A 115,343-nucleotide genomic window follows, 5' to 3' on the forward strand; every position below is an offset into this window, starting at 1 on the left:
TTACTCCATATTCTTCTATTATATATTTTACAATATCTTTCTTACTCATATAAAAATCCTCCTCTAGTAGTTTTCTTCATTCTACCATTGGAGGATAGTTTACACAAAATTTTTTACAGGCTCTAAAAACTTGTCGTGTCCTTCTTTGGCTCTTCTTAGAGCCTTTTCGTCATGCTTTTTTCGTTTTCTCTCATTTCCACTTAAATTATGCAAGTTCCTAATAGATCAAAAAAAGGAGATCTTTCGATCTCCCTCATTTTTATTCTTTTGATTCGTCGTAGTCGTCACCTTTTGTGAGTTCTTTTAAAGCAGCTTCTACATCAATTTCAGAAGGTCCAGTAGGTTCTTCAACAACTTCTGCTTCTTCTACTTTTTCTTCAGGGATAGTTTCACCACGTGCCGCAGCTTCTTCAGCTAGTTTCTTTGCTTCCTCCATATGTTTGATTTGTTCAGGAGAATTCAAAGTACCATAGTTTACTAAATTTAGAATTTGTTCGCTTGTAATTGTTTCTTCTTCAATTAAAGTTTCCGCAATTAACGTTAACAAATCTTTATGAGCAGTAATGATTTCTTTCGCATGATCATAACATTCATTGATAATTTTACGAATCTCTTTATCGATTTCATAAGCTATCTCACCAGAATAGTTACTTCCACTTCCATAATCTCTTCCTAAGAAGACATTTCCTGAACCATCGTCATATTGAATAGGTCCAAGACTAGACATACCCAAGCTTCTAACCATTGCTTTCGCAATTTTTGTAGCTTGTTGGATATCGTTAGATGCTCCAGATGAAATTTCATTGAATACAACTTCTTCCGCAACACGTCCTCCCATAAGACCTGTAATCTGTCCAAGGAAATCCGCTCTTGTAGGAATCAGTCGTTCTTCTGCAGGGGTCATTAAGTTATAACCACCAGCATTTCCACGTGGAATAATAGTAACCTTTTCCACATTGTCAGCGTTTTTAAGTTTTAATCCAATCACCGCATGTCCTGCCTCATGGAAGGCAACCATACGTTTTTCACCATCTGAATACTTTTTAGATTTCTTAGCAGGTCCCATCATTACACGGTCAATCGCTTCATCTAAATCTTCCATAGTAACGGATTTACGTTTATCACGTACTGCAAGGATCGCTCCTTCATTCAATACGTTTTCAAGATCCGCCCCAGAGAAACCAGGCGTACGTTTTGCTAAGCCTTCTAGGTTAACACCTTTTTCTAACTTCTTATTTCTTGCATGTACTTTTAAGATTTCAAAACGTCCACGTTTATCAGGTAAGCTTACGGTAATCTGACGATCAAATCGTCCACTACGTAACAACGCAGGGTCCAATACATCTGGACGGTTTGTTGCCGCAATAATAACGATACCTTTATTTTCACCCATACCATCCATTTCAACAAGTAACTGGTTTAAGGTTTGTTCACGTTCATCGTTTCCGCCACCCATACCAGCACCACGTTGTCTACCAACGGCATCGATTTCATCGATAAATACAATACAAGGAGCTGCTTGTTGTGCTTTTTTAAACATATCACGCACACGGCTAGCACCAGTACCAACAAACATTTCTACGAAGTCTGAACCACTAATAGAGAAGAATGGAACATCCGCCTCACCAGCAACAGCTTTCGCTAACAATGTCTTACCAGTACCTGGAGGACCTACCATCAACATACCCTTAGGTATACGAGCACCCATATCTGTGAATCGTTTAGGATCCTTCAAATAATCAATAATTTCTTTTACTTCTTCTTTTTCCTCATCACATCCTGCAACATCTTTGAAACGTACTTTTACATTTCCTTCGATTTTTGCTTTGGACTTACTAAATTCAAAGGCTTTATTGCTTCCACCTGAATTCATTCTTGAGAACATAAAGAATGCCACACCTGCAATCAACAGGAATGGAAATACATTCATTAAGAAACGCATCAATAAGCTTTCTTTATTAGGATCGCTTACTACTAACTGCATCTTCTTATTCTTTTTAAAGATTTCCGTTAATTCTTTCACATTTGCTTCTGTGTTTGGAACACGTACTGTAAATGCGGTTTCTTTCTTATCTGCCATATATGTACCTGTTACATCAATAACAGTCGTACCCATTGCCATCTCTGCTTTTTTGAATTCTAATTTTTCAGCACTTGCCAAAAATTCGTTATACGTAAAACTTTTCGCATTGCTTGAATAGTTTGAAAATATCAATAACAGCAAAATACCAATTACTGCAATATAAGGTAGAAAACTTATCATTTTTTTATTATTCATAAGATTTACCCTCCTTTATGAAACCTATTTATAAACGTCAGGTTTTAACACTCCAATGTAAGATAAATTACGGTATAGTTCATTATAGTCTAACCCAAATCCTACAACAAATTCATTTGGGATCTCGAAACCAACATAATCCGCATTGATTTCCACAACTCTTCGTTCTGGTTTATCCAATAAGGAAACAACCTTAACATCACTTGCACCTTTATTTTTCAACATTTGTGTAACTACCTTTAAGGTTCTACCAGTGTCTACGATATCTTCCACCAACAAGATAGAACGATCTTTTATGGAACAGTCTAAATCTTTTAGGATTTTAACATCTCCAACGGATTGTGTACCTTCATAGCTTGATACATCCATGAAATCAAATTGAATATCAAGTTCAATATGTTTCACTAATTCTGCTAAAAAAGGAACACTCCCTTTTAACAAAGCTACCAGAAGAGGAGCCTTACCACTTGCGCGATAATCTTCTGTGATTTTCTTACCTAATTCTTTACATTTTATTTCAATTTCTTCGTGTGTTACTAATACTTTTTGTATTGCGTCATGCATGGTGCTACCTCCTAAATACAGATATAGACTATTTTAACACAAAACAAGTAGGATTGTTAGAAAAATGTTCAATATCACAGCCTAATTTAGGCACTAGGATTACATTTCCTGACGCATTGACCACAACTGGCCAATTCTTACGTTCTTTTTTAGGTATTTTACGGTCTATAAACCATCGATTAAGCTTTTTAACACCAAAACGCATGCGTATTTCATCGCCTTCTATATAACTACGAATAGTAATTGGAAAATCTTCTTTATAAAGTGTAACTGCCTCCACACTACTTCCACTATTGGATACTTCAAAATATGGAGTTTTTACAAGTGTAAGCTCAGCATACTTAAAACAATACGGAGTATGTGCCTTTTTATCGATGCATAGTTTCTCGTATTCACTGTATATACGATACTCTTTCGCAATATCCCTTGTCCACTGGTTTGCCTTGGTATGAATTAGATTATGAATCTGTTTAACTTCGACCAACGTTTCATGAATATGACACTCATCGAATATATAGAACGTTAAAACTAAAAGAGCATGCTCTTCTTCTAAAGCAATATAGGACGCAATTCCTTTATCCCATCCCTTTGAAAAATCTTTTGCACGTGTACATAATTGTGTCCACGCTTCATTTTCTTTATCGATTTGTTTGGCTAATGCTATTTTTTCATCTATACTCATATGCTCAATCATTTCATGCCGGATCTTATTGCGTGTATAGTGATTACTAAGATTGCTTTCATCAATTCCATAAGCAACTCCGTTCTCTTCACAATATGCTTCTAGTTGTGCTTTTGTTTGTGCTAACAGCGGACGTATAACCTTACATCCCATAACTTCACATACCCCTTGAATGCCATAATATACACCCAAGCGAAGGCTTTGTTTTTGCATAATATACGTTTCCAAATGATCATCCAATTGATGCGCCAACAAAACAGCATCTCCTTGATATTTATCCAATACTTCTTTATAGAACTGATAACGCATATCTCTAGCAAAGGCTTGAAAATTACCTTCACACTCTTTATTTTGCATACGTTTCTCAAAGATTATACGATGTTGTTTACAATAGTCCTCTACGATTTCCATATCTCTTGTGGCACTATCTCTTTTTTGATAATTCATATGTGCCGCTATCACATGAATACCTTCTTTTACACACATATCAAAAAGTGCCATGGAATCCGGCCCTCCACTGACACCTATCACATATGTTTTCTTATGATCTAGCTTTAATTTATCCATATGCGTATTATACAAAACAAGACAGGCTATTTCAACCTGTCTTTTACATTTCGTCCACTCTTGCCAAGATAACGGTAGAGTCATCCTTCCTTTGTGTTCTTCTTAAGACTTCCGAAAAGATCTCGATATCTTCTTTTACAGTTCCCCTTTTTCGCTTCTTCATCCATTCCTGTATTTCCTCGATTGTAACACCATCCGATACCATGAGATATTCATCTTCTATTTCACATGTGATTTGGAAACAGTCAGGTTGCATCTGGGAAATGATGCCAACAGGAAGTGCATTCCCATTGATTTCATATACTTGAGACTTTCGTAATAAAAAGGTAGGACAAGCTGCTGATTTTGAGATATAAACGACTCCTTGCGCTTTGTTAAAGCATAAGACATCAAGGGTTGCGAAGGTATCACTTTGTACGAGTTTGTTGATACAACGAATTGCCTGATCTTGCGATATTCCACTGATCATCATACGTTGAAAGATACTTGTAATCAAACGAGAACTCTTCATTGCTCGTTCACCATTTCCCATACCATCTGAAATCATACAAATAACACTTTGTCGAAAACGAAAGATGGAGAATGTATCTCCATTGGAGGTATAAGCATTCTTAATACTGTCTGCGTAAGCATCAATAACAAACGGTATTTTATCTCCTATTAAGATACGATGTGCACCACTTTGAAATCTATGGCTATGTACTTCTTCAATTTCTAATTTTCTATGTAACAACACTTCTAATAAAGGTAATAAGGTTGTACGTATTTCTCCACGATTGATATTCGATAGTTCTAAATTGATTTGTAGACATCCCTCTTTAGGTTCTTCTATGAAAAGTTCTTTTACTTCGTATTGATAGCCCTCCAAAGCCTTCGTTATATAGGCACTATCTTTCTCATTGCCTTCTACTTTTCGTATGATATCCGCATTGTATTGTAGTGCATTTGCCATATTTAACAGTAGTTCTGATTGTACATCGTTCATCTGTGCATAGTATTCCGATAACAATTGGAAGATTCCTGCATAATTATTCATCTGACGCTTGACTACATTATGATTGGAAATTGGTGAGTGTTCTATCAATCTTTGATCTTGTTGTTTTTGTGGATACATAAACAAACCAATGGCCGCAATCGCTATGTATAAATAATCTTCAAAACCCTTCGGCAATAAAAACAACGCTCCTATAATAATACACATTGCATTCTTTCTTTGCTGTTTAAAAATCGCAAGAGCTGCCGCTAATAATAGAATCTTTTCATTTTGAATTGGCAACAAATAAAAACTTACAAGCATTAATGCAATGGACGTCATCGTATCACTGATAAAGCAGATATTTAACAACGCAACCAAATATAATACTTCTTCATAAGCCGGAAATAATACCCCCATAGATAATGCAAGAGCAAATATAAGCACCGCAATGATTTCTTTGGATAACATGAATTCCTTTTTTACCCATCTACAATCTTGAAACATTTGTTGCATTACAACAAAACTCATCAATGGCATAACAATTGTTTTCACAGTAAACTGATAACTTTGAAAACTATATGCCAACGTTATGATACATGCGACATAGGGTAGCCATTGATATAAATTCTTATTGCGAAGTTTTAACACATGAATAATGACAAAATATACTGCAAACCCCAAAGCATATAAATATGCTGGTAACACTCCTCGCACGAGTGCACTTACGACTACAAAAAAAATTGATATCCCCACTTCTCTTGAGGATCTTACATAGGTATAGGTAATAAAGAGCAATGCTAACGCATATGCTAATGGGGAAGAGATACTTCCCACCAGTATCGCAAGTCCTGCACAATATACATCTGATGTCCGTAGCGCAAATCTTCCCTTTACCTTTCTATGGATTGCTTTTTCCAATCATGACCACCTCTTTCTAAAGTATTATAGAAGAGGTCTCTCATGAAATATGTCTGTTTTTGTCTTTTAATCTAGACACATCTTAACTCTCTCTTTAATATCATGAAATAAAGGACTCCTTCGATCAAGATGTGCTTTCACATCAATGATACGTGCGGTATTAATAAATTTCGCATCATTGATAAACAATACGGATTCTTTATTCATCCCTTCCATCTTTCCAAGTCTCATTAGGTGACGTTTTCCTTCTGGGTTATCTTTTCCATAGGCTTGTTGAAAAGCTCCTCTATTCCCACTCATTGGCACTACAAACGCTTTGTTATGGAAGATGGATAGAATGATACCAAAATGTTGATATCCAATTTCATTGATATATGCCTCTCCATAATCGATATAACAAATATCTCCAACACGTATATCTACACCCAGTTCTCCACAATTGTTCACATTTCTTCTTAAGCGCAAATTCTGTTCGGATACAAAACGAGACATCGCCTCTTTTACATCCAACATCATATAATCTCCACTTTTCTCTTCTATGTAATCCTTCCATAAATCACTCCAATATGTCTTATCACCCATCCTTCCTTCTTTCTCTTCTTGTTCCACAATTTCATATAATTTTTTAATTTCCAATTTTACCACCTCTCACTTATATACATACGCTAAAATTTTACAAATTCCTAAAAAATCAACAAAGATTATACTTTTTCATCAATTATCAACAAATAAGATACTTTTCTCCTTATTGAAACAAAAAAAAATATCTGAAATGCGTATCAGATATCTCATGTATTATTTTATTTTCCCTTTGTTTCCAGAGGATTTTCGATATAATTTCTTTAATTTCTTATAGATTCCATTCGCAAAGGATAGAATCGGATGATATTGTTTGGATATCATTCCAGAGAACTCTATAAATAACTCCATAATCAACGCTATAACAAACAAGGCTACAAACCCTGTCATCTTATTGATCATATAGGCATACGCTGTAAATCCAAACATGGCATTTACAATATATAATAGAATAACGGAATTTCGATGTCCAAAGCGATCCATCAACAAATGGTGTAAATGCATTTTATCTGCATCTGAGAACTTGTGTCCATTTAGTTTTCTACGAATGATTGCGCCTAGGGTGTCGATGATAGGTACTGCCAATAATAGAATCGGGAGTGCCAATGTCATAATAGAAGAACTTTTGAATCCTAATAGTGATATTGCGGATACAATAAATCCTAGAAACAAGGATCCACAATCTCCCATAAAGATACTTGCTGGATACGTATTGAAGAACAGAAATCCAAAAATTGACCCAGCCAATAGCAAGCTCATAGTTTGAAGGTCTAATCTACCTTCTAATACCGAGATACAAGCAATTACTATTAAGATAATCGCAGATGTTCCTCCCGCAAGCCCATCCAATCCATCGATTAAGTTCACCGCATTGGTAATCCCAATGATCCAGACGAGTGTTACTAGGATAGAAATGATGGGTATATCAATGGTAATTCCAAAGGGAAGTCGAATCACATCGAGTGCGACACCTCCAACCCAAATCAAAACGATTGCGGCTATTATTTGAAAGCCTAATTTATAATACGGCTTTAGTTCTACCATATCATCAATCAAACCACCAATAAACATAATAGAGCCACCAACCAAAATTCCATTGATAGTCGCATCGGTCTTCATAAACATTGCCATACACACTATAAAAGCTACATAAATAGCAACTCCTCCGATACGAGCGATATTGCCACTATGTATGGTACGATCATTCTTTTTTGCATATAGTTCCATGGATACCGCCATACGTTTTAAAAGCGGTGTAATCACCGCTGAAAGAGCCAAAGGAACTATGATATAAGTTAGCCATTCCAAGGAGATCACCCCGCTTATTTAATAAATTCTTATTGTACTAAATGTAAATTCTCTAATAGAATTCCTGTTCCTTCTGCTACGCAACGAAGAGCATTCTCTGCCACATAGACTGGGATATGTAATTCATGACGTAATAAGTCATCAATACCCTTAAGGAGAGCACCACCACCAGTTAATACAATACCTCTTGTGACAATATCACTAGCAAGTTCTGGTGGAGTTTGTTCCAATACAGTTTTACATGCACGAACAACATCCTGAAGACTCTCTGCCATACTCGCTTGAATTTCTGAAGAATTCAAGGTAATGGTAGTAGGAAGTCCACTCACTAAGTCACGTCCACTAACTTCCATTGTATCTGTTTCACTGCCTTTCCAAGCAGTACCGATTTGTTTTTTAATATCTTCTGCTGTACGATCACCGATCAACAGTTTTTTATCTTCTTTAACAAATTTGATGATGTCACGATCGAATGTATCTCCCGCAACTTTTAATGATGTACTTGATACAATTTCACCAAGAGAGATAACCGCTACATCTGTAGTTCCTCCCCCTATATCTAATACCATACATCCACTAGGTTTTCCAATATCAAGACCAGCACCTACAGCCGCAACTTTTGGTTCTTCCTCGATATATACTTTTTTAGCCCCAGCGCGATATGCAGCATCACGGATGGCATTTCTTTCTACACTTGTAATATTACTTGGGCAACAAATTAAGATTGTAGGACGTTTGAACATCCCTTTGATTGCCAATTTTTTGAAGAAGAAGTTTAACATGATTTCTGTAACTTCGAAATCTGCAATAACACCATCTTTCAATGGACGGATGGCAAGCACCCTTCCTGGAGTTCTTCCTAACATATCTTTGGCGTCCTGACCAGCAGCAAGACATTTTTTTGTTTCTGCATCTATGGACACGACACTAGGTTCGTCGATAACAATACCTTCGCCTTTAACGTACATTAACAGGTTGGCGGTTCCTAAATCTATTCCAACTTCTTTTGAAAACATTTCAAATTCCTCCATTCTTCAAGCATTACCATTATAACACAATTTTTTAATTGTAAAAGTGTAAATATGGGTTTCTTACGGTAACGTAAGTTTTACAAATTTGTAAGCGAAAACATATTGTAAAAAAACAATAAAATAGTACCAATAGGCACTATTTTAGCTCGTTTGGACTCTTATCATACATCAACTTAGGATCCATAATTTTTCCGTTTTTCTCAACGACGATATGTAGATGGTTTCCAAGGTCCTTATTGTAGATATTTTTTCCTGCTTTTGCGATTACATCCGATTGGTGAACACGATCTCCATTCTTCACTGCAATGTCACTAAGACTTTGATACGTTATGGAAAGGTCCTGATTGACAATCGTCACACTTTTGCCAAAGACTGCATCTTCCTTCACTTCACTTACCGTCCCATCAAGACATGCCACAACATCGAATGCTTGATCTTGAAAGGTGTAATCAATTCCTTGATTTCCTCGATATACGCCTTCAAATTTTGTCATCGTTTCCACTTTAGATTCTGATCCATCGAAATATTCAAGTGCTGTTTGTGCTTCTACTGTAAAAGGTTTGATTGCCTTTTGTTGCGCCGTATCTGGCAAGGAAAGCACGGGTACATCTTGTTCCTTAAAGACCGCAGTATCCTTTGAACGAGTCTGTTGATAATACTCATACGATAAATAAGAAACACTCACTGCTAATAAACAAGCCAACGATACCATGAGTCTACGCTTGAAAACCTTTTTTGGTTTTGTATAGCTATACATTTCATCACCTCTAATGATGATTATGCCCTTGCTTTTTTGCTTTATACATCCTTTTTCTCAATCTTTACACCAGAATAGTAATGCGTCAGTATTTCTTCATAGCTCTTTCCTTGTTCCGCCATTGCTTGTGCACCTTCTTGCGACATCCCCAAGCCATGTCCATATCCCTTCGTTGTAATCACATAAGAAGTATCTTGTTTCTTTATGGAAAAACTAGAAGAACGTAAATTCAACTTCTCACGAACCTCACGTCCAGTAAATGTAATGCGATCAATTGTAATGGATTTTACATACCCACTACTGTAATACTCAGGTTCACTTATCTCACTCACTGCCTTTTGAAACCCTAACAAACTACGAAACTCATCCACAGTAAAACTCACTGTTTTTTCATACCCTGGCATACCTTTATCCCACGAACTATCTACACTGCGTAAATAAGGTGTTTCACTATTCCAGTATTCTTCTGAATTTGCCGTCTTCCCACAAGAACTACTAAAGAATACCGCGGATATAAGTTTTCCATCATACGTTAAAACTTTCCCTTTTGTATCCTCAAGTGCCTTCTGAATTTTTTCATGATACATGGAATAACTATCTCCCCATATTTGACGTTGTTGTGCTTCATCGTGATATACCTGTGTTCTTGTAGTGTCATCTACCTGCATACCCCTTTGCATAACAAAAGTTCGTGCAGCAATGCACTGTGCCTTTAATGCCTCTACATTATAAGAGGCTGGCATTTCCGAACCAATAACACCTTCTAAATAAGTTTCCAACGGTAGTTTCACAATTGTTCCATCTTGTCTCGTAACAGACACAATACCCGAAGTATCTTCTTTATTCGTGCTAAAAAAATTCTTCCACTCTATAAAGTGTTCAGAATCATTATGTACCCAAAGCATAAACGCCAATAATACAACCAATATAACGCCAACCAACTTCATCAACAATTTCAAAGAAATCACGCCCTCATACCCCATTGTATGAAGACGTGATACGCCTTATTCATCCTGATCGCTCTTTCTCTTTTTTCGTATTTCACTAGGAGATACTTGATAAAACTTTTTAAACACTTTGTTGAAGTAAAGTTGGTCATCCATTCCAACAGATGCGGCCACATCCTTAATCATACCAGGTTCATTGGTTAAAATATCCATTGCTTTTTTCATCTTCATTTCATTGATATAATAGTTCAAATTCTTTCCTGTTTCATTCTTAAAGGTTCTACTCAAAGAACTCTCGCTCATTTCAAAAGCATCCGCAATCATCTTTAAGGTAAGACGTTTGTCTAGATTTTGTTCAATATAATCGATGATATCAAGTATTTCTTGACGATATTTATTGGCACTACTATCCTTAATCCAAGTTTCTACCTCTTGGAAAGATTCTTCTAGTACCTCATCCAATTTATCAATGGTTTCACATAACCGTATGGAAGTTGCGAGTTTATCAAATTGAATCGCGTGCTTTTTTCCTTTTGAAATTTCATTACCTTCGATATTATTCAAAATAAAGATAAAGTATTCTAAAACCCTATGCGGTTCGATCATATGTTCACGCATATAGGCAAGTGCTTCTTCTTGTAACGCACTTAATTTATCGAAATCTTTAATGTTCATGGCTTCTAATATATCTAGATGATATTGTATATCGTTGATGTTAAGTTCTTGGAAAGGCTGTTCTTCTTCCATTTGAATCAACGATCCATCTCCCTCATAAAAACGACGCTCATGTGCACTTAATAAAGAACGATAGGAATCATAGAACTCCCCAAAAGAATGTAATAGATCCGATAAGGTAATTGATAAGTGCATATCTAGATATTGATTGATATTACGCATAATACTAGTACAAATATTCAACACCCTTAGCTTCTCTGCTGTATTGAACAATATCAATCCAGAGTGATTACTAATAAATAAAACCGTGTGTTCAATAGGGACTGGTATAGATTCCCTAATTAAATCTCGTATATTATTCTTTAAGAGTACGTGATCTTTGATTTTATCGTTATATAAATGGTTAATGTTATCAATTCTAAAATATGCAATCTGGTAATGTTGTTCGTAATTTTTATAATAGGATAAAGATAGTGCTTTTTCATATTCTTCTTCATTTAGTACATGTTCATTCTTCGTTAAGACCAAGCACTGTTGTAATGCTTTGATTGCTTTTTCACTTTCTTCATCACGATTAGCGGATGTGATGACACAGCTCTCTTTTACTTGGGAAATGATTGCTTCTAATTCTGTCTTTTCTAATGTCACCTTTAGTAGATAGTCAAAAGCTCCAGCCTTCATAGCGTCTCTTACATATTCAAAATCTGAATAATTACTCAACGCAATAATCTGGGTATTTTTATTCTTTTCTTTTATTTTACTAATAAGTTCAATACCATCCATGCCAGGCATTTTCAAATCGGTGATTACGATTTCAGGTTGGTAAACATCGAATAATTTCAATGCCTCTTCTCCATCTTTCGCAGTTGCGATAACCTCACAATCAAATGCTTGCCAGTCCATCATATTTTTTAAGGTAATACGTATCAGTCTTTCATCATCTACAATCAATACTTTATACATGTTGATCCCCCTTAACATAAGGTAGTAATAATGTCACAATGGTTCCTTGATGGACAACACTTCTAATATTCATAGAGTATTGTGCACCATACATCAATTGAATACGTCCTTGTATATTTTCAATCCCAATGCCACTTAAGTTTTTATTGGTTGTCTCTTTTTCAATCTTCTTAAACCCTTTTCCATTATCTCCAATTTCAATTTTCAAATACATGCCTTCTTTCTGAACACGAATCGTTAAAATTTGATGTTCTTTATCTTCTTCAAATGCATGTAAAATACTATTCTCTACAATTGGCTGTAAAAGGAATTTTAGAATTTTACAATCCATGACATCCTTATCCACATTATACACTGTTTCAAACAAATCTCCAAAACGCAATTTTTGGATAATGATGTAATTCTTTAGATTTTCAAGTTCTTCTTTTACGGTTACCACATCATGACTATCCACAATGGTATTACGCAATAATTTCGCAAGCGCACTAATCCCTTCGCTTACAGGCTTATCATCGTTCATAATCGCAAGGAAATGCAAAGTATTTAATGTATTGAATAAAAAGTGTGGATTGATTTGAGCTTGTAATAATTGAAACTGTGTTTCTCGTTTTTGTTCCTGTTCTGTTTCAATCGTATTTACCAACTCATCAATACGATCTAACAATTCATTAAAGTTCGTCGCAACTTCATGAATTTCATCCTTACCATCATCAATCACTCGATCTTGTCCAATTATATTTCCCTCATCGGTAGAACGCATCACTTTTAAAATATTGTCAAGTGGATCATAAATACTTCGATACACTACAGCCGCAATCATTTCTAATATGATTACTAAAATAATTCCATAAATAAATATCATATTTCGAAAGTTATGAAATTCTTCCAATAAGTAATCCGATGATACAAGATGAACAACTTTCCAATCCATCCCCTCAATGACCTTTGCCTCTACAAAAAATTCTTTACCATTTAATGTGATTTTATCTTTCTTCGTATCTATTGCGATAGTTTCATATATAGAACTCCCAAACAAATATGAATCATTTTTATCTAATACAATCAACGTATTATACGCATTATCCATTTGAGAAAAAGTAGGGCTTAAAGATGCCTGGTTGACTTCACAAACGAAATATCCTACCAAAGTATGGTTTTGATAAATACCAGAACCAAGAAGAATCTTCTCACTATATTCATCGTATCCCCATGCGCTACTTTGATTTTTTATATCATCCTTTAATAATTCCAACTTATATGGCGTTTCATTCTCTTTATGATATACTAGTACTCCTTTATCATCGAAAATCTGAAATCGCCCTTTTCCTTCTACGCTTAAATTTTGTTTCATAAAAGATTCAAATTCTGTTTTGCTAGCATCTGGATTATTTAAAATATTCAAAAGAAATTGAGACTTACTTATATTTTCTACTTGCTCTTCCATTCTCTTCGTATTCAATCGAATATTCTCTTCCGTCAATGTAACCGTTACTTGCGAATTCTCTTTGTTTTTTGAAAGGATAATCTCAAGACTTGTAAAATAGTACAACAAAAACATTAGGACCATCAATCCTAATGGTAGTACAATGAACGCAAAAAACATTCTCGATTTAATTCCACGTTTTCTTAAAAAAGAGCGAAATTTTTGTATCATTTTATACCATCCTTACATGTAATACGTAATAGACAACAAGAACTGAGCACATACATATCCTAGTCCAAGTGATAACAACAGCAACAACATTTGTACTTTACCAGGTTTTTTAACATCACAGAACTTATCAAAACGAACACTACTAAGTGCCCAAAAGCTTAACATAAAACAAATCACATGTACGCTTAATCGTATGAGATAATATTGCATGGCACATCCTCCATTTCTTTCATTATACTAATTCATAAGGCAAAGGAAAAGAATTTTCCAAAAGAAAATAGATATATCTTTTATATACCTATTTCCCCTTATGTATAAATTGTTTTATTTCTTGCCATATTTGGAGAATTAAGAATTTCACAAATCGTAATTTTCCATGAATTCCCTTTACGTATTTATCATAGAATTCTTGATCTTCTTTTGAACGTCGCTGTATATGTAACAATACTGCATATACCCCTATGATTGAACAAATCGACACAAGATAAGGAATTGCGAATTTTAAATCTGCCATTGTTTGATCTTTAAAACTAACGGTATCTTCTTTTTTGTTTTCTTCCACCTGTAAAATATCTGGATCTTTCATACCCTTCATAGTATGCGTTGTTTCTACAGCGCTCTTATACTTACATTCTACGCGTTCTTTCAAAACCGCCTGTACAAGAAAACGTTCTTCATCTCTTACATTTGTACAAGTGGAGAGTGTTAATATCTTATCCTCATTTGTAACTTTCATATCTTGATCAATAATCCCATTTCCCATATGAAAAACTTCATCTAAATAGGACTTGAATACTTCTTTATCTTTAAAATCATAAGAGTACAACAAGTGGCGATTATCAAAGGTATAGGCCGCAAATACTTCATATTGATAAATCGCGTCTGGAGTATACATATAAATATATCGATGTGCATCAAAGAATGCTTCCTCTTCATATTTCATGAGGTCATAAAACATGGTACCATAAGCCGCAGACATATTATGTCCATAGATGATCGTATTAGGATCATCAAACTTCTTTGAAGTTTCTTTTTCTGAATAAATACTTCCAGGATATCCATGTTTACCATCAATTGTATAATTCAAATAGTGAGAATTATCACTTTCATGTTGAAGTACAGGATAATCTACTTTCGTATCATCTATGTATAAATATGCATAAACATCTTTATTGATATCCCAATAACTATCAAAATCAATTGGATTATTTAACTGTAATCCTATCTTTAATGAATCAAATCCATTCACTACAGAGGCAACCTTCACTTCTTTCGCTGGGCGATTTTGAAAGTATACGCCTACAATAGAAATACAGGCAATGATAACAATGAAACATTGTATTTTTTCAAACGTACGATATTTACGCATCATTCGCCCTCCTTTTAGTAAATGAAGGATGGTGTCATATTACGACTCCATCCTTCATATTATATCATACTCATTTTTTATTTTTTAGTTTTCTTTCGTAACATACTGCAACTACCGATTGCGATAGTTCCAATTCCAATGGTACTTAATAATGGCAACATATATCCAGTACTAGGTGATTGAGCAACTGGTGTTACAACTACTTTTGGTTGTTCTTTTTTTACTTCTTCTATTTTTGGAATCGTTACTGGAACACTCACGTCTACAGAAAGTGTTGTGCCTTCTAGAGCACCTTCCAAAACGATTCTAATATCTGCTTTACCTGTTGTTGGATCAACGGTATTTTTGTATCTATCAATTGCGAAATCTTTTGTTACATATGGAACTATTTTTCCATCAATATTCACGTTGATAGTTACTTCTACATCTTCTTTTGAAACTGTTTGAACACTTGTTGATTTTGAAAAATCTTTAATGACTTTTACAGAAATATCTTTTGCTGTATACGTTGTATTCTGTACAGAATATAAGTAATATGGTCCAACATTTTGAGCTCCACCATAATCACAATAGTAAATCCATAATTGTTCCCCATTCGCATCTTTTTTATCTACTGGAGCGAACAAATGACCTTCATCACATCCATCAAAAAGATTATCTCTTTTAATAACATCCACAGGATATCCATCAATATTGTACATCACATCGCCATCATCTTTCCCATAATAAGATTGGGTTGTATCCAACGCTCCCGTAACTTGTACATTCGCTTCCAATCCATTTGGAAACTTAGCACTCATATAATTAGGGTCTGTTAGTCCAGCTTCTGTAGACATAAAATATGCACCTGGTTGTAAGTTTTGTGGATCAGGAATACTTAGTTTTGTAACATTGTAGTAAATAATTCCTGTTACTTCTTCCTCTGCCTTAACTACATTCGTTGTGGCACAAACTCCAAGTGTCATGGCAACAGCTGCCAGCATTGTTAAAATCTTTTTCATATTTTTCTCCTCCATTTTCTCGGACTCCCCATAAGCAAGAATCTTTGTCAATATAATTCTAACAAATTCGTGACATTTTAGAGTCATTTCGTACCATTTTTAAAACTTTCTTAAACATTTCCAAAAAGAAAAAGAATCCATTTAGGATTCTCTCTAGGATAACAATACGTTATCCATCATTTCTTTATCTATTGGACCTTCTCGCACAATAGTTACTTCTTCCCCACTCATATCTACAATCGTACTCGCAATTCCACCAGTTGCACAACCTTCAACAATTCCATGAATTCTTCCATCTAACTGTTTCAAAACTTCTATATCGGTTTGTCCAGGTTCTTCTCCCGAAAGATTAGCGCTTGTTACCAACATAGGTTTTCCACACTTACTAATGAGTTCTAATACAAAATCATCCTCAGGCATACGAATACCCACGGTATCAAACCCATTTGTAAGATAGTCAGGAAGTTCTTCACGTTTCTTTAGTATGATTGTAAATGCTCCTGGCATAAATGCCTGAATCAATTTTTTAGCCATTTCACTAACATGCGCAATTTTCTCAATTTGTTCTAACGAACACACCATAGTAGGAATCGGTTTATTTTCAGGTCTACCCTTACTAAGCTTCAACGCTTCTAGGGCATCCTCATTTTCATAAATAACACCTAACCCAAATACAGTATCCGTAGGAAACGCAATTACTTCACCCTTTATGATACATGATACAATTTCATTTATATCTTCTTTTTTATAATGTTTCGTATTCATGGTTACACCCACTTTCCACTTAGTATTTTATCACTTTTTAATCCCTATGAATACTCCTTAAAAATAAAACTATCCATAAGGAAACAACAACATAAACACAATCCCTACAACACTAACAATCTCCCCAACCAACAACCACATCCAAGATATTTTCGTTCCCTTTTTTATACGAAAATTAGACACGAATAATATCACCATATGTAGTAAAATAATAAGGAACATAAACCCCATCACGATAAAAGCATCCTTTGTATTGTTGCGAATATCATGAATATAAAATGTTAGAAGAACACTGGCTAACAACAAAATAAAATTCCCTAAAAAGTATAAAACATATTTCATTCCTTCGCGTTGGTACACTTGATCTTTTGGATCTGTAAATATTCGATTACGATATTTCATACTTGTTAGGATAATAGAAGCAATAAAATTTACAACAAATATAGGTAACGCTAGAAATGCGTATTTCTCTACTGCAGCCCAACAGAAAAACAATACAAGCATATTTCCAAATACATGCATCCAAGTAATCTGCATGAGCATTTGAAGCAAGCTTTTACTAGCGATTGAAGTATCGTAATGTAAACCATCATCATATCCAGCTATCATAGTAAAGTCCTTTGTCTGTATTGCTTGTTTAAACGTAAATAAAACGGTTGTATTCATTAAGAACATAATCAATGATGAAACAATCGTTATAAATGATAACTCTAAATACCATATACTAACACCAACGAAAATAGATAAACACAAACTACATACATAAATGCGCATAATCAAACGCAACTGTTTGTTATGTTCAAGTTCTTCTTGATCTCCTTCTACCAAGGTTTGAATTGGTAGACGAAAAATCTTTGCGATATCTTGAATACTCGATAAATCTGGTTCACTCAATCCTCGTTCCCAATTGCTGATGGCTTGTCTTGTAACATGCAATTGTTTCGCAAGTTCTCCTTGTGATATTGATTCTTTCTTTCTATAATATTGTATTTGTTTCCCTATTTCTGCTTTCATAGACACACCTTCTTTACGAATAGGATAGCGTACAACTACCCACTTTGTCCATAAGAAAAAGGGCAACAGTTTATTGCGCCCTTTAACATTCGTATATATGTATTAAAACTTGATATCTTTCATCTGTTCCCAACTAAATTCTTCTCTACCAAAATGTCCATAACATGCTGTTTTCTTATAGATTGGTCTACATAAATCTAGTTCTTGAATGATATCTTTTACTTCAAAACTAAAGTTATCTTTTATAATTTGCAAGATTTCATCATCTCCACAAGTTCCTGTACCAAAACAATCCACCATGATAGATACTGGTTTTACTTTACCAATCGCATACGCCACTTGAATTTCGCATTTTCTTGCAAGTCCATGAGCAACTATATTTTTTGCGACATAACGACAATAGTACGCAGCACTACGGTCTACTTTGGACGGGTCTTTACTAGAGAAACATCCTCCACCAATACGTCCCATTCCACCATAAGTATCCACAACGATTTTTCTACCCGTTGTACCACTATCTCCAAATGAACCTCCAACAACAAAGCTTCCACTTGGATTGATTAAATAAATTGTATCCTCATCTAACAATTCATCCGGAATTACTTGCGATATAACATCGCGCATAACTATTTCCGCAATCTCTTGTTGAGTCGCATGTGCTACATGTTGCGTAGATACAACAATGGTATGAATTCTTTTAATTTGATCGTTTTCATACTCTACACTCACTTGTGTTTTCCCATCTGGCAATAATATCGCGTTCTGTTTACGAACATCACTTAAACGTTTCGCTAGCTTATGTGCATAGTAAATTGCCGCAGGCATATATGCTTGTGTATCATCACATGCATACCCAAACATCAACCCTTGATCTCCAGCACCAATCTCTCCATCATCTTGTACAACCGCGTGATTGATTTCATTGGATTGCTTATTTACTTTCACAAGAACCTTATATTCTTCTGTATATCCAATTTCTCTGATGGTATCTAGTGCTATTTTTTCATAATCTAAATGTGCGCTTGTATTGGCTTCTCCATAAACAAATACCAATTCATCCTTAATCGTTGCCTCTACTGCCATTTTCGCATTTGCATCTTGACGTAATGCTTCATCTAAAATGCTATCCGCTATTGCATCACAAATCTTATCTGGATGTCCTTCTGTAATACTTTCTGATGTAAAAATGTGTCTTGTCATACTTAATATCCTCTACTTTCTTTGTATAAAAAAGCCTTCATTCGCGTACGAGAGAAGGCACCATAGATGATATACGTGTTCTCTTATCGCTGTTAGCATTACCACCTTATAGGAAAACTACAGGTTGGCGTGGGGTATTAACGAGCTAACTCTCTAACCCAACTCTTGATAAAAAGGCAACTATATTAAAACATATTACAATCACTTTTACAACATAAATTTATTTTTAGTGTAGACTTAAGGAATACATCTTAATTACTTTATGAAATACTACATCTACACCTGTTGAGCGCACCCATTCTTTTAGGTCGTCAATGTATTCTGGTTCTTCTTGTATTTCCATGATATTAATCATGATTTTTATCAAGGCATCCTCGCTTTGATTCATCGATCCCACCCTATCCTTATCATGAACATCTCCCCTTTTGTTCTTTTTTATTTTAACACAAATTCAAACAGAAGTTCTTAATTTTAAATTAAGTTGCAAATAATTTGAAATTTGATCAATTAAACGCTATTATTTAAAAAAAGGAGATATCATATGAGCATATTATTTATAGAATACCCTACATGTTCTACATGTAAAAAGGCAAAGAAGTTTTTAAAGGATCAAGGTTGTTCTTTACAAGAACGCCACATCGTAACGCAAACACCTACCAAAGAAGAACTAACTCGTTGGTACAAAGAAAGCAATTTACCACTTAAAAGATTTTTTAACACCTCTGGCAACCTTTATAAAGAAATGAATTTAAAAGAAAAGCTTCCTACTATGAGCGAAGATGAACAACTCACTCTTCTTAGTCAACATGGAATGTTAATAAAGCGTCCTTTGGTTATTTCAAAGGATTATATATTTGTCGGATTCAAAGAAGAGAATTATGAAAAACTGTGTCCAGAATGTTAAATTTATGGTATATTGAATGTACAGAATATTGAGGTGATCATAGTGAATTTAGGTGAATCATTAGAAGATTATTTAGAAACGTTATTGATATTAGAAGAACAACACGGGAAAATTCGTTGTGTTGATGTCGCAACCTTAATGCAGGTATCAAAACCAAGTGTTAATAAAGCGATGAATGTATTAAAGGAAAAAGGTTATGTTCTTCAAGAAAGTTATGGAGATATTCATTTTACCAAATCTGGAAAAACACTTGCAATCGAAATTTATAATCGTCATAAGACCATTACAAAGTTTCTCCATGAAGTTTTAGGTGTAGATGAAAAAACCGCAGATGAAGAAGCATGTCATATTGAGCATGTAATAAGTGAAGAAACATTTCAAAAAATCGCATCCTTCAAAAAATAAAGGAGTTATTCTCGAGAATAACTCCTTTTCTATGTTAATCCACACTATTTTTTCTAAAATATATACTTGCACTAGAGAATATTAATAAAAATAAAGTTCCAGTTTGTACCCAATAGACCGTAAGGTCCAATAAACCATGTAAAATTACAGTAATGATAAAGCTAACAATCAATCCAAATAATGGCAGGTCAATCTTACGCTTTGCCAAACGATAAATATCTTTAAGGTTATTCCCGAAATAAACAGCTACAATCAACACTGGAATAACTCCATGACTAAGAATTGGATCAAGAAAGATATTATGCGCATGTTGCGTTGGGTGACCATTATAAAGAGGATATATTTTATAATAGGTTAATGGACCTTCTCCGAAAAGCGGATGCGCTTCTATTCCTTTGATAGCCGCAGACCAAATACGTCCACGTTTTGCGAAATCCTTCCCAATAAAGGAAGCACGTTTCATTAACATTGGATTCATCAATACTAGAGTTACAGCACCTGCTATTCCTACCAATGATAATCCAAACAGTTTATACATCTTACAACAAAGAATCAACACAGGCACACTAACTACAAATGGTACCCAAGCTGTTCTACACCCTGTAAGTAATAATGCGAATAAATTCAAGAATACTGTAATGGAATAGAAAATAGTATGTTTTCCACTTTTCCACTGCATCCCTTTATAAAGACAAATAAGGATAGTGAACTCTAACATCATCGCATAATAATTAGCATTAAAGAACATAGAATGTACACGATTCTTAGGACTATTGGCAATAAATAATTCAAAGACACTATGACCCAAACGCTGACAGATTACAAAATATTCTATGAATCCATAAATAGCACAAAGAATAGATAGTACACAACATATATCTAGCATTACTTCAAACAAACGCTTTGTCGCAACACTACGATAAAAGAATATAAACATAAATAACGCTAAGATGCCTATTCCACATCCAAACCCTAAATAGTTTCCATAAAATAATGCGACTAGAGTCGTTATAATACAAAACGCAATTACAAATTTACTACGAGGTATTTCCTTAATAATAGAACCTAGTCTTTTTTCCTTTATTAAATAACCAACGATTCCTACCAATACTAGAATCGTGATTACAAAATAACAGTACAAAGACGCAACACCTAATAAAATCAATTTTTCATCGAACGTAAATGTGTTCAGTTGTTGATGACACCATATCTTTAGTTTTTCCAAGAAGACCCCTCCTTTTGAATATGTAATATTATAGCACCGCCACAAGCAAATAACAATTTCATAATTTAACCTAACTCTCTCCTCCTAACAAAAAGAAGCAGTTTCCCGCTTCTTTCTTCTATAATTAAAATCTTATTTTTTTATTTAAGGAATCTAAATAATCATAGAGTACCACGTTTTCATCTTTCATGGCTGCTTCTAATTTATATGGATCAGCTACTTGAACACCTGCACTTCGGAAGAATCCAATTAGATTTGCGATTTCTTCCCTCGTTAGCGTGCCAGCAAATGGAACACCATACCCCGATGGAATAATAGGTCCATTTTGTCCTGGATTTATATAAACCAAAATTTTTTCTTCTCCTACTTGAAGACGTAATTCAAAACTAAATCTTTTATAGGCATAAGCACCCCATTGCGACTGGAAGGTAAAGGTTAACTTATCGATGCTTGCTATAGGAATACTGCGATAAAATGGTTTCATCGTATCGTTGATCAGTGTATACCAAGCAATCTTTAGTTTTTTCATTGTACTATACTGAGGTATAATATACACAGTGTTCTCATCCATCTCTGCGATTTGATTTGCAGGTACAATTAACGGCATCCAACAAAAGATACAAACAATGACATACAGTATAATACATATGGAAAGGTTGGATAAGGAAATTATTCCAGCCATCTTGAAGCATTTCATAATAGCCGCTCCAAATAAAACTCCTCCAAGTATCATAACTAATAAGCTAATCACTACATACTTTCTTGACATTACTCGATTTTTATTCATGTTCATAATAGAACCTCCAAAGATATATTATCTTTACACCACTATCATATTCTATTTATTTCACTTGTGTAGCAAGTATGCAGATGTGGTCATAAACGCATCATGAACGGTCAGAAAACAAGGTGATGGTTGTGATAAACAAATGATGTTCTTCCTCAAAATGATACTTTAACGCACCCTTATACTTATTCGCAATGATTTCCATATTGCGCATGCCATACCCATGATATAAACTATCTTCTTTTGTAGTCTTAAGTTCCCCATCTTCTTCTAAAATATTCATACAACTATTCTTCATCTTTATCACAACAAAACCTGTTCGATTTTTCATTTTTAAAAGGATATGTCGATCTTCACACTTCAAACAGCTATCGATTGCATTATCTAACAAATTAGATAGAAGTGCACTCATATCAATGATATCAATGAAACTATAATCCACATCATCAATTTCAACATTACATTGAATACTCGCACTTTGAAACCTTGGACGATAGGTCTGTAGGATGCGATCAATCAATGTATTTCCAGATATTTTTGAATATAACATTTCATCCGTCTTATTCTCTATTTCTCTTTTGTATGTTTCAAATTCTTCCTGTGATTGTTGGATTTCATCTAGCATACGTAAATGTTTCTTCATATCATGAAGTTGTTGCATAATCATTTTATTTTCTTTTTCTAGAACCATAAAACGTTCTTTATTTTCTTTATCTGCATAGCGTTGAATGGTAAGTTCTAATACGTTATCTTTGCTTGTTTCCATGGTATAAAACATACGAAAAATCCCTATCATACAAATGGTTAATGCTTGTGGCAACAAGCTTATTACATGTCCTTCTTCAAACTTCCCATAGATAGATAAGATAAAATCAACACTGCATAACAACAATATACTGCATACAACAATACTGATATAAGGCGATTTACGCAAATTATGAATGTACTGTAAGTACAACAAAGAACAAATGATAAACACATTGCAAAACATAGTATCCATTGTAAAATGAAACGGCCAAGAAAGTGTTGGTACAATACTTGTAATATAATGCACACCCAACATTATGAACGTGGTAATAAGAACAATTACAAAATAGGAACCTAATTGAGCCCCATATCCTTCTTCTTTATAATACATATATATTGGCAAGATAATAAGAATTCCATAATATAAGAATACGAAGTACCTCTCCGGTACAAATAAGAATACAAAACAACTTATTAGAAATGCTATCGCATAACGATTTAAGCAATTTGCATCCGTGTGATAATGTTTTTGGTATGTCTCATGATACATATACACCATATAAAACAATACAAATATCTGTATAAATATAACGATATAATTCATACAATCATCTCCTGATAACAAATCCACGCCTTCTTTACATCGTCATACCTGCGTCTAGCAATCGGCAATATTTGTTTATTTTCTAAAACCAATGTATCTTTAGCTATTTGTTCTATATATTTCACATGAACATAAATCCCTTTGTAACATTCCACAAACCCTTCTGTTAATTTAACAGCCCAATAGGAAACATTTTCTTTACTGCTAAACACTTGTGCTCTTGTATGAAATTGCACCTTTCTACCATAAGTTTCAAAGTAGTATACATCACTCGTCTTTACTCGTACTTCTTCATGATGATCACTCAAAAGAATACTTGGGCGTTCCAAATAATCTTTTAGCACTTCATCTAATTCGCTATATAGTAAAGATGGAGCAACTGGTTTCAATAAATAACGAGCTGCCCGGATTTTATATCCTTCTATGGAATATTTAATAAAACTTGTAATTACCACTATGATAATATTGGGTTGTGACTCACGTAGTTTTTTTGCGATGTCTATCCCGTTTTCTGTTCCCACTTCAATATCCAAAAACAATACATCATACATTTTAGAACATTTTAAAATAGACGTGCCATCTTGATATATATCGATGCGTTCATAATCCAGATTACGTTTATCAAGATATGGGAGTAATAATTTTTTCGTCTTACTTGCTTCTTCCACATTATCATCTAGAATTGCTAAATTGATCATTGCGCACCCCTCAAATTTCTTTTCATATATTATACCATTATCCCCACTTTCATAAACCCGCTTTCTTACACAATTGGTTTATTTTCTTACACATGTGGAAAAAAACAGAAGCAATCGCTTCTGTTATTCGTATTTCGCAAGTTCTGTTGTCTTTTCTGCTATTTTCTTTTCTAAATCTGTTTTCTTAGTTTTCAATGTATTAATCTTTGTATCTGCGTCTGTCATTTCAGTTCGATATGTTGCATCTTTTTTAGACTCTGTTTCATATTGTTGTTTTGCAAGAGTATACTGTGATTGTAATTTTAAATACTCATCGTAAAGTGCCTTTGCATCTTTACAGGTTTGTGCATTTTCATCAATTTTACATGTATCTTCTGCTGCTTTTTTCACAACTGCTTCTGAGTCTCCAATGCCTTTCATATTACCTTCAATAGAACTTACATTACTAAGTAATGTCGCGATATTGTTTAATTTTTCTTGTGCTGCTGTTTTTGCGCTTTCTGCACTTGCAATATCATCATTCACTTGTTTCAATTGTACTTCATATGCATCGATTTGAGAATTCAATTGTTTAATTACTGCACTATTGTCTTTGATATCTGTTTCATTTTCACTAGGTTTCTTTACTGGATCTTTTTCAGTATCCTTTGGATCTTCTTTTTTAGTAGGTTCTTCTGTTGGTTCATCTGAACTACCGTTAAAGAACATATATTTTATTCCAAAACCTGCACCTACTAATAAAACTACAGACAAAACACCAATGATTGTATACGTAATCATCTTGTTTACTTTTTTGGATTTCTCATCATCTTCTTCATCATCCTCAACACGTTTTGGTTCTATCTTTTTCTTTTTAATAGTTTCTCTGATATCTTCCTCTTCTTCATACTCTTCTTGACGCAAAGCACTACTAGAAGTCTTTGTTTCTTGATAAGGATAATCTTCAAACATCGGTTGTGAATTTGGTTCCACTTTATTTTTACGATCCATAATCACCAATGTTTTATCACTATCATCATTGAAGTTTACTCGTGTTTTTTCAAACTCATGATCTACACGAATATCAGGAATACTTGATTGTTTTTCCTTTGGAATGTTTATAAAAGCAGAGTCATTAGGATCAAAGGTAGGTTCACGTTTGACACCCTCTTCTTTTTGTTTCTTCATCTCATTAATTTTTCGGCGTAATTCATTATCTTCATTGTATTGGTGAATCATACCCGTTAAATCTACATCTTCATTATTATCAATATCATCTCGGTTATCTCTAAACATATAAACCCTCCATCTATATTTATGCATTTGTTTATTTATGGAAAGAGTGCCCACAAGATACCCCATGAACACTCCAATCGAATTTCTGCTTCTCAAAGGAGGAGAGAGAAATTTCGTTAATAAGTTACGCATAGCAGATCATTGGCTAGATGATTAAACGTGAACTTACACGCACATTATAACACTGAAAGCATTAGAATGTCATTTCTAAATCTTAAATTTAACTTAAAATTTTATATTTTCCATTATATTCCTTAGATGTATATGAAAAAAGCAGCACTTCTATGCTGCCTATGCGTGTTTTACTCTATCTTTTTCTTCTGCTCGTTTTCCATTATTGAAACGATCAACAGTTCCAACTAAATATCCAGTAATTCTTCTTATTTTTTCAAAGCCTTCTGGGTATAGATGATAACCTAATCCAACTTCTTCTCCATCAAATTTCAAATCAATGGATTGAATTTCTTTTTGAGGATTTTTCTCTCGTACATAAGCAATATAAGCTTTCGCTTCTTTTTCACCAATCTGTTCATTTGCGTTAATTTCAATGTCGTCTACAACAATCTGATAATCCATAAGATATCCTCCTATAAAAGTTACTCTTATTATAAATCTATTTTATTGGATGTTCAACTATTATGCAATTAGGACAAAGCTCCATTACGTACAATGTGCATCTCTGTGAATGGATATAAGACATATACGTCTTTTCCTTTAAAGTCTCCTTCTAAAAATGGACCGACAGCTCTAGAATCATGAGAATAGGGGCGATTATCTCCCATTAAAAAATATTCCCCTTCTTTTAAAGTTATTTTTTCAAAGTCTCCAGTAAATACTGGATTGATTTTATTTTTAAAATTATCTACATATTTCGTATCCAAGTAAGGTTCATCGATCGCCTGACCATTTACATATACAACGTCATCTTTTGCGTAAATGCTATCTCCCGGTAATCCAATGACACGTTTTACCCAGTTATCTCCACCAGTAATTTTATCATCACTAACAACAACTACATCGAAACGATTGATACCATGGATTTTCACATCAATTACGTTCATTACGCCGATTTGTTTGTTTTCTAAGGTTGGAGTCATACTGACGCCTTCTACTTGTACAGGTTTAACTACAAATGTTGTCAGTAGAAAAACAAACACAGCACAAATTACAAAGGTTTTAAATAAATCCCATATTTCATATGCGATGCCTTCTTTTTTAGGCTTCATTTTTTTATTTTTCTTGATTTGTTCTTTCGTTGTTTCTGGTATATCTATCTCAGCTTCAAAGCGTACTTCTTCATCCATATAGTTCATCCTCTCACTCTTGCTATTTATTATAGCACCACTTCTACAAAACATAACTATAATCTTCTAAAGATTTTGAAAGAAAAGGAATAAATCATACTAGTTTATATAGAAAAAGAACACTGTTTAGTGTTCTTCGCGTATTTTAATTCGGTTAATTGCTTTGGCTAAAGCGATTTCCGCTCTCTTCAAATCAATTTCTTCAGTTTTCTTTGCCAGACGTTTTTCCGCACGTTCTTTAGAGCGTCTTGCACGTTCTAAATCGATTTCTTCTTTTCCTTCAATCGCATCGGTTAGAATTCTCATTTCATTATCGTTAATTTGTAATAAACCACCAGCCAAAGCATAGCTATGACTAGTTCCATTTATTTTTAGAGTACAACGACATGTATCAAGCATTGCGACCAATGGGATATGACTTGGTAGAATGGTACGATATCCTTCCACTGTCTTTACGTTGATAGATTCTATTTCTTCTTCTAAGTAAAGACCTACTGGAGTTATGATCTTAATCTTGATCATAGGCTATCCTTCTAATGTCTTGGCTTTTTCAACCGCATCTTCGATGGTAGATACGAACATAAATGCCATTTCTGGTAAATGATCATATTTTCCTTCTAGAAGTTCTTTGAAGCTACGAATGGTATCTTCTCTTGATACATAACATCCTTTAATACCAGAGAATACTTCCGCTACGTTAAATGGTTGAGATAAGAAGTTACGAACACGACGTGCACGGTTTACAATAATCTTATCTTCTTCACTCAATTCATCCATACCAAGAATGGCAATGATGTCTTGTAGTTCTTTGTAACGTTGTAATATCTCTTGTACACCACGTGCTACTGCGTAATGTTCATCTCCTACTACTAGTGGATCTAGAATACGTGAACTTGATTCCAATGGGTCCACTGCAGGATAAATTCCTAAAGCCGCAATATCACGGTCCAATACTGTTTTCGCATCAAGATGCGTAAAGGCAGTTGCTGGAGCTGGATCGGTTAAGTCATCCGCAGGCACATAGATTGCCTGCACAGATGTAATAGAACCATTTTTTGTAGATGTAATACGTTCTTGTAATTGTCCCATCTCTGTCGCAAGTGTTGGTTGGTAACCTACGGCACTAGGCATACGTCCTAGTAAGGCACTAACTTCACTTCCTGCTTGTGTGAAACGGAAGATGTTATCAATAAATAACAATACGTCTTGATGATCGTGATCACGGAAGTATTCTGCCATAGTAAGACCTGTTAGTCCAACACGCATTCTAGCTCCTGGTGATTCATTCATCTGTCCATATACAAGTACTGTTTTATCAAGGACTCCGCTGTCCTTCATTTCGTGATACATATCGTTTCCTTCACGGGTTCTCTCCCCAACTCCAGTAACGACAGACATACCACCATGTTCTTTTGCGATATTGTGAATAAGTTCTTGAATTAGCACGGTTTTACCAACCCCTGCTCCTCCAAACAAACCGATTTTACCACCCTTTGCATAAGGACATAATAAATCGATAACCTTGATACCAGTCTCCAGCATATCTGCCGAAGTCTGTTGTTCATCAAAGGTTGGGGCATTTCTATGAATTGGTAAATATTCACACTTTTCTACTTTACCTAATCCATCAATTTCACGCCCTAAGACATTGAACATACGTCCTAATACTTCTTTTCCAACAGGAACACTAATTGGTGAACCTGTATCAATTGCCTCCATGTCTCGTACCAATCCATCGGTACTTCCCATTGAGATACAACGTACACGGTCATCTCCAATATGTTGCGCAGCTTCCACAACCAAAGATTCCTGATCTTTTAGTGGAATTTCAATCGCCGCTAACAATTGTGGTAGATTTCCATCTTCAAACACAATATCTACGACAGGTCCAATAACCTGTACTATCTTACCTATATTCTTACTCATGTATTCGCTCCTTCCATGGCATTTACACCACCAACAATTTCCGTTATTTCCTGGGTAATTGCGGCTTGCCTTGCCTGGTTGAACTCCAATTCCAAGGTTTCTTTTAATTCATCCGCATTATCTGTTGCACTTTCCATCGCCATTCTACGACTCGCCTGTTCGCTTGTCTTGGTTTCTAAAAAGTAACTGTATAACAATGATCGTAAATACAGTGGAATCAGTGTATTTAATATTTTATCACCCGCAGGTTCAAATTCTGTGATTGCTTTTGCACCAGTTTTTTCGCTAACACGTTCTTCTTTTTGAACAGGAAGAAGTTTCACAATTTCTGGTGTAAAGGTTACAGGGTTCACAAAACGAGTGTATAAAATTTGGATACTCGCAATTTCTCCATTGCGATAGTTCTCTAAAACACTATCTGCCAAAGCAGAAAGTTCCTGATAACAATCATCTTCCATTTCTACAAGAGATTGTACCACTTTGAAATCTTTGTTACGAATCCAACCATTTCCTCTACCACCAATCATCACAATATCATCATCATGACTTTCTTCTAGCATTCGGTATACATTGGCGTTGTAACCACCACACAATCCCATATCACTTGTAAATACAATCGTACAAGTCTTTCCTTCTCGTTGTGTTAAGAAAGGATGGTCATTGTTTTCTATTGTGGATAAGATTTCTTGAACAGTTTCTTTTAGATAGTACGCATATTCGCGATTTTCTTCCATATACTGTTTCTGTTTCTTTAACTTACTAGATGCGACCAATTGCATCGCTTTTGTAATTTTCTGTGTAGATTCAACAGATCGAATACGTGCCTTAATGGCTAACTTACCCGCTGCCATAATCTACCCTTCCAATACATTTTTGAATTCTATCGCAAAAGTATCTAGAGCTGTTTTAAGTGATGCGCTAAGTGCATCATCAATGCTTTGTTTTTCATCCAATTCATGAAGAAGTTCTTGATGTTCACGAACCATGAATTTGAGCATTTCTTTTTCGTATAGTTCTACTTTTTCTGCGCTAATTTCACGTAGATATTTATTCTTTGCCGCAAACAAGGATACGACTTGATGCGTTGTAGGCATTGGATCGTATTGTTTTTGAATCAATAGTTTTGTTAGACGTTCACCATGTGCCAATGTTTCACTCGTTACTGCATCCAAATCACTACCGAATTTCGCAAAGGCTTGCATTTCACGATACTGTGCTAGTTCTAATTTCAATGAACCACTTACTTGTTTCATTGCTTTTATTTGAGCCGCACTACCAACACGTGATACAGATAAACCTGAATCTACGGCAGGACGAACTCCACTATTGAACAATTCACTCTGTAAGAAGATTTGCCCATCTGTAATAGAAATTACATTGGTTGGAATATACGCCGCAATATCTCCAGCTTGTGTTTCAATGATTGGTAATGCAGTTAAACTTCCTGCACCTAATTCATCATTTAATTTCGCTGCACGTTCCAACAAACGACTATGCAAATAGAATACATCTCCTGGATATGCTTCACGTCCTGGTGGACGTTTCAACAATAAGGACATCGTACGATAAGCTACCGCATGTTTACTTAAATCATCATATACAATTAGGACATCTTTTCCTTGTTCCATCCATTCTTCACCAATTGCACAACCTGCATAAGGCGCAATGTATTGTAAAGGAGCTGCATCACTTGCAGTAGAGGATACGATGGTTGTATAAGACATTGCATCATGACTTCTTAATTTTTCTACGATTTGCGCAACGGTACTAGCTTTTTGTCCAATCGCAACATAGATACAATATACTCCACGATCTTTTTGGTTAATGATGGTATCTATCGCAATGGCAGTTTTACCAGTTTGACGATCTCCAATAATCAACTCACGTTGACCTTTTCCAATAGGGATCATAGAGTCAATAATTTTTAATCCAGTCTGTAATGGTTGATGTACACTTTTACGTGTCATAACACCAGGAGCCACACGTTCTACTGGACGATATGTATCACTTGTTATAGCTTCTCCACCATCGATTGCTTGTCCTAGAGCATTTACAACTCGTCCAAGCATCATATCTCCGACAGGAACCTCAACAATCTTACCAGTACGGCGAACTTCATCGCCTTCTTTAATTCCTGTATCATTTCCCATTAAAACAGCACCTACATGTTCTTCTTCAAGATTCAGCACCATTCCATATACATCATGGGGAAACAGCAGTAGTTCACCAGCCATGGCATTTCGAAGTCCATATACTAAGGCAATCCCATCACCAATCGTGATCACTGTTCCTGTTTCACCAACTTCTATTTCATCATCATAACGACGAATTTGTTCTTTTAATAACTTGCTAATTTCTTCTGGCTTTAAACTCACTGCATTCACCTCACTTTCTTAAATTTTTGTCAATGAGACACTTTTGCGCATACGTTCCAATCTAGAAACTGCGCTATTGTCTATAATTTCATCATTTATTTTTACACGGATTCCCGCAATTAAGTCTTCATCTACGCAAAGGCGCAAATCTATTTTCTTATGAAGCTTGTTTTCCAACGCTTTGATTAAACGTTGTATTTCATCTTCTTTCAAAACAGAGGCGCTACGTACATAAACGACTTGTATATTATTTACTTCGTTGTAGCTTTTTATGTATTCTTTTACGATATCATGTAAGGAACGAAAATGTCCTTTATCAATCAAAAGCTTCAAGAAATTTAAAAGCGTTGCATCCAAATCTTTTGCGTATACTTTTTCTAGTACATCTTTTTTTTCTGCTCGTGAAATTTTAGGATGTGAAAGAATGGTATAGAAATCTGCTTCTGCCATTGTCTCATCCACAAATTGCAACTGTTCTTTGTACAAATCCAAAGTTTTATCTTCCAAAGCAATAGAAAAAATTGCCTCACAATAATTCTTCGCAACTAATCCTGCCATTTGTCTTCACCTACATGTTCAATAAAATCATCCACATAAGATTTTTGTTTGTCTTCATCAATTTCTTTTTTGACAATCTGCTTCGCAGCTTCAAAGGCAACATCTACAACAGCTTGTTTCATTTCGCTTTGCGCCTGCACTTTTTCGCGTTCCATATCTTGATGTGCTTTCGCTTTGATATGTTCCGCTTCCTGTTTCGCTTTGGCTACTATTTCTTTCTTCTCTTCACCAGCATGTTTGACTGCTGTTTCTACAATCTCATGTGCTTCACTTTTCGCACTTGCCATTTGTTCTTCATAGCGTGCCTTATAAGTTTCACCAGCAATTTTAGCATCTTCTCCTGCTTGAATATCTGCAGCTATCATATCGTGACGTTTCTTAAAATAATCCAAAATAACGTCCCAGAAGAAATGCTTCGCTACCAGGCACAAGATCAAAGTAGAAATACAGACAAGAATAACATCCACAAGATCAATACGCAGGTAATTTGATATATTAATATCCATATGTATCAAACCCTCCTAACTTGTAGTTTGTTATACTGCGAAAATTAAAATCAAGGCAATAATTAAGGCATAAATACCAGTTGTCTCTGCCATGGCAATACCAAGTACCATGATACTACGAATTTTTCCAGCAGCTTCTGGGTTTCTACCAACAGCTTCTGCACCTTTACTTGCGGCAATACCCTGACCAATACCAGGACCTAAACCAGCAATCATTGCAATACCCGCACCTAAAACCGCCATACCTTGTACAAAATATTCATTGAATTCCATATTATTTTCCTCCTTATAGTTTTCAATTTTTAATCTTCATCACTTGCCATACTATCTGATAAAAAGAAACTGGCAATCGTAAAGAAGATGTAGGTTTGTATTAAACCTGAAAATATATCGAAATATGCGTGTAAGAATGGTGTAATTGCCAATCCTACAGCTCCAAAAGGCATAAATCCTTTCAATAGTGAGTAGACCATCCCAACGATGATACTTCCCGCTAACATATTCCCGAACAAACGCAGTGATAAGGAAATCGGTAATGCCAAATCTCCTAATATATTCATTGGTAAGAACAAGAAAAATGGTTCACACCAGCCTTTTAATTTTGCTTTAAGACCATTCTCTTTGATGCTTGTATAATGAATCAACAAGAACATCATCAATGCCAATGTAATATTTACACTTAAATTACTTGTTGGTGGCTGTAATCCAATCAATCCCAATAAATTGCTTGGTGCCATCATAAATATCAATGTTCCAAAAAATGGTAGATAGTATTTTGTTCGATCTTGTAAATTGTCCGAAATAATACCCTTACCAAGACCAGCAACAATTTCACATAACAATAGGAATCCTTTTGGAGCTACCTTAGGGTCTGCTTTCTTTATTCTTTTACCAGCAAGTATAAAGAATATACTAAAGAGCAAACATAAGACGAGCCAATTAAATACAGATTCATGGATATATATGTGTAATCCTGCGATGGTAATATCAAATGCCACTAATCATCCTCCTCTCTTGTTTTTAAACTATAGAAAATGATAGCAATCTTATGACAAGTAAACCCCGCTAATAAAGCAAAAGCATTGATTCCACAAAAAATACTCGCCGCAAATACAAGACCATACATGAGGTAACGCATCATGTATCCAAAGTATCCACTTGCTTGGGCATTCCCTGCATATTCAATCGATTTTGTCATACGAGAAATCATTTGAAAACCTATCAATCCGACCAAAGCTCCAATTGCTACACCACCTACAACCTTATAGATGTTATGGTTCCACATCATAGCGATAATGGCACCAACAATCATTGCCACACCCATTAAAATGAAGGTTAAAACTTTGATTTTTTGATTCATACGTTGCAATTCATTCATCCTTGCTCAACTCCTTCCATAGAGTATAAAAATTACCGCCAATTGCATAGGCTAGAAACACGAGTATCATACAGGGAGCTGTATGTAATAACTCATCTAACCAAACTCCTACAACAGCCGCAATTAAACAGCTAAGTGTAAATGTCGCGAGCCACTTAATCGCCCACTTCATAGACTACTTCGTACCGAAGATTCGATCTCCCGCATCTCCAAGACCTGGAATAATATATCCTTTTTCATTTAGCTTTTCATCTAATGAAGCTAGATAAATATCCACTTCTGGATGTTCTTTTTCTACTGCCGCAACTCCTTCAGGAGCTCCAACCAAACATACCAAACGAATATTCTTCGCTCCTTGTTTTTTCACCATAGAAATTGCCGCATTCGCGCTACCACCTGTTGCCAACATTGGATCCACAATCATAACGACAGCATCATCAATTTCTTTAGGATACTTTTCGAAATACGTGTGAGGTTCTAATGTCTCTTCATCACGATACAACCCTACATGGGCAATCTTTACGGTTGGTATCAAGTTACAAATCCCATTTACCATACCTAGTCCTGCTCGAAGAATTGGTACCAATACGATTTCTTTTTCCAAAGAATACGTCTTACAGGTCGCAACCGGTGTATCAATTTCCACTTCCGCTAGAGGTATATCTCTTGTGATTTCATAAGCCATAAGACCTGCAATCTCATCAAGATTCTGTCGAAAGTCTTTTGTACCAGTTTCTTTCTTACGCATTTGTGTTAATTTATGCGTAATCAGAGGATGTTTTAATACATTTAACATAATAAACTTCTCCTTCTATTAAAAATACTTCACGGCATTATTATATCATGATTATATGTGTTTTTGCCTGTTTTATACAGTTTTTTCATGATTACAGAAAGAACTAATTACAAAAAAGGCTATCCGTTCGATAGCCTTAGGTAATTTTATTTTTCGTTTGGTAATGGAAAGTTCTCTGTTAACGCACATACTTCCTTATGTACTTCTTTGATTAACTCTTCATTATCCGCATTTTTTAGTACTTTTGAAATCCATAATGCGACTTGTTTAAACTCTTCTTCTTTGAACCCACGAGTTGTCATAGCTGCTGTTCCCAAACGAATTCCACTCGTTACAAATGGTTTCTCAGTTTCAAATGGAATAGTATTTTTATTACATGTAATACCCGCTTCATCAAGTAAGTGTTCTGCCACTTTTCCATTCATTCCAATGCTTGATTTAACATCCACTAAGATCAAATGGTTATCGGTACCACCACTCACAACACGGAAACCCTCTGCTTGTAATGTATCAGACATCACTTTACAGTTCTTGATTACTTGTGCAGCATAGTCTTTGAATTCTGGTTGCATTGCCTCATGGAAACATACTGCTTTCGCCGCAATCACATGCATCAAAGGACCACCTTGCATTCCTGGGAATACTTTTTTATCTAGTAATGGCGCGTGTTCTTTTTTACATAAAATAATTCCACCACGTGGCCCACGTAATGTTTTATGTGTAGTAGAAGTCACAAAGTCTGCGTAAGGTACAGGACTTGGATGTAATCCAGCCGCAACTAAACCTGCAATATGTGCCATATCTACCATGAAATAAGCTCCTACTTCATCCGCAATTTCTTTAAACTTCTTGAAATCAATGGTACGAGGATATGCACTTGCTCCCGCAACGATCAATTTAGGTTTCTTTTCTAAAGCTACACGACGTACATCTTCATAATCAATGGTTTGATCATCTTCACGTACTCCATAATCCACAAAGTCATAAAGTGTTCCACTAAAGTTCAATGGATGACCATGTGTCAAGTGTCCACCAGCCGTTAAGTTCATCCCAAGCACAGTATCACCTGGTTGTAAAAGTGCCATGTAAACACCCATGTTTGCTTGAGAACCACTATGTGGTTGTACATTGGCATGTTCTGCCCCAAACAATTCCATTGCGCGATTTCTTGCCAATTCTTCAATGACATCTACGTTCACACATCCACCATAATAACGTTTGCTTGGATACCCTTCCGCATATTTATTCGTAAGAATACTTCCCGCCGCATCTAATACATCTTTGGATACATAATTTTCTGATGCAATCAGCTCAATATTATACAGCTGACGCTTCGCTTCTTGTTCGATTGCTTCTTGAATTAACTTATCATTCATACCTTGACCTCCGTTCAATGAGTTTATTTTATCATATTCTTCGCAAAAATTTTCATAAATTTTATGAAAATAATCGCATTTTCTTTCATTTATCTAAAGCACGCTTATGTTGCATATGAACTCCGATATGTCCAACACCTAATATAAGTGCAGAAAGTATCATCCAGATGACATTTCCATAGATCCCTAATAGTAAAAATGCGATCACCGGAAGGCTCGCTCCCGCAATAGGTATCCCTGCAAATGAGCAATAAAAATCTTTCAACGTGCGCTCACTTCTAAAGTAGCGAATCCAGTACCCTTCATACAATAACATACATCCAAAAGAAAGCAGTAGCCAAATAGAATTCATAGTAATCACATGTATATTAAAATCGGTGAAACAAATAGCACATGCGCTTACACATACTTCTCCAACTCGTTCAAAATATTGTAACGCCTTCGATTCCCCATCTGCATCATATCCTTGTGGCATGCGCTTCGCCCACATAAGATTGGGTATGAATAACATCAACATATACACTAGACCTACATAGGAAATCCAAAGTGTCCCATATTAAGCTCCCTCGTTCTTCTCTTTACTTAGATATTTACGGATCACAAATATAACACCCACAGCCAATACACCCACCAAATTCTCCAAAGCACTATCATGATAAATAACAATCTGTCTGGCAACCGCATACAACAACACTTCTAGTACAGATTCTGGTGTATGTAAAATCAACATCTTTGCAAACTCAATCCCCACAACCAAAGTCAATACTGTTTTCATAAACGATTCCAATTGAAAGCTTCCTTCTTTTAATGCATTCCCTGCATAGAAAACAACATATATTGCCGACACTGTAATCGCAACAATCAACAGTACCGCAATCGCAAGTTCCAATCCTTTTGTGACTCTAACTAATTTTTCATTAATCCCCTTCATAATGCCTCCTTTATTTATATTGTGGATAATCCGCATGATAATCAATACCCGCTTTACGCGCTTGATGGTGTTGATCCTTTCTTAGAATACGGTATAATTTGCCATCTTTTCTAAATTTTGCACCTGTTTGTTTAAAGTAGAATTTAATATCTTTTTCAAGGCATTGTTGTCGAATATGTAGTATCCAATCATAATCGCAGATTCTTGCTTCCATTCCACTTTCCCCTCCAGCCGTTATTTGTTCAATGCTACTATCCAACCATGGTGTTAAATCAATATCCTCTAATAATGGTTCACAGATAATTGACTTATGTGCAATCTTTGCCTTCATATAAATTGGCATTCGATAAATTGCACGTTCTTGATTTTCAATCGTACAACAAATCATTACATTCTCATACCCATTGCCCCAATCCTGTGGAACACAACTTTCCAGTCGATCAATGCGTTTGGTAATCATAAAAAAGAAAAGATCTTCACGCTCTTTTATCATCGCCCACGCTTCATCACGCCATGCGTCCGCCTCTTCCACAAAAAAATCACTGGTAAAACAGGTATAGACTATGGTACCAGAAGGTATCTTATAAGAGCCGTCTCTTTTCTTTTGAATTGGATATTGAAAATTCTTCAGTCGTGTGACAATGGAACTGTCTTTATCGCGTCTTGCATCCATGCGATATACATAACAGTTCTGACATCCTGCGCTCAGTTTATGGCATCCATGCCAGGGATTCCAACTTGCCATACTATGAATTCCTTTCTTTTATTTTTCTAATGCACTTACTTTATCAATTCTTCTTTGATGACGTTCATCATGTGAGAATTCAGTATTCATCCAAACACGCACAATTTCTTTCATCAATTCTTCTCCAATGATACGTTGTCCCATTGCTAGTACATTGGAATCGTTATGTTCTCTTGTAAGTTTTGCACTCAATGGATCGTTGCATAATGCACAACGAATTCCTTTTACTTTATTGGCTGCAATACTGACCCCTATACCAGTACCACAAATGACAATACCACGATCACATTCTTTGTTTGCTACAGCTTTTGCGGCAGGACCTGCATAATCTGGGTAATCCACAGATGCACAACTATCTGTCCCAAAATCAACAACTTCATGTCCCATTTCTTTCATCATGCCTTTGACAATTTCTTTGTACTCAAATGCACCATGATCACAAGCTACTGCTATTTTCATATTCATATCCTCCTTGATGTGTTTTTATTATAACAAATATCATCTAAAAGTTACTAGATAATATCTCGAATATCAAACGTCAAATTGATTTCTCTATGTTTCTTTTTCATTTCAAACTTACTGACAATACGATCAATTGCCTTCATACAACCTTCCAATTTAGAGGTTGCTACGATAATTGCAAATTGTGTACTATTACACTTTGAGTACACATCATTTTTACGTAAATCTTCCATGATGACTTTGTGTAGAATATCTGCCTCTTCTTGAAAATGCGTTTTACTCAATGTTTCTTCTTCACTAGATAGTGTTAAAAGTACCAAATATTTTGCACGTGTGGAACGATGTGCAGAACGTTGATTGATTTGATAGATATTGCGGAAGATTTCAAAGTCACAATAGAAAGCTCCTGTATTATTACGAGTTTCATTTAAATTTTCTTCCAATGATGTAACACTTAATGAATTTTGTAAAGATTTCTCAGATAATAGCTTATAAATTTCCTTCATACGATTGGTTGGTTTTACACCCATATTGCTATAGTACATATCTACTACACGATGATAATAGGAAATTGCTAAAGCTATTTGATTTAATTTATAATACGCAAAAAGTTTGCACTCATGAACACTACTATGATAGAACTGTTTGAAGTCAATATAACTACAAACTTCTATAATATACTCATATTTTTCTTCTTCCATATATAATTTACAAGCTTTTTCCACCGCATGTAACATCATACTATGATAATGTTCACGTAAGTCTCTTACCCATGCCTCAGAAGAAAACTCATACATAAAACTATCGTTATATCTAGAACATAGTTGTAAAGCATCCATACGAATATCTTCTATATTCTTTTGATTCACAATACGTTCACATAAAACTTCCATATCATCGATATCTATGATTTGAGGAACCTCTGTGTTCCATGCATACGCATTTCCTTTTGAGATAATGCATTTCTTCTTTTTATCATCCGGATAAAACAAAGACATTTCTTTTCTTGCACGGTATACTAAATTACGAAGTGCTCCTTCTGGATTATCAATATCATGATCTGGCCATAACACGTCCATTAACACTGATTTTGTAGCCATACTTTGACGATGTGCGATTAAATATGCAATTAAAATGATAACCTGAACACTCTTTTTGCGATCCTTTGGAAATCGATTGTATTCATTTTCAATTGTAAACTCGCCCAACATGTGAATTGTTAGCATATTTTTTTTCTTCATAGTCTTTACCTCTGGTAGCATTATTTTATCATGCTAGCGCCCTTTATCGCAAATAACTTGCTATAGTTCTTTTCTAATTGCCTACTTAATTCTTCCTCGTCCATACCTTTAATATCACAAAGCTTCTCAAATGTGTGTGTCACATACATTGGTTCATTTTGTTTTCCACGAAGAGGATGTGGTGTCAAATAAGGAGAATCTGTTTCCACAAACAATCGATCAAGCGGTATTTCCTTAGCGCATTCCACTGCACCTTTGGAATTCTTGAACGTAAGCGGTCCTGCGTAAGATATATACAACCCTAATCCCATCAATATTTTCGCAGTTTCTAAGCTACCACTGTAACAATGCATAATCCCTTTGCACGGTGCATAAGATTTCAGAATCTCTATGGTATCCTGCGTTGCATCACGCATATGAATCAAAATTGGTTTATCATACTTTTGTGCAATTTCAATTTGCCTTTTAAACCCAACCTTTTGATCATCTCTTTCCACATCATCCCAGTGATAATCGAGTCCTATCTCACCTAATGCAATAAGCTTATCTTCAGACAACAAACTTTCTAAGCGCTCATAATCCTCTTCTTTGAAAGCGTACAAGTCATTTGGATGAAACCCTAATGCAATATCTAATGGATATCCTTTCTCCTTCCACAATACTGCACGCTCATATTCTACAAAGTTTGTACAAACTATCAACAATCGTGTCACATAATGCTCGATTGCATTTTTCAAAACCTCTTCAATTCGCTCATATAATGCATCACAAGTGATATGACAATGCGTGTCAATCATATTATATTCCATAAAGCGTCTCCTTTATTTATGACTTTATTGTAATATAAATTGTTAAAAATATGAAGATAATCTTACAAACCTTTTCAATTTATTTATTTCACATAGTATTTTGTCGTATAAAATCAATAATTTTCCTTTTATTTCACTATATTTATGGTAAAATAAAGACAGTTAATTCACATGTAGCCATGACTTAAAACCCTTATTTTATAAGGATATCGCGAAAATGACTACGTCTATCTAAAAAACATACAAGGAGAAATGAAAATGTATAACGTCGAAAATGAAACTTATGGTGTAGATGAAGTAAAAGTAGACACTGTATTTAGTACATCAACGGTTTTAACTGGGGATTTAAAAGTGCAAGGAAATTTAGTGATGTCAGGGAAAATTGTTGGGAATGTGGAATGTAGTGGAGATTTAAAAATCGATGGAAGTGTAGAAGGAAACATCAAATGTTCAAATGCACGACTTGATCACGCTACAATTAAAGGAAATATTCAATGCAGTGGAAATCTTGAAGTTGTAAATGAAACAAACATTGAAGGGGATATCGTTTCTAACGATATCATAAACAATGGTAAAATTATTGGAAACTTAAAAATAAGTAACGAAGTTTGCTTATCAAAGAACGCTGTTGTGGAAGGGAATATTGAAGCGCAATCACTAGAGAGCGAAAAGGGTGCCATATTAAAAGGACAGATTTTCATAACGTCTTCTGGTTCTAAATAGAAATTATAGGCATATCCGGCTTGGATATGTCTTCATTTTTTAAAAATGTTTTAAGAATTTGAATTTTCTTATTCATATTATTTATTGCATGATAAAATAAGGATGATGAAATATTAGGAGGAAATCACACTATGAAATGGTATGAGAGACAAAAGAAACTTTTCGCAGAACAAGAAGACCAATCCACGGTAAGCGAAATAGAAATAGAAGATGCAGAAAACGAAAAAGTATTAGACAATATATTTATGGAAGCTGTAACTGAGTACTCCATAGACGAAGAAGTGATAGATTCAGAAGAAGATATACATTCTTCAGAATCTAGCTTTGAAGAATCAAAAAAGGTAAAAGTAGCTAATACAGTTATTAGTGAAACTACAAATATACAAGGAAACCTTGAAGTGGATGGGGATTTGTACATCTCTGGAAATGTCGAAGGAAATATCTCATGCAGTGGAGATATCCATATGGATAATGGTAGCGTTAAGGGAGATGTAACTGCGACAAATACATTCATTCATGATGCGACTATTACAGGGAACATTACGGTTACAGATACATTAGAACTATTAAGCAACACAAAAGTTTTTGGAAATGTGAGCGGATCTTCCCTATCTTGCGATGCATATATCAAAGGCGATATAAATATTAAAGGAGACCTACTCCTTATGCCAAATACATCAATTGAAGGAAATCTTTCAGCTTGTTTTTTAAAAACTGAAAAAGGTGCTTCTATTAAAGGACAGTGCTGTATTATCACGGAGTAGATAGGTTCTCACGAAAGTATGTGTTATAATATCCTATATAAATAGATGCTTTTAAAGAACTATGACAGGAGAATGTTAACATGTATCAAGTATTATTAGTGGACGATGACGTGGATATTCAAATCACAAACAAAACATATTTAATGAAACAAGGTTTTCGTGTGCTTTGTGCCCAAAATTCACAAGAATGTATGAATTTAATTTCCACTTGTGCAATAGATTGTATCATCTTAGATATCATGTTGGAAAAAGAAAGCGGATATGATGTATGTGAAAAAATAAAGAAAATTACAAATACACCTATCATCTTCCTAACCAGTTTAATAGAAAAACAAGAAATTGAACAAGGATTTATTTGTGGTGGCGATGATTACATGATAAAACCTTACGATTTAAGGGAGTTAGAGTTGCGTATTCACGCTAGGATTCGCCAACATAATCATGATGATAAAAATATAAAACTTATCCAGTCTGACCCTATAGTTATTAACTTAGACGCAAGAAGTGTACATTTAAACCATCATGCAATTATTACAACTTCCTTTGAATTTGACATTCTAGTATTGCTAATAAAAAATCCAAAACGTGTGTTTACGATTGGACAAATCTATCAATTAATCTGGAGAATGCCAGATATAGAGAATGCTCAAACAGTACAAGTACATATTGCTCACCTTCGAAAAAAATTGGACAAATCTTTCCCTGAGCATCATTTTATACAAACGGTTTGGGGAAAAGGTTATATGTTTTGTGAATACGATGTAAGAAAGGATTGATGAGTACATGAAAGCAAAAGCGGCCATTATAATAACTGTCTCCGTTTTGCTTATCAGTACTCTTTTTTCTTTTCTTTTTTTTCATGACAACAAATATGAAATGAATGCCCCCTATGGAAAAAGTGGAAATATTCAAATTACAGAAAAAGATATGATTGATCAAAGAGTAATCTTTTTAATTGATGATTGGGAATTTTATCAAAATGAAATTTATAATCCAGAAGAACTACTCCGTTTGAAACCAATTCCTCATTATATCTTCATTGGTCAATATCCTAATTTTTCCCTTATGAAAGGCAAGAACATTACCAAGGGTACATACCGCATGGTGATAAATCATACAAAAGCTACACAAGAAATTTTTATAAAGATTCCCGAGATTTTCACAGAGTATTCCTTATACATAAATGGACAGCTACAAGATGCATATACAGGAGATATCCTATCTCTTGGAAACAATGAACAAACGGAAATACTAATACACATACATCATAGTAAGCATTACTATGATGGTATCTATTATCCATTCGCAATTGGCACCATACAAGCGATCCAACGCATGAATTTCATTCAACATACAATTTATATCGGTATGGCTATCTTTTCTCTTATTCTATTTTTGTTCGCAATTACATTAAGAAGTCAAGATAAAGACAGTGTATTCACTATATTTGCATATATGTGTTTAAGCTTTTCCTTATATTGCCTTTATCCTATCGTTCATACATTATTATCCTCATATTCCACCATAGCATATCGTTTAGAAGATTTTTTAAACTTCTTAAGTATCGCTCTACTATTAAAATTGTGCGCAACCATTGTCAAAATAGATAAGCATTTTCTCTATAGAAAATGCATCCTTCCAATTAGCATACTCGTCGTTGCTTGCGTAATCATAATTCCTGGTCTCTTCTTACCTAACCATAAGCAACTAATTAATGCATACGGTTCATTTATTGACATATTTAAGTGGATTAGTTCATTATACCTATTCTACTGTGCTTACTTCGCCTTCAAAAGCAAGAATGCATATGCAATATATATCCTTGCGGGTGGAACTATATTCTCTATTACACAACTCTTCAATTTCTTCTTCAATAATTTGTTTGAACCAATATATGGATGTTGGCAAGCAGAATATGGAAGCTTCATTATTATCTTAATTTACTTAATGATTGTTTTAAAGCGTAACCGTATCTTAATGAAAGATAATTTAATATTAAACGAACATCTTGAACAAGCTATCGAACAAAGAACAAAAGAAATGGAACATTTACTAGAAGAAAGGAAGGCCTTCTTCTCCGATGTAGCACATGACTTAAAAGCACCTTTGGGTGCCATCCAAAACTATACTCGATTGATAGAACAAAATGATATTCATCTAGATAATGAAATTCGTAACTATCTACACTCCATTGAACGCAAGAATCAATTGATGAGTGAGCGAATATCATCCTTACAACAAATTACACAATTGGATAAGACAAAGGGTATAAATGAAGCCCTATCTATAAATGAATTACTTCAATCCTTCTATGATGAAAATTGTCCAGAAGCAGATGCTTTAGGAATCCATTTCCAAATACAATTATTAGAGAATGATTGTATGATTTATGCTCAAAATGAAAAAGTAAGTATCCTATTAGAAAACTTATTTTATAATGCTTTAAGCTTTACACCATTCGATGGTGTAATCACTGTACTTGTATCGAGTGATGAAGAATTTGTACATGTTGTATTTAAAGATAGTGGTGTAGGTATACAGGAAGAAGACCTTCCACATATCTTTGAAAGGTTTTACTCAAAACGAGATAATGACTCAGATAAAAGTGGACTTGGATTATATATCGTTCATATGATTGTAAAAGAACTACATGGTACCATATCTGTAGAATCCAAACTTCATGCAGGAACTTCTTTCTATATCAAAATTCCTTTGTTACATAAAGTACTAAACACCTTAGATGATGCCTTCCAATTATGAAAAAGACCATGAACCCATGGTCTTTTCTAACGTTATTTTCCCAAACAGAAATTGGTAAACAAAGTATCTAATAAATCTTCTCGATGTACTTCTCCCAAAATTTCCTTTAGAGATGTATATGCATCTTGAATATCGATTTCTAACAAATCTAACGCAACACCATCCTTCATAGCTTGTATTGCCTGCATCATGGATTGTTTAGATTTCATCATCAAAGATATTTGACGTTCATTCGCAAGAATAGGTTCTTCGATAACGATCTGATGCTTATCAAACATCCTATGAATCTCATCAACGAGTTCTTGAATGTCATTTTGAATAGCACTGATTCTTATACCTTCTCCATCTGAATATAAATCTTTTTTATTATATACAACGATTCTGGTTTTATCTTTTGTTAATGCTAGGAGTTGTTCATCCTCTTCATCCAATCCTTGACTTTCATCCAACAGCACAAGGATTAATTGTGCTTCTTCAATTGCCTTCAAACTTCTTTCAATTCCAATTTTTTCTACTGTATCTTCTGTTTCTCTAATACCCGCAGTATCAATCAAATTTAAAGTAAGTCCCTGTAAGTGTATTCTTCCTTCTACGATATCTCTTGTAGTTCCGGCAATATCGGTTACAATTGCTTTTTCCTCTTGTAATAAGGCATTCAACAAACTACTCTTACCTACATTTGGTTTTCCAACAATTGCTGTATTAATACCTTCTTTTATAATTTGTCCACTTTGTGCATTTGCTAATATTCGATCTATTTCATCTAGCCACTCCTTTGCCTTTGGCAAAAGAATATCGCTTGTAATTTGTTCTACATCATCATATTCAGGATAATCAATATTCACTTCAATATTGGCAATCATATTCAACATATTCTCAATCAAAGGTTCTAATAGTTTTTTTACACTTCCCTTAATTCCTTGTATCGCTAATTTTGAACTTTCATTTGTATCCGCTTGAATCATATCATTGATAGCTTCCGCCTGCGTCAAATCAATACGACCATTTAGAAAGGCACGTCTACTAAATTCACCTGGAGTTGCCAATCTTGCTCCCTGTGATAGAAGAATTTGTAAAATTTTCTTCGTAATAAAACGACCTCCATGACAATTTATTTCTACGATATCTTCACGGGTGAACGTCTTAGGTGCACGAAATACAGATATTAAAACTTCATCTACTTCTTCCTTGGTAATAGGATCTATAACGAACCCATAATGAATGGTATGGCTTGTAGCATCCATAACCTTTACAGAAGTGATTGTACTTGCGATTCTTATCGCATCATCACCACTTAATCGTATAATCGAAATTGCCCCATCAACAGCAGCTGTTGATATAGCCGCAATCGTATCTTGTAGCATAAGTTCACCTTCTTCTTTAATCAATGGCTATATTATACCAATTTCCTGGCTATTGTAAAAGCGTAAAAAAAAGAAACACAAGAGCCTTTGCGTTTCCTAATGATAATGGTAACCTAGCATATGTAATCCTAGAGAATAAAAGCCTCTGTAAACTATACAATTATGCAATATGTTTTTTCTTTGCTTGCAAAACACTGCAAAGGATCATCCAAATCACAATAAAACAAACATAAACAATAACGGTTTGTAATGTAAGTGAGAACTTTGTAAATAATTCTGTAGATGTCATCGTAGTTGTTATTTTAAGACCAGTAAGAGTGGTAACTACCCCACTTCTATCTATTTGAAACAAATGAACAACATAATCAATTAGAAAAACTATCAACCATACAATTGTCCCATAACTTAAAAGCTTGATTTTTTTCATTCTATCACCCTATCTTCTTCCTTAGTAATACCATAATATAAACATAGAAGAATTTATCGTATCTCTCATATATACAAATAAAGATAGCATATCATTGATAAGATACATCACAATTACTTTCCCTTTCATAAAGGTATAATAACTCAAAAATATCATATAGACTATTTGTTCTTTGTGAATTTCAAGAAATTGCTGTGAATGAACAGTTATAAAATTCTATATTATTTTATACATAAACACTACATATCTAAAACAGCATCTAATAAGATTATGCTTGTCTCAAGTTTTTGTGACTGATATTCATATCTTATATCTCCATTATGTTTTTCAATGATATGATGAATGTTTTCCAATCCAAAACCATGATTATGTTTATTGTCTTTCGTAGTAGTACCCACATCTAATTCATCCATCGTGAAACCAGAATGAACTGAATTTTCCAAATGTATATGCACATGATATCCCACCCTATCAATTTGAAGTGAAATTTTGCGACTTTCACACTTCATAGAAGCTTCTATAGCATTTTTCATTAGATTATAAAAAAGTGAACAAATATCTACTCTATCCATTTTTAAAGGTTTTAATAAATCATACACAAGATCAAATTCAATTTGGTTCTCACTCAGTTGATTTAGGAATTGATTCAATGTAGATGCAATATAAACATCACTACACTGACTTAAAACATTTGGATGTGTTCTACCCTTTAATTGATTTACATATTCTTTTGCTTCTGTATACTGTTCTTGTTCAAGTAGGCTATCTACCATATGTATATGCCCACTAATATCATGCTTAAAAAGTCTTAACTTTTTATACTCCTCCACCGTTCTATCGAAATATTCTTTTTCAGTTTCTGCTAATCTATCTCTTAAAATAATTTCATTTCTATAGTTGCTATTTTCTTGTTCTTTTTTTAAATAGAAGAACGCAGAAATAAAACTAGCCGCAATAGCTAGAAGCGAAGACACCATAATAACGATAACTGAATTTCTAGAAAGTGATTCTCCAAATATATTGATTATGAATAGTGGAAATATGCCTGCAGATAAACATATGAGCAATTGTATGTGTACATATGAAATTTTTTCATTAAAATAATTCATATACTTATTTGTAGCAAGCATCTTCAAAATTATCATAGCTACAACAATAAACAACGTCACTATTGTGGCAATCAAAGATTCAATAGTAACTAATGTATCACTTTCCTTATTCAGAAAAATTTCTACTAAAACTCCTAAAAACAAAATCAGTATCAAAGATAAAATAATAAAAACGATTTTCCTCAATCTTGATTCATCCATCATAAGGTACAAAAGCACGATATATGAAAAAGTGTTTACTATCATAAGAGAAAAAGTCCCGCCTGGAAAGCAAATGCCAATAAGTGTTAGGTAAACAATTCCCCATACAAAAATTTTTTTCTTATGAAAGTATAGCTTACAGTGAAATATAAAAACAACAAGTATGAAATTTGTAAATATACTCAAAATATCATTTAAAAACAAGCATACTAATTCAGGGATGTTCATGAACTATTCCTCCTGATATAAGAAAAATACTTCAAAGGTACTTCTGATCTGTATTTATAAGAAATCGGTATTTCTACATTATTAACTAGAGTAATACGATCCTTCGTTATACTCTTTATGTATTTCATATGTACAACATACGATCTATGTACCTTTATAAAAGAACTACTTGCTAAACGTTGAAAGAAATCTCTTAAGTATACACAGCACATATATTCATCTTTCATCGTATATGCACTAGAATACGAACCACTTGCTTTTACATAAAGGATGTCGTAAGTATCGAGTGTAAAACCACTGATTTCTATTATCTTATGTTCATTATGTTCCTTTTCAAACTTATCCAATGTAGTTTCAATTTTGGATAAATTTGTTTTATTTATAAAAGCTACTACATTTTTACCAAATGCATCATATATTCTTTGTTCATAATTACTTACAAACACTATACTACAATCTTTTGAGAAGAGTGTGAATGCATTCTTTACATCTATTCCACTAGCTTCTTCCATCTCTATATCAAGAAATAACAAATCCAAAGCATCGTCGGCATCCAAAAGTTCTTCACCGCTATGATATTCGTGCACGCTATATTTAACACCACTATTTTTAAAATGATTTTTAACAATCTCTTTAATAGCATCTATATAATACTGTTCATCATCACAAATTCCTATTTTAAATGACATGATTTCACCCCCTCAATATAATAACACAACTTCTCCCTTTTTTCGATTTACTTCGTGTATACTTTCTATTTTTACATAAGAAAAGAAACGCAAGAGTCTTTGCGTTTCTATATGGCGTTAGCATCCATTGAATACTTTGTACAATCCTGTGTTCTATGTAAGAATGCATATTCAATCAAATAACGTCGAAGTGTTACATGGTCCTCATATATTCCTTTTAAGAACTCATTGAGTTCATTCTCTGTATATACACGATGAGGTTCAAGTTCTTCACAGATTCTTCTCAACACCATGATTTTTTTCTTTTCTTTTGCGGGAATTTGTTTCAAACGCAATGGGTCTTGTGAAACAAACATCGTATCATATACTTGTTGTTGTTCTTCAAGCGTTGCCACAAAGCGTTCATCGACACCACGTGCATCATCATGTACATCGATTAAATCATCAAAGGAACCTTCCAAAGACAATTCATATAATGCCAAATACATGCGCATCTGTTTTGCTTTTTCTTTGAATACAAAGCGTTGATGACGTACAGTTGAAGGGCTCGTATTTGTAAGTTCCGCAATTTCTTTATCACTTTTACCTTCGTACATATATTGTAACAATTTCTTTTGTACATCAGTTACTGTAGAGCTCTTTTTATCCAACTGTAGTAGTTGTACAAATACGGAACTGTGTTCTTTCTTTATATGCATTTCCATAGCCTTTTGTGCTCTATAAAAATGTCCATCAATTGGAAATATTTCTCCATCTTCGAAACAGGCATCACAAAAGTTACAATGGTATATATTGTGTTCGTCAAGAGTATAGCCGTTTTTGATATCTTCTAATCGTTTTCCTGCATTTTTCATGTTATCACCAACTTTGATTATAACATTTTTTTATTTAATTTGCGATATGATGATGAAAAACAGGAGTTTCATAATTGATAACTTTAAATGTATAACCTTTTTTTACTAAGTGTTCGATAATTGCTGGTAGAGCCTTGACTGTTGCGCTATTTCCTGCGCCATCATGCATCAACAACATCACTTCGTCTAATTCTCCTATTTCTTTTATCGCAGTAGATATGAGTGTTCCACTATCTAGACTACTATTTCCATCTCCATTACTCGCATTCCAATCATAGTACTGATACCCTTTCTTCAATAGTGTATCCGACAAAGACTTCATAATGCCATTACAATACTTTCGAGATACGGTATTACTAGCACCTCCGGGAAAACGAAAGATATTTACTTTATGCCCAATTTGTTTTTCAATTAGTGTATTCACTTTTTCCATATCTTTCAAATACGCCTCTTCACTTGCATAGATTTCTTTATAGTTATGCGAATAGGTATGAATACCAATCGCATGTCCTTTGTTAAACTCTTGGAAAATCAAGTCTTGATAGCTTGTATTCTCTCCAGTCACAAAGAAAGTTGCCTTTACCTTGTAGGTATCTAAAATATCCAATACAGCCTGCGTGTTTTGACTAGGTCCATCATCAAAGGTTAGATATACAACCTTTTCTTGTTCTCCACTTACTGTTGTTGTGTTTTGCTTGTCATATGGTTGAAATTTCTGTATCCATAAGGATGCGCCAAATACAAACAATAAGAATATTACACAACAAATCACGACGTCACGAAATGCTTCTTTTCTCATTGTATCACTCCCAAAACTAGCATTCCCTATTCTATTGGATTTATGTACCCTAGTATTTGTAAATGTAATATGCTATTCTAAATGAGAAAAGGAGATTTACAATGAATACATATACAAATAAATTTGAAAAACTATTAAAGGGAGTTGGTATTTTAGAAATGGTCTTTGGATGCATTTCAACTCTTATATTAATTACTTCTGTAATGAAACTTAGCAGCGGAGAGTATGTATTGTTGATACCAATATGGCAATACGTGGGTACTGCAATAGTGCTTATTCTATTACAAATCTTTATGGGAGTGTTTGCGATTCGATATGCGAATACGGACAAGGTAAAATATTGTGTTTACGTTGGTTTTGCGATTATGATTTGCATTGCGATCAATACTTTTATCTTAACTTCTTCACAAGATACAAACATCATATCCTTCTTAAGTTCCATTTTATTTCCTGCATTGTATACGGCTGTCGCAATAAATTTACAAAACTTTCATAAGCATGCATAGGGTATAAACGAATCATACTATGTATACGCCATAAAATAGGAGTGCAAAACTCCTTTTTTTCATGGTACACTCTGTTATAATAAGGATGAGGTGATTAATATGCGTTATGATGATAGTTTCATTCAAGCTTATTTACAAGAATCTCCATTATCAAAAGAACCCTTTTATAAGGATATACGCAATTATCAAAAGCCTGATATAAAACGTAAAGATATTGTAGAAGAACTAAATACAAAGCTTTCTAGCATTGTTAATGATTTTCCAGTATTCAATCAGACTTTATGGAATATGCTGTTCTCAGATAAAGAAAGTTATTTAGATACTATATGTATCCTTCCTGTAGTTGGAAGCGATACTATGAGCACACGTGTACTAAGAAATGATGAAACTTATATTCTTATAGATTTGATTTGTGTTGCGAATTATACACGCGTTGTATCTCAAATGGTATATATTTTAAAGAACCATATCACCTTTGAAGTTACAAAGCTTTGTATCTTGAAACAGTACCCTTTATCAGGAGAGAATTACGCCCATATTTTAAATGCATCTGCTTTTATAAATGGTTTAGCTCACTATTTATCTTGGAATGAGTCTTGTGAACTGTATAAGTTTTATACTGAGAAATATGAACCACATAAAGAAAAAGCCTTTGGTTTATTAACACAAGCTATGACCATTGATAATCGCGCTATGCAACAGAAAATTATAAAACATATTCGTTCAAGTGAGCTTTGGGATCAATTTCCTGCTGTTGCGGGAATGTTCTATTTCGATGATATCTATCGGGAACTTGGAAAAAAAGGAATAAAGCAATTATATGCTATGGGTCCTAAAAACTTTATTGCTCACATCTTCGAACAAGAAAATGATTCATAATGAATCATTGAAAAGATTTGCATCTTCCAACATGAGTGGATTTCTTGCTCTCTCATTATCCATTATGATTATGAATAGCCTTCTTCCTATACTTACACATACGAAGTGATACGCTGTTTTCCTCATAATGGACTTTTTTTAATCATTATGTAATTTCATCCATATCACAATGTAATTATCTTCTAGTAATCATCATCATAATATGGTTATATCATAATCTTCTTATTTAACTGTATCTTTGTATCCCATACCCCTACGCGCAATTACATAACTTGCACTCATATGGATACTCATTCCCTTTGCTTTCCTATATTTCCCCTCTCTTATTTGACTAGTGTTTCTTGGATTAACACAATTGAAGCATACGTTTCAATGTCCTGTCGAACACATTCCCTAGCGATTTTTTCAAGTTCTTGATAGTAGAATCTTTGTGACATCGTCACTGTTTTCATGAGCACCTTCCTTGTCTTTTTCATAGTATAACATAGGACAAATGAGATGCAATTCTATATATGATATATTTTGATGCGCCCCTTAAAATATACCTTGTTCGTCCTATATTTTCGTAAAATAAGTAACGGAATCTAACAACTATCTAGCTTTCTATTTCATAATGCAGATTTTTAGAAATTTTGTAGTTTGTTTACAAATAGAACTTTCCTATTAAATAAAAAACAACAGCTCAATAGATGTTGTTTTTAGTAGTTATTTGGTGAAGCATCCGATGTATGGTTATGCTCTTTTTCTGCTTTGATTTCAAAGTGTATCATCAAGGATAACAATGCTCTCAGCAGAATAATAGCACCTAAAACATAGATTTCACTTATGTTTCTTACCAATACCGTTTTTAAAATTTCGGCTCCCATTTTGAATTCTAACCCTAACGCTAATGCATTGGCTAGTTCAATTCGAATAGGATGTTCATCGTCTTTTATACTTGCGATGACATAATGGTAGAATGCTTTTGTTGAGCCAATCAAAATAACGATGACTCCAATAATTTCCAAGATCGAAATGATCTCTGGCAAAACTTGTTCTAAGAGATGCTCAAGCATAATCATTTCCTTTCTTTACATATGTATTCTATGTTTTTATGATTCTGCGTAACGTGAAACGATTTCACTTACTGGTCTTGATTCTTCAATTGCTTTTATAACTTCTCCAAGGATTGGTCCAACAGATAAAACAGTCATCTCAGGATATTGTGCAGCTTTATCATCTTGTGCAATCGTATTTGTACAAACAAATCCATCAAGTTCACATGATTTTAAACGTTCAATAGCAGGGCCTGATAATACTCCATGAATACATGAAGCATAGACAGCAGTTGCCCCTTTGTCTTTTAACATCTTAATACCTGCAGTTAAAGTTCCTGCTGTATCTACGATGTCATCAATTACAACAGCAACCTTACCATTTACATCCCCAATGATGTTCATAGCTTCTGCTACATTTGGTTTTGGACGACGTTTATCAATGATTGCTAATGGCGCATGTAAAATTTCTGCTAACTTTCTAGCACGTGTTGTTCCACCATGGTCTGGAGATACAACAACGATATCAGCTAAGTTCTTTTCTTTGAAATATCTTCCGATGATTGTAATTGCTGAAATATCATCTGCAGGAATATTGAAGAATCCCTGAATCTGAGTTGCATGAAGCTCCATTGTGATTACACGGTTAGCTCCAGCTTTTTCTAACAAGTCTGCTACTAATTTCGAAGTAATAGGTTGTCTTGCTTTTGCTTTGCGATCTTGTCTTGCATATCCAAAATATGGCATTACAACAGAAATGTGTCCTGCACTTGCACGTTTGCATGCATCAATGGCAATCAACACTTCCATAATGTTACTAGAAACTGGAGCACAAGTAGATTGAATGATATATACATTCTTTCCACGTACAGATTCTCCAAGTTCTACCATGATTTCACCATCAGAGAAATGTTTTACATCACATTGTCCTAAAGGTATTCCTAATTCTGCTACGATTTCATTTGCTAATTCTACACTTGATGTTAATGCAAATACTACTGTCTTCTTTTCCATTCTCCTACAATCCCTGTACCTTTCCTATTTGTTCTTGTATGTGGTTCCAAAGCCTTTTTTGATTGACTGACGAGATCTAGCGATTGCCATATCTCCATCGTCAACAGAGTCTGTAATTGTTGAACCCGCTGCCAATAATACATTTTCGCCAACGGTTACTGGCGCAATCAAATTACAGTTACTTCCAATAAATGCTCCATCTTTTACAGTGGTGCGGAATTTATTCTTACCATCATAATTTACGGTAACGACTCCACAGCCAACATTGATCTTCTTACCAAAGTCAGAATCTCCAATGTACGTAAGATGTGCACATTTACTACCTTCCCCAAAGTAGGAATTCTTAAACTCAACAAAATTTCCAATACGGCAATCCTGTGCAATCTCAGTATGATTACGAAGATGTGACATAGGTCCTACCGTAGTATGTGAGCCAACTTTACTCTCTACGATTTTACTACTATCGATGACTACATAATCACCAATAATCGCATTACGCAAGAACGAATTTGGAAGGACTTCTGTATTCTTTCCGATTACAGATTCACCTTGAATATGAACGTTTGGATAAATGATTGTATCTTCACCAATCACAACATCAACATCAATATATGTGTTCTCAGGATCTACAATGGTAACTCCATTTACCATATGTTTATTGTTAACATAACGTTTTAACCACGTTGCTGCTTTTGATAAATCTACACGATCATTCACACCCATTGTTTCATCTGGATCATCCACAATCATAGCATTTACAGATTCGCCTTTTTTATTAAATATTTCTACTAAATCTGTTAGATAATACTCATTTTGAGCATTTTCATTCTTAATTTCTTTTAAGCCTTCAAATAACCCTTTGTTATTGAAACAGAAAATTCCTGTGTTGATTTCCTTAATTTCTAATTCTTCTTCACTACAATCTTTTGCCTCTACAATCTTGCATACATTGCCATTTGTACCACGTACAATTCTTCCATAACGTGCTCCATCTTCAAGCACAGAAGTCAAGACTGTACAAGCATAGCCTTTATTCGCATCAAACGCTGCCTGTATTGTTTCAGGTTGGATAAGTGGTCCATCCCCACACAATACAATGGTATCGCCTTCTACATCTGCCAAACTCTGAGCTTGCATAACTGCATGTCCAGTTCCTAATTGAGGCTCCTGAAGCGCATATTCCACTCCATCACCTAGATATTCTTTTACACTTTCAGCTCCATGTCCAACAACAACAACGATACGATCTACATCGCACTTTCTCAAACTTGAGATAATGTGTCCAATCATGGGTTTATTCATTACTGGATGCATTACTTTATTGAGAGAAGATTTCATTCTTGTTCCTTTACCAGCTGCCAAAACTATCGCAGATTTCATAAAAACATACCTCCGCCTTATATTTTACCAAAATTTCGCGATAAATAAAAGGTGTTCCTATTTTTTATTCCATAAATGCTAGTTAAAATTCCTTACTTTATGCTATGATAAACGTAACTGAGAAAGGATGAACTACATGAATAGTAGAAAACTTATATTTTTTGATATAGATGGTACGCTGGTAGATAGTACCACTCATACCGTACCAACGTCTACACAAGACACTCTAAAACGCCTAAGAGAAGCTGGACATATCTTATGCATCTCTACAGGAAGATCTTTAATATCCTTAATGGAGGCTGGGTTTCACGAACTCATTGACTGGGACATTTACTTGTGCAACAACGGGCAGGCAATCTATGACCGTGAACAGAAAAACATTCATCTCGTGCCAATTCCACCTCATGCAGTAGAAGCATGTATTGCCAAAGCTAACGAGTTAAATTCTCCTCTATTTATTATCGGAGAAATCAATCGTCTAACCAGAGAGGCTGATGAAAATGTTATCACCTCCGCAAACTTCTTTAACGAAGTTATTCCACCCGTTATTCCATACGATGGTAGTCCTGTCATCATGATGATTGCATACGGTCCTTTTGGATACGATTATAAAGATTATCAAGACATTGAAGATCTTACGTTTATTCCAGGACAATCAAATTATTCTGATGTCGTTTTAAAAGGACACAATAAATTCTTAGGTATCCAGTTTGTGCTAGAACATTTCAATATGAAAGAATATATTGCGGTTGGAGATAGCTTAAATGATTATGACATGATTAAAAATGCAACCATTGGTATAGCTATGGGAAATAGTTGTGAACCTATAAAAGAAATCGCCGATTTTATTACAGATGATGTATTGCATGATGGAATTCTTCACGCGATGACAAAATGTGAACTTATATAACCCTAAACAGTAAGGATTTTTCCTTACTGTTTTTTATGTCCAAGAAAAAAGGCATCTATTGAAAGATACCCTACGCTTTATGAATTTCTCTACAAGGAAATATGAGTTCTATACTAAAACAATCCATATCTTGATCAATGCTTACATTCCCACCCATTTCTTTCATCATCTTGGTAATGCTCTTAAGTCCAATATGTGTACTTTCTTCTTTTGTCGCATCTTTTTTCTTTTTATTCTTTACCTTAATCGTAACTAAACCTTGGTGCACGGATAAACTGACAACCACCATATCTTTTTCTGCATACTTGCAAATATTAGAAAGTAAATTATCATAGATACGATTCATTAACTTATGATCCGCACGTATTTGAAATGGTTGTTTGTCAAAGGCTTCATATACTTTTATATGACGCTCTTTTAAATCATCACAGAATAAACCTAACAAACCTTTAATGTCATCTTGTGTAAATGTAGATAAATCTACATCATCATTTTGTGCATATACCAAGAAATGATTGAACAAACGATCTGACATTCCCTTAATTTGTGCAGCTTTTTCTTTACTTTTATGAATATATTTATCCTTTTCTTCATCCGTTTTATATATCTTTAAATCGACGATATCCAAATACCCAATCAAAGAGGTAAGTGGAGTGCGCAAATCATGGGACATTGCGGTTACTAATTCTTCATTTGCTTTACGAGCATCTTCCTCTTTACTCATATTTTCATAAAGAGCACTACGAAGATGATTCAACTGCTTTGCAAGATCAGTTATTTCATCACTTCCCTTATACACGATGGTATGATGATAATCACCATTCTCAATCAATTTCATCTCATCGCCTATTTCTAAAACATAACGCATTTTGCGATGGACATATATCATAATGATACTTATAAACAACAATACAGCGAATGCACAAATAATTATCAAATAACGAATCATAAAGACAACTCCTTGATAAGAATCTACATATAATGTATACGTTCCATCATAGAAGTGTAAATCGTATTGTTTTGAAAGTGGTTCATATAAGCGAACCATAAAACTTGATGTTTGTATATATGCCTTATTCTCTAGATTACTTATCAAATACTCGCGGTCAACGTCTGCTTCCCCATCATATAAAAACATCGTTAACCCTTTGAATTTATGCATTTCTTTTTGAATATTTTTACTATCTTCTTTTGATATATTTTTATCAGTTATATTACTTTGTAACGTTTTGATTTGTTCACTCGTTTGTTTTTCTATTGCACTCTTATCATTAAACATATAGAACATACGGTAACGATTGAAAAACAACATCCAAAATACAAGTACCGAAACACATGCAGCCACAATTACAATTCCTATTAATTTTAAAGATAATCTTGAAATCCTCATCTTCCTATTCAAAACGATACCCCTTTCCCCATACCGTCTTGATATACATCGGATTCTGAGGGTCTACATGAAGCTTCTTACGTAAGTTTCGCATATGTACCATAATGGTATTGTTTGCAGTATACAAGTATGGACTTTCCCATATAATTTCATATAATTCTTGATTTGAAAACACCCTTTTAGGCTCACATAACAACAACATTAAAATACGATACTCTATTTCTGTTAACGCAACACGTTCTCCATCTACATGTACCTGATTATTTTCAAGATTCACCATCAAATTATATTTTTCCACAATTTTAGAATCATGTGTTCCTTCTTTTCCCTTATATACACAATATCTTCTCAACAAGGCTTTTACTCGAGATATTAGTTCATTATAGGAAAATGGCTTCACCAAATAATCATCTCCACCACAAGAAAACCCCAATGCCTTATCTCCATCTAATGTCTTCGCAGTTAAAAACAAGATAGGAGCGTTGCTTTTCTCGCGTATTGCCCTACATGCTTTGTAACCATCCATCTCTGGCATCATGATATCCAAAATGAATAAATCGATACCATCTATACAAGCAAGTGCCTCATTTCCGTTTTCAGCCTCTACGATTTCATAGCCTTCATTGCTCAGTAATACATTTACTACTTCGCGAATTTCTGGACTATCATCCGCAATCATTATTCTCTGTGCCATACATTAGACCTCTCTTCTTGATTCTATTATACAATATTCAACGATAGATTCACTATAGGCATGCATGATAATTAAGATACATTAAGATTTCTTTCGTAGTCTTTTTCTATAGAGGGTGGGATAATACGAAGTAAAGTGAGGTCTAAGAGATGAAATTGTTAAGTATCGTTGTACCATTATATAATGATCAACATGGATTGAATGTTTTCTATCAACATGTGATTAGAGATTTAAAACAATTAACAGTTAATTATGAATGCATTTTTATAGATAACGGCTCTCATGATGCGACGCTTTCTATTTTACGAAACCTAACAGAAAAAGACTTTCATTGTCATTATATCTCTACAAGCCATAACCTTAGCGTCATGGAAGCTTTGTATATTGGTATGCAACATGCACAAGGTGATGACATTGTTATTATGGACATTTATCATCCAACCTACATGATAAGTAAACTCTATGAAGTTAAGGAAGAAAAACATGCTAGCGATATTGGTGGATTTCTTAAAGCAAAGAATGCTTCTTCTAAAAAACAAAAGCATTTAAGAATTATAGACGCTGATATTATTATGGAATATATTGCACAACAGGATTTCGATGGATTCAAAAGCTATTTGAATCATGATTATAAAAACATACTTTGGTTACCGTATACAAATATGGAAGAAAAGAAAAATACTCAATTCCAAAAATTGTTATCTTCTTTGAATATAAAATATGAGAGACGATTCATATATATTCTCTTTTATTCTTTATTAACTACCTTATTCTTTATCCCATCAATCTTAATTCTTCACTATCAACTTGAATTTGAATACAGCGCATATATCTCTGTATTATTAACGCTTTGTATTTATGCCATTCTAGAAGTTATGCATTCCAGATACTGTTGTTTCCATGCTTCAACTCGACAAGAAAAAGTAAAAGAATCTACGTTTTAAACAATCTATATAATACAAATAACAGAGTCTTGTAGTGCGAGAAATCAAGATTTTGCTTTTATATAACAGAGTAGAATTGTATGTATTTAATGCAACAACGAACAATTACATTATTTACTATTTCTCCGCATATCTACACAATGTATTGTATATATTGTATTTTTTTCACTTTCTTTTTTTACAATATTCATAAAATCTAATGAAATAAATTGCGGTTTGTTATACAATTAAGCTATAGAAACACTGACTGGCATTTTTAAATCGGAGGGAGTACTACATGGACGCATGGAACAAAAAATCAATCATAGACTTTATACAGCGCTTACTAAAAATATATTTTGAAACAAGAGATGTTGAACATTTATCAGAATATATGCGAGATGATATCTCATGGATTGGTACTGGACAAGGCGAATTTTCAAGCTCTTTTGAAGAGTCTATGCGCTCCCTTTTGAAAGATAAAGAAGAATATAATGGATGTTTTGAAATCAAAAACACCGATTTAGATATTACATTTTTAGATGACAATGTTTGTGTTGTGTATGGAAATGTATACGCAATCGCACAAGATAGTAAAATAGCACCAGAACATTTGCGTTTAACATTTGTAGTTGAGAATATGGATGGAACGTTAAAGGTCACACATTTACACTCCTCTCATCCAGATAATAATCAAGGAGATGGAAACTATTTCGTTAAACAAGAAGACCGTGAAGATAATAAATATTTACGTCAAGCTTTACATGATCGTAATCGACAACTAGCAGATTTGATAGAAAATATCCCTGGCGGTATTCATCAATGCAAGAATGATGAAGATATCACACTAATTTCCATGAGTGATGCTTTTCTGACCATGTTTGGATATACCAAAGAGGAAATAGGAACCTTCTTTGACAATAAATTTATGAATATGATTCATCCTGCAGATCGCAAAGGGATGAAACAAAGCATGAAGGAACAGCTTAAACTTGGTACGAAAATGGAATTGGAGTATCGCGTGTTATGTAAAGATAGAGAACCTATTTGGGTTTTAGATAAAGGATGTCTTGTAAAAGAATCCAGTATCGGTCCATGCTTTTATTGTTTGTTAATAGAAATAGAACAACGAAAACAACAGGAAGAGGAATTGCGTCTATCTTTAGAACGACATCAAGTCATAATGGATCAGGCTACTGATATTATTTTTGAATGGGATATACGAAGAGATACACTTACGTTTTCTACCAATTGGTTCAAAAAGTTTGGATATACCGCAATTGAACAGAACATTAGCGAAAGAATACCTGGGTCTAGCAACATCCATCCTGATGATATATCTGCATTTGTTAATATTATGAAAAATACTTCTGTAGGTGTTCCTTATTCTGAAACGGAATTCCGTATACGCAATAAACAAGGAAATTATATATGGTGTCGTATACGCGCTACCACACAGTTCACACCTGACAATCGTCCTATCAAAGCGGTAGGTGTTATTGTGGATATCGATGAAGAAAAGAAACAAAAACAACTTCTTCTTGATCAAGCACAACGTGACGCATTAACAGGCTTGTACAACAAAGCAGCAGTACAAGCTTTAGCAGAACAAAAGATGCAAACAAAAGGACTGCAATTTTTTCAAGCACTTATGATTTTGGATATTGATCAGTTTAAAGCTGTGAATGATACCTATGGACACTTGTGTGGGGATTCTGTTCTCTCTGATGTTTCTGCAGTATTAAAAAACCACACGCGTTCAAGCGATATTGTCGGGCGTATTGGTGGAGATGAATATTTAGTATACCTTCCTGAGGTAAAAGATGAACGAAGCGCTAAAATGAAAGTTGAACAACTTCTTGAAGCAATCCGTATGATTATCCCTGACCTTGGAGCAGCCCCAATTACATGTAGTATAGGCGTTACAATTGAGCCACGTGATGCAATTGATTTCTACACACTGTACAAGCATGCGGATCAAGCATTGTATCACCAAAAGCATAAAGGACGTAACGGAGCATCTTTCTATGATGAAACACAAGTATACGATTATGAAGAATCAATATTCAGCGCTGTAAATGATAGCATTGTATCCGATGAACATAAGGTTGTGGATGAAGGACTAGCGCAATATGCATTCCGTACACTTTACGAGGCAAAGGATATAGGTTCTACGATTTCTCGTTTGCTAGAAATTATTGGACATTCCTTTGACGTAAGTCGTGTATATATATTTGAAAGCTCACAAGATCGCAAGTATTGTTCTAATACATTTGAATGGTGTCATGAGGGTGTTTCAAAACAGATTGATAAACTACAAAAGATTGCATATGTAGATGATTTGGGCGATTATTTAACAAACTTTAATGAAGAGGGTATGTTTTATTGTGAAGATATAAAAAATCTTCATCCAGATGTTTACACTATACTCGAACCACAGGGAATACGTTCAATATTGCAATGTGCAATGCTTGATGAAGGCGAATTTGTTGGGTATGTCGGATTTGATGAATGTAGAGAAAATCATTCTTGGACAGCACGAAGAGTAGCATCCTTCAAATTGACAGCCGACGTATTATCATCTTTTGTGATTAAGTATAGACAAAAACAAAAACTACAAAAATAACTGTATGCTTATTCTTTCGTACCTTTGAAAGAGTAGCATTACAATCGGAATTGGCAAAGCAGAGTCCTCCCCCTTATCTCTGCTTTGCTTTTTTATTTTATTCTATAAAATATAATTTATATTCATATATATTATGATAAAAATAAATATTATATGTAAAACTGTCTTTAATTATTGTCAAGTAAACTTGACTTTTGCGCGTACTTTATGCTAGTCTTAATGTGGAAATAAAATCAATATAGTAAAAATTATGTAAGGAGGAAAAGAGAACGTATCGTGGGAAAAAATTTAAAGTTAAAGTCTGCACGAGCAGCTCTTGATATGACACAAAAAGATTTAGCGGAAGCAATAGGAGTAAGCAGACAAACAATGAACGCTATTGAAAAAGGGGATTACTATCCGTCTATAAAACTTTGTGTCGACATATGTAAAGTCTTAGATAAAACCTTAGATGAATTGTTTTGGGAGGATTGATCATGAAAAAATCAGAACATTTGGATGAACTCCAATTATTAAAAAGAGGAAATGTTTTCAAGCATGGATTATTTTCTCTTATAGGGCTACTATTAATCAATGCACTGTTGTATTCTTGTGGAATACAGTGGGCAGAAGGCAAATGGTCGGAACTGACTATTATCCTTTTCGTTGTGGTATTATGTATCATCGAGTTTGTCTGTTACGATATATATCCTTTGACAGAAAGAAAGCAAAAGCGTTTCATATATTTTTCAGGTTTGTTCGGTCTGTTGGCTATAATTGCCTGCATGTATGATTTTATATTTGAATATGCCAAAATAATTGTAAATGGAAAAATTTCAGAAAGTGCTCTAGGCGTGATTTATGGAGCAATGTTCTTATCAACATTTATTGCCTATAAGCTGAAAACAAAATATAATGCTAATCACGAAATTGACGAGTAAGGAGGTATGAAAATGAACACACCAATTTGGGTACCTTTCATCATTGTTGTTATACTTGTCATAATATCAATTATTTTATTACTGGGAAAAGCCAGCTTTTTGATTGCTGGATACAATATGTTACCAAAGGAGAACCAGCAAAGATATAATACGAAAAGACTTTGTCGTGTTGTTGGATGCGGTTCAAGTGTTATAGCCATAATTCTAGGAGTAGCAACATTTTATCGTTTTGAAATGCCACCAGCTATATCTTGGATTATTCCGTGGGGATTATTTGCTACAATAGCAGTTGTGGCAATTTTAGTTCATATGATATGTTGGAGAAAGCCATGAACGTTTACTTCTAAAGGCATTTTGTTGTGTGGACCATAATGGTCCATTGAAGATTTGATAACCGCTGCATTTTCACTGGCTGCCCCTCAAAGGGGCTTTTTTTTATCTCCTACTGCTTTATTGTTTCTTTCATAGACAGCACCTACTGAATTGTAACACGGTGGTGTTTTTGCATTTTAGATACCTTTCTTTCACTTGAAGTCTGAATACGCACATAGCGCGCAGTATTTATAGATACAAAAAAAGCCAAACATTAGAAAATTCTCTATGTCGGGCTAAATAATATGTGTCTTATATACAAAATAACCTTTGTCTTTCATCTTAGATGCGCACTGCTCTACAAATGCGTTATCTTTGCTACATGCAAATACAGTACTTCCACTTCCAGACATAAGAACTAATGGAAATCCTAACTTCTGTAGTTTCTTTTTTATTTCTTTAATATGAGGAACTATCTGAAATGCACTATATTCCAAAGAGTTGGATACACTTGAACATAAACATTGAAAATCATCTTCTTGCATACACGTTCTAACGATATCACAATCTGGATGGTCACATGCATCAAAGTCTAACACGGAAAATGCTTTTCCTGTTGGTACTCCTTCTTGGGGTTTCACAAGTAGGATTTCAAAATCGCATCGATTGTTAAATGGAACAATTTTTTCTCCAATACCTTTTACAATTGAACAGCATTGCATTACACAAAAAGGAACGTCCGCTCCAATTTGTTTTCCTAATAAGGACAATTCTTCTAAAGTGATGTTTATATTACACAGTTCTATGATTGCTCGCAACACTGCTGCGCCATCTGCACTGCCTCCAGCTAATCCTGCTTGTGCTGGAATGTTCTTTTCCACATGAATATGAAAATGTTGATTTAAATGGAATGTTGAACGCATCAAGCGAACTGCCTTTACGACGGTGTTAGAGTCATCCATAGGGATGCTCGTTTCATTCGATGTATAAATATCTTCATCTGCGAATTCAACCGTTAGAATGTCATGCAAATCAATCGGTACCATAACCATTTCTAATTCATGGTATCCATCTTCTCTTTTCCCCACAACGTTCAAACACATATTTATTTTCGCATATGCATTAATCTTCATGGGTCATCACCTCATACAAATGAATAAACTCATCCATACCAAGACTCTCTGCTCTTCGAGCCACTTCTATTTGTGCCTTTTCTAAGATAAGGCGTGCACTTTCTTTGTTTTCACAATATTCACCAAAGTTATTTAAAATTGTTTTTCTTCTTTGTTTGAAACAAGCTTTCACCATTTCAAAGAAATGAGTTTCTTCTATAGTATTGTCTCTCTCTATAAAACGAAACTGTAGTACAGCACTATCTACATTAGGTTTTGGCATAAAGACATTCTTAGGTACTTTCATAACCGATTTTACATCACAACGATACTGCGTGATGATACTCAATGCATTATAATCCTTTGTATTTGGAATTGCATGAAAACGATCCGCTACTTCTTTTTGCATCATAACGGTGATTGCGGAAATATCCGCATGAGATTCAAATATCTTAAAGAGAATCGGTGTGGTTATATAATAGGGAAGATTGGCTGCGATGACTACATCGTACCCTTCTTTTTTGTACTTCTCTACCCACTCCACTAAATCAATTTCTAAAAAGTCTTGTAGTACAATTTCAAAATTATCATATTCGGATAATGTTTCTTTTAATACAGCCGGGAGTCTTTCATCAATTTCAAAAGATACTACCTTCTTTGCGTATTCACATAAGTATTGCGTCAATGCCCCAATACCAGGTCCTATTTCAAATACTACACAATGATCACTTACAATGGAAGATCTTGCGATCTTTTCCACAACGCTAGATTCAATTAGGAAGTTTTGCCCATAATTCTTCTTTGCGAATAAATCATATGTTTCCAATATCTCTTTGGTTCTACTTGGTGTCGCAATTGGTTTATTCATATTGCTCTTCCTTTCATTTTAATAAATCCTCTATATCTTCTTTTTTATATCTTCCCATATTCAAACGTTTCCATAGTGTTTTTGCGTTTGGTTTACCCAAGGATAATTTCTGGGCAAGGATGTCTCTTTTCTGTCCGCTATCTTTTTGTCCTTGTAAACCAAGGTCCATAAAATCCTCATAAGACAATGTTTCTATACATGTTTCATCATACGTTAGTAGGTTTGACAACGCTTCTATAATATCTTCTTTATTAGCGTGTTCGATACCTACCTTCTTTGTTGTTTTCGCTTTGTTTTTATCGATAAAAGCATTCTTGCACCCTGGTACATATTGATTGATGGTTGTTCGAATCTTTTCACCAGGAAAATCAGGATCTGTAAAAACAATAATTCCTCTTGTCTTTTGCAATTGTGCGATGCGTGCTAATACTTCTTTTCCAAGATGAGTTCCACTGGTTTCAAGTGTATCGCATTGCAAATAGCTCTTCAACACATTGGTATCATTTTTACCTTCTACTACAATGACTTCTTTTATCTTCATATGAACGCAACCTTTCGTACAATATTTTATCATAAATACACTAAAAAAGACACTGACGTTATGGATTTCATCAGTGTCTAAAAGATTTATAGGGGACAAGAATTACCTGATTGTCCTCCCATACGAATAATCTGCGCAGTTGGATTTCCAGCAGATACTCGATATACTTGAGAATTGGATTCACTTCCTGTATACAAATCAAGATGATGTCCTGAGATTCCACCACCTCTATCCAATACCATTGCGTAGAAAGGTTCATTTGGATTTAAACCTGCACCACCTAGGCCATGGTTCTCAATCTTTACAATGGAACACATTGGCACACTACGATCTGCCGCAATGATATAATAATTCCCATACTTGATCCCTGGTTGCCATGTACCATCTGGTAACTGTACCCCAAGGTTCAAATCTAATGCAACTCCCATCGCAGTACCTCCACGTCCATTTACAACTTGACACCCATAACAGTCAACTCCGTATGTTGTAATTCTTGGAGAAAAGGCACTTAGTGCTTCTTTTTCTAAACGTTCTAATTCTGCTTTACGCGCAGCTTCTGCATCTTTTGCTTTCTTCTTTTCACGCGCATCGCCAAGCAGCTGTTTACTGATGCGATTAAAATCCTCTTTTGTGACAATCAGCCCTTTGCTATCTCGAACACTTGTATACAATTGTGTGTCTTGATTGTTCTTAGCATAGGCCTTCAATGCAAATACTTCATTCCTGTTATCCACTAGCCTTGCAAGTGGCTGTGGTATATGGTCTGTATCGTTTGATACAATAAAGTCGTTGTTCGCTATGTTTGTATCGAAAACTCTAGCTTCGGTACTCACACATCCATATAAAGCGAAAACACAGGTGAATAGGACGAATAAAATTCGTTTTGCCTTCATCGTTGTTCCTCCTTCGTATGAAACAGACAATAGTCTATCACATAACTTTGAACTTGTCCAATAATATTATTTTTTAACATGTGTTTATTGGTATTTTACCCAAAAAACACTATTCTATACATATGCTTCAAATAAATATTTTATGACAAACGTTGATTGTAAGGCATTATTTCAATCTTATTAAAAAAATACAACTATTTTAATTCATAAATCGTCTTGTTAAATTATTATAATACTTCACAAGTAAGGACAACTTTTTATACAATTTTTACCAGATATTTTAGCTGAAAACTCCGTATTCTTCATAGAACTCTCAGTTTTGAGTCACTTGTGAATGAAAGCAGTTACACCCTTTCGTTCTTGTTTCTATGATTGCTAAGGTAAAATAAAAACATCCATTTACGGATGCTTTATGTATGCTATAGTTTGCTAGGAAAACTTAAATCATCAATGAAATCTAATGAAATCCCATATATGATTTCATCCTCAACAATCCTAAAACATTCTTTATCACTATATTTTTCTGGTTCATGTGCATCTAAACCATATAATACTTTTACTTTATATGTAGAAGCTATCTCCCAAAACTTACGATATGGATACAAATAACGATATTCATTTCCTCTTTGACACTTTCCATGTTTCAATCCATTTAAATTCAATTCTAATGGAACATGATAATCTTGTGCTGCTTTACAGATTATATGAGATGCCTCTTCACAGGCTTCATTCCATTCTTCTTTCCCAAACATAAATAAATCAGGATGTGCTACATAATCAGGCAATCCATCTACAATTGCTTTTTCTACCATCTTCGCATATAACAAAGTATCTTTATCTTCAAAATTGCGATAGAAGTCTGGCGCAAACAATGCAGGCTCGTGTTCTCCTAAAATAATATAATCAAAACGTTCTTTATTAGCTTTGATTTCATCCATTTGTTCTTGATAGTTTTCAAATTCAAGCCCAATTCGTATTTCTATTTGGTCTTTATATTTTTCTTGAAGATACTTTATAGAAGTCACATAATCTTCAAGTTCATAATCATGCATTCTTTCTCCTTTGATATATCCATCCTTATATGGCATATGATCAGAGAACCCTATCCTTTCAAATCCATTTTTTATAGCTTCTAATACGTAAGCTTCATCTTCTCCTACAGCATGTCCACATCTTGCTGTATGACAGTGATAATTAAATTTTTGCATAAAATCCCCTTCTTTCTTTATAGTTCTTCTTCATATGTAAATCCTAATCCCTGTACTTCATTCGCATTCATCACAATCACAAAGGCTTCTGGATCGATATGTGATACAAGCTTTTGTAGTTGTGGCAATTGTTTATTCACAATCACTACCATCAACACTGGTTTTTGTTCTTGAGAATATCCTCCTACCGCTTGAATAAGTGTCGTACCTCTTTCTAACGTTTCATGTATCTTGTCCATTATCTCACGATGATGTTCAGATACAATCATTACATTCTTCGCATCATGTCCACCAATCATCATGGTTTTATTGATCAACACACTACTTACCCAAACGGATAGTATTCCTGTTAAAGCTGCTTGCAGTCCATAAGTGGCTGCCCCTAACAAAACAGTCAACGCATCTACAATCAGCACAAGCCTAGGAAGTGGAATATGAGTATATTTGTTGATTACAAGTGGAGGAATATCCATTCCTCCCGTACTAGCTCCTGTACGAAATACACAACCAATTCCAATCCCCATCAATGCGCCACCATAAATGGTCGCAAGATATTTATCCATGATAAATGTATCTGGTGCGATATAATTCGCAGTTATATATGAAAATGAAGACAATAATAAAGGATAAGCAATCGTGCTTAAAATTGTCTTCATCGCAAATTTCTTACCTAAAATAAAAACACCAATAATAAATAAACCAACAGTTCCTATATTAATCATCATTTCTGGAGACAATGGAACTATCTTTTGCAAGGCAATCGCAACTCCTGCTAATCCTCCCGTCAATACATTATTGGGTAGTATAAACCACGCTACACCAATGGCTAGCGCAATATTACCAGCAAGTATCCAAAGGAATTCATACATAAATTCTTTTCTATTTATATTCATATAGTCACCTATAACCTTATACTTAAGTATTATATCACGAGCATTCATGAACTTAAAAGGTCAATTTAAATTTCCTTTCAAAAGAAAACTCTCAATTCATATGAGAGTTAATGTGTAAACAATTCTTGGATGAAAGATCGAGGTTCTACTTCTGGTGCGCAAATGCTTTTCGCACGTAAATCTCCTGATATCTCATCGCCTTTTCCATCACCTTCTTTTATTAGTAAATGGTTATCTTCCCACTTGGCAGATATATCATTTTTATACTCAAACATCTCCAAGTTTTTTATAACCATACGTAAAGATGACTCCGCGTGGATTCCACCGACTAAGTCTGTATATATTTCTTGGATTTTATTTTTTAAAGGGTATGTTTCCATTGTATTGCTATCATATCTAATCACATACTCAATTTCACTTTTAGCTGTTATTGATCCTATCGTAAACAAAGTCATCATCCATATACTCACTATGATAAAGAATTTCTTCATTTCATTCACCTCTACAAAAAGTATCGGCAAGATTTTTATTTTTAAACCTTTCATTCATAAAAAGTTTTTTTATGAGTCTCTCGATAGTTTTTTAATAAAGAATTGAATACTTGTACCCATACATATGATTGCTAATAGGGTTCCTAATGCTCCTGTTGCCCCTAGCAAAATACCAAGAATCGCAAAGGTGATATCACACAGAGTACGAACAATCCCAATACTTTTCTTAGTTTTATGACTCACACAGAAAACAAGAGCCTCATACGCACCCTTACCATAATCGGCTAATGCATATATCGCAATACCAAAAGCAAGTACCAACAAGCCCAATACACATAGAAGTATACTCATACTCAAAGAATCAATGGAAACCATATGAGAAGTCATAAAATCCGTTGTTAATGCGATAACAATCGGATTCAAAATGCTTCCTATATGAATCTGCTTTTTATCCATAAAGAAAACGAACACTAAAATAATCGCGCATATCAAAATATTTGCTTGCCCTACGGTAATCGACAATGTGTTTGAAATTCCTATCCAAAACAGTGTCATTGGATCACTCCCCACATTCGCCCATATCGTAAACGTGATACCAATGCCCATAATCAGTGAACCGATGATAACTCTCAGTAGCTTTCCTATTTGTACTTTTTCCATGTTTTCCTCCATAAGAAAGGACACTATCTTCATAGTATCCCATCCTTTATTTATTTTAATTCTGGCCAATATGCTTTATTCGCATCAATATAATCATCTAAGATAGCTTTCGCTACATGTGTAGATGGCACAATTGGATTCAATGTTAATGCCTCTAATGCTTTTTGATAACTTCCTTCTAAACAAGCTTCTACCGTTAAGGTTTCATATGCTTTCATCACTTCCATCAAACCTTTCTGGAAGGTAGGAATCGTTCCTACATTATATGGACGATAACCAGATGCATTGATAGTCGCAATACATTCAATAATAGCTCCTTGTGTAAAATTTGAAATAACTCCATCATTTGGCACGTTGATTATAAACTCTTCATTTGTATCATTCACAATGGCATTTACAATATTCACAATAAAATCCCCATGAATCGTATCTGTTAAGTCATTCCCTTTTGCACTGCCTTTTTTTACACCTTCTAAACATAATGCGAAAGTCTCTTTTTCACGGTGGTCAATACAGTATTCTCCACGAGTATAATTGATGTCTTCATCTTCAAACATTTCATCAGGGTAATAATAGTATTGTAAATAACTTACTGGTAAAGTTCCTGGGAAATGTTCCACAAATTGTTTTTGGCGTTTCGCCGTTCTTGCCCAACTCTCATCTGTTGCACTTCCAGTAAACATTCCGTTCACTTTTACATATTCACTTAATTCTGGTAGTTTATCAACACCAAATACGTCAAACATATTGGTGAACCACCCTAAGTGATTTAATCCAAAATAACGATAAGAGAAATCTTTTGTTGTCCCTTTCATAATCTTTGCCATATCACTTTGTTGCCAAGGTGGAACATCGCAAATACAAATGTTTCTCACTTCAGGTACTGCTCGCTGTATAGCTTCTGCCACGATTGCTGTTGGATTAGAATAATTAATAATCCATGCATTAGGTGCATATTTTACAACATCTTTTGCGATTTCAACCATTGCTGGGATTTCTCGCATAGCGAACGCGAACCCTCCAGGTCCACAAGTCTCTTGTCCAATCACACCATGTTTCATCGCAATCTTTTCATCCTGCACTCGTTGTGGAAGCATTCCTGTACGAATTTGAGCTAGTAGAAAATCCATCCCTACGAAGCCTTCCTCACGTTTTGTAGTCATGCATACTTCAATGCTAGGATCTACTTCTTTTACCATGATTCCCATGAAATCACCAGTGATATGAAGACGTTCTTCATGATCATCAATGAATACGATCTTCTTTAGAGGAATACGTCCTCTTTGTTCCAATAGAGAATTTACAATACCAGGGGTATATGCACTACCAGAACCAATAATTGCTACGGTGTACTTCTTCATAATAATATCCTCACTTTCTTGTGTAGTTATTATGATACTTCCATATAAATCGCTATTTCATAAGGAAACGTATATCCGTTAGGAAGTACAGCCAATACTTACAAAAATAGTATAGCGAAAAGATGAATGTAGGACAAATAAAAAATTTCCTATAAGAATAGGAAAGGATGAATATGAAATCCTATTTGAACAAACTCAGATTTTTTCGTAGTTTGTTCAAATAGAAATCGATTATCTTTTATTGCATTTCTCTATGTAACAATTAATTCTACTTCTCCCAATAAGAAATCAATGATATTAATATGCTTTATACCATCTTTACTCATATCTATTTTATCTAATGATAGAACATATTTAGGTGAAGAATCCGTAATTGGTTTAAATGCATTAAATTCTCTATCTATCGTTGTTTGGCTTGCCAATAAATACGATACTTGTATAAAGCATTTTTTCCCATCTTTAATTGCGACAAAATCTACTTCTCCTTTATATGTTTTTCCTGTAAATATTTGAAATCCTTTTAAAACAAGTTCATTATAAATGATATTCTCTAAATAAAATGTATCTTCAAAATTTATGGTATTTGTATTTATTGTTCGTAGCCCCATATCCACTGCATATTTTTTTTCTCGACTTTTTAATGCCTCTTTCCCAATGATATTATAACGCTTCACGCTTTTTATCAAGTATGCTTTTTCCATTTTTTCAATATAGTTATAAACCGTACCCCGTGTAATCGTTTTTTTATTATTGTTATTTTTATTATTATAATAATGAACAATACTATCTACAGATAATTCCTTTCCTGCATTGGACATGATATATAAGGAAATTTGTTTGAAAGCATCCTTATCAAAACTATTCGCATTTACCATAATGTCTTTTACGATAATACTTTCATATAAATTACTTAAATATTTACGTACAGCCTCTTCATTAAGAAATTCAAAACGTTGTGGAAAACCTCCCCACTTAATATAATCATATATATAATCTTCATTAAAATCTTTATTATTTCTTTCAAAATATTCTTTCATTTCTAAAAACGAAAAAGGTTGTATTTCAAAATCAATCGTTCTACCAGTAAGTAAAGTTGCAAGTTCGCCTGACAACAGCTTTGAATTACTTCCAGTTACAAATATTGATACATTTAGTGTAGCTTTAAAAGAAGCTATTGCTTTTTCGAAATTTTGAACATTTTGAATTTCATCAAGAAATATATAATATTTATTTTCATCTACCACTCGATTCTTGATTTCTGTATGCAAATTCTCTGCATTTTTTATGAACTCATAATCGAAATCTTCAAAATTGATATAGATTATATGATCTTTTAAAATACCACTATCTTCGATTTCCCTCATAATAGCCTCTAATAACTTTGATTTCCCACATCTTCTGATACCTGTAATGACTTTTATCAAATCAATATCATAATACTGTCTTATTTTTCTAAGATATCTCTCTCTTTTTATTAACATATTATCACCCCTTTTATTATAACATTAACATTAATTTATACAAGTCTATTTGAACAAACTTAAAATTTTTTGTAGTTTGTTCAAATAGGAATAAACAAATAGAGAATTCATATGTATTCCTATAATAGAAAAAGCAACCCTTTTTTGGGTTACTTTGCGTATTCTATAATAGATCCCAATGCCAACGTCATCATTGTATCGAACCTTTGTTCACGCGCTTGTGCGCTTACCTTTTCTTTCGTGATACTATGATCAGATACAGTAAGTAGGGTTGCGGCTTGTTTACCAGCACAATGTGCTATATGAAAGAGGGCGAAACTTTCCATATCAACACATAAGCAACCCTTATGTTCTACTAAATCAACAAGATCTTCTTTCACTTTATGGTAGAAACAATCACTTGTATGCACTCTTCCAATCTTCAAAGGAAACTGATGTTCCTTTGCACATGTAATAATGTGCTCATTTAGTTGTGGTTCACTTTCCACAATATGAAGATTTTCTCCACTGTATGTTGATGCATAGGTCGATTCACTATATGCACTCTGTGCTAAGAAAACGTCTAGCATTTGAAGTTGTGTGCTATATGCTCCACAAGAGCCAATACGAAGGATGATATCTACATCATATTTATGGTATAGCTCATGCGCATATATTCCCATAGAGCCACATCCCATACCACTTCCCATAACAGAAATGCGCTTTCCTCTATAAGTTCCACTAAAGCCTAGCATATTACGTATATCATTGAATTGTATGACATCTTTTAAATATGTTTCCGCAATATATTTGGCCCTTAAGGGATCTCCGGGCATCAATACAACATTCGCAATATCTTTTGCATCTGCACGATTATGTGCACTTGCCATTAAAACTGCCAGCCGTTAAAGGTAAAGGCTGTATCACTTACATTTTCAGGGTCATATTCTTTTAGAATTTCTTCATAACGTTCTTTATAGTTATTGTCAATTTCTGCTTGAGGAATAACAACACTTGCTTCATGTAAGAAATGGAAAGAATCTCTACCCATCGCTTGTCCGCGTTGTGTGTGCTTGTCTAATGCAACATCAGGAATTTCAGGAAGTTTTCCCATCGCAAATGATTTGATACAAATATTTTTTAAGATATCACTTGAACGATCTTTTTCACTCGCACACATGTAACGAATAGCGTGGATGAAATACATTGTACGATCATTATCAGCGTAGTCATAATTCAAACGCATTTGCGCTAAATTGTTCACCATAATTGCAGCCATAGGATTTCCCATACCAATATCTTCTACTGATATCGTAAGCAGTCTTCTCCATAGTTTTTCTTCTAATTGAGGAGATGAAATATATAATTCGTATGCGAACATACATGCTTGTTCTTCCAATCCTCTACGTACTGACTTTTGTAAAGCACTAATGACTTCATCACACGCATAACCATTACGTGTTGTAATTTTTGACCATGGGTCGTACATTGTTTTTGCCATAAACTTAATTTCTCTCCTTATATAGTTCCATAAATTCTTGAACCATGATTTTAATTGTTTCACAACTCATAAATTGATCTTCCGCATGCAATACGAGCATAGAAACTTGAGGTTCATTATCCATCGCTTCTTTTTGTAGAAGCGCTAAGTGTTTGTCATGCGCTTCTTTAAGGAAATTATCCCCTTCCTCTAGCTTTGCATACGCTTCTTCCACCTGTTGCTTCTTTGCCAGATGCATCGCCTGAATATATGTTGATTTTGCTGCACCTGAATAAGTAATAATTTCCATAGCTACAGCGCTTAATTTTTCTAAATCTGGCATGTTGACACCTATCCTTCCATTAACTTCTTTGCTTGTTCATATGTACCTTTTCCATCAGAAATTGCATATACACGCATATCCACAGCTTGTGTGGGAATACGTAGTTTTCCTTTTACTTCTTCTACTGCATACATAATTTGAGGTGCCACTAAGCATACATCCCATTTTCCAATCTCATCAGAAATACTTGCGCTACTAACTGCTTGTACTTCTGCACTATCGTTGACACTTTGTGCATATTCTTTAATCTTTTTTACAAGTATAGAACTTGACATTCCTGCATTACATACAACTAATATCTTCATTTTGAGTTCTCCTTAATCTTTCATGATTTGTATAATTCTCTCAAGATAATCCATAACTTCCTCTGGTGTCTTCATTTCCAATAACATTTGAATCAAACTTGGAGTCGTCGCAATCATATTGATTAGATTATATATATACTTTAAATCCGCATCAATTTTTGGTTCAAATGCAGATACAAACATAATACATACAGGGTTTGTATCTTTTAAGATGTTACTTTTTACGATTACCATCATAATCGCATCCTCACTTGCTGTATTCATCAAGGGGTGAGGCATAAAACAACCATTTTCGATATGCGTAGGATATACTTTTTCTCGGGAAATGATATCCTCCACAAATCGAGGTGCATCTGTTATTTTATGATGGTTTTCTAATAAGGTTGCACTTCTTTTTAAAATCTCTTCATAACTTATATCCTCTTCTATGATAAGGATTCTATCTTTTGAGAATACCTTATGAAAGATGGATGCACTTTGTGATAACATTGCTCGACGAGATATAAAGTTTTCAATCTGTACTCGATCAGCTTCATAAGGAAGCTGTTGTATTTCAATGACAGGTATATTTAGTTTCTTTTCAAGTGCAATGTTACTGATAATCAAATCAACGTTTTGATTCTTTATCTCTCCTTCTAATTGATAGGTAGAAACATTTCCCATCACTTGTACACGTTCTTTAAATTCTTGATGAATCCATGTTTCGATAAAACTTGCGAAGCTTTGCGTCGTACCATATACAATAAGTACTTTAATACTTGTATTTTGTACTTTAAGAAACGGTTGAATGTAAAGGGCTAAAAATGATATTTCATCTTCCTTCATATATAAGTTATATTTCTTATGTACAATTGGCACAATTAACATCGCTATCTCATAAGCAAATGCATAGGTTGTTTTTACTTCTTGTAGTAATGGATTGATCAATTGATAATCCATAAGTAATCGTTTGATCGCAAACTCTAAATGGCTCTTAAAGTTTTCAAATAAGGAAGGCATTGATTCAAAATCCAAATTATATTTACTCTTCATCTGCTCTACAAGTTCATGAACAATTGCTTCATTCGATGTAGAAAGAAGGGAAGGGTTTTGATTAGAAAATAAACCTAGTGTCTCCATATAGTTTTGTAGTAAGGACATATCTTCTACTTCCATGGTGTAATGCAAATCACGTAGTAGTGTATGTAGCATAGCATGTAAAGGCTCATTGTTATGTTGCAGGTGTACATGCTCTTTGATATAGCATTTATCTTCACATCGTGTAATGGTAAAGAGTACCATCCAACTAACAACAAATAACATTTGATCTGGTATATTTACATTATGTGTTTTACAATACCCACTCATATAATCTACGATATCATAAATTTCTTCCACATCGATAAAGTCTTTGACGAGTTGATATAAATGAATATCTACTAATTTATTCGATAAATAAATTTCTTCTTTTACAATGCGATAAAGTAGTGTTCGTAGTGCGACTTCATCAGACTTTAAACAAAGCTCACCATTCTCCAACAACAATCCATCATAATGGAATAATTTTTTTAAACTTTTTTGAAAGGATGTAATGTCTTTATATATCGTTTGTTCAGATACGAAAAGTTCACTCGCAATATCATATAAGCTTACACTCTCTCGATGAAAGAGTTGTCCTAATATGTAATACTTTCTCTCCATTGGAGTAGAGGCAATTTGCTTATGGTCAATTGCCTCCATCAATGTTATGCAATCTTTTACTTTTTCAACACTATCTTCTACAATGAAATAACCAACTCGCTTACTAGAATTAATCATACAGTGATTATTCATAAGACAAACATTTATACTAGCAATATCATTACGTATCGTCCTTGAACTCACACTTAACTCTTTTGATATATTGGTGGCATTGACACCCTTTGGATGTTTTAAAATCATTTCGACGATTTTCTTCTGGCGTTCACTTAACATAAGCGTATCCCTCCATAGATTATAACTACATTATAACCTATTGTAACCGTTCTAGTTCTTTGTTTCTGCTAATTTTTGTGCTTCCGCATTTTCTGCCTCAAGTTCTCTTTCTTTACGAAGCTCATCTGCCTCCATGGCTTTAAAGAATGGATAATAGAAGACCCCCATTAAACATACGGAGAATATCGCAAGAGCTGCTGCTTTCCAATCTAATGTTAATAAGAAAGCCTGAAAGCCTGGTGGCAAGAAGCCTGGTGCTTCCCATAAAGGAAGTGATACTAAACCATATTGCATACATAGATATGTAATAATAGAAACAATAACTGGACCAAATACAAATGGTATAAACATAAATGGATTCATAATCATTGGTACACCGAAGATAATTGGTTCATTGATACCAAAGATAGATGGCACAATACCAATCTTACCTATAGAGCTCAATGATTTTGCTTTCGAGCGCATCATCATAATGACTAGCAATAAAGTTAATCCTGAACCACTTACTTGTAAGAAACCATAATAGAATCCAAAGGTAAAGATATGTTCTGGTGCTTGTCCAGCAGCTGTCATAGCTGCATTTTGTGTTGCATAACTAATTGCAAACGGTGCCCAAACACTTGAAGTAATAGCAGCCCCATGAAGTCCAAACACCCATAATAATTGTGTTAGTAATACGATAAGAGCTACTGCCCATACACTATCCATTGAAGAAATAGCAGGGGCTAATAAACTAATAATAATTTTAGGGAAAGCAGTGCCTCCAAACTCAGTACAACACATTGCCACTGTAGAAGCAACAATCACATTGACTGCAAGTGGGAATAAGATAGAGAAACTTTCCGCAACCATTGATGGAACACTATCTGGCATTTTTAATACTAAATGATATTTAGCCATCAAACGAGTAACTTCTACAACAAAGATAGATCCAATGATACTAACGAACAGACCTTCCGCTCCCAAGGAAGATACATCCCATCCACCTTCGCCTAATCCAACACATAGAATCAACTGCACAAGTACAGCAGAAACCCCAATTAAGGAAGATTTCATATCATAACGTTTTGCCAAAGAATCTGCGATAAAGAATGCAGAGAATAAAGACATAATGTTTGTGGTAAAGTAAGTAGGAAAGTTAAAGATATCAATATGAGCATTGACCCAATCGCCTACACCTCCTCCAATCATATTTCCAATTCCGATAGGAATCATACAGAAGCTTCCAATGATAATAATTGGAATAATTGCGATGACCCCATCTTTTACCGACTGCAAATGTTTTTGCTTTTCTAATTTCATGGCGATCGGAAACAGCCATTTCTGTAATTTGTCTTGTAGCGTTTTCAAAGTTATTTCTCCTTTCAACTTTGGTTTTACCAACTTGTTACACTTTTAGTTTACGTATAATTATAATGTTGTGCAAATATTCCTTTTCCCCTTGCTTAGGAAAGAGGAATATAAATCCACTATGTTTCTCGTATTATATATAAAGTCCCTTTATTTATAGGGTTTTTATTTGTTCCATAAAGGATAAAAAAAGAACTATGTATTATTTTTTTGCTTTTTCACTAGCATTTTTATTATAATATGATAGAATACCGTAGGAAACGTACCCTAATTTACGAGGTAAGACAATGAACAGCATTGTAGGAGGTCATGATATGAATTATGATTTATTGATTGTTGGAGCTGGTCCTGGTGGAATTTTTTCAGCCTATGAAGCTTTAAAGCTTGATCCAGAATTGAAGATTGGTTTATTTGAAGCAGGAAATCCGTTAGAAAAAAGGAAATGTCCTATTGATGGAGTAAAGATTAAATCTTGTATTAACTGCCCAAGCTGTGCAATTATGAATGGATTTGGTGGTGCTGGTGCATTTTCCGATGGAAAATATAATATTACAAACCAGTTTGGTGGAACTCTATATGAATATATTGGAAGAAAAGAAGCCATCGATTTAATGGAATATGTTGATGAAATCAACACTAGTAATGGAGGAGAGAAAACAAAATTATACTCTACTGCCAATACACATTTAAAGAAACTATGTATGCAAAACGATTTACACTTACTGGAAGCAAGTGTACGTCACTTAGGAACAGATATTAACTATATTGTTCTACAAAATTTATATGATCAATTAAAGGATAAAATTGATATTCACTTTAATACACATATTGATAAAGTAGAAAAATTGGAAGATGGATATAAATTACATTGTAAAGATGCTTCCTTTACAGGTAGCAAATGTATCATTTCTACTGGAAGAAGTGGAAGTAAATGGATGGGTAACATCTGTGAATCATTAGGTATCAAAACAAAAAGTAATCGCGTTGATATCGGAGTCCGTGTAGAGCTTCCTTATCAAATATTCTCTAACCTTACAGATGAATTATATGAAAGTAAGATTGTATATCGTACGGAAAAGTTCCAAGATAAAGTGCGTACCTTCTGTATGAATCCAAAAGGTGTTGTAGTAAGTGAGAATACAAATGGTATTGTGACTGTAAATGGACATAGTTACGATGATCCATCATTATATAGCGAGAATACAAACTTTGCATTATTAGTTAGCAATCATTTTACTGAACCATTTAAGAATAGTAATGAATATGGAGAAAGCATTGCTCGTTTATCAAATATGTTGGGTGGTGGAGTTATCGTTCAACGTTTTGGTGATTTAATCCGTGGACAAAGAAGTACCGTTTCACGTATCAGTGAAAGTTTTGTAGCTCCTACCTTATCCGCAACTCCTGGAGATTTAAGTTTAGTCATCCCAAAAAGACAATTAGATGATATTATCGAAATGATTTATGCTTTAGATAAAGTTGCTCCTGGTACTGCCAATGATGATACTTTACTGTATGGTGTAGAAGTAAAATTCTATAACTTAGAAGTAGAAATCGATAAGAACCTAGAAACAAAACATAAAGGATTATTCGTTATCGGTGATTGTAGTGGTGTAACACACTCCCTATCACATGCTAGTGCAAGTGGTGTTTATGTTGCTAGACATTTATACCAAAAAGATTAAAATTATGTAAAAAAGTATGGTTGGTAAGCAACTGCTCACTACCATACTTTTTATCTGTCATACATTAATGAAAGTTACTTCCCTTTTGAAATGCTCACATAGATTTTTGTCCCAATATCAACAAAATTCGCTTTTGCACTTGCTGTTATAATAGAGCCTTTTGGTTCTTCTGATTCAACTTCTTGTACTTCATAGGATATATTTGCACCTTGCGCATTCATTTCACGAATAGCTTGGACAAGTACATATAGATCTTGTCCATCATAGTTCGCAATATAGGGTTTTCCAGATGAATATATAAGTACAACAGTATCTCCTTTTACTTCTGTACCAACAGGTAATGATTGTGATATCAATTGTCCTGCACTAACTTGATTATGATAATATTTAATCGTAGTAATTGGAACATTTTGTTTTGTTGCCTCAATTGTTGCCTGTGTTTCATCTAGTCCACTAAAATTAGGTACGTAGGATATCTTCCCTTTTGATACTACAATTTTAATGGTATCATTCTTTGCGATTTTTGTCTTTGGTGCAATCTCTTGAGATATTACATTTCCTTCCATAATAGTTGCATGTCCTTGTTCAACATATTCAACTTTTACGTTTTTTTCACTAGCCCAAGTATCTACTTCTCCTTTGGATTTGTTTTTAAAGTCAGGAACTACAATATCTTTTTCAAACACTTCTTTTCCTTTGGATACGATAATAGTCAGTTTATCTTTTCTTCGATAATTACTTCCATCAATACCTTCCGTCTTGAATGTGACCGAGATGACTTTACCACTTTCAACTTCTTCATTAAATATCTTTTCTATCGTGACATTGTTTGCTTTATTTTTATCTTTCCAAGCCTCGATTTCTATTAGCTTCATCTTTGTGAAGTCAGGAAGTTTTACGGTTTCATCTGGATTGGCACCTTTAGAAACGACTACCTTAAAGCTACTGCCTTTTTGAACGGATGTACCACTCTTCTTTGATTGTGATATAATCATCCCTTCATCAGCTTTTATACTAAATTCGCTTGTTGAATCCAATTCAATTTTATTCTTCGCTGCCCATACTTCTACTTCATTCAAATCTTTTTCAAGAGCAAAACTAGGAACTGTAATTTTATTTGCTTGTTGATATATAAAGAATCCACTTATGCATATTACAATAATAATCACAAGAGAAATAATCATTGTAATTCTTCTCTTTTTTATTCGATCATCATCTCGTATTAACCGTTCCTCTTTTGTATTGCTTGTCTGGAAAACATGTTCATCCAATGGTTTTTTTATAACACTTGGATTTTTCTCAATCTCAACCATTTGAGTTTCTTCACTAAGTGGTTCTAGGAATTCCTCATAGGTTCCCTCTATTGGTTGCTCTACCTCGATTTGCTCTTCTTGCGTATCTATGTTTGATGATGGATGAATCGTATCGTTGGTTTCACTTTTAAACCCGTCATATTCTCCTTGTGAAAACTTCTTCAAAAATCCACTCATACATTATCCCTCACTCGACAAGTTTATCACGACATCCGCTTGTTTCGCAATTGCTTTGGAATGTGTCACTACAATTACACACTTCTCATGTTTCTTTGCTAACACACTGAATATATTGATAATAGATTCTTCTGTAGTAGTATCTAAATTACCTGTTGGTTCATCTGCTAGAATGATATCCACATCCGTTGCCAATGCTCTTGCAATAGCAACACGCTGTTGTTCACCACCAGATAGCTTTGTAACTAGTCGATTTGCTTTGCTTTTTGTAATTCCTAAAAAATCTAAAAGATTATATGCAACATTTTGTTGATCACTGATTTGATTATCGGTAATACTCATCGCTGTAAGTAAATTCTGGTGCGCACTCATATATGGCACAAGATTAAACGATTGAAATACCATTCCTACATTATTTCTACGATAACTGTTCAACCCAATTTGTTGAATGTCCTTTCCTTCATACTTTACAACACCATTGGTTTGTTTATCCATACCACTAAGAATGGATAATAAGGTTGTCTTTCCTGAACCAGATTCCCCTAGTATTGCATAAAATGTACCCTTCTCAAAGGTATATGATAAGTCTTGGAATATATATCTCTTTGCATCTCCATCTTGATAATAGTATTCAAGGTTACTTATTTCTAATATATTTTTCATTTGCTTTCTCCTCACATCAATATTTTCTTTGGACTTAAACGTAATAAGTACAATACAGTTGTGAATTGTGCAACAATAATAGTCGCGAACATTGTTCCATAGAAGATCAATATGGTGGAAACTGCAAAACCACCACTATATTGTTGACTAATCATTTCAGGCGTAATATTGGGTGAAGAGCTACTTGATGAAATAAAGCCACCAATCATATCATCGCTTGGAGCTAATAGTGATTGCATTGCATTATCTGCTAACATATTCGAAAATATAATGGATGTAAAAATTGCAAGTGACGCACCAATGAGTGCTACAATCAATGTTTCCGCTAATAATTGTCCAATAATTTTCGTTTTACGTTCTCCTAATGCTAAGAAAATCCCCATTTCTTTTTGGCGTAGATACATAAATATACAGAGAACTAGTGCCAAAATGACTATACTAGCAACCACTGTAACAATGAAAATTGTATCTAGCATTCCTCCCATTGTCTTTAAAGGTTTCGCTGCGACATCATAAGCATCTGAAGCACTCAATATGCTATAGCTCTTTTCAGGGAAAATATCTAAAGCTTCTTCCTGAAAATCCTTCAAATATTTCATATCTTTTAATATAAATTGTGGTTGAACATAGCCCACAAAAGCATTACTTGATTCTCCATTTTCTTCCGCTTGCTCTGGATTAATTTCATTATGTGCTGCCATTGTCTCTTCATTTATTTTATTTATCGCTGCATTTGGTGCATACAATTGGTTTGTCATCCAAGAAAGTTGAAAGTATTCATCTGCTAATTTGCTAATATCTCCAGATTGCGCCTTCTTTAAAAATTCTTCAAGCTTCGTTATTTCTATAATCCCAGCTACTTCAAATTCATAATTTAATATTTTTGCTGGTTTGACTTCTCCGTTTTCAGGCATAACCTCTTCAAAGTCCTTTGTGTTAAAAATCTCAGAATTTAAAATCATTTTAGAACCTACTTCTAAACCATTCGTTTCTGCGAATTGCTTAGGAATCAATACTTTAAAATTTCCTTTTTCTATGTCACTTTGACTAAACCCTTTGCCATTTAGTAATTTACCTTCTCCACTCTCTTCAGGTTTCACAGATAATTGTGTACCAATCATGGAAAGTACAATTCCATTCCCTGACATGGATGTCCCAGAACTAAAACCACCTTGAAGTTTCTCTAATTGTTCTTTGGTTAGAATTTCTGCTTCTTTAAACTCCTTCGGTGCAGTTAAACCAGTCGATTGTGAGTAATCAAACGTCTTCACGATATCTTTTGTACGATCATAAAGCTTTGTTGCCATATCTGCTGTAAGAGGGGGTATCTTAACATTCTCCTCTGACCATATATCTTGATTATAATCAATAGAAACCGTTGGTGATAGTTGTGATAACACGCTATCCTTTGTACTTTTAATTGATGTATTTACCGATAGCGTTGTCAATAATACATTCGCCAAAATAAATACAATCACAAGTAATATAATACTGTTTACCTTTCGTTGTAAAACGCTTATCCATGCTCTCTTTAAGACTCCCATTTCTTTCCTCCTATTGTATAGTACATTACGAATTTCAGATTATGCAAATGATTATCTTTTACCTAATCATGCATTTACACAAGTCAATTTTCTTCCCTTTAAGTATAAATAAACTTTCTAAAGAATCCTTTTATGATTATCTAAAGATTTTATAAAGAAGTAAAAAATTTTGCTTTGCATATCTAGCGGGTATATACTTTCCCATCCCCCTCATAAGCATCCATACTATTATACTTATCATACGGTATAAATACATATTATGCAATGCATTATCTTTCCTAATACGTGCCCCTTTTATAAATCTTAATATTTATTTTCCCCTCTCAAATAAAGAAACGTGCATATTTCTAGGATTATTTATCAAAGCTTGCTAGAAACCATGAGTTTTTATTTTCTGTAACTCGATAATCTTAAATTTTCTTAAGTATCATGCGTAATATTTAGCATTCATATCGAATACGCATTGAAACAAAAGTTTTCGTGTAATGTTAGTAACCTTGAACTGTAGTGATAAAAAAAGTATGAAACGTAAGCAATCACCTACTCTCATACTCTCTAATTAGTATTTTCTTTTTAGTTCATCCAATGTTTCACATTCTAGTATGGATGCTAATATAGCTTGAATTTCATCTGTTGTTTTAGTAGAAAGCCATTGTGTCTCATCTTGGTTGTATTTTAACTTGATAAGGTAAAGTGTGCTCTCAAGTTGCCCTCTCGCTACTCCTTCTTTTATCCCTTCTTTTATTCCCTCTTTTATTCCCTTTTCAATCCCTTTTTCCATACCCTGCTCTAAAGCTATCTGAGTTCTTTCTTCTAACTGATTTTCCGCTCTCATTTCTCCCATTTCAATTGCCATTGCGATGGACCAAAGATCTTCATCATCTTGCATGTGTTCATATTTTTCCATGATTGCTTTCACCAACCTTTCATCTGATTTCAGTATAGCACGATTCTCACTGTTTTTAAATAGATAACAAAGTTGTTCAAATCCACTCATATGTAAGGTTCCTTTTTCTTTCGCAATACGATTGATAACTGGCAAATGAATAAAAATACTTTTCAAAAGAGAATCGCCACCCATAGGATCTCCATCTTTATTCATTAACTCATATTTATTGATTAAATTCTCATTACATAAGGCAACTGCATCTACAAATACTATTTGATATACATGTTTTAGCTTTTTGTAATTATCCCCTTTTCTCAACTGATTTGATAACATTCTAGTCAAATACAATTGGAATCTTTTATTATCCATACTTCCAATATAAGTTGTCTGCATTTCAATATCATATTCATTATTTTGTTCATCCTTTACATGAACATCTAAAACAACTCCTTTTTTACCAATAATCTTCGCATCCAAAATAGGATTTAAAACTTTGCTTTCTTTGGGATGAATTCCTGTGAGTTCTTCAATAATGGAGTGTCGAATGAATATCGACGTTTCATCATCTGCGCTTAATGCATACTTAAAAAACACATCATTACAAAAATTTACTTCTTTACATCTCGTAATCACCATTGTGATACCTCCTTATGAAAGGACATACCCTTTCAATATATATATACGAGATGGAATTCGAAAATCCTAAATATTCTTCGTATTCGCAATATTTTCTTTATTTTCACATAATCCCAAGTAAATTATCCTAATATTTTATTGGCCGATACTTATCCATCAGCTTCTTGATATCCATTCCTTTGTCATATAAATCATCCATCATGACATCCTCAACAATTTTACCCTTTTCCATCAATATACAACGATCTACAACTTGTTCAATTTCTTCTACATTATGTGTTGTCAATACAATGACTTTATCATCCTGTACTTGTTCAATCAAAAGCTTAATTACATCTTCTTTCGCATATACATCAAGCCCAGTAAAAGGCTCATCCAAGATCATAAGTTTGGCATTCATTGAAAATCCTGCCGCAATTTCCACTTTCATCTGTTGTCCTTTTGAATAATTTTTTATTTTATCGTATACATCAATTTCAAAACGTTCCAATAGCTTTGTATATTTCACACTATCAAACGCTTCATAATAACGTCGCAAGAAATCTCCATATTGATATGCATTCATAGCCGGAAGAAAGCTTCCCTCTTCGCTGATAAAGGCAACTTTATCATATTGTTTATCCACTGCATCATCATGGAATGTAATCTTTCCACCATCTATGGCAACCAAATTTAAAATCGCTTTTAACAGTGTGGTTTTCCCACACCCATTTCTTCCTAGGATTCCCGTAATCTCTCCTTCACGTACTTCAAGATTCATATTACGGACTCCTTTATTTTGATAATATAACTTACTTACATTTTCTATTTTTAACATGCGGAAACCTCCTTCCATAATGTCATACACAACTTAAAACAACCTACAATTACTATAATACATAATACAATGTTTATAGTAATTGTTATTTGAAATGCATAGTACAAGATGAAAATACATGCGATAAAACACATCACTTCAAACAATTTTATACGTCTTCTAATCGCAACAAACGATAAACAAACACAATTCTCTACGACCATAACCAACAACAACAAATTCAGCAGATAACCTGATAGCTTCATTGGTATCAAAAGATTTGTTATTTCAGTTTGTTGAATGACTTGTACAACACTTGGTTTCGCCAAGTATACAAATGCCTTCGCTTTATCTAATGCCTCCAACTTCATTTCAATTTGAAAGCATAGACAAACTACATAAATCACATACAAAGCTATAACACTCATTGCGATGAAACATACATCTCCAATAATGAATGCTTGTTTCTTATTGGTAAGAATACTCCAACGAATACTCCCTCTTTTATAATCTGCATAAAGTTTAAACGATTGTGCAACGATAAGAAATAATGCAATCATCAAAAATAACTTAGCATCATCTCGATATAGTACATAGTCCACATCTATAGTTATACCTTCATTAAAATAATAAGATCTTGGAAAAGCAAAAATCACAAACAAGCCATAAAGAACCCAAACACTACGCATTCTACAGAAACGATGCTTAATTTGATTTAATATGAGCTTTTTCATGACTCATTCCTCTTGAAGCTAGCAGAGTTAGGATATATATTGAATAAGTTTGAGGCATTATAATCATCCGCATCATATAGATTTAACACTCCACGATAACGAACCTTTCCCTCTTTCACTGTTTGAACTTCATAACCTATTGTTTCATAATAAGAGGAACCATCTTTGTCTGCTAGACTAACTTGTGTTCCTATTAATAAGAACAAAGTCTTATTTTTATATATCATATCGCTTATATAGCTAGAATTACCTTCTTTATCTTTTGGTATTACGTAAGTATCAATTATTTCTAATGTATTTTGATCAATAACGTAAACTTTATCGAGAGTTTGAGCTAATAAGAATGTATTGTTACTTTTTAAATAAGACACATCTAGTTTTATATCATAAGCTAATTCATTGATGAAGTTGCCTTCTTTATCATATTGCATAAGATAGGATTTATCTTCTATATGGCTCACTACAAATATTCGATCCTTCGTTTGAAGGAGTCTATCGTAGTATCTTCCTTCAGGTAGTTCTACAAAATCAGAAACTTTCGCCTTAACTTGATAAGAATTTGTTGTTGTGCTTTTATCTTCAATGCTTATTCTATATATATGGTTTTTACCAGACATAAGAGAATTCGTCGTTGGTAGAAAGTAATACAAATTTTCATTTGCCTTTTCCAACTTATCATACGTAGTTTGATCTCCTTCTCCATCTTTATAATCTGATTCATATCCCTCTTCAAAATATCCATCATTACATGATACTTTATATTTGTAGATTGAGTGCTGATCGCCAGTTAGATAGGACATATCAGTTTCAATTTCTAAAGTTTTTCCATTTTCATCTATCATATCGTGAACTGTATAAATAATTGGAACTGGATTTTTTTCTAGAATCTTTTCTACTTTGCACTCTCCATCAGATGATCTAGCAGCTACGATATTGCCTGGATTTAAATTCGTACTTATACTTTCTCCAGATCGAAAATCTTGATACAAATCTTTGTTATATTCCATCGTATGACTAACTTTTCCTTCTTTATTTTTCACTTGTATTGCTGTTGTATTTGTGTCGGAATACCCTATAGAATTTATGAATTCCACGTTGAATTCCACATCTTTCAAATCCGATATATTTCCTTTTATAGTTTTAAACTCAAAATCAAGATTGGACGGAATAAATGCTACACATATCATAAGCAATATAAAGACTGCCATAGGTAAACAATATAACATTATTTTCTTCATGATGCTCTCCCCTTCCTTTTAAACAGTTTATATAGTTTATAATTGGAATATAGGATAATTCCTAGCAGCTCTACGATCTGTGCTATATTAGTTACATAGTAAGGTGTTCGTTGATACGCCTGACTCGCAGTTACATTATTGATTATCATACTTATAAAGAAATAAATAATTAAAACTATATAAACCGTTATCTTTGTATCTGTATCTGCACTTGCCATCAAGATAAGCACAGTAACATAGGTCAACATTCCAAACATTAAAAGTGTCTTACAAAAGTTTATAATGGTAAATGGTGCTAATCCCTTCATCACTTCATTTCCTGTCGTGACCAAAAACAAGAACTTTAAATCCCATGTATGTGCAAGTGCATTTCCAAGTATCCAAGCCAATCCTACCGCGCAAAATAACAAAGCGTAACTAAAACCGACAAATAGTAACTCACTATATACCAAACTCATCTTTGGAATGGGTAATAAGCGAATACGATTGAAAGATCCTTCTTGAATAACTTTTTTGAATCTTCTTTTATGCATGAAAAATAGAATTAACACAAATAACCCTATATAAGATAAGTAAAAGGTACTGCTTGCGAGTGTCATTTTCATAAACGTTATACTTGAAGATGATGACCTATACACTTGAAAAAACAAAAGTATAAACACCACCGCAATAAGAATCAAAATTTTCTTCAAATAAGATTTCCCTGCGATATCTATCAATTCACTAATATATTTCATATAATCTCCCTTCTGTACTACTCGTGTAGTACACTAAGTGTAAATAAAAAATTTTCACTTATCCCAGTATTTCGTTAAGAGTGCAACCGTTTGTTGGAAATCCATGCCACTACCTTTGCACTCATGAATAAAGGTTGTGACAGAACTAGCCAATACATCCAACTTGATTTCCGCAATGATATCCTCATTCACTACCACAACACTTTTCACATTGCTAATCGTTCTAATAATTCCTTCTTCTTCCAATTGTTTAAAGGATTTTTGTACAGTATTAGGATTGATGGATAACTTTAGCGCCAGTTCTCTTCTACTTGGCAATTCATCATAATCATGAATTTCATTTGCCAAAATTTTTTTCTTGATATGATTCTTCAATTGAAGATATACAGGATCTTTTTTATTGAATTCCATTTCATCAAAGGAAACCATGAACATCACCTCTAACTGTATTATATGTGTAGTACACTTTTTTGTCAACTAATAAAATCGATTTTAAAAAAAGGGCATCTTGTGCCCTAGTGTATAGAATTAATAATTGCTCTTGATAACAATGGTATCATTTGATTTTTTCTAGATAATATATCTGGTTGGAAACTATGTGTTTCCCCTTTTATGTTTGGGAATGCCTCTTCCACAACTTGTGTAATCGGCCCAGCTGCATAGAATACAGAACCATTTTCAAGAATACTAGTAAATGCCATAACTAATAAATCTAAGTTTTTATCATTGGCATAACGTTGTAGTTCTTCAAGTAAATCTTTCTCTATTTCTCTAGCATCTTCCACTTGATAAGCAATGACTTGTGCGATCATTACATTCTTTCCATCCATATCAAACTTCTTGATATCTTGTTCAATTAATTGGATTGGTGTTTTATTACTAATATTGGAACTTACCTTAAACATTTCTTTCGCAAATGTATCGATGTCTAGTTCCGCAATATCCGCTAAAACTTTCGCGATTCCTTGATCTTTTTCCGTGGTTGTTGGTGACTTAAATTTTAAAGTATCAGAAAGAATTGCCCCCAACATAAGTCCTGCCAAGTCTTTTGGAATGCTAAGTTGATTTTCCAAATAAATAGAGGCTACAATCGCTGCTGTACTTCCTATAATTTCATTACGGAAATTGATTGGGCGATTGGTAATAATATCGCATATTCTATGATGATCAATAACTTCTAATAGATCTGCTTTTTCAATACTCTTAACAGATTGTGAGTATTCGTTATGATCAACTAAAATCACACGCTTATTTCTTTGATTTAAGATATGGAAACGTGAAGCATATCCACATAGATGATTTTCCGCATCCACTACAGGATAACTTCTAAATCTAGTCTTCATCATCTTCTTTCCAACTTCATCCACAAACTCATTGATATTAAAACAAATCAAATCAGTTGTCATAATCAATTTCACAGGTGGTGAAAAGTAAAGATAACGTGTTGTATTCATTGTCCCATGACCAGATTTGATAATCGGACAATGAAACTTCTTCGCAAGTTCATAAACTTCTGGTTTGACATCTTCTGTCCAAACCACCATTAGGATTCCTGCTTTTTTCTGTATCGCCGTGATTTGAGCTTCGGTATCATTCCCTACGATAACCAAACGATCTTCTAACTCATAGTTTATTAGCTTTGTTTCCGCAATCGCAATGACACTGACTTTCCCATTAAAATGTCTTTCTTCATCATCATATAGCACCTGTCCATTGATCGTTTTCGCAATAAACTCAGTTGGTGTTTCTTTTAACAATTGAATAGATACCGCCGTATCTCCAAGTCCAATTTCAGCTAAGTCTGATTTTGTGACCATTCCCATAAGTTTGTTGTGTTCATTCACCACACCAAAAGACTGTTTGTGTTTCTCTTTCATAAGCTCCAACGCTTCTTGAATGGTTGTCATTGGTGAAATTGTTAAAGGCGCATCGATTTCTATTTCATCCATTGTGGAACGAGCATCTTCAAACAACATTGGTTCTTCCATGTGGAAACGATCTAATAGATACTTCGTTTCCGCATTGATTTTCCCTAATCTACATGGAATTGCGTGAAACCCTTTACGTTGTTTAAAATGTGCATATGCAATTGCAGATATGATGGAATCACTATCTGGATGCATATGTCCTGTAACATATATCGGTTTTCGATTTTGCATCATCTTTTGATCCTCGATATTTTCAAATTCCAGCTTCATATAATCTCCTCCTTTTTCATTCTACCCTATCCTTAAAGATAACTAAATTATAATGCATCTTAGATTAAATGTGAAACATAATTATTGATAATTCATTATGAAATGTAGACGCTAAGTAACACTGTATAAATTCCTAGTATTTTATGCTATAATATTTCATATAACGAGGTGCACGAGAAATGGGTCGTAATGAGCGGAGTCTTCGATTAAAATTTCGTAAAATCACAATTCTTCCCTTAATTATTTTTGGGATTTTAAGTGTAATATCCTCTTCTTTTTTAATTTATAACGCAATGAGTAACGAAAGTGAAGATGGACTTAGAAACCTATCCCATGCACTTTATAAAATTTGCGAGTCCAGTAGTCCAGGAGACTATAGTTTACGAAATAATATACTATATAAAGGGAATCAACCATTTGATCCGACATTTAAAATTGTTGATGATATAAAAGAAACATCTGGTATCGATGCGACAGTATTTTGGGGAAGTACACGTATGTCTACGACCATACGAAATGATGATGGAGAAAGAACAGTTGGAAGTGCCTCTTCCCTCGAAGTACAAGATGCTGTCCTTCAAGAAGGAAAAGAATATTTTTCTGATAATGTGTTTGTAAATGAGGTTCCATACTTTGGACAGTATATGCCCCTAAAGAACAGTGATGATACCATTGTTGGAATGATTTTTGTAGGAAAACCAAGAACACTAGTTCTTCATACAATTTATAAATTAGTTGGAACTATTTCCGTTATATTACTACTTATGATTTTCCTTGTCTCCACAATTTCTCTATCTTTCTCTGGTAAAATAATCGATTCTTTGAACGCTACAAAGGAATTTTTAAGCAGGATCACAAAGGGTGATGTAGATACGCCTATTCAAACATCCGTTTTAGATAGAGATGATGAAATCGGAGAAATGGGAAGATTTTCTGTTATGTTACAAAAATCAGTAACAGAACTTATTCATACAGATACTTTAACTGGTTTATATAACAGAAGAAGCTGTACTCTCTTTTTAGAAAGTGCAGTAAAAGATTTTGAAGATAATCAAACTCCGTTTACTTTGGTGATTGGAGATATCGATGATTTTAAAATTATCAACGATACCTATGGACATGGCGTTGGTGATGAAGTATTAAAAAATATCTCTGCTATTTTTAAAAAGCATTTGGATCGTAATAGCTTTGTTGCTAGATGGGGTGGAGAGGAATTTCTCTTCATCTTCAAGCATATGAATGAAGAACAAACATGTAAACAGTTACTTCGTCTACAACGTCACTTATCCCATATGAAGTTGCCTACATCTAATACTTCTGATATTAATGTAACGATGACATTTGGAGTTAGTGAGTACCATAGCACAATAGATCTAGAACAACTTTTAAAAAATGTCGATGATAAATTATACATAGGAAAAGCAAACGGAAAGAATAAGGTGATTTGTAGTGATTGATATATACCCTTTAATAGGTGATGATATTGCATGTGCTCAAGAATTGATTTGGAACACTTTCTTAGAATATGAAGGTACGGATTATGAGCAAGAAGGAATTCAAAGCTTTCATGCATTTCTTATGGACAATGAGGCTTTGGAAACATTGAGCTTATATGGAGCATATGAAGAAGAACAACTGTTAGGTGTAATAGCCACAAGGGATACTGGAAAACATATTTCTCTCTTCTTTGTAGAAGCGACCTATCAACAACAAGGCATTGGTAGAATGTTGTGGGAATATGTTAAACAAAATAGTACCTGTGATGAAATCACTGTTAACTCTTCCCCATATGCCGTTTCTATCTATCATAAGCTAGGTTTTATAGACACAGATAAAGAACAAGTCCATAATGGCATTCGTTTTACCCCTATGCTATATACTACAAAAAAATAATCCACACGGATTATTTTTTATATTCATCAATAAATCATAGTTAAATAAGCTTCAATTTTTTAATTTGTTCTATCAATAAGGGCTGTATCAAAGGGTATGTCCACTGACTTGGCAACTCTTCAAACAGTTCTACTTTTTCCATTTCAAGAGGAGGTAATTCTTCAAACTCTATGATTTGCGCAAAGTACAACATTCCAAAGGTTTCTTCCTTCTCATTCATTACAGAATAAGCACAAACAGGTTTTATCTGATAATCTATCACACCTGTTTCTTCCCATAACTCTCTTTTTGCAGTTTCATCGATTTGTTCCTGTTATTCTCTATGCCCACCAGGAATTTCGTAGGTGCTACGTTCCTTGTGTTTACAGAACACCCATTTGTTTTCATACCTTGAAACTATCACCGCAAACTTATATAGTTCATCATCAACAGTATCATAAAAATTTACCTTTAACATTTCTACTAGCTATCCTTTATAGTTCGTGGAAAACAGGTTTCATTTTATCAAACGTACAATATTCCTTGAACCCAATCTCTTTTAATTGCGCTTTAATTTCCTCTATATAAGCACCCAAGTGAATTGGTTTATGAGAATCAGAACCAATCGTAATGATACGACCGCCCAATTCTAGATACAACTTTAAGATATTCACCGATGGTGTCATATCTCCTATCTCATAGCGAATAAAGGACGTATTAATTTCGATTCCTTTTCCATCCGCGATAATATATTTTAATATCTTCTCAATCATTTCACGATCATTCATAACATCATACCCATCATTATTATCATAGCGACGTATTAAATCAAGATGAGCCAAAACACTATAATCATGATAGTTTTGAACTACTTTATACATCGCTTGATAGTAATCATTATAGTATTCGCTCTCCGTTTTGCCACGTTGAAACTTGCGATTCCAATATCCTTTATTATCGATACGATGAATCGATAGTAATATAAAATCAAAAGGGTATTCATCGAATATTTTCTTGTATTCATCTATGGTTCCATATTGAATTCCAAATTCCATTCCCTTTTTTATCTTGATTTTATTATGAAATTTCTTTTGTAGCTTTTCAATTTCAGAAAAATAGCGTGGAAAAGGAATAAGTGATTGTTCCACTGTTTCATGTCCTTCTATTTTTTCGTTCAGATCAAAGTGATCTGTAAAACATAATTCATCGATTCCTAATAATATCGCATCCTTCACGACAACCTGCATTTTATATACAGAATCATCACTGAAATGCGAGTGCACATGATAGTCACAATACACAATCTCATCCCGCTTTCGTTATTTGCCAATTTACTTGTATTATAGTCAAAACCTAATGATATTACAAGCATTTGTATTTCAAGGTTTGCCACTTATGATAAATTATCTAAAAACTTTAACATCCTTTGAACAGACTCTTTGCTTTCTGGTTTATCTGGATCAATAATATGAAATACATGTTGTAGGGTATCGTAAGATGCATCCCAAATAAGTGCTTCGTGTGGGATTTTAAGTTGTATAAGTTTCTGTTCTAGTCGAATCGTTTGAAAAGAGAATATTTTATCTTCTTTACTACTTAATAGAAACATTGGAATATCCCATTGTTCATCAAGTATGGCATCTAGACAATCCACATGTTTTAGTGTGCTTGTTTCATTTGGAAACAGCCAGTGATATAGGATTTTGAATGGTCTTGTTTTTGCCTTTTTCAAAGGTGTTAAATCATAAACACCATGTTGTAGTAACAAGGCAGCCACATGAATTCCCTGTGCATTGACTTCATACACCTTTTGTAATTCTTTATCTCTTACAATACACGCAGCTAAACTTGCTAAGTGTGCACCTGCAGAGTCTCCACAAAGGCATACACGTGCATTTTCTAATCCATAATCTTTTTTATGTTCCTGAATAAATTGCAGAGCTTCGAAAATTTGTTGTATTTGTTGTTTCACTGAATAGTCAGGAGCTAATCCATAATCCATATTGAAAACGGAATATCCTCCATTTGCTAAATGCATACAGAAATGACGATTCAACTCTTTCTTCCCATACATCCAAGCACCACCATGAATATCCAATATATATAAATCTTTTGATATCTTCTTCTTTGGCATATAGTGATCCATACAAAACTGCACACTATAAGCTATATCTCTATCTTCTAGCACATGCTCTACATCTTTCTTTTGTGTATAATACTGCATGTCTTTTTTTTCCATTTTCTTAGTTGCTAGTTTTACTACTTTTCTTGCGACAATATGCTTCATTTTTATCACTCCATATAGTAAATACTATATCATACTATTGCAAATTATGAGAAAAGTTCATACGATAGTCAAAAGAAAAAGAAACTCATTGCTGAGTTTCTAGTGTTTGAAATGACGTATTCCTGTAAATACCATCGCAATTCCGTGTTCATTACATAAATCAATGGATAATTGATCCTTAATTGAACCCCCTGGTTGAATGATCGCAGTAACTCCTACCTTTAAAGCTTCTTCTACTGTGTCAGGCATTGGGAAGAATGCATCAGATCCCATGACAGAACCCTTAGCTTTATCACCTGCTTGTTCGATTGCTATTTTCGCAGCTCCAACACGATTCATTTGTCCAGCACCAACACCTACTGTCATATTGTCTTTGACCAAAATGATCGCATTTGATTTTACATGTTTTACAACTTTCCAAGCAATTAGTAATTGTTCAATTTCTTCTTCACTTGGTTTGCGATTTGTAACACAACGCAAATCATCAACACAAACAACATGATCATCATTGTCTTGAATTAACAAGCCATCATTTACATTTGTTACTTTATATTTCGCATGTACCGATAATGTTGTATCTAACTGCATCAAACGAATATTTTTCTTTGCGGATAAGATTTCAAATGCTTCTTTTTCAAAATCAGGCGCAATGATAATTTCAAGGAAGATATTTGATAATTCCTTCGCAACAGATACGCTTACTGTGTCATTGAAGGCAACAATTCCACCAAAGATAGAAACAGAATCAGCTTCATATGCTTTCTTCCATGCTTCTTCAATACTAGCACCAATACCCACACCACATGGGTTCATATGTTTTACACCAACTGCAGCACTTTGTCCTTCGAAGTCTTTTAGGATTTCAATTGCGGCATTTCCATCTTGGATGTTATTGTAAGACAATTCTTTACCATGAAGCTGTTTCGCATTTGCCAAAGAATATTGAGGATCCATATTCTTATAGAACGCTGCACTTTGATGAGGGTTTTCTCCATAACGAAGATCTTGTACCTTATCGTATGTAATTGTTAACTTTTCAGGATATTTATCTCCTGTACGTTGTGTCAAATAATCTGCGATCATCGCATCATAGCTTGCCGTATGACGGAATACTTTTGCCGCAAGATATTCTCTTGTAACAGGACATGTATCATTGTTTTCCTTCAACTCTTTGATCACCGCAGCGTAATCATTAGGGTCAACGATAACAGGAATGGATTGATAATTCTTTGAAGCACTTCTTAACATACTAGGTCCACCGATATCGATATTTTCGATAATTTCCTCGTGGGATACACCTGATTTTTGTACAGTTTGTTTGAATGGGTATAAGTTTACACATACCAAATCGATATATTGAATACCAAGTTCTTCAATCTGTTTTACATGATCTGGATTATCACGTACACATAATAAAGCACCATGTACTTTTGGATGTAATGTTTTTACACGTCCATCCATAATTTCTGGGAATCCTGTGACTTCAGAAATTCCAATGGTTTCAATTCCAGCATCTTCTAATGCTTTTTTTGTTCCTCCAGTAGAGATGATTTCATAATCAAGTGCTCTTAATTCTTTTACAAACTCTACTAAGTTGCTCTTATCTGAAACACTTACTAATGCTCGTTTCATGCGAGTGCCTCTCTTTCTATCATTTCACATACACTTTGTACAACCTCTGGAAACATTTTATATTCCATAGCATGTACATGTTCTTCTAACGTTTCTAATGTCCAAGATGGATCCATTATAATTTTTTCTTGATGTATAATGGTTCCTGTATCTACACCTTCATCTACATAATGCACCGTAACTCCTGTGTATTCCGCTTTAGCCTCAAATGCATCTTGGATGCTATGGGCTCCAGGGAATGCTGGAAGATATGCAGGATGCAAGTTGATGATGCGTTGATCGAAATTACTTAACAATACACGACCAATAAATCTCATATATCCCGCAAGAACGATGAGTTGTACCCCATAAGATTGAAGTATTTCTAAAATCTTTGTTTCATATTCTTCTTTTGATGCATATTCTTTTGGGTTTACATAAACACAAGGAATTTGTAGTTGTTTTGCCCGCTGTATAGCATAAGCCTTTTCTTTATCAACGATTAAAACTTTACAAATAGCACTTGTAACTTTTTTTGCCTGTATCTGGTTCACGATATTTTCGAAATTAGAACCATTTCCACTGGCAAATATTGCAATGCTTACCATTTCAAATCCACACTTCCACTGCTTGTGACTTCACCAACTACATAAGACTCTTCATTGATTTCTTTTAATAAGCTTTGTACTTTTTCTACGTCTTCATTATTTACTGCCATAAGGAAACCAATCCCCATATTGAAAACATTGTACATTTCTTTTTCAGGAATACCACCTGTTTTCATAATTAAGTTGTATACTTCTGGTCTAGGGAAGCTTGTTGTATCGATACTTACACCTAATCCTTCTTTTAACATTCTTGGAACATTCTCATAGAATCCACCACCAGTGATATGAGACATCCCTTTGATGTCTACATTATTTGTAAGTAAGTGTTTGATTGCTTTTACATAAATTTTTGTTGGAGTTAACAACACTTCACCTAATGGTTTATCGAATCCATCGTATGTTTTCTTAATATCTAAATTTGCATCTTTCAATAAAACTTTACGAATTAAAGAGAATCCATTAGAATGGCATCCACTAGAAGGAAGTCCAATTAAGGTCTGACCTGCTGCGATATTTTTTCCATCTAACAACTTGCTCTTTTCCACCACTCCTACACAAAATCCCGCAATATCATAATGACCATCATGATACATATCTGGCATTTCTGCAGTTTCTCCCCCGATTAAAGCACACTGTGATAACTCACAACCATCCGCAACACCTTTTACAATCTGTTCAATTTGTACAGGGTGATTTTTTCCAACTGCGATATAATCAAGGAAATAAATAGGCATAGCTCCTTGTACCAATACATCATTCACACACATCGCAACTGCATCAATCCCAATTGTATCGTGTTTGTCTACATCAAATGCTAACATTAGTTTTGTACCAACACCATCTGTTCCAGATACAAGTACTGGTTCTTTCATTTGTAAGATACTTAAATCAAACATTCCTCCAAAGCTACCTAAAGAATCAATAGAACCTTTGATTTGTGTACGTGCAACATGGCTTTTGATACGTCTTACGGATTCATAACCAGCTTCTAAATCGACACCTGCTTCTCTATATTTATCACTCATTTTTTCTTCTCACTTTCCAAAACATCACCATAGCTATATAAGCTAGTACAATATTTACCATCGAAACAAGCAGTACACAAGTTCTTTGTACCAAATGCTTCTCCCATTTCTTCAACACCCATAAAGCGTAAAGAATCAGCGCCGATAAAGTTACATAATTCATCATGGCTTAAACGTGCAGAGATTAACTCGTCATACGTTGAAGTATCCACCCCATAGAAACATGGACTGACCAATGGTGCAGAACAAATACGAACATGTACTTCTGTAGCGCCTGCTTCTTTTAACAATTGTACGATACGTTTACTTGTTGTCCCACGAACGATAGAATCATCTATCATAAAGACGCGTTTTCCTTTTACTATAGATTTAACGGCAGACAATTTCATACGTACACCGCGTTCTCTTTGTTTTTGTGTTGGTTGAATGAAGGTTCTTCCTACATAACGATTTTTAATCAAACCGATTTCATAAGGAAGTCCACTTTCTTCACTAAATCCAATCGCTGCAGAAATAGAAGAATCAGGAACACCAATTACGATATCTGCTTCAACATCTTCTCTACGTGCCAATGCTCTACCTGATAAACGACGTGCAGTATGCACATTGATACCATCGATATTACTGTCAGGACGTGCAAAGTAAATATACTCCATTGCGCACATCTTATATTGAATTTCACTTGTATATTGATAACTATGAACACCTTCTTTATCAATCTTTACAATTTCTCCAGGACGGATGTCACGAATATAGGTAGCTCCTACGATATCGAAAGCACAAGTTTCACTACTTACACAGTATCCACCTTCGCTTAATTTTGCTAATGCGATGGGACGAAGTCCATTCTTATCACGAATTGCATATACAGCATCATTTGTTAAGATAACAAATGCGAATGCCCCTTCAAATCGTTCACAAGATTTTTTTATTTTTTCTACGAAGTTTCCTTTTTCAACCTGAATCCAGTGTGCAAGTAATTCTGAATCACTGATTCCTTGAAAGATACTTCCTTTCACTTCTAATTCATTCTTTAATTCTGGAGCGTTTACGATTTGTCCATTATGCGCAACTGCAAATGAGTTTGCATGGGAACGAACCATAATTGGTTGTACATTTTCCAATTGGTTTGCATCCGCTTTGGAATAACGAACATGTCCAATTGTATGATGACCTGGCAAGGTCTTCATAATATCATTATTGAAGACCTCCGCTAACAAGCCTTTTCCTTTATAACAGTTGATTTCCCCACCTGTATCACAAGCCGCAATACCTGCAGCTTCTTGTCCACGATGCTGAAGCGCATGTAATCCAAAATAGGATAGGGATGCGGCATCCGAGTTATTGTATATGGCAAAGACACCACATTCTTCATGTAATTCCCTTGAAAGGAATTCATCTCTTACTTCATTCATATATTGTATACTCACTTTCTTACTTCTTAAAGTAGTCAACACCGTTTTTAAAGATGTTTTGGTTCTTATCTCCAGCTATATTTTTAAAGAGTCCTTCTTCATAACGTTCGCTATGTCCCATTTTACCAAGGATTCTTCCATCCGCAGATGTAATACCCTCAATTGCATAAGTAGATCCATTCAAGTTGTAAGTTCCATCCATCGTAGGATTTCCATCAAGATTTACATACTGAGTTGCAACTTGTCCATTTTCAAATAATTGTTTTGCCATTTCTTCACTTACTACAAACTTACCTTCTCCATGTGACATGGCAACACTATGTGTTGCACCTGGTTCAAATCCCGCTAACCAAGGAGATTTATTAGAAGTAATACGAGTAGAAGCCATGTGACTTATATGACGATTGATATCGTTTCTAAACAATGTAGGAGAATCTTCACTCAGTTTTGTGATATCACCATAAGGTAACAATCCTGATTTGATCAATGCTTGGAATCCATTACAGATACCTAAGATCAAACCATCGTTCGCTAACAATGTTTGAACTGCTTCATTTACAGATGGATTGCTTAATACATTCGCAATGAATTTACCACTTCCATCAGGTTCATCTCCACTAGAGAATCCCCCAACAATCATCAAGATTTGCGCAGCCGCAATCTTTTCACTTAATTCTTTTAAAGAACGTTCGATACTTTCTACGTTCAAGTTATTGAATACATAGACTTCTACTTCTGCTCCTGCTCTTTCAAATTGTTGTTTTGTGTCATATTCACAGTTTTGCCCTGGGAATACAGGAATGATAACTTTTGGATGCTCGTAAGTCTTACGTGCTTTCTTCACTTCTGTTGCCTTATAAACTGGTGTTTCAATCGTTTGTTCTTTTGCATTTACATGCATTGGATACAAGGCATCATAACGTTCACACCAAACAGAAATAGCTTCCTCAATTGAAATTGTTTCTTCATTGATCTTAATGCAATCGTTATTTGTTGTAGTTCCTAATAAGATGAAGTTTTCTTCATCTAAAGGCAAATCTGCTTCTACGATGATGCTTCCTAAAGAAAGATCAAATACATTTTCTTTTGTAGTAACATCAACACCAATTTTATTACCAAAACTCATTTTACATAAAGCTTCACTAATACCACCAAATTTCACAGTAGAAGCACTCATTACTTTATTGTTCAAAATCAAATTACGAACCGTTGTAAAGTTCTTCTTTAACATATCGTAATTTGGAGTCATGTTCTTATTTGGTGTATGTTTTACCAAATAAATATAGCTTCCGTCTTTCTTAAATTCAGGAGATATAATATTCGCTGTCTTTTCTGTAGTAACTGCAAATGTAATCAATGTCGGAGGTACCGTAATATCATTGAATGTACCAGACATAGAATCTTTTCCACCAATTGCTGGTGTTTCAAATGCCATTTCTGCTTCAATCAAGCCTAATAAAGCTTGCATTGGTTTTCCCCATTTTTCAGGATGGTCATTCAATCGTTCGAAGTATTCTTGATTTGTCAAACGACAAGTTGCATAATTACCACCCATCGCCACAACTCTAGCAAGTGCTTCAACAACAGAATAAGCAGCCCCAAGATATGGTGAATATAAAGAAACTTCTGGATGATATCCGTGTGTCATAATACTACAAGTATTTGTAAATCCAAAGACAGGTAATTTTTGTACACTACCTTCCGTCTCGCTTAATTGATATTTTCCACCAAATGGCATCATAACCGTAGATTTACCGATAGATGAATCGAACATTTCTGCCAATCCAATCTGTGATGCTACATTGGGTTGCTTTAAGTTTTCTTTGATATTGTTTACGCTACTGTGGAATGGATCCATTGTAGTAAGTCCTTCTGTAACCAATACATCTTGAAGTCCACGTACTCCATTCGTATCTAAGAATGCACGAGAGATATTTACGATCTCTTCACCATGGAAGTTAATTACTAAACGTTTTTCTTCTGTAACAACCGCAACTATACATGCATCTAAGTTTTCTTCATATGCCAATTGTTTGAATTCATCAAACTTATCACTTTCAATCAATACAGCCATACGTTCTTGAGATTCACTAATTGCTAACTCTGTGCCTGATAAACCATTGTATTTTACTGGTACTTTATCCAAATCAATGATCAATCCATCTGCGATTTCTCCAACCGCAACAGAAACACCACCAGCACCAAAGTCATTTGCTTTTTTAATCAAACGAGTCGCTACTGGATTACGGAATAATCTTTGTAGTTTACGTTCGATTGGAGCATTTCCCTTTTGAACCTCAGAAGAACATTTTGTAAGTGATGTATCGTTGTGCTCTTTAGAAGAACCTGTAGCTCCACCAACACCATCACGTCCAGTAGCTCCACCAATCAATACAACAATATCTCCTGCAGCTGGTGTCTTACGTACTACATTATCTTTTGGCGCAGCACCAACAACAGCTCCTACTTCCATACGTTTTGCGACATACCCATCATTAAAGATTTCTTTTACATAGGTTGTAGCCAAACCGATTTGGTTTCCATAAGAAGAATAACCTGCCGCAGCCCCTTTAGAAATGCGTGATTGTGGTAATTTGTTAGGAAGTGCTTCCTTGATATCTTTTGTGATATCACCAGCTCCCGTAATACGCATTGCTTGATATACATAACTTCTTCCTGACAATGGGTCACGAATAGCCCCACCAATACATGTAGAAGCTCCACCGAATGGTTCAATTTCTGTAGGATGGTTATGTGTTTCATTCTTGAACATCAACAACCATTGTTGATCTTCTCCATCTACGTCAACTGTGATTTCTACAGAACAAGCGTTGATTTCATCGCTTACTTCCATATCATCCAATTTACCTTTTTTACGTAAATACTTTCCAGCAATCGTAGCCATATCCATCAATGTCATGACTTTCTTTCCACCGTGTACTTCTTCACGTAAGTTCAAATATGTATCAAACGCTTTCTGCATCGTATCCTGTAAAGAACCTGCATCAAACTTCACATTTTGTAAAATCGTTTCAAACGTCGTATGACGACAGTGATCTGACCAATACGTATCCAACACCTTCAACTCCGTTAAGGTAAGATCACGGTGTTCCTCATCTCTAAAATAAGCTTGAATGTGCAATACATCAGCAAGTGTCATAGCCAACCCTTGTTCACTACGCAACGCCTCTAATCCAGCATCATCCAATTCACAAAATCCTTTTAATACTGGTACAGCTTCGATTTCCACATCTTCTTCATATCCCAATACGTTCAAATCTTTCTCACGATTTTCTACTGGGTTAATTAAATATTTTTTTACAGCATCCACATCTTGTTGTGTCAAAGCTCCATTTAAAACAACAATACGTCCACTCTTAATAACTACATCTTGTTTATTATTTAACAACATAAGACATTGTTGTGCACTATCAGCTCGTTGATCATACTGTCCTGGTAAACATTCATATGCAATAAATGTTTTTCCACTTAAATCAATAGAATCATAAACAACATCTGTTACTTTCTCGGAAAGAACCTTTTCATTCAACAACTTTAAATCTCTATCATCTCCATGAAAAATATCATAGGTATTGTAGAGTTCTACTCCCTCTAAACTATGTAAGCTTAGATTCTGCTTTAACTCATGAAACAAAGAATCTGATTCAACTTGATATGCTTCTTTCTTCTTTACGAAAACACGATAATTCATAGATTTCACTCTACCCTTTCTATTCTACTTCAATAACAGAATCTGCGACTACTTTGTCAGCCATAGACTTCTTAAATTCCACCATTTTGTTTGCCATATCTTCATCAAATAAAGCAATCATTTGAGCCGCAAGAATTGCTGCATTCTTTGCACCTGCTTTTCCAATCGCAACAGTTGCTACAGGGATTCCTCCAGGCATTTGTACCGTAGATAGTAAAGAATCCATACCACCTAATGCACTTGTTTGAATAGGAACACCAATTACTGGTAGTGTTGTACTAGAAGCAATTACGCCACCTAAGTGTGCCGCTCCACCAGCTGCCGCAATGATCACTTTAATGCCACGATCTTTTGCGCCTTCCGCAAGAGCGATTACTTCATTCGGTGTACGATGTGCAGATAAAGCATGAGCTTCAAATGGAATATTGAACTCTTTCAATTGGTTAAAACAGTTTTCCATAGTAGGTAAGTCTGAACGACTTCCCATAAGGATTGATACAAGTGGTTTGTTGTTTGTCATAGTTTTCTCCTCCTAGAAATAAAAAAATACATATTGCTTTTTTCCCAATATGTACACTTAAAAACGCGTATGTTGTGTAATTGTTATAGCGTATCTACTTAAGACCATAAGTAAGACCTCCTATACAAATATAAAGACGTACCTGTTTGCACAAGCAAACAAGTACGCCTTCCGTTATTCGATACGTTAGACATATCCGTTTGCTTGTAGTCCCCTCATTTAAGGTAAAGGGCTAGAAACTTCCCGACCATATTTCGGGATATATACAAGCGATCGTCAATACTCTTCTATTTTACTAAAATTCTTTATTTATTACAATAGCAATTCACGCAATCTTTTACTATTTCTTACCTGCCTAAAATGAAATACGCTTACATTTCATCTCTTTTTATACCTTACCTATTTACTTTTGAAATCTTACTCGCAATATAATACACTTTTCTATTAGAAATCATATATTTTACTTCCATCTGGATACTCTAGATATCCTTTTTTCTTGCGCCCATCATATTTCGCAATTGGGTACCTCTTCAAAGTATTTTTTTGATTTCCCATTTCACCGCTTCTAAAAAAAAGTTTTGTCATATGTTCATCTTCTTTTGTAGGCTTCACATTCACGTGTAATATCATTTTCATATCATACACCTTTTTTATATTCTACCGCATTTTCTCATAATAAAAAATTTGAATGTTTAAATGATATATGCTTACAAATATTCTTTCAACATACGTTTTATTGTTTCTTTCATCTGCTTTATGATAATCAATGCCTTTCCTTTATCAATCCCTGCCTCTAACGCAACTTCTAATAATTCATTGATATCTGGATTTTTACCATTTCCATGAACACTCGTCGCATGTTCTCCACCTATGGAATAGCTATATGTTAAGTCATATGCAGGTGATAGAATCCACGTTCGAATTGTATCATCATATATAAAACTAAAGTTATTGCTATGATCATCTCGGTTATGTCCAAACACATTAAAACACATCAAGCGATACATTTTCATTAACTCTTCATGATTGTTGGTTAACATCATAGTTAATTTCATTAAAATAGTATAATCCAGACTAGGAACGCGATGACTTGTTTCTAACAAAGCGCTGACACTTATCATATGTAGTTTTTTTACTTTATTTGTATGGCTATCCTTCATGCGATCAAATCGTTGGACGCCAAAATATCCACTACATTGTTTAGAAGCAAATAACTGAAATGAAGGTATATTCAAACCACACGCTCTTGCACATTTGTTATATGAATACTCCATTTCTCCAATATTTACATGATCCATTGCAGATGGAAACTTTATAATCCAGTCTTCGTTATGAATCTTTGTCAATATCTTAGGTCTAGCACCTCCACTAGAACCTCCCAAGAAAAACAACTCATCCAATGTTCCGCTTTTCTCATCATTCAAAATTTTCTTGCATTCATTTGCTAAATAATCAAAATCAATAATCTCACTCTCTTTATGTAATTCATATATTGGTTTATAAGATAAAGCTCCCATGCCTGATTCGCCAACAATCGCAAGACGATCTAGACTTGTTATCTCATTTGGATTTTCACCTTTACTTTGCAATAATCGATCAACCAATAATCTTCCCCACCCATCTGGCAAACTATCATAAAAAACTCCAAACAGTCCATCAAATGGTTCATAACTCTTTGGTTCAAACACACCACTTTCTAAAGGCAAAGAAAATGGAGATATACTAAAACCATGAAGAAGCCATTCATCATCATAGGCAAACGCAACTCTACCATCCTTCATAATAGCTAAAGTTCCCACACATGATGAATTATAATATACTTCTAATTTTTTATATTTGATCATCAATTACCTCCTGAATACTTTGATACTTCTTTTTCTGGAACAATTGCGAAAAATCATTTTGACATTCTAACGCCATACCGATTTTGATTAGAGAAAATAATGAAATTTCTCCACTATTTTCAAATCGTTTTATAGATCCCAAACTTACACCGGATTTTCTACTTAAACCTTCTTGACTCAATTTCATTTCCTTTCTTCTATTCCGGACATTTTCAACAATTTCTTTTTGATAATCTGGAGCCATCTTTACTTTATATATATCTATCATAGATAATATATTATCTTATTTTTACTATATTGTCAATAATTGGATAATATATTAACTAAAATAACGTGTCTTGTAATACACTCTTTTCTTTCCTCTCTACGATATAGTCTTCCGCTTCTATACGTCCAATTAATACACTGCTTTTGGGATCATGCAGTTTCATTCTATTTTCAATCTGTTTAGCATCATAATTTGCATAACAATACAAACAATGATGTGCGCAACAATTATAATCTCCAATATCAACGCTATTCATACACGCACAAGTATCGCGTACTCCCTTTCCTTTGATATGAGAAAGAGAATGTCCCGCAATCTTCTCAAGTTCTTTTTGATCCATGCACAATCCTTTTATAATACCAAACTCACTTAAATCAATTTTCTCAGCACATGTCTGTACAAGTATCCCATATTGTTTCGAGATTTTACCAAACACCTCTCCTATCTTACGCATAGAAGCTTCACTCATTTCCACCATACGCATCGTTTCCATATTCGCTTTTGTATTCTTATACATATCCACAAAAGAAATAATAATTTTACCTACACGCCCTTGTAATGTTTTACAAAGCTTCGTAAACGCAACTTCATGATACTCTATTGTGTATACCTCACTTAAGAATATTGGATCATAACGAACAACTAGTCGATCTTCACCTAATTTATCCGCAAGCGTAAGAATACTTTGTAGAATTTCCTTCTTATTAGGTAAACGTTCTATATCTTCTCTATAGGGAGTGAATGTAACTTGCATTTGAAATGGAAAAGGAACCTCATCTAGCTTATTCATAATAGGAATTGGATTCTTTGTACAAAACACAATCACATCAATATTTTGTGGATTCAATTGTATTCTAGAAATCTGATGTGGATTAAATGGATTTCTAACATCCACGAATCCTTCTTCTAAACGAGTAAAAAACCATGTACTATAATATGCTGGTATATCACAACGACCACTTACAAATAAAATCATAACATCACTTCCTCATATAGTACTATTCTATAGTATTTTAAAACGCATTTCCACTTTCTAGTTTCCTTTTCAAATAGAAAAGAAGAGTTCTTCACAAACCCTTCCTACACTTGTTTACTACCAATAAACAATACCATATCTACACACTGAATTCCCACTAGCCATAGTAAGGCATACATATAGCTAATTCCAAAAAAGATAGAACTTATAAACAACGCAGTAATTCCTATCAGTATCCATCTAAATCTTGTTGTATGCAAGACTAGAAATATTTGATTCCCTGCTTTGTATTTTTTATAAACGATTACCTTTAGAACTATATAAACTAAAAGTAGTATGATAAAACTAATAAGGCTTGCTTGCATACAATGCCCCTCCTTCATTTCTAACACTATATATACAAATTTTAATCTTGTTCTATTACAAAAGGTAATTACACATTGCCTTTCTCACGTTCTTTCAAATATTTAAAGACAGATGATACGAGCATTCCAATTGTAATGATCGTCAATAAAACCGATTGAATACTAATCTTTGTAAAGGTGTAATAAAGTGCATACCCCATGAATACGATATCAATTAAAAACACAACACCCCAAAGTAACTTTTTTGTACTCATATAGACCCTCCTTTCCTCCAGTAACTCAAGAAAGAGATAAACATAGTATTTCATGCTTATCTCATATACATAATCATTTACGTGCTAATTTCCTAGATTTGTTATCAAATACATAAATATAAAGAATAGCAATGTGGAAATAATTGCTTGGATAAAATGCTTTCCAATTTTCTTTGTTTCTTCTTTAGTAACCCATTGTTCTTCTGTTGGTTTATTATTTTCTTCCATTTTGTTAGTCTCCTTTGAATTTGATATATACTAGTTTTCTTTGTTCCTAATTAAGGTTTGCTACTGTAAAAATAATTATACGTATTTTGTGCATTCACCTTGTTTGCACCGAATCCAACTGCACTGATTAATAGTTTCATAAGATTTACTGTTTATCCCCCGTTATGTTTTCTTATAAATTCAATTTTTAACATCCTATTATAATATATCGCATTATTTTGAAATCTTTTTATTGCGATAATGTAGTAATGTATATATAAAAGTTATAATCATGTCAAGTAGAAGGCAAACTCCTATGATGATACGAACTTGCTGCCAAACTTCATCATTTTTACTCAACAATAATGATATAACGACAACTAGCAACATATTTAATGCGAACAAGAAAAACTTATGCAAGAAAAATGTCAGCTGCTCTCGCATTTATGATACCTCCTTGAAAGTTACTATTTGTGAATAGGATGTATGACAAAGTTTTGAATCAGTAATTGTAACCCTTACTCTATGCCCATTTGTTACAGCATTCACTACAGCAATATCACTCTAATTACCTTCTCAAATCATGGTCATGTTTATGGTTCAAAAAAGTCATTGTATTGTTTTTAAAATTAGGTTTAAATTCAATCACTTCCCATATTTTATCATCATTTACATCTAAAATCAGTAATTGCTCAAGCACTTTAGCACTTTAAACGCCATTTCTTTCCCTTTAAAGTGTGTACTTTTATCCTTAAATTCTATAATAGAATATGTTTCCATCATTTTCTCCTGTATCTACTCATCGACTTTAGAAATGCTCATGTTAATATTGCTATTGGAATTTTACAAACTGTCCTTTTGACTATCATATATATTTGATAATTTTTTTAATTCTTTAAAAGAGAATATATACCCTACAATTAACACAGCCGTAATCACTATTGCAGTAGATAGCTCTAATTTCCAAAAAGATACAATAATTGCAATTAATCCCAACCATGATGTTTTTTTAAAACGAATAAATTTTTCCTTTGCATTTAAATTCTTCCATAATATTTTCTTCACTTTAATAAACCCTAACTGGATCAAACCAACCACCATTAACTGGTCCAAGCAATAAATTAGCTGCATTAGTTGAATTTTGATAGAATTTTATGTTTCTATTGGTGCTTTTCTTGAAATATATACCTAAATAATAAGAATAATAATTTTCTATACTATCATATTGAGTAAATGTCACATAAATATTCGGCGCATCTGCTGTTACCGCCCCTGCTATTGTCGCTGCCCATCCAGCTGCACTGCCACCTGAAATCAATGCTCCAATTGCTGCAGCTAATAATATAGTAGACCCCTTCCATGGAATTGTTGATTTGATATTTCTTGCTGAAGCTTTGTTGATTGTTGCTCTTGTTTGTTGTATCTCTGTAACTTCATATTGAATTTTTTCTCCGTCGATTACCATTATATGTTGTTCATAGTCAACATATAATGTATGTTCTTTATTTCCATCAACAATAAGCCATTCTTTTGTTTTGGCATCATCCGTATTTAATTCTTCGATATAGCCATCCCCTAGCATTTGTCTCGTATTTTTTGCATTTAGAATCATGACAGGATTGAATATCGCTGTCCCTAATAACATGCACATTAGCGTTTTTAAAATTTTTCTCATCATACCTTCCTCCTTAGCGTTTTATTATTTATTTTTGATAGTATGATACATAATATTCGAAAGTACTTCCTATCTATACTATATACTTATACATATATTTTGTCAATCATACTTTTATAAAAATAGTATTTTTATGTTGATTGTGTTTGTGTTATACTATAAACGGAAGAAAAGATAGGAGAATCATGGCAAAGTCGAATAGTTTTTTTAATATAGATTTATTAGTATTAAGCATTTTACGAAATCATGATCATTATGGATACGAAGTCGTAAAGTTAATGAATGAGATTTCAGATGAAGCAATCACAATCAAGGAAGGTACTTTGTACCCTATTATGTATAATTTATTAAAAAAAGGTTACATAACAAGTGAAGATAAAATCGTAAACAGAAAGATTCGTGTTTATTATCATATAGAGGATACAGGAATTGAATACCTAGAGAACGTTATAAAAGAATTTAAACTAAATATCGAGGGAGTTTTTAAAATCATCCAGTATGGAGAAAAAGGGGAATAAATTATGGAAGAGTATATTCTTTTGTATATGAGAGAAGTAAAGTCGTTGATTGCTATGCATTCTAAACAAGAAAAAGAATTTCTAAAGAAATTAAAAAGTGAAATCATTCAAACTTGTGAGAATGAGAATGCAACAACTTACAAAAATATCGTAGAACTTTTTGGAACACCAAAAGAGACTGCAATTTCTTATATCGAAACAATAGAAATGGAAAGAATAACTCGTCATGTTAATAGCAAAAAATTAGCTACTTGTTTTTTATTATCTCTAGTACTAGTGATTGTTGGAATTTATACATATGATTCTTATCGTCTTAATAAATTACTTGATGCAGTTCAAGAAGAAAAAGATGCAAAAAAAGGCATTTGGGCACCAAGCGATAATGAGGAAATAACATATGAATAAAGAAATAAAAAAATACATACGTTGCGTAAAAGCTCTTATTCCAACAAATTCTAAAGAGAGTAAAGATTTCATTCTTTCTCTAAACAAGAAAATAACGCGTTCATTCAATAATGGTGAAATTCACAACCATAATGAACTATTATCTATTTTCGGCAGTCCAAATGAAATTGCAGTGTCTTACCTAAATGAATTAGAACCAACCCAAATAATAAAACAATTAAGAAAAAAAAGAGCCTTATCTAATATAATGTTTACAGGAATACTAATTGTCATACTAAGTGGCATCATTGGCATTTACAATATTCATAAGAAATATGAAGAAACAGCTTTACATCTACTAAATATTCGCGTAGAAACAACTATCACAGAGAACCCAATCCCACAGGAAGGAGAGTAAGAATGAAAACTTTAAAATTATGTATCTGTTTTGTGCTAAGCCTTGGTTTAGCCACTCCCTACACTATATCAGCGAGCACAAATCAGGAAATAATCTCAACCACAATCCATATGCAAGAAGATGGTTCCTATTATGAAGTTACGATCACAGAAAACACCAACTATACAAGGGCATCCACCAAATCAGGTACAAAAACTGAAAGATATGTCAATTCTTCTGGCTCTACAGATTGGCAAGTATCTGTAACAGGGGTATTTAGTTATTCCGGATCATCTTCGATATGTACAAGTGCTTCCGTAAACGCTAAAGCTTTCAATAGCTTTTGGTCTATATATAGTAAAAGTGCTTCTAAATCTGGTAATACTGCCAGTGCTAGTGCAACCGCAAAGAAAAATACTGGTATAAAATCTAGTCGAGGAGTCACTTTAACATGTAGTCCTACAGGTAGATTGTCATAAAGGGAAACGAATATAAAGATTCGTCTCCCTTTTTTTATACAATTTCACTTTCCAAGAAATGCAACACTTCTTTTGATGAATCTGCTTTATCTAACATTTTAAAGAATGCTTTATTGTTGAACATATCTAGTAATTGTGACATTGCGGTTAAATGACTCTCATTATCAGTAGCACTTAGCGTAAATATATATTTGATTGGATCAAGTTCCTTATTGCCAAATACAATAGGTTCTTCTAAAACTCCTATGCCTATTCCTCTTCTAAGTGCTCCTGCACTTGGTTTTGCATGAGGAAGTGCAACATGTTTTGTGATAACCACAAAAGGCCCTTCTACTTTCATTATACGTACAATTTCCTCTACATAAGCAGATTTAATATACGCATGATCAATCATTGGTTGCGCACATATACGAATGGCTTCTTCCCAATTTTTCGCATCTACATGTAAACATATCGTGTGTTCATCTACCATATGTAATAGAGTTGCAGATGGTGTTTTCTTTTCCTCTTTGATATCCATCGCAGAGAAATATGTTATAAGCTCATTTTCTAATTGTGCTTCGTTATGAATATTTGCGTGCTTTCTTACAATATTTAAAATTGCTTTTGTATTGGGTTGTTGATACGTGGAGTTTCCAAGTTGGTAATATACTTCTCTTGATATTTGATAACGTTCGCTAAAGTTCATAACGGGACTTACTTTAATCACAGGAATATAACCTGTATCAATATCTAACATATCATTCGTTGTAAAGATGATATCGATTTTTAAATCTTTATCTAATTCACGACTAGACTCCATTGGAGCATAGAAATACATTTCTGGGAACAGTTCTGTTAGTTCACTATATAAGATTGCACTACTTCCAATTCCATTTAAACAAACAATAAGAGCTTTCTTTCTTGGCACTACTTCACTCGCTCTTGTCTTAGAGTAAATGACGGTAAAGTGAATGGTTAGATATGCAATTTCTGCTTCTGGAATTGCCTTATGAAATAGACCTGTAAAAGGACGTACTGTTTCACTGATAAGCTGATATAAGTCTGCATATTCACTTTTTACACGTTCTGATAATGGATTAACAATAGGTAGCTTAAACAATAATCGATAATATGCGGGTCTAAAATGTGAGTAGAGTTTGCGAAAAATATCTTCACTATCCTTATAGTGAATTCCACTTAAGGATTCAAAACGCACCATAATCTTTTCAACAATTTCTGCTATAACAGCACAATCTGCCGTATCTTCTTCTACATCTCCAACAGAGATCCCTAGAATCCAAGCACTTATATAATAAATATCCGTTTCTGTTAGTGGCTTCTTTGTTGGTCTTTCTTTTAATAATTCTTTTGTGAAATGATATTCCTTTAAAGAATCCATAATTCCTACATCATATAAATGTGCAATTTCTTCTGAATCATTTTGCATTCTTTGCATACGTACACGTAAGAAAATAAAGATGTAAATAAATTCACTTAAGCGATCTTCTACGAAACGAATTTGGTATTGTTTCGCAAGTTCAATAATGACCAATTGAAAATAATCAAAGGTATCCAAGTGGTACGCATCAATAAACAAATCGAATACTTTGGTATTCTTCTCTTCCGCAAGGAAACAAATAATCAACTGCATCATATAGCTGCGGATTTGTAATTCTTCACCAGCTAAGTGATAGCCATGTGTTCGGTTGTTTTTTATTTCAATTCCATTCTCTTTTAACTCTTGTTGAAGGTCTTTAAAATCTAATAAAATGGTAGAACGACTTACTCCTAATTGATCCATAAAATCCATCTGAGATACATAATCCATATGCAGAAAAAGCATGAAATACATATACATCATGCGTTCTTTCTTATTCATAATATAACTCATATCCCCTTTTACAGAAGACATGATTTTCTTTAAAGCGTGTTTTGTTTGTGTTTCTAGGTAAACTTCTCCATGGACACCAAACGTAATTGGTTTACATACGTGGTCTTGTAACATATGATTTAGCTTCTCTACACGATATGCAACCTGTCTTCGAGTGGAATGTGTTTCATTTTGTAAATCCGAAGTTGTTAATAAAGATTTTTTTAACAACAAGCGAATCAGGGTTAATAAGTCATTATCCATGTGAAATTCTCCTTTCTATATAAGTATTGTAGTTTATAATGGAAGGGAGTGCAAACAAAATCATGTACAATTTTTGTATGTATCCTTTACAAAAATAAATCATGACTAGTTATGCTTACTTTTTGTCATAATCGCACACAAAAGTAGAGCACAAAAACAATTGCGAAACAATCTATCCCATTTTACAATGTGGGTGTAAGTACTAGTGCTACGAAAGACATGGACGGAGGTGAACAAATGTTAAGTGAATTATGTAACGCATCCTTGATACGCTTAAACATAGAAGCGAGTGATTGGAAAACTGCCATAAGGGAATCGGTAGCTCCGCTTGTAGAAAACAAGAAAGTAAACGAAAACTATGTTGAAGAAATTATCAAAGGCGTGTTGGAACTAGGACCTTATATTGTAATCACCAAGCATGTCGCATTGCCTCATGCCAGACCAGAGGCAGGCGCGTTAGAAACTGCTATTGGGATTGCTACATTAAAGGATCCAGTAAAGTTTGGCAACAAGGATAATGATCCAGTGAAATACTTATTTAGTTTAAGTGCTACAGATAATACAAAACATCTAAATGCATTGGCTGAATTAGCAGGATTATTTGAGAAGCAGGAGTTCTTTGAGCTATTAGATAGAGCGAAAGACCCTCAAGAAATTATGAACTATTTAAATCAAGAAAGATAGGAGGAAACAAAGATGTATAAAGCTCTCGTATGCTGTCGTGCTGGAATGGGTTCTAGTATGTTGCTCAAAATCAAAGCAGATCAAGTAATCAAAGAAAACAATTACCCAATTGAAACTGAACATGGGAATTTGGATTCACTTATGGGGTTCTCTGGAGATTTGGTCATCACGATGGATGATTTAGCTGGCGAGCTAAAAGACAAAGTACCTTACGCATTAGGTATCAGAAACATTATGGACAAGGAAGAAATGAAAGCCAAAATGGACGAATTCCTTGCCACAAAAGGGGTTTAAAATTTATAGAAATTAACATTAGGAGAGGAGAACATATATGTTAGATGCGATACTAGCGCAATCCAGAAATACTGCGCTAATTATGGGATTAATTGCCTTAATTGGTTTATTACTTCAAAAGAAATCAGCAACAGATGTCATGAGTGGAACGATGAAGACTGTCATTGGATTTATGATCTTCAATATCGGTTCAAGCGCAATGTCTGGCGTTATTACAACATTTACAGAATTATTTAATACAGGATTTGGAATTCAGGGTGTTACCACACAGGTGGAGGTAGCCACAGGGCTCGCCTTAAACACGTATGGTACCGAAGTGGCCTTAGTTATGCTACTTGGATTCGTGATGAACTTATTCTTTGCTAAATTTACTCGTTTCAAAGCAATCTTCTTAACAGGTCAGCACTTCTTATACTTTGCATGTGTACTTGCATTAGTATTTATCTCTAGTGGACTTCCTACACCTGTAACTGTTATTGGTGGTGGTATCTTATTAGGATTCTGTGGTGCAGCATTACCATCTCTTTGTCAGCCATTCATGAACAAAATCATCGGGGCAGACAACTTAGCAATCGGTCACTTTAACTGTATTGGTTATGCATTCTCTGGTTATGTTGGAAAATTGTTCAACAAAGGAGACAAAGAACACAAAGATGCTAGTACTGTTAATTTACCTAAATTCTTTGAATTATTCCGTGACTTTATCTTCTCAGTAGCATTGTTCATGGTTGTCTTATTCTACGTAGCTGTAATTGCTTGTGTAGTCAATGGACACATGGATTTCGTATTAGAAAAATCAGGAAATGACTTATGGTTTGTTTACCCATTCTTACAGGCTCTTCAATTTGCAGCAGGTATGAGTGTATTGATTTATGGTGTTCGTCAGTTCATCGCAGAAATTACTGCAGCATTCGTTGCTATTTCTGAAAAATACATTCCTAACTCTAAACCTGCAGTTGACTGTCCTGCAATCTTCCCATTCGCTCCAACTGCTGTATTGATTGGTTTCATTGGATCATTCTGTGGTGGTTTGGCTGCAATGGCTGCAATGGTTGTAATGGGTAGTCCAACAATTATGATTCCAGCTGCTGGTATCTGCTTCTTCTCTGGTGGTACTTGTGGTGTATTCGGTAACGCGTATGGTGGATGGAAAGGTGCCCTTGTAGGTAGCTTTATAGTTGGTATTGCATTAACTGCACTTCCACTCATTCTGTATCCAGCATTCTCTGAAATGGGTATTGCAGGAGCAAGTTTCCCTAACGTTGACTACAATATCATAGGAGCATTCCTACACAAGATCTTAAGTATCTTTGGATAATATAGAAATATAAAGAACAAGGATAACTTCCTTGTTCTTATTTTTAGGGATAGATGATAACAAATATAGGAGGTAATACAAAATGAAAGAACAAGAACAAATTAAAGAGTTCTTATCGATAGAAGCATCAGAGTTAGAACAATTTCGTGAACAAATGGATTATGAAGCATTGATTAAGGC

The 115,343-nt window shown here is 34.1% G+C and carries 127 protein-coding genes and 1 riboswitch (1 of these 128 running past the window's edge); of the genes, 25 read left to right on the top strand and 102 right to left on the bottom strand.

The window, feature by feature from the left end:
* Positions 1-259: 259 nt before the first annotated feature.
* The 18 genes from ftsH to ACWG0P_RS03485 form a co-directional block, all read right to left on the bottom strand.
* On the bottom strand, positions 260-2,278 hold the full coding sequence (ftsH, locus tag ACWG0P_RS03400) for an ATP-dependent zinc metalloprotease FtsH (protein ID WP_455789992.1): 2,019 nt from the start codon (positions 2,276-2,278) through the stop codon (positions 260-262).
* A 24-nt stretch (positions 2,279-2,302) separates the two neighbouring features.
* Positions 2,303-2,842: a hypoxanthine phosphoribosyltransferase gene (gene hpt / locus ACWG0P_RS03405; protein ID WP_455789993.1), complete on the bottom strand. Its 540-nt coding sequence runs from the start codon at positions 2,840-2,842 to the stop codon at positions 2,303-2,305.
* A 28-nt stretch (positions 2,843-2,870) separates the two neighbouring features.
* Positions 2,871-4,091 (bottom strand): tRNA lysidine(34) synthetase TilS, encoded by a 1,221-nt coding sequence (gene tilS, locus ACWG0P_RS03410; protein WP_455800491.1) that lies wholly within the window; start codon positions 4,089-4,091, stop codon positions 2,871-2,873.
* A 43-nt stretch (positions 4,092-4,134) separates the two neighbouring features.
* Complete coding sequence (locus ACWG0P_RS03415) at positions 4,135-5,985, bottom strand: SpoIIE family protein phosphatase (protein WP_455800492.1); 1,851 nt, start codon at positions 5,983-5,985, stop codon at positions 4,135-4,137.
* A 66-nt stretch (positions 5,986-6,051) separates the two neighbouring features.
* A complete protein-coding gene (locus tag ACWG0P_RS03420; RefSeq protein ID WP_455800493.1) occupies positions 6,052-6,630 on the bottom strand; it encodes a hypothetical protein in 579 nt (192 codons plus the stop codon).
* A 150-nt stretch (positions 6,631-6,780) separates the two neighbouring features.
* Positions 6,781-7,872, bottom strand: a complete 1,092-nt coding sequence (locus tag ACWG0P_RS03425; protein WP_455800494.1) for an MraY family glycosyltransferase — start codon at positions 7,870-7,872, stop codon at positions 6,781-6,783.
* Between the two features lie 29 nt (positions 7,873-7,901).
* Positions 7,902-8,888: a rod shape-determining protein MreB gene (gene mreB, locus ACWG0P_RS03430; protein WP_455789998.1), complete on the bottom strand. Its 987-nt coding sequence runs from the start codon at positions 8,886-8,888 to the stop codon at positions 7,902-7,904.
* 151 nt (positions 8,889-9,039) lie between these two features.
* Positions 9,040-9,660 (bottom strand): peptidoglycan DD-metalloendopeptidase family protein, encoded by a 621-nt coding sequence (locus ACWG0P_RS03435; protein ID WP_455789999.1) that lies wholly within the window; start codon positions 9,658-9,660, stop codon positions 9,040-9,042.
* Positions 9,661-9,701: 41 nt separating this feature from the next.
* Positions 9,702-10,607 (bottom strand): stage II sporulation protein D, encoded by a 906-nt coding sequence (spoIID, locus tag ACWG0P_RS03440; protein WP_455800495.1) that lies wholly within the window; start codon positions 10,605-10,607, stop codon positions 9,702-9,704.
* 57 nt (positions 10,608-10,664) lie between these two features.
* Positions 10,665-12,245 carry a response regulator transcription factor gene (locus tag ACWG0P_RS03445; protein ID WP_455800496.1) on the bottom strand — a complete coding sequence of 527 codons (1,581 nt, stop codon included), beginning with the start codon at positions 12,243-12,245 and terminating at the stop codon, positions 10,665-10,667.
* Complete coding sequence (locus ACWG0P_RS03450) at positions 12,238-13,899, bottom strand: sensor histidine kinase (protein WP_455800497.1); 1,662 nt, start codon at positions 13,897-13,899, stop codon at positions 12,238-12,240. Before ACWG0P_RS03450 ends, ACWG0P_RS03445 begins: the two co-directional genes overlap by 8 nt.
* A 12-nt stretch (positions 13,900-13,911) precedes the next feature.
* A complete protein-coding gene (locus ACWG0P_RS03455; protein WP_455790003.1) occupies positions 13,912-14,109 on the bottom strand; it encodes a DUF1146 family protein in 198 nt (65 codons plus the stop codon).
* An 88-nt stretch (positions 14,110-14,197) separates the two neighbouring features.
* Positions 14,198-15,268 (bottom strand): class B sortase, encoded by a 1,071-nt coding sequence (gene srtB / locus ACWG0P_RS03460; RefSeq protein WP_455800498.1) that lies wholly within the window; start codon positions 15,266-15,268, stop codon positions 14,198-14,200.
* Between the two features lie 77 nt (positions 15,269-15,345).
* Positions 15,346-16,269, bottom strand: a complete 924-nt coding sequence (locus ACWG0P_RS03465) for a hypothetical protein (protein ID WP_455800499.1) — start codon at positions 16,267-16,269, stop codon at positions 15,346-15,348.
* A gap of 153 nt (positions 16,270-16,422) precedes the next feature.
* Entirely contained in the window at positions 16,423-17,034 is a 612-nt protein-coding gene (locus ACWG0P_RS03470) for an L-threonylcarbamoyladenylate synthase (protein WP_455800500.1), read from the bottom strand.
* Positions 17,035-17,103: 69 nt separating this feature from the next.
* Positions 17,104-18,048 (bottom strand): helix-turn-helix domain-containing protein, encoded by a 945-nt coding sequence (locus tag ACWG0P_RS03475; RefSeq protein ID WP_455800501.1) that lies wholly within the window; start codon positions 18,046-18,048, stop codon positions 17,104-17,106.
* A gap of 102 nt (positions 18,049-18,150) precedes the next feature.
* Positions 18,151-19,248, bottom strand: coding sequence for a methionine adenosyltransferase (gene metK / locus ACWG0P_RS03480; RefSeq protein ID WP_455790008.1), 1,098 nt, complete (start codon positions 19,246-19,248; stop codon positions 18,151-18,153).
* A 226-nt stretch (positions 19,249-19,474) separates the two neighbouring features.
* Positions 19,475-19,636, bottom strand: coding sequence for a hypothetical protein (locus ACWG0P_RS03485; RefSeq protein WP_455800502.1), 162 nt, complete (start codon positions 19,634-19,636; stop codon positions 19,475-19,477).
* Between the two features lie 153 nt (positions 19,637-19,789).
* Between ACWG0P_RS03485 and ACWG0P_RS03490 the strand changes: the two genes are divergently transcribed.
* A complete protein-coding gene (locus tag ACWG0P_RS03490) occupies positions 19,790-20,152 on the top strand; it encodes an arsenate reductase family protein (protein ID WP_455800503.1) in 363 nt (120 codons plus the stop codon).
* A 42-nt stretch (positions 20,153-20,194) separates the two neighbouring features.
* Positions 20,195-20,557, top strand: coding sequence for a metal-dependent transcriptional regulator (locus ACWG0P_RS03495; RefSeq protein WP_455800504.1), 363 nt, complete (start codon positions 20,195-20,197; stop codon positions 20,555-20,557).
* A gap of 34 nt (positions 20,558-20,591) precedes the next feature.
* Here the strand turns inward: ACWG0P_RS03495 and ACWG0P_RS03500 are convergent, their stop codons facing one another.
* From ACWG0P_RS03500 to ACWG0P_RS03620, 25 genes are all read right to left on the bottom strand, one after another.
* On the bottom strand, positions 20,592-21,782 hold the full coding sequence (locus ACWG0P_RS03500; RefSeq protein ID WP_455800505.1) for an O-antigen ligase family protein: 1,191 nt from the start codon (positions 21,780-21,782) through the stop codon (positions 20,592-20,594).
* A 124-nt stretch (positions 21,783-21,906) separates the two neighbouring features.
* The gene (locus ACWG0P_RS03505; protein WP_455800506.1) at positions 21,907-22,575 is read right to left on the bottom strand and encodes a hypothetical protein; all 669 of its coding nucleotides are present in this window, start codon (positions 22,573-22,575) and stop codon (positions 21,907-21,909) included.
* A 94-nt stretch (positions 22,576-22,669) separates the two neighbouring features.
* Complete coding sequence (locus ACWG0P_RS03510; RefSeq protein ID WP_455800507.1) at positions 22,670-23,920, bottom strand: GHKL domain-containing protein; 1,251 nt, start codon at positions 23,918-23,920, stop codon at positions 22,670-22,672.
* Entirely contained in the window at positions 23,917-24,618 is a 702-nt protein-coding gene (locus tag ACWG0P_RS03515) for a LytR/AlgR family response regulator transcription factor (protein WP_455793302.1), read from the bottom strand. Before ACWG0P_RS03515 ends, ACWG0P_RS03510 begins: the two co-directional genes overlap by 4 nt.
* A gap of 123 nt (positions 24,619-24,741) precedes the next feature.
* Positions 24,742-25,893 carry a hypothetical protein gene (locus tag ACWG0P_RS03520; protein WP_455800508.1) on the bottom strand — a complete coding sequence of 384 codons (1,152 nt, stop codon included), beginning with the start codon at positions 25,891-25,893 and terminating at the stop codon, positions 24,742-24,744.
* A gap of 291 nt (positions 25,894-26,184) precedes the next feature.
* A complete protein-coding gene (nrdD, locus tag ACWG0P_RS03525) occupies positions 26,185-26,469 on the bottom strand; it encodes an anaerobic ribonucleoside-triphosphate reductase (protein ID WP_455793305.1) in 285 nt (94 codons plus the stop codon).
* Positions 26,470-26,537: 68 nt separating this feature from the next.
* Entirely contained in the window at positions 26,538-27,197 is a 660-nt protein-coding gene (lepB, locus tag ACWG0P_RS03530; RefSeq protein ID WP_455793233.1) for a signal peptidase I, read from the bottom strand.
* 126 nt (positions 27,198-27,323) lie between these two features.
* The gene (gene atpC / locus ACWG0P_RS03535; protein ID WP_455800509.1) at positions 27,324-27,719 is read right to left on the bottom strand and encodes an ATP synthase F1 subunit epsilon; all 396 of its coding nucleotides are present in this window, start codon (positions 27,717-27,719) and stop codon (positions 27,324-27,326) included.
* A 3-nt stretch (positions 27,720-27,722) separates the two neighbouring features.
* Positions 27,723-29,123, bottom strand: coding sequence for a F0F1 ATP synthase subunit beta (gene atpD, locus ACWG0P_RS03540; protein WP_455793231.1), 1,401 nt, complete (start codon positions 29,121-29,123; stop codon positions 27,723-27,725).
* Positions 29,120-29,974, bottom strand: coding sequence for an ATP synthase F1 subunit gamma (gene atpG, locus ACWG0P_RS03545; RefSeq protein WP_455793230.1), 855 nt, complete (start codon positions 29,972-29,974; stop codon positions 29,120-29,122). Before atpG ends, atpD begins: the two co-directional genes overlap by 4 nt.
* 3 nt (positions 29,975-29,977) lie before the next feature.
* Positions 29,978-31,498 (bottom strand): F0F1 ATP synthase subunit alpha, encoded by a 1,521-nt coding sequence (gene atpA / locus ACWG0P_RS03550; RefSeq protein ID WP_455800510.1) that lies wholly within the window; start codon positions 31,496-31,498, stop codon positions 29,978-29,980.
* Between the two features lie 18 nt (positions 31,499-31,516).
* The gene (atpH, locus tag ACWG0P_RS03555; RefSeq protein ID WP_455793228.1) at positions 31,517-32,056 is read right to left on the bottom strand and encodes an ATP synthase F1 subunit delta; all 540 of its coding nucleotides are present in this window, start codon (positions 32,054-32,056) and stop codon (positions 31,517-31,519) included.
* A complete protein-coding gene (atpF, locus tag ACWG0P_RS03560) occupies positions 32,044-32,562 on the bottom strand; it encodes a F0F1 ATP synthase subunit B (protein WP_455793227.1) in 519 nt (172 codons plus the stop codon). Before atpF ends, atpH begins: the two co-directional genes overlap by 13 nt.
* A 30-nt stretch (positions 32,563-32,592) precedes the next feature.
* On the bottom strand, positions 32,593-32,835 hold the full coding sequence (gene atpE, locus ACWG0P_RS03565) for an ATP synthase F0 subunit C (RefSeq protein WP_455793226.1): 243 nt from the start codon (positions 32,833-32,835) through the stop codon (positions 32,593-32,595).
* A 29-nt stretch (positions 32,836-32,864) separates the two neighbouring features.
* Complete coding sequence (gene atpB / locus ACWG0P_RS03570) at positions 32,865-33,560, bottom strand: F0F1 ATP synthase subunit A (protein WP_455793225.1); 696 nt, start codon at positions 33,558-33,560, stop codon at positions 32,865-32,867.
* Positions 33,560-33,940 carry a hypothetical protein gene (locus ACWG0P_RS03575; protein ID WP_455793224.1) on the bottom strand — a complete coding sequence of 127 codons (381 nt, stop codon included), beginning with the start codon at positions 33,938-33,940 and terminating at the stop codon, positions 33,560-33,562. The genes atpB and ACWG0P_RS03575 overlap by 1 nt, the downstream gene beginning before the upstream one ends.
* Positions 33,933-34,112, bottom strand: coding sequence for an AtpZ/AtpI family protein (locus ACWG0P_RS03580; protein WP_455793223.1), 180 nt, complete (start codon positions 34,110-34,112; stop codon positions 33,933-33,935). Before ACWG0P_RS03580 ends, ACWG0P_RS03575 begins: the two co-directional genes overlap by 8 nt.
* A 3-nt stretch (positions 34,113-34,115) precedes the next feature.
* Positions 34,116-34,736 carry a uracil phosphoribosyltransferase gene (gene upp, locus ACWG0P_RS03585; protein ID WP_455793222.1) on the bottom strand — a complete coding sequence of 207 codons (621 nt, stop codon included), beginning with the start codon at positions 34,734-34,736 and terminating at the stop codon, positions 34,116-34,118.
* A 146-nt stretch (positions 34,737-34,882) separates the two neighbouring features.
* A complete protein-coding gene (gene glyA, locus ACWG0P_RS03590) occupies positions 34,883-36,112 on the bottom strand; it encodes a serine hydroxymethyltransferase (RefSeq protein ID WP_455800511.1) in 1,230 nt (409 codons plus the stop codon).
* An 85-nt stretch (positions 36,113-36,197) separates the two neighbouring features.
* Positions 36,198-36,629: a hypothetical protein gene (locus tag ACWG0P_RS03595; protein WP_455800512.1), complete on the bottom strand. Its 432-nt coding sequence runs from the start codon at positions 36,627-36,629 to the stop codon at positions 36,198-36,200.
* Between the two features lie 39 nt (positions 36,630-36,668).
* On the bottom strand, positions 36,669-37,043 hold the full coding sequence (locus ACWG0P_RS03600) for a transporter (RefSeq protein ID WP_455800513.1): 375 nt from the start codon (positions 37,041-37,043) through the stop codon (positions 36,669-36,671).
* A gap of 10 nt (positions 37,044-37,053) precedes the next feature.
* Complete coding sequence (locus tag ACWG0P_RS03605; protein WP_455800514.1) at positions 37,054-37,788, bottom strand: DUF5131 family protein; 735 nt, start codon at positions 37,786-37,788, stop codon at positions 37,054-37,056.
* Positions 37,789-37,806: 18 nt separating this feature from the next.
* Positions 37,807-38,247: a ribose 5-phosphate isomerase B gene (gene rpiB / locus ACWG0P_RS03610; RefSeq protein WP_455793217.1), complete on the bottom strand. Its 441-nt coding sequence runs from the start codon at positions 38,245-38,247 to the stop codon at positions 37,807-37,809.
* A gap of 53 nt (positions 38,248-38,300) precedes the next feature.
* On the bottom strand, positions 38,301-39,491 hold the full coding sequence (locus ACWG0P_RS03615) for an AfsR/SARP family transcriptional regulator (protein WP_455800515.1): 1,191 nt from the start codon (positions 39,489-39,491) through the stop codon (positions 38,301-38,303).
* Between the two features lie 20 nt (positions 39,492-39,511).
* On the bottom strand, positions 39,512-40,300 hold the full coding sequence (locus ACWG0P_RS03620) for a TatD family hydrolase (RefSeq protein WP_455800516.1): 789 nt from the start codon (positions 40,298-40,300) through the stop codon (positions 39,512-39,514).
* 258 nt (positions 40,301-40,558) lie between these two features.
* Between ACWG0P_RS03620 and ACWG0P_RS03625 the strand changes: the two genes are divergently transcribed.
* From ACWG0P_RS03625 to ACWG0P_RS03640, 4 genes are all read left to right on the top strand, one after another.
* Positions 40,559-41,023, top strand: a complete 465-nt coding sequence (locus ACWG0P_RS03625) for a bactofilin family protein (protein ID WP_455800517.1) — start codon at positions 40,559-40,561, stop codon at positions 41,021-41,023.
* Positions 41,024-41,154: 131 nt separating this feature from the next.
* On the top strand, positions 41,155-41,787 hold the full coding sequence (locus tag ACWG0P_RS03630) for a polymer-forming cytoskeletal protein (RefSeq protein WP_455800518.1): 633 nt from the start codon (positions 41,155-41,157) through the stop codon (positions 41,785-41,787).
* A gap of 80 nt (positions 41,788-41,867) precedes the next feature.
* Positions 41,868-42,563 carry a response regulator transcription factor gene (locus ACWG0P_RS03635; RefSeq protein ID WP_455800519.1) on the top strand — a complete coding sequence of 232 codons (696 nt, stop codon included), beginning with the start codon at positions 41,868-41,870 and terminating at the stop codon, positions 42,561-42,563.
* A gap of 100 nt (positions 42,564-42,663) precedes the next feature.
* Complete coding sequence (locus ACWG0P_RS03640; RefSeq protein ID WP_455800520.1) at positions 42,664-44,547, top strand: ATP-binding protein; 1,884 nt, start codon at positions 42,664-42,666, stop codon at positions 44,545-44,547.
* Between the two features lie 32 nt (positions 44,548-44,579).
* On the opposite strand, the gene mnmE is transcribed toward ACWG0P_RS03640, so the two are convergent.
* The 6 genes from mnmE to ACWG0P_RS03670 all read right to left on the bottom strand — a co-directional run bounded on the left by mnmE (position 44,580) and on the right by ACWG0P_RS03670 (position 50,218).
* Positions 44,580-45,911: a tRNA uridine-5-carboxymethylaminomethyl(34) synthesis GTPase MnmE gene (mnmE, locus tag ACWG0P_RS03645; protein ID WP_455800521.1), complete on the bottom strand. Its 1,332-nt coding sequence runs from the start codon at positions 45,909-45,911 to the stop codon at positions 44,580-44,582.
* A gap of 160 nt (positions 45,912-46,071) precedes the next feature.
* Entirely contained in the window at positions 46,072-46,338 is a 267-nt protein-coding gene (locus ACWG0P_RS03650) for a hypothetical protein (RefSeq protein WP_455800522.1), read from the bottom strand.
* Positions 46,339-46,577: 239 nt separating this feature from the next.
* Complete coding sequence (locus tag ACWG0P_RS03655) at positions 46,578-47,633, bottom strand: sensor histidine kinase (protein WP_455800523.1); 1,056 nt, start codon at positions 47,631-47,633, stop codon at positions 46,578-46,580.
* Between the two features lie 239 nt (positions 47,634-47,872).
* Positions 47,873-48,565, bottom strand: coding sequence for a LytR/AlgR family response regulator transcription factor (locus ACWG0P_RS03660; protein ID WP_455800524.1), 693 nt, complete (start codon positions 48,563-48,565; stop codon positions 47,873-47,875).
* Between the two features lie 107 nt (positions 48,566-48,672).
* Positions 48,673-49,419: a DUF2087 domain-containing protein gene (locus ACWG0P_RS03665; RefSeq protein ID WP_455800525.1), complete on the bottom strand. Its 747-nt coding sequence runs from the start codon at positions 49,417-49,419 to the stop codon at positions 48,673-48,675.
* 34 nt (positions 49,420-49,453) lie between these two features.
* Complete coding sequence (locus ACWG0P_RS03670) at positions 49,454-50,218, bottom strand: polysaccharide deacetylase family protein (protein ID WP_455800526.1); 765 nt, start codon at positions 50,216-50,218, stop codon at positions 49,454-49,456.
* A gap of 101 nt (positions 50,219-50,319) precedes the next feature.
* On the opposite strand from ACWG0P_RS03670, the gene ACWG0P_RS03675 reads away from it, so the two are divergent.
* Entirely contained in the window at positions 50,320-50,724 is a 405-nt protein-coding gene (locus ACWG0P_RS03675; RefSeq protein WP_455800527.1) for a hypothetical protein, read from the top strand.
* Between the two features lie 99 nt (positions 50,725-50,823).
* Positions 50,824-51,603: a hypothetical protein gene (locus ACWG0P_RS03680; RefSeq protein WP_455800528.1), complete on the top strand. Its 780-nt coding sequence runs from the start codon at positions 50,824-50,826 to the stop codon at positions 51,601-51,603.
* 323 nt (positions 51,604-51,926) lie between these two features.
* Here ACWG0P_RS03680 and ACWG0P_RS03685 read toward each other — a convergent pair whose 3' ends face one another.
* The 4 genes from ACWG0P_RS03685 to glmU form a co-directional block, all read right to left on the bottom strand.
* Positions 51,927-52,055 carry a hypothetical protein gene (locus tag ACWG0P_RS03685; protein ID WP_455793168.1) on the bottom strand — a complete coding sequence of 43 codons (129 nt, stop codon included), beginning with the start codon at positions 52,053-52,055 and terminating at the stop codon, positions 51,927-51,929.
* Positions 52,056-52,301: 246 nt separating this feature from the next.
* Positions 52,302-52,658: a DUF1622 domain-containing protein gene (locus tag ACWG0P_RS03690; protein WP_455800529.1), complete on the bottom strand. Its 357-nt coding sequence runs from the start codon at positions 52,656-52,658 to the stop codon at positions 52,302-52,304.
* A 36-nt stretch (positions 52,659-52,694) separates the two neighbouring features.
* Positions 52,695-53,651, bottom strand: a complete 957-nt coding sequence (locus ACWG0P_RS03695; RefSeq protein WP_455800530.1) for a ribose-phosphate diphosphokinase — start codon at positions 53,649-53,651, stop codon at positions 52,695-52,697.
* Between the two features lie 24 nt (positions 53,652-53,675).
* Entirely contained in the window at positions 53,676-55,031 is a 1,356-nt protein-coding gene (glmU, locus tag ACWG0P_RS03700; protein ID WP_455800531.1) for a bifunctional UDP-N-acetylglucosamine diphosphorylase/glucosamine-1-phosphate N-acetyltransferase GlmU, read from the bottom strand.
* A 136-nt stretch (positions 55,032-55,167) separates the two neighbouring features.
* Between glmU and ACWG0P_RS03705 the strand changes: the two genes are divergently transcribed.
* Positions 55,168-55,941, top strand: coding sequence for an HAD family hydrolase (locus ACWG0P_RS03705; RefSeq protein WP_455800532.1), 774 nt, complete (start codon positions 55,168-55,170; stop codon positions 55,939-55,941).
* A 70-nt stretch (positions 55,942-56,011) separates the two neighbouring features.
* Here ACWG0P_RS03705 and ACWG0P_RS03710 read toward each other — a convergent pair whose 3' ends face one another.
* Together ACWG0P_RS03710 and ACWG0P_RS03715 are read right to left on the bottom strand one after the other, a co-directional pair.
* Positions 56,012-57,331: a histidine kinase dimerization/phospho-acceptor domain-containing protein gene (locus ACWG0P_RS03710; RefSeq protein ID WP_455800533.1), complete on the bottom strand. Its 1,320-nt coding sequence runs from the start codon at positions 57,329-57,331 to the stop codon at positions 56,012-56,014.
* Between the two features lie 4 nt (positions 57,332-57,335).
* Positions 57,336-58,025 carry a response regulator transcription factor gene (locus ACWG0P_RS03715; protein WP_455800534.1) on the bottom strand — a complete coding sequence of 230 codons (690 nt, stop codon included), beginning with the start codon at positions 58,023-58,025 and terminating at the stop codon, positions 57,336-57,338.
* 149 nt (positions 58,026-58,174) lie between these two features.
* Here ACWG0P_RS03715 and ACWG0P_RS03720 point away from each other — a divergent pair, with 149 nt between their 5' ends.
* The 5 genes from ACWG0P_RS03720 (at position 58,175) to ACWG0P_RS03740 (ending at position 62,827) form a co-directional block, all read left to right on the top strand.
* Complete coding sequence (locus ACWG0P_RS03720) at positions 58,175-58,969, top strand: glycosyltransferase (RefSeq protein ID WP_455800535.1); 795 nt, start codon at positions 58,175-58,177, stop codon at positions 58,967-58,969.
* A gap of 277 nt (positions 58,970-59,246) precedes the next feature.
* Complete coding sequence (locus ACWG0P_RS03725) at positions 59,247-61,574, top strand: diguanylate cyclase (RefSeq protein ID WP_455800536.1); 2,328 nt, start codon at positions 59,247-59,249, stop codon at positions 61,572-61,574.
* 276 nt (positions 61,575-61,850) lie between these two features.
* Positions 61,851-62,048 (top strand): helix-turn-helix transcriptional regulator, encoded by a 198-nt coding sequence (locus ACWG0P_RS03730; protein ID WP_455793159.1) that lies wholly within the window; start codon positions 61,851-61,853, stop codon positions 62,046-62,048.
* Positions 62,049-62,050: 2 nt separating this feature from the next.
* Positions 62,051-62,494: a hypothetical protein gene (locus tag ACWG0P_RS03735; RefSeq protein WP_455800537.1), complete on the top strand. Its 444-nt coding sequence runs from the start codon at positions 62,051-62,053 to the stop codon at positions 62,492-62,494.
* A 12-nt stretch (positions 62,495-62,506) separates the two neighbouring features.
* Positions 62,507-62,827, top strand: a complete 321-nt coding sequence (locus ACWG0P_RS03740) for a DUF3784 domain-containing protein (protein ID WP_455800538.1) — start codon at positions 62,507-62,509, stop codon at positions 62,825-62,827.
* Between the two features lie 275 nt (positions 62,828-63,102).
* On the opposite strand, the gene ispE is transcribed toward ACWG0P_RS03740, so the two are convergent.
* From ispE to ACWG0P_RS03820, 16 genes are all read right to left on the bottom strand, one after another.
* Positions 63,103-63,939 (bottom strand): 4-(cytidine 5'-diphospho)-2-C-methyl-D-erythritol kinase, encoded by an 837-nt coding sequence (ispE, locus tag ACWG0P_RS03745; protein WP_455800539.1) that lies wholly within the window; start codon positions 63,937-63,939, stop codon positions 63,103-63,105.
* Positions 63,929-64,786: a 16S rRNA (adenine(1518)-N(6)/adenine(1519)-N(6))-dimethyltransferase RsmA gene (gene rsmA / locus ACWG0P_RS03750; protein ID WP_455800540.1), complete on the bottom strand. Its 858-nt coding sequence runs from the start codon at positions 64,784-64,786 to the stop codon at positions 63,929-63,931. Before rsmA ends, ispE begins: the two co-directional genes overlap by 11 nt.
* A gap of 13 nt (positions 64,787-64,799) precedes the next feature.
* Positions 64,800-65,327: a ribonuclease M5 gene (rnmV, locus tag ACWG0P_RS03755; RefSeq protein ID WP_455800541.1), complete on the bottom strand. Its 528-nt coding sequence runs from the start codon at positions 65,325-65,327 to the stop codon at positions 64,800-64,802.
* An 86-nt stretch (positions 65,328-65,413) separates the two neighbouring features.
* On the bottom strand, positions 65,414-66,220 hold the full coding sequence (locus ACWG0P_RS03760) for a 3D domain-containing protein (protein ID WP_455800542.1): 807 nt from the start codon (positions 66,218-66,220) through the stop codon (positions 65,414-65,416).
* A gap of 419 nt (positions 66,221-66,639) precedes the next feature.
* Positions 66,640-67,428 (bottom strand): histidinol-phosphatase, encoded by a 789-nt coding sequence (locus ACWG0P_RS03765; protein WP_455800543.1) that lies wholly within the window; start codon positions 67,426-67,428, stop codon positions 66,640-66,642.
* Between the two features lie 17 nt (positions 67,429-67,445).
* Entirely contained in the window at positions 67,446-68,321 is an 876-nt protein-coding gene (locus tag ACWG0P_RS03770) for a YitT family protein (protein WP_455800544.1), read from the bottom strand.
* A gap of 107 nt (positions 68,322-68,428) precedes the next feature.
* Positions 68,429-68,866, bottom strand: coding sequence for a multidrug transporter (locus ACWG0P_RS03775; RefSeq protein WP_455800545.1), 438 nt, complete (start codon positions 68,864-68,866; stop codon positions 68,429-68,431).
* Positions 68,867-68,881: 15 nt separating this feature from the next.
* On the bottom strand, positions 68,882-69,505 hold the full coding sequence (locus tag ACWG0P_RS03780) for a YczE/YyaS/YitT family protein (RefSeq protein WP_455800546.1): 624 nt from the start codon (positions 69,503-69,505) through the stop codon (positions 68,882-68,884).
* 17 nt (positions 69,506-69,522) lie between these two features.
* Positions 69,523-70,833, bottom strand: coding sequence for a family 4 glycosyl hydrolase (locus ACWG0P_RS03785; RefSeq protein ID WP_455800547.1), 1,311 nt, complete (start codon positions 70,831-70,833; stop codon positions 69,523-69,525).
* A 251-nt stretch (positions 70,834-71,084) separates the two neighbouring features.
* Positions 71,085-72,314: an ATP-binding protein gene (locus tag ACWG0P_RS03790; protein WP_455800548.1), complete on the bottom strand. Its 1,230-nt coding sequence runs from the start codon at positions 72,312-72,314 to the stop codon at positions 71,085-71,087.
* Positions 72,315-72,463: 149 nt separating this feature from the next.
* Positions 72,464-73,183: a purine-nucleoside phosphorylase gene (deoD, locus tag ACWG0P_RS03795; protein WP_455800549.1), complete on the bottom strand. Its 720-nt coding sequence runs from the start codon at positions 73,181-73,183 to the stop codon at positions 72,464-72,466.
* The gene (locus ACWG0P_RS03800) at positions 73,183-73,794 is read right to left on the bottom strand and encodes an AAA family ATPase (protein WP_455800550.1); all 612 of its coding nucleotides are present in this window, start codon (positions 73,792-73,794) and stop codon (positions 73,183-73,185) included. The genes deoD and ACWG0P_RS03800 overlap by 1 nt, the downstream gene beginning before the upstream one ends.
* 4 nt (positions 73,795-73,798) lie before the next feature.
* Positions 73,799-74,116 (bottom strand): PTS lactose/cellobiose transporter subunit IIA, encoded by a 318-nt coding sequence (locus tag ACWG0P_RS03805; RefSeq protein ID WP_455800551.1) that lies wholly within the window; start codon positions 74,114-74,116, stop codon positions 73,799-73,801.
* A gap of 8 nt (positions 74,117-74,124) precedes the next feature.
* The gene (locus ACWG0P_RS03810; protein WP_455800552.1) at positions 74,125-74,421 is read right to left on the bottom strand and encodes a PTS sugar transporter subunit IIB; all 297 of its coding nucleotides are present in this window, start codon (positions 74,419-74,421) and stop codon (positions 74,125-74,127) included.
* Between the two features lie 12 nt (positions 74,422-74,433).
* Positions 74,434-76,374 (bottom strand): BglG family transcription antiterminator, encoded by a 1,941-nt coding sequence (locus tag ACWG0P_RS03815; protein ID WP_455800553.1) that lies wholly within the window; start codon positions 76,372-76,374, stop codon positions 74,434-74,436.
* Positions 76,375-76,425: 51 nt separating this feature from the next.
* The gene (locus ACWG0P_RS03820) at positions 76,426-77,724 is read right to left on the bottom strand and encodes a PTS sugar transporter subunit IIC (protein ID WP_455800554.1); all 1,299 of its coding nucleotides are present in this window, start codon (positions 77,722-77,724) and stop codon (positions 76,426-76,428) included.
* 314 nt (positions 77,725-78,038) lie between these two features.
* On the opposite strand from ACWG0P_RS03820, the gene ACWG0P_RS03825 reads away from it, so the two are divergent.
* Complete coding sequence (locus tag ACWG0P_RS03825; RefSeq protein ID WP_455800555.1) at positions 78,039-79,409, top strand: NAD(P)/FAD-dependent oxidoreductase; 1,371 nt, start codon at positions 78,039-78,041, stop codon at positions 79,407-79,409.
* Positions 79,410-79,483: 74 nt separating this feature from the next.
* Here the strand turns inward: ACWG0P_RS03825 and ACWG0P_RS03830 are convergent, their stop codons facing one another.
* The 10 genes from ACWG0P_RS03830 to ACWG0P_RS03875 form a co-directional block, all read right to left on the bottom strand.
* Positions 79,484-80,899 carry a PASTA domain-containing protein gene (locus tag ACWG0P_RS03830; protein WP_455800556.1) on the bottom strand — a complete coding sequence of 472 codons (1,416 nt, stop codon included), beginning with the start codon at positions 80,897-80,899 and terminating at the stop codon, positions 79,484-79,486.
* Between the two features lie 3 nt (positions 80,900-80,902).
* The gene (locus tag ACWG0P_RS03835) at positions 80,903-81,562 is read right to left on the bottom strand and encodes an ABC transporter ATP-binding protein (protein ID WP_455800557.1); all 660 of its coding nucleotides are present in this window, start codon (positions 81,560-81,562) and stop codon (positions 80,903-80,905) included.
* Positions 81,563-81,573: 11 nt separating this feature from the next.
* The gene (locus tag ACWG0P_RS03840) at positions 81,574-83,106 is read right to left on the bottom strand and encodes an ABC transporter permease (RefSeq protein ID WP_455800558.1); all 1,533 of its coding nucleotides are present in this window, start codon (positions 83,104-83,106) and stop codon (positions 81,574-81,576) included.
* Between the two features lie 559 nt (positions 83,107-83,665).
* A complete protein-coding gene (locus tag ACWG0P_RS03845) occupies positions 83,666-84,631 on the bottom strand; it encodes an Rpn family recombination-promoting nuclease/putative transposase (RefSeq protein ID WP_455800559.1) in 966 nt (321 codons plus the stop codon).
* A 127-nt stretch (positions 84,632-84,758) separates the two neighbouring features.
* The gene (locus tag ACWG0P_RS03850; RefSeq protein ID WP_455800560.1) at positions 84,759-85,448 is read right to left on the bottom strand and encodes an ABC transporter ATP-binding protein; all 690 of its coding nucleotides are present in this window, start codon (positions 85,446-85,448) and stop codon (positions 84,759-84,761) included.
* The gene (locus tag ACWG0P_RS03855; RefSeq protein WP_455800561.1) at positions 85,442-86,161 is read right to left on the bottom strand and encodes a hypothetical protein; all 720 of its coding nucleotides are present in this window, start codon (positions 86,159-86,161) and stop codon (positions 85,442-85,444) included. The genes ACWG0P_RS03850 and ACWG0P_RS03855 overlap by 7 nt, the downstream gene beginning before the upstream one ends.
* The gene (locus tag ACWG0P_RS03860) at positions 86,158-87,399 is read right to left on the bottom strand and encodes a hypothetical protein (RefSeq protein ID WP_455800562.1); all 1,242 of its coding nucleotides are present in this window, start codon (positions 87,397-87,399) and stop codon (positions 86,158-86,160) included. The genes ACWG0P_RS03855 and ACWG0P_RS03860 overlap by 4 nt, the downstream gene beginning before the upstream one ends.
* Positions 87,396-88,136 (bottom strand): hypothetical protein, encoded by a 741-nt coding sequence (locus ACWG0P_RS03865; RefSeq protein ID WP_455800563.1) that lies wholly within the window; start codon positions 88,134-88,136, stop codon positions 87,396-87,398. Before ACWG0P_RS03865 ends, ACWG0P_RS03860 begins: the two co-directional genes overlap by 4 nt.
* A 54-nt stretch (positions 88,137-88,190) precedes the next feature.
* Complete coding sequence (locus ACWG0P_RS03870) at positions 88,191-88,565, bottom strand: GntR family transcriptional regulator (RefSeq protein ID WP_455800564.1); 375 nt, start codon at positions 88,563-88,565, stop codon at positions 88,191-88,193.
* An 86-nt stretch (positions 88,566-88,651) separates the two neighbouring features.
* A complete protein-coding gene (locus ACWG0P_RS03875) occupies positions 88,652-90,334 on the bottom strand; it encodes a putative manganese-dependent inorganic diphosphatase (protein WP_455800565.1) in 1,683 nt (560 codons plus the stop codon).
* 293 nt (positions 90,335-90,627) lie between these two features.
* Between ACWG0P_RS03875 and ACWG0P_RS03880 the strand changes: the two genes are divergently transcribed.
* Complete coding sequence (locus ACWG0P_RS03880; RefSeq protein WP_455800566.1) at positions 90,628-91,791, top strand: diguanylate cyclase; 1,164 nt, start codon at positions 90,628-90,630, stop codon at positions 91,789-91,791.
* A complete protein-coding gene (locus ACWG0P_RS03885) occupies positions 91,784-92,227 on the top strand; it encodes a GNAT family N-acetyltransferase (protein ID WP_455800567.1) in 444 nt (147 codons plus the stop codon). Before ACWG0P_RS03880 ends, ACWG0P_RS03885 begins: the two co-directional genes overlap by 8 nt.
* A gap of 40 nt (positions 92,228-92,267) precedes the next feature.
* On the opposite strand, the gene ACWG0P_RS03890 is transcribed toward ACWG0P_RS03885, so the two are convergent.
* From ACWG0P_RS03890 to ACWG0P_RS03985, 20 genes are all read right to left on the bottom strand, one after another.
* On the bottom strand, positions 92,268-92,489 hold the full coding sequence (locus ACWG0P_RS03890; RefSeq protein ID WP_455800568.1) for a hypothetical protein: 222 nt from the start codon (positions 92,487-92,489) through the stop codon (positions 92,268-92,270).
* 51 nt (positions 92,490-92,540) lie between these two features.
* On the bottom strand, positions 92,541-92,684 hold the full coding sequence (locus ACWG0P_RS03895) for a hypothetical protein (protein WP_455800569.1): 144 nt from the start codon (positions 92,682-92,684) through the stop codon (positions 92,541-92,543).
* 16 nt (positions 92,685-92,700) lie between these two features.
* The gene (locus ACWG0P_RS03900; protein ID WP_455800570.1) at positions 92,701-93,507 is read right to left on the bottom strand and encodes a histidinol-phosphatase HisJ family protein; all 807 of its coding nucleotides are present in this window, start codon (positions 93,505-93,507) and stop codon (positions 92,701-92,703) included.
* A 92-nt stretch (positions 93,508-93,599) separates the two neighbouring features.
* Positions 93,600-94,493, bottom strand: a complete 894-nt coding sequence (locus ACWG0P_RS03905) for an alpha/beta hydrolase (protein ID WP_455800571.1) — start codon at positions 94,491-94,493, stop codon at positions 93,600-93,602.
* Between the two features lie 99 nt (positions 94,494-94,592).
* The gene (gene purH, locus ACWG0P_RS03910) at positions 94,593-96,125 is read right to left on the bottom strand and encodes a bifunctional phosphoribosylaminoimidazolecarboxamide formyltransferase/IMP cyclohydrolase (protein ID WP_455800572.1); all 1,533 of its coding nucleotides are present in this window, start codon (positions 96,123-96,125) and stop codon (positions 94,593-94,595) included.
* Positions 96,122-96,712: a phosphoribosylglycinamide formyltransferase gene (gene purN / locus ACWG0P_RS03915; protein ID WP_455800573.1), complete on the bottom strand. Its 591-nt coding sequence runs from the start codon at positions 96,710-96,712 to the stop codon at positions 96,122-96,124. Before purN ends, purH begins: the two co-directional genes overlap by 4 nt.
* A complete protein-coding gene (purM, locus tag ACWG0P_RS03920) occupies positions 96,706-97,737 on the bottom strand; it encodes a phosphoribosylformylglycinamidine cyclo-ligase (protein WP_455800574.1) in 1,032 nt (343 codons plus the stop codon). The genes purN and purM overlap by 7 nt, the downstream gene beginning before the upstream one ends.
* Positions 97,734-99,152 carry an amidophosphoribosyltransferase gene (gene purF, locus ACWG0P_RS03925; RefSeq protein ID WP_455790893.1) on the bottom strand — a complete coding sequence of 473 codons (1,419 nt, stop codon included), beginning with the start codon at positions 99,150-99,152 and terminating at the stop codon, positions 97,734-97,736. The genes purM and purF overlap by 4 nt, the downstream gene beginning before the upstream one ends.
* 19 nt (positions 99,153-99,171) lie before the next feature.
* A complete protein-coding gene (locus ACWG0P_RS03930; RefSeq protein ID WP_455800575.1) occupies positions 99,172-102,864 on the bottom strand; it encodes a phosphoribosylformylglycinamidine synthase in 3,693 nt (1,230 codons plus the stop codon).
* 19 nt (positions 102,865-102,883) lie between these two features.
* Positions 102,884-103,384: a 5-(carboxyamino)imidazole ribonucleotide mutase gene (purE, locus tag ACWG0P_RS03935; protein WP_455790889.1), complete on the bottom strand. Its 501-nt coding sequence runs from the start codon at positions 103,382-103,384 to the stop codon at positions 102,884-102,886.
* Between the two features lie 187 nt (positions 103,385-103,571).
* Positions 103,572-103,673, bottom strand: a riboswitch (purine riboswitch).
* A 155-nt stretch (positions 103,674-103,828) separates the two neighbouring features.
* Complete coding sequence (locus ACWG0P_RS03940) at positions 103,829-104,020, bottom strand: hypothetical protein (protein ID WP_455800576.1); 192 nt, start codon at positions 104,018-104,020, stop codon at positions 103,829-103,831.
* 71 nt (positions 104,021-104,091) lie between these two features.
* The gene (locus tag ACWG0P_RS03945; RefSeq protein ID WP_455800577.1) at positions 104,092-105,228 is read right to left on the bottom strand and encodes a type II toxin-antitoxin system HipA family toxin; all 1,137 of its coding nucleotides are present in this window, start codon (positions 105,226-105,228) and stop codon (positions 104,092-104,094) included.
* The gene (locus ACWG0P_RS03950; protein WP_455800578.1) at positions 105,215-105,496 is read right to left on the bottom strand and encodes a helix-turn-helix domain-containing protein; all 282 of its coding nucleotides are present in this window, start codon (positions 105,494-105,496) and stop codon (positions 105,215-105,217) included. The genes ACWG0P_RS03945 and ACWG0P_RS03950 overlap by 14 nt, the downstream gene beginning before the upstream one ends.
* Before the next feature lie 55 nt (positions 105,497-105,551).
* Complete coding sequence (locus ACWG0P_RS03955; RefSeq protein WP_455800579.1) at positions 105,552-106,472, bottom strand: DUF1848 domain-containing protein; 921 nt, start codon at positions 106,470-106,472, stop codon at positions 105,552-105,554.
* Positions 106,473-106,576: 104 nt separating this feature from the next.
* Positions 106,577-106,837, bottom strand: a complete 261-nt coding sequence (locus ACWG0P_RS03960; protein WP_455800580.1) for a hypothetical protein — start codon at positions 106,835-106,837, stop codon at positions 106,577-106,579.
* Positions 106,838-106,905: 68 nt separating this feature from the next.
* On the bottom strand, positions 106,906-107,091 hold the full coding sequence (locus ACWG0P_RS03965; RefSeq protein ID WP_455790874.1) for a hypothetical protein: 186 nt from the start codon (positions 107,089-107,091) through the stop codon (positions 106,906-106,908).
* 84 nt (positions 107,092-107,175) lie between these two features.
* Entirely contained in the window at positions 107,176-107,319 is a 144-nt protein-coding gene (locus tag ACWG0P_RS03970) for a hypothetical protein (RefSeq protein WP_455800581.1), read from the bottom strand.
* 213 nt (positions 107,320-107,532) lie between these two features.
* Positions 107,533-107,742, bottom strand: a complete 210-nt coding sequence (locus tag ACWG0P_RS03975; RefSeq protein ID WP_455800582.1) for a hypothetical protein — start codon at positions 107,740-107,742, stop codon at positions 107,533-107,535.
* 399 nt (positions 107,743-108,141) lie between these two features.
* Complete coding sequence (locus tag ACWG0P_RS03980) at positions 108,142-108,387, bottom strand: hypothetical protein (RefSeq protein ID WP_455800583.1); 246 nt, start codon at positions 108,385-108,387, stop codon at positions 108,142-108,144.
* Positions 108,365-108,949 (bottom strand): hypothetical protein, encoded by a 585-nt coding sequence (locus tag ACWG0P_RS03985; protein WP_455800584.1) that lies wholly within the window; start codon positions 108,947-108,949, stop codon positions 108,365-108,367. Before ACWG0P_RS03985 ends, ACWG0P_RS03980 begins: the two co-directional genes overlap by 23 nt.
* Before the next feature lie 209 nt (positions 108,950-109,158).
* On the opposite strand from ACWG0P_RS03985, the gene ACWG0P_RS03990 reads away from it, so the two are divergent.
* The 4 genes from ACWG0P_RS03990 (at position 109,159) to ACWG0P_RS04005 (ending at position 110,751) form a co-directional block, all read left to right on the top strand.
* A complete protein-coding gene (locus ACWG0P_RS03990; protein WP_455790867.1) occupies positions 109,159-109,491 on the top strand; it encodes a PadR family transcriptional regulator in 333 nt (110 codons plus the stop codon).
* 3 nt (positions 109,492-109,494) lie between these two features.
* Complete coding sequence (locus ACWG0P_RS03995; RefSeq protein WP_455800585.1) at positions 109,495-109,896, top strand: DUF6120 family protein; 402 nt, start codon at positions 109,495-109,497, stop codon at positions 109,894-109,896.
* Positions 109,889-110,293: a DUF6120 family protein gene (locus tag ACWG0P_RS04000; RefSeq protein WP_455800586.1), complete on the top strand. Its 405-nt coding sequence runs from the start codon at positions 109,889-109,891 to the stop codon at positions 110,291-110,293. The genes ACWG0P_RS03995 and ACWG0P_RS04000 overlap by 8 nt, the downstream gene beginning before the upstream one ends.
* Before the next feature lie 110 nt (positions 110,294-110,403).
* The gene (locus ACWG0P_RS04005) at positions 110,404-110,751 is read left to right on the top strand and encodes a hypothetical protein (protein ID WP_455800587.1); all 348 of its coding nucleotides are present in this window, start codon (positions 110,404-110,406) and stop codon (positions 110,749-110,751) included.
* Between the two features lie 34 nt (positions 110,752-110,785).
* On the opposite strand, the gene ACWG0P_RS04010 is transcribed toward ACWG0P_RS04005, so the two are convergent.
* Positions 110,786-112,867: a BglG family transcription antiterminator gene (locus ACWG0P_RS04010; RefSeq protein WP_455800588.1), complete on the bottom strand. Its 2,082-nt coding sequence runs from the start codon at positions 112,865-112,867 to the stop codon at positions 110,786-110,788.
* 237 nt (positions 112,868-113,104) lie between these two features.
* On the opposite strand from ACWG0P_RS04010, the gene ACWG0P_RS04015 reads away from it, so the two are divergent.
* The 4 genes from ACWG0P_RS04015 to ACWG0P_RS04030 form a co-directional block, all read left to right on the top strand.
* A complete protein-coding gene (locus tag ACWG0P_RS04015) occupies positions 113,105-113,551 on the top strand; it encodes a PTS sugar transporter subunit IIA (protein ID WP_455800589.1) in 447 nt (148 codons plus the stop codon).
* 12 nt (positions 113,552-113,563) lie between these two features.
* Positions 113,564-113,845 carry a PTS sugar transporter subunit IIB gene (locus tag ACWG0P_RS04020; RefSeq protein ID WP_455790858.1) on the top strand — a complete coding sequence of 94 codons (282 nt, stop codon included), beginning with the start codon at positions 113,564-113,566 and terminating at the stop codon, positions 113,843-113,845.
* Positions 113,846-113,882: 37 nt separating this feature from the next.
* Positions 113,883-115,163, top strand: coding sequence for a PTS ascorbate transporter subunit IIC (locus ACWG0P_RS04025; RefSeq protein ID WP_455800590.1), 1,281 nt, complete (start codon positions 113,883-113,885; stop codon positions 115,161-115,163).
* An 82-nt stretch (positions 115,164-115,245) separates the two neighbouring features.
* A protein-coding gene (locus ACWG0P_RS04030) for a KpsF/GutQ family sugar-phosphate isomerase (RefSeq protein WP_455790855.1) crosses the window boundary here: on the top strand, positions 115,246-115,343 show its 5' portion. Its footprint extends 526 nt past the window's final position; the window shows 98 of its 624 coding nt (coding positions 1-98); the start codon lies at positions 115,246-115,248; the stop codon falls past the right edge of the window.

This window comes from Amedibacillus sp. YH-ame6, assembly GCF_053848845.1.

What these genes read in the sequence shown, in the direction of transcription:
- ACWG0P_RS03975 (WP_455800582.1), bottom strand. Translation starts at nt 107,742, where the DNA reads ATGCGAGAGCAGCTGACATTTTTCTTGCATAAGTTTTTCTTGTTCGCA.
- purE (WP_455790889.1), bottom strand. Translation starts at nt 103,384, where the DNA reads ATGACAAACAACAAACCACTTGTATCAATCCTTATGGGAAGTCGTTCA.
- ACWG0P_RS03715 (WP_455800534.1), bottom strand. Translation starts at nt 58,025, where the DNA reads ATGGCACAGAGAATAATGATTGCGGATGATAGTCCAGAAATTCGCGAA.
- atpE (WP_455793226.1), bottom strand. Translation starts at nt 32,835, where the DNA reads ATGGAATTCAATGAATATTTTGTACAAGGTATGGCGGTTTTAGGTGCG.
- ACWG0P_RS03740 (WP_455800538.1), top strand. Translation starts at nt 62,507, where the DNA reads ATGAACACACCAATTTGGGTACCTTTCATCATTGTTGTTATACTTGTC.
- glmU (WP_455800531.1), bottom strand. Translation starts at nt 55,031, where the DNA reads ATGAAATCTGCGATAGTTTTGGCAGCTGGTAAAGGAACAAGAATGAAA.
- ACWG0P_RS03515 (WP_455793302.1), bottom strand. Translation starts at nt 24,618, where the DNA reads ATGATCAATTTAGCAATTCTAGATGATAATGTGGAAGAAGCAAGTAAG.
- purH (WP_455800572.1), bottom strand. Translation starts at nt 96,125, where the DNA reads ATGAAACGAGCATTAGTAAGTGTTTCAGATAAGAGCAACTTAGTAGAG.
- ACWG0P_RS03905 (WP_455800571.1), bottom strand. Translation starts at nt 94,493, where the DNA reads ATGAAGCATATTGTCGCAAGAAAAGTAGTAAAACTAGCAACTAAGAAA.
- ACWG0P_RS03825 (WP_455800555.1), top strand. Translation starts at nt 78,039, where the DNA reads ATGAATTATGATTTATTGATTGTTGGAGCTGGTCCTGGTGGAATTTTT.
- hpt (WP_455789993.1), bottom strand. Translation starts at nt 2,842, where the DNA reads ATGCATGACGCAATACAAAAAGTATTAGTAACACACGAAGAAATTGAA.
- ACWG0P_RS03800 (WP_455800550.1), bottom strand. Translation starts at nt 73,794, where the DNA reads ATGGCAAAAACAATGTACGACCCATGGTCAAAAATTACAACACGTAAT.
- purN (WP_455800573.1), bottom strand. Translation starts at nt 96,712, where the DNA reads ATGGTAAGCATTGCAATATTTGCCAGTGGAAATGGTTCTAATTTCGAA.
- ACWG0P_RS03845 (WP_455800559.1), bottom strand. Translation starts at nt 84,631, where the DNA reads ATGGTGATTACGAGATGTAAAGAAGTAAATTTTTGTAATGATGTGTTT.
- ACWG0P_RS03805 (WP_455800551.1), bottom strand. Translation starts at nt 74,116, where the DNA reads ATGCCAGATTTAGAAAAATTAAGCGCTGTAGCTATGGAAATTATTACT.
- ACWG0P_RS03895 (WP_455800569.1), bottom strand. Translation starts at nt 92,684, where the DNA reads ATGTTAAAGGTAAATTTTTATGATACTGTTGATGATGAACTATATAAG.
- rsmA (WP_455800540.1), bottom strand. Translation starts at nt 64,786, where the DNA reads ATGAATAAACCAATTGCGACACCAAGTAGAACCAAAGAGATATTGGAA.
- ACWG0P_RS03940 (WP_455800576.1), bottom strand. Translation starts at nt 104,020, where the DNA reads ATGAAAATGATATTACACGTGAATGTGAAGCCTACAAAAGAAGATGAA.
- ACWG0P_RS03690 (WP_455800529.1), bottom strand. Translation starts at nt 52,658, where the DNA reads ATGCTTGAGCATCTCTTAGAACAAGTTTTGCCAGAGATCATTTCGATC.
- ACWG0P_RS03860 (WP_455800562.1), bottom strand. Translation starts at nt 87,399, where the DNA reads ATGAAGAAAATAATGTTATATTGTTTACCTATGGCAGTCTTTATATTG.
- ACWG0P_RS03475 (WP_455800501.1), bottom strand. Translation starts at nt 18,048, where the DNA reads ATGAAAGCAGAAATAGGGAAACAAATACAATATTATAGAAAGAAAGAA.
- atpD (WP_455793231.1), bottom strand. Translation starts at nt 29,123, where the DNA reads ATGAGTAAGAATATAGGTAAGATAGTACAGGTTATTGGACCTGTCGTA.
- ACWG0P_RS04000 (WP_455800586.1), top strand. Translation starts at nt 109,889, where the DNA reads ATGAATAAAGAAATAAAAAAATACATACGTTGCGTAAAAGCTCTTATT.
- ACWG0P_RS03965 (WP_455790874.1), bottom strand. Translation starts at nt 107,091, where the DNA reads ATGAGTACAAAAAAGTTACTTTGGGGTGTTGTGTTTTTAATTGATATC.
- ACWG0P_RS03810 (WP_455800552.1), bottom strand. Translation starts at nt 74,421, where the DNA reads ATGAAGATATTAGTTGTATGTAATGCAGGAATGTCAAGTTCTATACTT.
- ACWG0P_RS03835 (WP_455800557.1), bottom strand. Translation starts at nt 81,562, where the DNA reads ATGAAAAATATATTAGAAATAAGTAACCTTGAATACTATTATCAAGAT.
- ACWG0P_RS03685 (WP_455793168.1), bottom strand. Translation starts at nt 52,055, where the DNA reads ATGAAAACAGTGACGATGTCACAAAGATTCTACTATCAAGAACTTGAA.
- ACWG0P_RS03705 (WP_455800532.1), top strand. Translation starts at nt 55,168, where the DNA reads ATGAATAGTAGAAAACTTATATTTTTTGATATAGATGGTACGCTGGTA.
- ACWG0P_RS03455 (WP_455790003.1), bottom strand. Translation starts at nt 14,109, where the DNA reads ATGCAATATTATCTCATACGATTAAGCGTACATGTGATTTGTTTTATG.
- ACWG0P_RS03605 (WP_455800514.1), bottom strand. Translation starts at nt 37,788, where the DNA reads ATGGCAAGTTGGAATCCCTGGCATGGATGCCATAAACTGAGCGCAGGA.
- rpiB (WP_455793217.1), bottom strand. Translation starts at nt 38,247, where the DNA reads ATGAAAATAGCAGTAGCTTGTGATCATGGTGCATTTGAGTACAAAGAA.
- atpG (WP_455793230.1), bottom strand. Translation starts at nt 29,974, where the DNA reads ATGGCAGCGGGTAAGTTAGCCATTAAGGCACGTATTCGATCTGTTGAA.
- ACWG0P_RS03855 (WP_455800561.1), bottom strand. Translation starts at nt 86,161, where the DNA reads ATGAAAAAGCTCATATTAAATCAAATTAAGCATCGTTTCTGTAGAATG.
- ACWG0P_RS03985 (WP_455800584.1), bottom strand. Translation starts at nt 108,949, where the DNA reads ATGTGCATGTTATTAGGGACAGCGATATTCAATCCTGTCATGATTCTA.
- ACWG0P_RS03630 (WP_455800518.1), top strand. Translation starts at nt 41,155, where the DNA reads ATGAAATGGTATGAGAGACAAAAGAAACTTTTCGCAGAACAAGAAGAC.
- ACWG0P_RS03790 (WP_455800548.1), bottom strand. Translation starts at nt 72,314, where the DNA reads ATGTTAATAAAAAGAGAGAGATATCTTAGAAAAATAAGACAGTATTAT.
- srtB (WP_455800498.1), bottom strand. Translation starts at nt 15,268, where the DNA reads ATGCGTAAATATCGTACGTTTGAAAAAATACAATGTTTCATTGTTATC.
- ACWG0P_RS03720 (WP_455800535.1), top strand. Translation starts at nt 58,175, where the DNA reads ATGAAATTGTTAAGTATCGTTGTACCATTATATAATGATCAACATGGA.
- ACWG0P_RS04005 (WP_455800587.1), top strand. Translation starts at nt 110,404, where the DNA reads ATGCAAGAAGATGGTTCCTATTATGAAGTTACGATCACAGAAAACACC.
- metK (WP_455790008.1), bottom strand. Translation starts at nt 19,248, where the DNA reads ATGACAAGACACATTTTTACATCAGAAAGTATTACAGAAGGACATCCA.
- ACWG0P_RS03520 (WP_455800508.1), bottom strand. Translation starts at nt 25,893, where the DNA reads ATGTTTAGAGATAACCGAGATGATATTGATAATAATGAAGATGTAGAT.
- ACWG0P_RS03875 (WP_455800565.1), bottom strand. Translation starts at nt 90,334, where the DNA reads ATGAAGCTGGAATTTGAAAATATCGAGGATCAAAAGATGATGCAAAAT.
- ACWG0P_RS03970 (WP_455800581.1), bottom strand. Translation starts at nt 107,319, where the DNA reads ATGGAAGAAAATAATAAACCAACAGAAGAACAATGGGTTACTAAAGAA.
- rnmV (WP_455800541.1), bottom strand. Translation starts at nt 65,327, where the DNA reads ATGAAGATAAAAGAAGTCATTGTAGTAGAAGGTAAAAATGATACCAAT.
- lepB (WP_455793233.1), bottom strand. Translation starts at nt 27,197, where the DNA reads ATGGATGAAGAAGTACGCTTTGAAGCTGAGATAGATATACCAGAAACA.
- ACWG0P_RS03650 (WP_455800522.1), bottom strand. Translation starts at nt 46,338, where the DNA reads ATGAAAAAAATCAAGCTTTTAAGTTATGGGACAATTGTATGGTTGATA.
- ACWG0P_RS03635 (WP_455800519.1), top strand. Translation starts at nt 41,868, where the DNA reads ATGTATCAAGTATTATTAGTGGACGATGACGTGGATATTCAAATCACA.
- glyA (WP_455800511.1), bottom strand. Translation starts at nt 36,112, where the DNA reads ATGAATGATAAGTTAATTCAAGAAGCAATCGAACAAGAAGCGAAGCGT.
- upp (WP_455793222.1), bottom strand. Translation starts at nt 34,736, where the DNA reads ATGTTAAATGTATTAAAACATCCTCTGATTACGCATAAATTAACACAA.
- ACWG0P_RS03510 (WP_455800507.1), bottom strand. Translation starts at nt 23,920, where the DNA reads ATGAATTATATCGTTATATTTATACAGATATTTGTATTGTTTTATATG.
- ACWG0P_RS03710 (WP_455800533.1), bottom strand. Translation starts at nt 57,331, where the DNA reads ATGAGGATTTCAAGATTATCTTTAAAATTAATAGGAATTGTAATTGTG.
- ACWG0P_RS03580 (WP_455793223.1), bottom strand. Translation starts at nt 34,112, where the DNA reads ATGAAGTGGGCGATTAAGTGGCTCGCGACATTTACACTTAGCTGTTTA.
- purM (WP_455800574.1), bottom strand. Translation starts at nt 97,737, where the DNA reads ATGAGTGATAAATATAGAGAAGCAGGTGTCGATTTAGAAGCTGGTTAT.
- ACWG0P_RS03660 (WP_455800524.1), bottom strand. Translation starts at nt 48,565, where the DNA reads ATGTCATTTAAAATAGGAATTTGTGATGATGAACAGTATTATATAGAT.
- ACWG0P_RS03450 (WP_455800497.1), bottom strand. Translation starts at nt 13,899, where the DNA reads ATGATACAAAAATTTCGCTCTTTTTTAAGAAAACGTGGAATTAAATCG.
- ACWG0P_RS03775 (WP_455800545.1), bottom strand. Translation starts at nt 68,866, where the DNA reads ATGAAAGGTTTAAAAATAAAAATCTTGCCGATACTTTTTGTAGAGGTG.
- ACWG0P_RS03840 (WP_455800558.1), bottom strand. Translation starts at nt 83,106, where the DNA reads ATGGGAGTCTTAAAGAGAGCATGGATAAGCGTTTTACAACGAAAGGTA.
- ACWG0P_RS03870 (WP_455800564.1), bottom strand. Translation starts at nt 88,565, where the DNA reads ATGGTTTCCTTTGATGAAATGGAATTCAATAAAAAAGATCCTGTATAT.
- ACWG0P_RS03780 (WP_455800546.1), bottom strand. Translation starts at nt 69,505, where the DNA reads ATGAAGATAGTGTCCTTTCTTATGGAGGAAAACATGGAAAAAGTACAA.
- ACWG0P_RS03850 (WP_455800560.1), bottom strand. Translation starts at nt 85,448, where the DNA reads ATGTTAAAAATAGAAAATGTAAGTAAGTTATATTATCAAAATAAAGGA.
- deoD (WP_455800549.1), bottom strand. Translation starts at nt 73,183, where the DNA reads ATGGCAAGTGCACATAATCGTGCAGATGCAAAAGATATTGCGAATGTT.
- ACWG0P_RS04015 (WP_455800589.1), top strand. Translation starts at nt 113,105, where the DNA reads ATGTTAAGTGAATTATGTAACGCATCCTTGATACGCTTAAACATAGAA.
- ACWG0P_RS03880 (WP_455800566.1), top strand. Translation starts at nt 90,628, where the DNA reads ATGAGTAACGAAAGTGAAGATGGACTTAGAAACCTATCCCATGCACTT.
- ACWG0P_RS03995 (WP_455800585.1), top strand. Translation starts at nt 109,495, where the DNA reads ATGGAAGAGTATATTCTTTTGTATATGAGAGAAGTAAAGTCGTTGATT.
- ACWG0P_RS03615 (WP_455800515.1), bottom strand. Translation starts at nt 39,491, where the DNA reads ATGAAGAAAAAAAATATGCTAACAATTCACATGTTGGGCGAGTTTACA.
- mreB (WP_455789998.1), bottom strand. Translation starts at nt 8,888, where the DNA reads ATGTTTTCAAAAGAAGTTGGAATAGATTTAGGAACCGCCAACCTGTTA.
- ACWG0P_RS03665 (WP_455800525.1), bottom strand. Translation starts at nt 49,419, where the DNA reads ATGAAAAATGCAGGAAAACGATTAGAAGATATCAAAAACGGCTATACT.
- ACWG0P_RS03770 (WP_455800544.1), bottom strand. Translation starts at nt 68,321, where the DNA reads ATGAATATAAATAGAAAAGAATTTATGTATGAATTCCTTTGGATACTT.
- ACWG0P_RS03680 (WP_455800528.1), top strand. Translation starts at nt 50,824, where the DNA reads ATGCGTTATGATGATAGTTTCATTCAAGCTTATTTACAAGAATCTCCA.
- ACWG0P_RS03760 (WP_455800542.1), bottom strand. Translation starts at nt 66,220, where the DNA reads ATGAAGGCAAAACGAATTTTATTCGTCCTATTCACCTGTGTTTTCGCT.
- ACWG0P_RS03505 (WP_455800506.1), bottom strand. Translation starts at nt 22,575, where the DNA reads ATGAACATGAATAAAAATCGAGTAATGTCAAGAAAGTATGTAGTGATT.
- mnmE (WP_455800521.1), bottom strand. Translation starts at nt 45,911, where the DNA reads ATGCTACAAGATACGATTGCGGCTATATCAACAGCTGCTGTTGATGGG.
- ACWG0P_RS03815 (WP_455800553.1), bottom strand. Translation starts at nt 76,374, where the DNA reads ATGTTAAGTGAACGCCAGAAGAAAATCGTCGAAATGATTTTAAAACAT.
- ACWG0P_RS03865 (WP_455800563.1), bottom strand. Translation starts at nt 88,136, where the DNA reads ATGAAATATATTAGTGAATTGATAGATATCGCAGGGAAATCTTATTTG.
- spoIID (WP_455800495.1), bottom strand. Translation starts at nt 10,607, where the DNA reads ATGAAGTTGGTTGGCGTTATATTGGTTGTATTATTGGCGTTTATGCTT.
- ACWG0P_RS03945 (WP_455800577.1), bottom strand. Translation starts at nt 105,228, where the DNA reads ATGATCAAATATAAAAAATTAGAAGTATATTATAATTCATCATGTGTG.
- ispE (WP_455800539.1), bottom strand. Translation starts at nt 63,939, where the DNA reads ATGAAGATTAATGCATATGCGAAAATAAATATGTGTTTGAACGTTGTG.
- ACWG0P_RS03930 (WP_455800575.1), bottom strand. Translation starts at nt 102,864, where the DNA reads ATGAATTATCGTGTTTTCGTAAAGAAGAAAGAAGCATATCAAGTTGAA.
- ACWG0P_RS03725 (WP_455800536.1), top strand. Translation starts at nt 59,247, where the DNA reads ATGGACGCATGGAACAAAAAATCAATCATAGACTTTATACAGCGCTTA.
- ACWG0P_RS03575 (WP_455793224.1), bottom strand. Translation starts at nt 33,940, where the DNA reads ATGAATGAATTGCAACGTATGAATCAAAAAATCAAAGTTTTAACCTTC.
- atpF (WP_455793227.1), bottom strand. Translation starts at nt 32,562, where the DNA reads ATGGATATTAATATATCAAATTACCTGCGTATTGATCTTGTGGATGTT.
- ACWG0P_RS03785 (WP_455800547.1), bottom strand. Translation starts at nt 70,833, where the DNA reads ATGAAGAAGTACACCGTAGCAATTATTGGTTCTGGTAGTGCATATACC.
- ACWG0P_RS03955 (WP_455800579.1), bottom strand. Translation starts at nt 106,472, where the DNA reads ATGATTTTATTTGTAAGTGGTCGTTGTGATATACCAGCATATTATAGT.
- ACWG0P_RS03735 (WP_455800537.1), top strand. Translation starts at nt 62,051, where the DNA reads ATGAAAAAATCAGAACATTTGGATGAACTCCAATTATTAAAAAGAGGA.
- ftsH (WP_455789992.1), bottom strand. Translation starts at nt 2,278, where the DNA reads ATGAATAATAAAAAAATGATAAGTTTTCTACCTTATATTGCAGTAATT.
- ACWG0P_RS03470 (WP_455800500.1), bottom strand. Translation starts at nt 17,034, where the DNA reads ATGAATACGAAACATTATAAAAAAGAAGATATAAATGAAATTGTATCA.
- ACWG0P_RS03465 (WP_455800499.1), bottom strand. Translation starts at nt 16,269, where the DNA reads ATGAAAAAGATTTTAACAATGCTGGCAGCTGTTGCCATGACACTTGGA.
- ACWG0P_RS03950 (WP_455800578.1), bottom strand. Translation starts at nt 105,496, where the DNA reads ATGATAGATATATATAAAGTAAAGATGGCTCCAGATTATCAAAAAGAA.
- ACWG0P_RS04025 (WP_455800590.1), top strand. Translation starts at nt 113,883, where the DNA reads ATGTTAGATGCGATACTAGCGCAATCCAGAAATACTGCGCTAATTATG.
- ACWG0P_RS04020 (WP_455790858.1), top strand. Translation starts at nt 113,564, where the DNA reads ATGTATAAAGCTCTCGTATGCTGTCGTGCTGGAATGGGTTCTAGTATG.
- atpH (WP_455793228.1), bottom strand. Translation starts at nt 32,056, where the DNA reads ATGGCAGGATTAGTTGCGAAGAATTATTGTGAGGCAATTTTTTCTATT.
- ACWG0P_RS03625 (WP_455800517.1), top strand. Translation starts at nt 40,559, where the DNA reads ATGTATAACGTCGAAAATGAAACTTATGGTGTAGATGAAGTAAAAGTA.
- ACWG0P_RS03765 (WP_455800543.1), bottom strand. Translation starts at nt 67,428, where the DNA reads ATGCAAAAATTTAATTATCACTGTCATACAGCAAGATGTGGACATGCT.
- nrdD (WP_455793305.1), bottom strand. Translation starts at nt 26,469, where the DNA reads ATGGATTATCAGATTGTTGTAGACGACATTGAAATTAACGCAAATGAA.
- ACWG0P_RS03445 (WP_455800496.1), bottom strand. Translation starts at nt 12,245, where the DNA reads ATGTATAAAGTATTGATTGTAGATGATGAAAGACTGATACGTATTACC.
- ACWG0P_RS04010 (WP_455800588.1), bottom strand. Translation starts at nt 112,867, where the DNA reads ATGGATAATGACTTATTAACCCTGATTCGCTTGTTGTTAAAAAAATCT.
- atpC (WP_455800509.1), bottom strand. Translation starts at nt 27,719, where the DNA reads ATGATCAAGATTAAGATCATAACTCCAGTAGGTCTTTACTTAGAAGAA.
- ACWG0P_RS03990 (WP_455790867.1), top strand. Translation starts at nt 109,159, where the DNA reads ATGGCAAAGTCGAATAGTTTTTTTAATATAGATTTATTAGTATTAAGC.
- ACWG0P_RS03435 (WP_455789999.1), bottom strand. Translation starts at nt 9,660, where the DNA reads ATGTATAGCTATACAAAACCAAAAAAGGTTTTCAAGCGTAGACTCATG.
- ACWG0P_RS03670 (WP_455800526.1), bottom strand. Translation starts at nt 50,218, where the DNA reads ATGAGAAAAGAAGCATTTCGTGACGTCGTGATTTGTTGTGTAATATTC.
- ACWG0P_RS03490 (WP_455800503.1), top strand. Translation starts at nt 19,790, where the DNA reads ATGAGCATATTATTTATAGAATACCCTACATGTTCTACATGTAAAAAG.
- ACWG0P_RS03695 (WP_455800530.1), bottom strand. Translation starts at nt 53,651, where the DNA reads ATGGAAAAGAAGACAGTAGTATTTGCATTAACATCAAGTGTAGAATTA.
- ACWG0P_RS03675 (WP_455800527.1), top strand. Translation starts at nt 50,320, where the DNA reads ATGAATACATATACAAATAAATTTGAAAAACTATTAAAGGGAGTTGGT.
- ACWG0P_RS03595 (WP_455800512.1), bottom strand. Translation starts at nt 36,629, where the DNA reads ATGTTGATGTTATTCATACCCAATCTTATGTGGGCGAAGCGCATGCCA.
- ACWG0P_RS03485 (WP_455800502.1), bottom strand. Translation starts at nt 19,636, where the DNA reads ATGAATCAAAGCGAGGATGCCTTGATAAAAATCATGATTAATATCATG.
- ACWG0P_RS03600 (WP_455800513.1), bottom strand. Translation starts at nt 37,043, where the DNA reads ATGAAGGGGATTAATGAAAAATTAGTTAGAGTCACAAAAGGATTGGAA.
- ACWG0P_RS03640 (WP_455800520.1), top strand. Translation starts at nt 42,664, where the DNA reads ATGAATGCCCCCTATGGAAAAAGTGGAAATATTCAAATTACAGAAAAA.
- tilS (WP_455800491.1), bottom strand. Translation starts at nt 4,091, where the DNA reads ATGGATAAATTAAAGCTAGATCATAAGAAAACATATGTGATAGGTGTC.
- ACWG0P_RS03830 (WP_455800556.1), bottom strand. Translation starts at nt 80,899, where the DNA reads ATGAGTGGATTTTTGAAGAAGTTTTCACAAGGAGAATATGACGGGTTT.
- purF (WP_455790893.1), bottom strand. Translation starts at nt 99,152, where the DNA reads ATGAATGAAGTAAGAGATGAATTCCTTTCAAGGGAATTACATGAAGAA.
- ACWG0P_RS03960 (WP_455800580.1), bottom strand. Translation starts at nt 106,837, where the DNA reads ATGCAAGCAAGCCTTATTAGTTTTATCATACTACTTTTAGTTTATATA.
- ACWG0P_RS03620 (WP_455800516.1), bottom strand. Translation starts at nt 40,300, where the DNA reads ATGGAATATAATATGATTGACACGCATTGTCATATCACTTGTGATGCA.